At 46.0% G+C, this 111,149-nt stretch carries 95 protein-coding genes and 3 pseudogenes (1 of these 98 only partly in view); 52 read left to right on the forward strand and 46 right to left on the reverse strand.

Annotated elements, in window-relative coordinates; all coding sequences use genetic code 11:
- A protein-coding gene (qatD, locus tag LJ740_RS08220) for a Qat anti-phage system TatD family nuclease QatD (protein ID WP_229528593.1) crosses the window boundary here: on the forward strand, positions 1 to 634 show its 3' portion. It extends 98 nt beyond the left edge of the window; only the last 634 of its 732 coding nucleotides appear in the window; its start codon lies off the left edge, out of view; it ends in the stop codon at positions 632 to 634.
- Between the two features lie 64 nt (positions 635 to 698).
- Here qatD and LJ740_RS08225 read toward each other — a convergent pair whose 3' ends face one another.
- From LJ740_RS08225 to LJ740_RS08250, 6 genes are all read right to left on the reverse strand, one after another.
- Positions 699 to 3,809, reverse strand: coding sequence for an efflux RND transporter permease subunit (locus LJ740_RS08225; protein WP_229528594.1), 3,111 nt, complete (start codon positions 3,807 to 3,809; stop codon positions 699 to 701).
- A gap of 54 nt (positions 3,810 to 3,863) precedes the next feature.
- Entirely contained in the window at positions 3,864 to 4,778 is a 915-nt protein-coding gene (locus LJ740_RS08230) for an efflux RND transporter periplasmic adaptor subunit (protein ID WP_229528595.1), read from the reverse strand.
- A gap of 2 nt (positions 4,779 to 4,780) precedes the next feature.
- The gene (locus tag LJ740_RS08235) at positions 4,781 to 6,109 is read right to left on the reverse strand and encodes a TolC family protein (RefSeq protein ID WP_229528596.1); all 1,329 of its coding nucleotides are present in this window, start codon (positions 6,107 to 6,109) and stop codon (positions 4,781 to 4,783) included.
- Between the two features lie 70 nt (positions 6,110 to 6,179).
- Positions 6,180 to 6,542 (reverse strand): hypothetical protein, encoded by a 363-nt coding sequence (locus tag LJ740_RS08240; protein WP_229528597.1) that lies wholly within the window; start codon positions 6,540 to 6,542, stop codon positions 6,180 to 6,182.
- 45 nt (positions 6,543 to 6,587) lie between these two features.
- A complete protein-coding gene (locus LJ740_RS08245) occupies positions 6,588 to 7,487 on the reverse strand; it encodes a cation diffusion facilitator family transporter (RefSeq protein ID WP_229528598.1) in 900 nt (299 codons plus the stop codon).
- Positions 7,480 to 8,208, reverse strand: a complete 729-nt coding sequence (locus LJ740_RS08250; protein WP_229528599.1) for a transglutaminase-like domain-containing protein — start codon at positions 8,206 to 8,208, stop codon at positions 7,480 to 7,482. Before LJ740_RS08250 ends, LJ740_RS08245 begins: the two co-directional genes overlap by 8 nt.
- Before the next feature lie 91 nt (positions 8,209 to 8,299).
- Here LJ740_RS08250 and LJ740_RS08255 point away from each other — a divergent pair, with 91 nt between their 5' ends.
- Both LJ740_RS08255 and LJ740_RS08260 read left to right on the forward strand, forming a co-directional pair.
- Entirely contained in the window at positions 8,300 to 8,692 is a 393-nt protein-coding gene (locus LJ740_RS08255) for a Cd(II)/Pb(II)-responsive transcriptional regulator (RefSeq protein ID WP_229528600.1), read from the forward strand.
- An 80-nt stretch (positions 8,693 to 8,772) separates the two neighbouring features.
- Positions 8,773 to 9,312: a manganese efflux pump MntP gene (locus LJ740_RS08260; RefSeq protein ID WP_229528601.1), complete on the forward strand. Its 540-nt coding sequence runs from the start codon at positions 8,773 to 8,775 to the stop codon at positions 9,310 to 9,312.
- Between the two features lie 22 nt (positions 9,313 to 9,334).
- On the opposite strand, the gene LJ740_RS08265 is transcribed toward LJ740_RS08260, so the two are convergent.
- The 9 genes from LJ740_RS08265 to LJ740_RS08305 are packed head-to-tail and all read right to left on the reverse strand — an operon-like array spanning position 9,335 to position 20,756.
- Positions 9,335 to 9,553: a GDCCVxC domain-containing (seleno)protein gene (locus tag LJ740_RS08265; RefSeq protein WP_229528602.1), complete on the reverse strand. Its 219-nt coding sequence runs from the start codon at positions 9,551 to 9,553 to the stop codon at positions 9,335 to 9,337.
- Positions 9,541 to 9,930, reverse strand: coding sequence for an organomercurial transporter MerC (merC, locus tag LJ740_RS08270; protein WP_229528603.1), 390 nt, complete (start codon positions 9,928 to 9,930; stop codon positions 9,541 to 9,543). Before merC ends, LJ740_RS08265 begins: the two co-directional genes overlap by 13 nt.
- 60 nt (positions 9,931 to 9,990) lie before the next feature.
- A complete protein-coding gene (locus tag LJ740_RS08275; protein WP_229528604.1) occupies positions 9,991 to 10,368 on the reverse strand; it encodes a MerR family transcriptional regulator in 378 nt (125 codons plus the stop codon).
- Between the two features lie 48 nt (positions 10,369 to 10,416).
- Entirely contained in the window at positions 10,417 to 11,757 is a 1,341-nt protein-coding gene (locus tag LJ740_RS08280) for a hypothetical protein (protein WP_229528605.1), read from the reverse strand.
- Positions 11,750 to 13,981, reverse strand: a complete 2,232-nt coding sequence (locus LJ740_RS08285) for an ATP-dependent DNA helicase (RefSeq protein WP_229528606.1) — start codon at positions 13,979 to 13,981, stop codon at positions 11,750 to 11,752. Before LJ740_RS08285 ends, LJ740_RS08280 begins: the two co-directional genes overlap by 8 nt.
- Positions 13,981 to 14,424 carry an RNA-binding protein gene (locus LJ740_RS08290; RefSeq protein WP_229528607.1) on the reverse strand — a complete coding sequence of 148 codons (444 nt, stop codon included), beginning with the start codon at positions 14,422 to 14,424 and terminating at the stop codon, positions 13,981 to 13,983. Before LJ740_RS08290 ends, LJ740_RS08285 begins: the two co-directional genes overlap by 1 nt.
- Before the next feature lie 3 nt (positions 14,425 to 14,427).
- Positions 14,428 to 15,132, reverse strand: coding sequence for a hypothetical protein (locus LJ740_RS08295; RefSeq protein WP_229528608.1), 705 nt, complete (start codon positions 15,130 to 15,132; stop codon positions 14,428 to 14,430).
- Complete coding sequence (locus LJ740_RS08300; RefSeq protein WP_229528609.1) at positions 15,125 to 17,494, reverse strand: hypothetical protein; 2,370 nt, start codon at positions 17,492 to 17,494, stop codon at positions 15,125 to 15,127. The genes LJ740_RS08295 and LJ740_RS08300 overlap by 8 nt, the downstream gene beginning before the upstream one ends.
- The gene (locus LJ740_RS08305; RefSeq protein WP_229528610.1) at positions 17,484 to 20,756 is read right to left on the reverse strand and encodes a hypothetical protein; all 3,273 of its coding nucleotides are present in this window, start codon (positions 20,754 to 20,756) and stop codon (positions 17,484 to 17,486) included. The genes LJ740_RS08300 and LJ740_RS08305 overlap by 11 nt, the downstream gene beginning before the upstream one ends.
- A gap of 111 nt (positions 20,757 to 20,867) precedes the next feature.
- Between LJ740_RS08305 and LJ740_RS08310 the strand changes: the two are divergent.
- A pseudogene (locus LJ740_RS08310) lies at positions 20,868 to 21,408 on the forward strand (PhoH family protein); the annotation flags it as partial.
- A gap of 23 nt (positions 21,409 to 21,431) precedes the next feature.
- Positions 21,432 to 22,340 carry a GGDEF domain-containing response regulator gene (locus tag LJ740_RS08315; RefSeq protein ID WP_229528611.1) on the forward strand — a complete coding sequence of 303 codons (909 nt, stop codon included), beginning with the start codon at positions 21,432 to 21,434 and terminating at the stop codon, positions 22,338 to 22,340.
- Between the two features lie 14 nt (positions 22,341 to 22,354).
- On the opposite strand, the gene LJ740_RS08320 is transcribed toward LJ740_RS08315, so the two are convergent.
- Both LJ740_RS08320 and glpK read right to left on the reverse strand, forming a co-directional pair.
- Entirely contained in the window at positions 22,355 to 23,344 is a 990-nt protein-coding gene (locus tag LJ740_RS08320) for a transglutaminase-like domain-containing protein (RefSeq protein ID WP_229528612.1), read from the reverse strand.
- Positions 23,345 to 23,447: 103 nt separating this feature from the next.
- Positions 23,448 to 24,941, reverse strand: a complete 1,494-nt coding sequence (gene glpK, locus LJ740_RS08325) for a glycerol kinase GlpK (protein ID WP_229528613.1) — start codon at positions 24,939 to 24,941, stop codon at positions 23,448 to 23,450.
- 454 nt (positions 24,942 to 25,395) lie between these two features.
- Here glpK and mraZ point away from each other — a divergent pair, with 454 nt between their 5' ends.
- The 19 genes from mraZ (at position 25,396) to mutT (ending at position 47,436) form a co-directional block, all read left to right on the forward strand.
- A complete protein-coding gene (gene mraZ / locus LJ740_RS08330; protein WP_229528614.1) occupies positions 25,396 to 25,854 on the forward strand; it encodes a division/cell wall cluster transcriptional repressor MraZ in 459 nt (152 codons plus the stop codon).
- On the forward strand, positions 25,854 to 26,789 hold the full coding sequence (rsmH, locus tag LJ740_RS08335; protein WP_229528615.1) for a 16S rRNA (cytosine(1402)-N(4))-methyltransferase RsmH: 936 nt from the start codon (positions 25,854 to 25,856) through the stop codon (positions 26,787 to 26,789). The genes mraZ and rsmH overlap by 1 nt, the downstream gene beginning before the upstream one ends.
- Entirely contained in the window at positions 26,786 to 27,097 is a 312-nt protein-coding gene (gene ftsL, locus LJ740_RS08340; RefSeq protein ID WP_229528616.1) for a cell division protein FtsL, read from the forward strand. The genes rsmH and ftsL overlap by 4 nt, the downstream gene beginning before the upstream one ends.
- Positions 27,097 to 28,836, forward strand: a complete 1,740-nt coding sequence (locus tag LJ740_RS08345) for a peptidoglycan D,D-transpeptidase FtsI family protein (RefSeq protein WP_229528617.1) — start codon at positions 27,097 to 27,099, stop codon at positions 28,834 to 28,836. The genes ftsL and LJ740_RS08345 overlap by 1 nt, the downstream gene beginning before the upstream one ends.
- Entirely contained in the window at positions 28,826 to 30,328 is a 1,503-nt protein-coding gene (locus tag LJ740_RS08350; RefSeq protein WP_229528618.1) for a UDP-N-acetylmuramoyl-L-alanyl-D-glutamate--2,6-diaminopimelate ligase, read from the forward strand. The genes LJ740_RS08345 and LJ740_RS08350 overlap by 11 nt, the downstream gene beginning before the upstream one ends.
- The gene (locus LJ740_RS08355) at positions 30,325 to 31,725 is read left to right on the forward strand and encodes a UDP-N-acetylmuramoyl-tripeptide--D-alanyl-D-alanine ligase (RefSeq protein ID WP_229528619.1); all 1,401 of its coding nucleotides are present in this window, start codon (positions 30,325 to 30,327) and stop codon (positions 31,723 to 31,725) included. Before LJ740_RS08350 ends, LJ740_RS08355 begins: the two co-directional genes overlap by 4 nt.
- Entirely contained in the window at positions 31,719 to 32,801 is a 1,083-nt protein-coding gene (gene mraY / locus LJ740_RS08360) for a phospho-N-acetylmuramoyl-pentapeptide-transferase (protein ID WP_229528620.1), read from the forward strand. The genes LJ740_RS08355 and mraY overlap by 7 nt, the downstream gene beginning before the upstream one ends.
- Positions 32,802 to 32,809: 8 nt before the next feature.
- Positions 32,810 to 34,114 (forward strand): UDP-N-acetylmuramoyl-L-alanine--D-glutamate ligase, encoded by a 1,305-nt coding sequence (murD, locus tag LJ740_RS08365; RefSeq protein ID WP_229528621.1) that lies wholly within the window; start codon positions 32,810 to 32,812, stop codon positions 34,112 to 34,114.
- Positions 34,114 to 35,355 (forward strand): cell division protein FtsW, encoded by a 1,242-nt coding sequence (gene ftsW, locus LJ740_RS08370; protein ID WP_229528899.1) that lies wholly within the window; start codon positions 34,114 to 34,116, stop codon positions 35,353 to 35,355. Before murD ends, ftsW begins: the two co-directional genes overlap by 1 nt.
- On the forward strand, positions 35,348 to 36,433 hold the full coding sequence (gene murG / locus LJ740_RS08375; protein ID WP_229528622.1) for an undecaprenyldiphospho-muramoylpentapeptide beta-N-acetylglucosaminyltransferase: 1,086 nt from the start codon (positions 35,348 to 35,350) through the stop codon (positions 36,431 to 36,433). The genes ftsW and murG overlap by 8 nt, the downstream gene beginning before the upstream one ends.
- Positions 36,430 to 37,881 (forward strand): UDP-N-acetylmuramate--L-alanine ligase, encoded by a 1,452-nt coding sequence (murC, locus tag LJ740_RS08380; protein ID WP_229528623.1) that lies wholly within the window; start codon positions 36,430 to 36,432, stop codon positions 37,879 to 37,881. The genes murG and murC overlap by 4 nt, the downstream gene beginning before the upstream one ends.
- A 9-nt stretch (positions 37,882 to 37,890) precedes the next feature.
- On the forward strand, positions 37,891 to 38,817 hold the full coding sequence (locus LJ740_RS08385) for a D-alanine--D-alanine ligase (protein ID WP_229528900.1): 927 nt from the start codon (positions 37,891 to 37,893) through the stop codon (positions 38,815 to 38,817).
- 1 nt (position 38,818) lies between these two features.
- Complete coding sequence (locus LJ740_RS08390) at positions 38,819 to 39,550, forward strand: cell division protein FtsQ/DivIB (protein WP_229528624.1); 732 nt, start codon at positions 38,819 to 38,821, stop codon at positions 39,548 to 39,550.
- Between the two features lie 31 nt (positions 39,551 to 39,581).
- The gene (gene ftsA, locus LJ740_RS08395; RefSeq protein WP_229528625.1) at positions 39,582 to 40,811 is read left to right on the forward strand and encodes a cell division protein FtsA; all 1,230 of its coding nucleotides are present in this window, start codon (positions 39,582 to 39,584) and stop codon (positions 40,809 to 40,811) included.
- Positions 40,812 to 40,869: 58 nt separating this feature from the next.
- Positions 40,870 to 42,033 (forward strand): cell division protein FtsZ, encoded by a 1,164-nt coding sequence (gene ftsZ / locus LJ740_RS08400; RefSeq protein WP_229528626.1) that lies wholly within the window; start codon positions 40,870 to 40,872, stop codon positions 42,031 to 42,033.
- Between the two features lie 113 nt (positions 42,034 to 42,146).
- A complete protein-coding gene (gene lpxC, locus LJ740_RS08405) occupies positions 42,147 to 43,064 on the forward strand; it encodes a UDP-3-O-acyl-N-acetylglucosamine deacetylase (RefSeq protein ID WP_229528627.1) in 918 nt (305 codons plus the stop codon).
- A gap of 229 nt (positions 43,065 to 43,293) precedes the next feature.
- Positions 43,294 to 44,211, forward strand: a complete 918-nt coding sequence (locus LJ740_RS08410; RefSeq protein WP_229528628.1) for a M23 family metallopeptidase — start codon at positions 43,294 to 43,296, stop codon at positions 44,209 to 44,211.
- Between the two features lie 122 nt (positions 44,212 to 44,333).
- Positions 44,334 to 47,036, forward strand: a complete 2,703-nt coding sequence (gene secA, locus LJ740_RS08415; RefSeq protein WP_229528629.1) for a preprotein translocase subunit SecA — start codon at positions 44,334 to 44,336, stop codon at positions 47,034 to 47,036.
- Position 47,037: 1 nt separating this feature from the next.
- Positions 47,038 to 47,436 carry an 8-oxo-dGTP diphosphatase MutT gene (gene mutT / locus LJ740_RS08420; protein WP_229528630.1) on the forward strand — a complete coding sequence of 133 codons (399 nt, stop codon included), beginning with the start codon at positions 47,038 to 47,040 and terminating at the stop codon, positions 47,434 to 47,436.
- A 63-nt stretch (positions 47,437 to 47,499) separates the two neighbouring features.
- On the opposite strand, the gene LJ740_RS08425 is transcribed toward mutT, so the two are convergent.
- Positions 47,500 to 48,297, reverse strand: a complete 798-nt coding sequence (locus LJ740_RS08425; protein ID WP_229528631.1) for a bestrophin-like domain — start codon at positions 48,295 to 48,297, stop codon at positions 47,500 to 47,502.
- 260 nt (positions 48,298 to 48,557) lie between these two features.
- Here LJ740_RS08425 and LJ740_RS08430 point away from each other — a divergent pair, with 260 nt between their 5' ends.
- Positions 48,558 to 49,235, forward strand: coding sequence for a hypothetical protein (locus LJ740_RS08430; protein ID WP_229528632.1), 678 nt, complete (start codon positions 48,558 to 48,560; stop codon positions 49,233 to 49,235).
- A 670-nt stretch (positions 49,236 to 49,905) separates the two neighbouring features.
- Positions 49,906 to 49,974: pseudogene (locus tag LJ740_RS23425) on the forward strand (hypothetical protein); the annotation flags it as partial.
- Positions 49,975 to 50,016: 42 nt separating this feature from the next.
- Here LJ740_RS23425 and yacG read toward each other — a convergent pair.
- The 8 genes from yacG to LJ740_RS08470 all read right to left on the reverse strand — a co-directional run bounded on the left by yacG (position 50,017) and on the right by LJ740_RS08470 (position 56,115).
- The gene (gene yacG, locus LJ740_RS08435) at positions 50,017 to 50,232 is read right to left on the reverse strand and encodes a DNA gyrase inhibitor YacG (protein WP_229528633.1); all 216 of its coding nucleotides are present in this window, start codon (positions 50,230 to 50,232) and stop codon (positions 50,017 to 50,019) included.
- Between the two features lie 34 nt (positions 50,233 to 50,266).
- Positions 50,267 to 51,019 (reverse strand): cell division protein ZapD, encoded by a 753-nt coding sequence (gene zapD / locus LJ740_RS08440; RefSeq protein WP_229528634.1) that lies wholly within the window; start codon positions 51,017 to 51,019, stop codon positions 50,267 to 50,269.
- A gap of 28 nt (positions 51,020 to 51,047) precedes the next feature.
- On the reverse strand, positions 51,048 to 51,677 hold the full coding sequence (gene coaE / locus LJ740_RS08445; protein WP_229528635.1) for a dephospho-CoA kinase: 630 nt from the start codon (positions 51,675 to 51,677) through the stop codon (positions 51,048 to 51,050).
- Entirely contained in the window at positions 51,677 to 52,561 is an 885-nt protein-coding gene (locus tag LJ740_RS08450) for a prepilin peptidase (protein ID WP_229528636.1), read from the reverse strand. The genes coaE and LJ740_RS08450 overlap by 1 nt, the downstream gene beginning before the upstream one ends.
- Positions 52,562 to 52,595: 34 nt before the next feature.
- On the reverse strand, positions 52,596 to 53,810 hold the full coding sequence (locus LJ740_RS08455) for a type II secretion system F family protein (protein WP_229528637.1): 1,215 nt from the start codon (positions 53,808 to 53,810) through the stop codon (positions 52,596 to 52,598).
- Between the two features lie 97 nt (positions 53,811 to 53,907).
- A complete protein-coding gene (locus LJ740_RS08460; protein ID WP_229528638.1) occupies positions 53,908 to 54,336 on the reverse strand; it encodes a pilin in 429 nt (142 codons plus the stop codon).
- Positions 54,337 to 54,629: 293 nt separating this feature from the next.
- The gene (gene nadC, locus LJ740_RS08465) at positions 54,630 to 55,550 is read right to left on the reverse strand and encodes a carboxylating nicotinate-nucleotide diphosphorylase (protein ID WP_229528639.1); all 921 of its coding nucleotides are present in this window, start codon (positions 55,548 to 55,550) and stop codon (positions 54,630 to 54,632) included.
- 88 nt (positions 55,551 to 55,638) lie between these two features.
- A complete protein-coding gene (locus LJ740_RS08470) occupies positions 55,639 to 56,115 on the reverse strand; it encodes a retropepsin-like aspartic protease family protein (protein WP_229528901.1) in 477 nt (158 codons plus the stop codon).
- A gap of 160 nt (positions 56,116 to 56,275) precedes the next feature.
- On the opposite strand from LJ740_RS08470, the gene ampD reads away from it, so the two are divergent.
- The 6 genes from ampD to lpdA all read left to right on the forward strand — a co-directional run bounded on the left by ampD (position 56,276) and on the right by lpdA (position 65,044).
- Entirely contained in the window at positions 56,276 to 56,821 is a 546-nt protein-coding gene (ampD, locus tag LJ740_RS08475; RefSeq protein ID WP_229528640.1) for a 1,6-anhydro-N-acetylmuramyl-L-alanine amidase AmpD, read from the forward strand.
- A 13-nt stretch (positions 56,822 to 56,834) separates the two neighbouring features.
- Positions 56,835 to 57,653 (forward strand): beta-lactamase regulator AmpE, encoded by an 819-nt coding sequence (gene ampE / locus LJ740_RS08480; RefSeq protein ID WP_229528641.1) that lies wholly within the window; start codon positions 56,835 to 56,837, stop codon positions 57,651 to 57,653.
- Between the two features lie 228 nt (positions 57,654 to 57,881).
- Positions 57,882 to 58,649, forward strand: coding sequence for a pyruvate dehydrogenase complex transcriptional repressor PdhR (gene pdhR / locus LJ740_RS08485; RefSeq protein ID WP_229528642.1), 768 nt, complete (start codon positions 57,882 to 57,884; stop codon positions 58,647 to 58,649).
- 101 nt (positions 58,650 to 58,750) lie between these two features.
- The gene (aceE, locus tag LJ740_RS08490; protein WP_229528643.1) at positions 58,751 to 61,423 is read left to right on the forward strand and encodes a pyruvate dehydrogenase (acetyl-transferring), homodimeric type; all 2,673 of its coding nucleotides are present in this window, start codon (positions 58,751 to 58,753) and stop codon (positions 61,421 to 61,423) included.
- A 12-nt stretch (positions 61,424 to 61,435) separates the two neighbouring features.
- Positions 61,436 to 63,421: a dihydrolipoyllysine-residue acetyltransferase gene (gene aceF / locus LJ740_RS08495; RefSeq protein ID WP_229528902.1), complete on the forward strand. Its 1,986-nt coding sequence runs from the start codon at positions 61,436 to 61,438 to the stop codon at positions 63,419 to 63,421.
- Positions 63,422 to 63,619: 198 nt separating this feature from the next.
- A complete protein-coding gene (gene lpdA / locus LJ740_RS08500; protein ID WP_229528644.1) occupies positions 63,620 to 65,044 on the forward strand; it encodes a dihydrolipoyl dehydrogenase in 1,425 nt (474 codons plus the stop codon).
- A 76-nt stretch (positions 65,045 to 65,120) separates the two neighbouring features.
- Here the strand turns inward: lpdA and LJ740_RS08505 are convergent, their stop codons facing one another.
- Both LJ740_RS08505 and LJ740_RS08510 read right to left on the reverse strand, forming a co-directional pair.
- Positions 65,121 to 65,498, reverse strand: coding sequence for a hypothetical protein (locus LJ740_RS08505; protein ID WP_229528645.1), 378 nt, complete (start codon positions 65,496 to 65,498; stop codon positions 65,121 to 65,123).
- Between the two features lie 112 nt (positions 65,499 to 65,610).
- On the reverse strand, positions 65,611 to 65,874 hold the full coding sequence (locus LJ740_RS08510) for a hypothetical protein (RefSeq protein ID WP_229528646.1): 264 nt from the start codon (positions 65,872 to 65,874) through the stop codon (positions 65,611 to 65,613).
- Positions 65,875 to 66,410: 536 nt separating this feature from the next.
- On the opposite strand from LJ740_RS08510, the gene LJ740_RS08515 reads away from it, so the two are divergent.
- The 4 genes from LJ740_RS08515 to LJ740_RS08530 all read left to right on the forward strand — a co-directional run bounded on the left by LJ740_RS08515 (position 66,411) and on the right by LJ740_RS08530 (position 70,545).
- Entirely contained in the window at positions 66,411 to 68,495 is a 2,085-nt protein-coding gene (locus tag LJ740_RS08515) for a M13 family metallopeptidase (RefSeq protein ID WP_229528647.1), read from the forward strand.
- Positions 68,496 to 68,918: 423 nt separating this feature from the next.
- Positions 68,919 to 69,125: a hypothetical protein gene (locus tag LJ740_RS08520; RefSeq protein ID WP_229528648.1), complete on the forward strand. Its 207-nt coding sequence runs from the start codon at positions 68,919 to 68,921 to the stop codon at positions 69,123 to 69,125.
- Between the two features lie 292 nt (positions 69,126 to 69,417).
- Positions 69,418 to 69,681, forward strand: a complete 264-nt coding sequence (locus LJ740_RS08525) for a DUF1289 domain-containing protein (RefSeq protein WP_229528649.1) — start codon at positions 69,418 to 69,420, stop codon at positions 69,679 to 69,681.
- A 78-nt stretch (positions 69,682 to 69,759) separates the two neighbouring features.
- Positions 69,760 to 70,545, forward strand: coding sequence for an SDR family NAD(P)-dependent oxidoreductase (locus LJ740_RS08530; RefSeq protein ID WP_229528650.1), 786 nt, complete (start codon positions 69,760 to 69,762; stop codon positions 70,543 to 70,545).
- A gap of 23 nt (positions 70,546 to 70,568) precedes the next feature.
- Here the strand turns inward: LJ740_RS08530 and LJ740_RS08535 are convergent, their stop codons facing one another.
- The 4 genes from LJ740_RS08535 to LJ740_RS08550 form a co-directional block, all read right to left on the reverse strand.
- The gene (locus LJ740_RS08535) at positions 70,569 to 71,285 is read right to left on the reverse strand and encodes a hypothetical protein (RefSeq protein WP_229528651.1); all 717 of its coding nucleotides are present in this window, start codon (positions 71,283 to 71,285) and stop codon (positions 70,569 to 70,571) included.
- A gap of 93 nt (positions 71,286 to 71,378) precedes the next feature.
- On the reverse strand, positions 71,379 to 72,182 hold the full coding sequence (locus LJ740_RS08540) for an esterase/lipase family protein (protein ID WP_229528652.1): 804 nt from the start codon (positions 72,180 to 72,182) through the stop codon (positions 71,379 to 71,381).
- Positions 72,179 to 73,672 (reverse strand): WS/DGAT/MGAT family O-acyltransferase, encoded by a 1,494-nt coding sequence (locus tag LJ740_RS08545; protein ID WP_229528653.1) that lies wholly within the window; start codon positions 73,670 to 73,672, stop codon positions 72,179 to 72,181. The genes LJ740_RS08540 and LJ740_RS08545 overlap by 4 nt, the downstream gene beginning before the upstream one ends.
- A 240-nt stretch (positions 73,673 to 73,912) precedes the next feature.
- Complete coding sequence (locus LJ740_RS08550) at positions 73,913 to 74,725, reverse strand: helix-turn-helix domain-containing protein (RefSeq protein WP_229528654.1); 813 nt, start codon at positions 74,723 to 74,725, stop codon at positions 73,913 to 73,915.
- Positions 74,726 to 74,865: 140 nt separating this feature from the next.
- Here LJ740_RS08550 and LJ740_RS08555 point away from each other — a divergent pair, with 140 nt between their 5' ends.
- A complete protein-coding gene (locus tag LJ740_RS08555; protein ID WP_229528655.1) occupies positions 74,866 to 75,177 on the forward strand; it encodes a hypothetical protein in 312 nt (103 codons plus the stop codon).
- An 11-nt stretch (positions 75,178 to 75,188) separates the two neighbouring features.
- Here the strand turns inward: LJ740_RS08555 and LJ740_RS08560 are convergent, their stop codons facing one another.
- Positions 75,189 to 76,088 carry a hypothetical protein gene (locus LJ740_RS08560; protein ID WP_229528656.1) on the reverse strand — a complete coding sequence of 300 codons (900 nt, stop codon included), beginning with the start codon at positions 76,086 to 76,088 and terminating at the stop codon, positions 75,189 to 75,191.
- 134 nt (positions 76,089 to 76,222) lie between these two features.
- Between LJ740_RS08560 and LJ740_RS08565 the strand changes: the two genes are divergently transcribed.
- Positions 76,223 to 77,401 (forward strand): tetratricopeptide repeat protein, encoded by a 1,179-nt coding sequence (locus LJ740_RS08565; protein ID WP_229528657.1) that lies wholly within the window; start codon positions 76,223 to 76,225, stop codon positions 77,399 to 77,401.
- A 277-nt stretch (positions 77,402 to 77,678) separates the two neighbouring features.
- Positions 77,679 to 80,291 (forward strand): bifunctional aconitate hydratase 2/2-methylisocitrate dehydratase, encoded by a 2,613-nt coding sequence (gene acnB / locus LJ740_RS08570; protein WP_229528658.1) that lies wholly within the window; start codon positions 77,679 to 77,681, stop codon positions 80,289 to 80,291.
- A gap of 51 nt (positions 80,292 to 80,342) precedes the next feature.
- On the opposite strand, the gene LJ740_RS08575 is transcribed toward acnB, so the two are convergent.
- Positions 80,343 to 81,110, reverse strand: coding sequence for an isocitrate lyase/PEP mutase family protein (locus LJ740_RS08575; protein ID WP_229528659.1), 768 nt, complete (start codon positions 81,108 to 81,110; stop codon positions 80,343 to 80,345).
- A gap of 177 nt (positions 81,111 to 81,287) precedes the next feature.
- Between LJ740_RS08575 and LJ740_RS08580 the strand changes: the two genes are divergently transcribed.
- From LJ740_RS08580 to LJ740_RS08605, 6 genes and pseudogenes are all read left to right on the forward strand, one after another.
- Positions 81,288 to 85,418 carry a S8 family serine peptidase gene (locus tag LJ740_RS08580; RefSeq protein WP_229528660.1) on the forward strand — a complete coding sequence of 1,377 codons (4,131 nt, stop codon included), beginning with the start codon at positions 81,288 to 81,290 and terminating at the stop codon, positions 85,416 to 85,418.
- A gap of 109 nt (positions 85,419 to 85,527) precedes the next feature.
- A complete protein-coding gene (locus LJ740_RS08585) occupies positions 85,528 to 86,550 on the forward strand; it encodes a 2-dehydropantoate 2-reductase (protein WP_229528661.1) in 1,023 nt (340 codons plus the stop codon).
- A complete protein-coding gene (locus LJ740_RS08590) occupies positions 86,547 to 86,999 on the forward strand; it encodes a hypothetical protein (protein ID WP_229528662.1) in 453 nt (150 codons plus the stop codon). The genes LJ740_RS08585 and LJ740_RS08590 overlap by 4 nt, the downstream gene beginning before the upstream one ends.
- A 72-nt stretch (positions 87,000 to 87,071) precedes the next feature.
- Entirely contained in the window at positions 87,072 to 87,551 is a 480-nt protein-coding gene (locus tag LJ740_RS08595; protein ID WP_229528663.1) for a DUF192 domain-containing protein, read from the forward strand.
- Positions 87,552 to 87,623: 72 nt separating this feature from the next.
- On the forward strand, positions 87,624 to 88,424 hold the full coding sequence (gene ppgK, locus LJ740_RS08600; RefSeq protein ID WP_229528664.1) for a polyphosphate--glucose phosphotransferase: 801 nt from the start codon (positions 87,624 to 87,626) through the stop codon (positions 88,422 to 88,424).
- Between the two features lie 490 nt (positions 88,425 to 88,914).
- Positions 88,915 to 90,996: pseudogene (locus LJ740_RS08605) on the forward strand (TonB-dependent receptor plug domain-containing protein).
- 65 nt (positions 90,997 to 91,061) lie between these two features.
- On the opposite strand, the gene LJ740_RS08610 reads toward LJ740_RS08605, so the two are convergent.
- Positions 91,062 to 91,955, reverse strand: a complete 894-nt coding sequence (locus tag LJ740_RS08610; protein WP_229528665.1) for a 1-aminocyclopropane-1-carboxylate deaminase/D-cysteine desulfhydrase — start codon at positions 91,953 to 91,955, stop codon at positions 91,062 to 91,064.
- Positions 91,956 to 92,042: 87 nt separating this feature from the next.
- Here LJ740_RS08610 and LJ740_RS08615 point away from each other — a divergent pair, with 87 nt between their 5' ends.
- Entirely contained in the window at positions 92,043 to 92,444 is a 402-nt protein-coding gene (locus LJ740_RS08615; RefSeq protein WP_229528666.1) for an MAPEG family protein, read from the forward strand.
- 68 nt (positions 92,445 to 92,512) lie between these two features.
- Here LJ740_RS08615 and aceK read toward each other — a convergent pair whose 3' ends face one another.
- Positions 92,513 to 94,246 (reverse strand): bifunctional isocitrate dehydrogenase kinase/phosphatase, encoded by a 1,734-nt coding sequence (gene aceK / locus LJ740_RS08620; protein ID WP_229528667.1) that lies wholly within the window; start codon positions 94,244 to 94,246, stop codon positions 92,513 to 92,515.
- Positions 94,247 to 94,336: 90 nt separating this feature from the next.
- Here aceK and LJ740_RS08625 point away from each other — a divergent pair, with 90 nt between their 5' ends.
- Positions 94,337 to 94,702, forward strand: a complete 366-nt coding sequence (locus tag LJ740_RS08625; protein WP_229528668.1) for a response regulator — start codon at positions 94,337 to 94,339, stop codon at positions 94,700 to 94,702.
- A gap of 7 nt (positions 94,703 to 94,709) precedes the next feature.
- On the opposite strand, the gene LJ740_RS08630 is transcribed toward LJ740_RS08625, so the two are convergent.
- The 3 genes from LJ740_RS08630 to lepB all read right to left on the reverse strand — a co-directional run bounded on the left by LJ740_RS08630 (position 94,710) and on the right by lepB (position 96,494).
- The gene (locus LJ740_RS08630) at positions 94,710 to 94,916 is read right to left on the reverse strand and encodes an NF038104 family lipoprotein (protein ID WP_229528669.1); all 207 of its coding nucleotides are present in this window, start codon (positions 94,914 to 94,916) and stop codon (positions 94,710 to 94,712) included.
- Between the two features lie 82 nt (positions 94,917 to 94,998).
- Positions 94,999 to 95,763 (reverse strand): type 2 periplasmic-binding domain-containing protein, encoded by a 765-nt coding sequence (locus LJ740_RS08635; RefSeq protein WP_229528670.1) that lies wholly within the window; start codon positions 95,761 to 95,763, stop codon positions 94,999 to 95,001.
- 71 nt (positions 95,764 to 95,834) lie between these two features.
- Positions 95,835 to 96,494: a signal peptidase I gene (gene lepB, locus LJ740_RS08640; protein WP_229528671.1), complete on the reverse strand. Its 660-nt coding sequence runs from the start codon at positions 96,492 to 96,494 to the stop codon at positions 95,835 to 95,837.
- Between the two features lie 300 nt (positions 96,495 to 96,794).
- Here lepB and LJ740_RS08645 point away from each other — a divergent pair, with 300 nt between their 5' ends.
- The 3 genes from LJ740_RS08645 to LJ740_RS08655 all read left to right on the forward strand — a co-directional run bounded on the left by LJ740_RS08645 (position 96,795) and on the right by LJ740_RS08655 (position 100,064).
- Positions 96,795 to 97,052, forward strand: a complete 258-nt coding sequence (locus tag LJ740_RS08645; protein WP_229528672.1) for an OadG family protein — start codon at positions 96,795 to 96,797, stop codon at positions 97,050 to 97,052.
- A 77-nt stretch (positions 97,053 to 97,129) separates the two neighbouring features.
- Positions 97,130 to 98,917 carry a sodium-extruding oxaloacetate decarboxylase subunit alpha gene (gene oadA / locus LJ740_RS08650; protein ID WP_229528673.1) on the forward strand — a complete coding sequence of 596 codons (1,788 nt, stop codon included), beginning with the start codon at positions 97,130 to 97,132 and terminating at the stop codon, positions 98,915 to 98,917.
- A gap of 13 nt (positions 98,918 to 98,930) precedes the next feature.
- Entirely contained in the window at positions 98,931 to 100,064 is a 1,134-nt protein-coding gene (locus LJ740_RS08655; protein WP_229528674.1) for a sodium ion-translocating decarboxylase subunit beta, read from the forward strand.
- Positions 100,065 to 100,122: 58 nt separating this feature from the next.
- Here LJ740_RS08655 and LJ740_RS08660 read toward each other — a convergent pair whose 3' ends face one another.
- The gene (locus LJ740_RS08660) at positions 100,123 to 100,293 is read right to left on the reverse strand and encodes a hypothetical protein (RefSeq protein ID WP_229528675.1); all 171 of its coding nucleotides are present in this window, start codon (positions 100,291 to 100,293) and stop codon (positions 100,123 to 100,125) included.
- A 144-nt stretch (positions 100,294 to 100,437) separates the two neighbouring features.
- Here LJ740_RS08660 and dapE point away from each other — a divergent pair, with 144 nt between their 5' ends.
- Entirely contained in the window at positions 100,438 to 101,673 is a 1,236-nt protein-coding gene (gene dapE, locus LJ740_RS08665; protein WP_324255600.1) for a succinyl-diaminopimelate desuccinylase, read from the forward strand.
- Positions 101,674 to 101,703: 30 nt separating this feature from the next.
- On the opposite strand, the gene LJ740_RS08670 is transcribed toward dapE, so the two are convergent.
- Both LJ740_RS08670 and LJ740_RS08675 read right to left on the reverse strand, forming a co-directional pair.
- Entirely contained in the window at positions 101,704 to 101,910 is a 207-nt protein-coding gene (locus LJ740_RS08670) for a hypothetical protein (protein ID WP_229528676.1), read from the reverse strand.
- Between the two features lie 85 nt (positions 101,911 to 101,995).
- On the reverse strand, positions 101,996 to 103,717 hold the full coding sequence (locus LJ740_RS08675; RefSeq protein ID WP_229528677.1) for an EAL domain-containing protein: 1,722 nt from the start codon (positions 103,715 to 103,717) through the stop codon (positions 101,996 to 101,998).
- Positions 103,718 to 104,424: 707 nt separating this feature from the next.
- Here LJ740_RS08675 and LJ740_RS08680 point away from each other — a divergent pair.
- Positions 104,425 to 107,511, forward strand: a complete 3,087-nt coding sequence (locus LJ740_RS08680) for an FG-GAP-like repeat-containing protein (RefSeq protein WP_229528678.1) — start codon at positions 104,425 to 104,427, stop codon at positions 107,509 to 107,511.
- 28 nt (positions 107,512 to 107,539) lie between these two features.
- On the opposite strand, the gene LJ740_RS08685 is transcribed toward LJ740_RS08680, so the two are convergent.
- Genes LJ740_RS08685 through LJ740_RS08700 form a run of 4 tightly spaced genes read right to left on the reverse strand, consistent with a single transcriptional unit; the run spans position 107,540 to position 110,973 of the window.
- A complete protein-coding gene (locus LJ740_RS08685; RefSeq protein ID WP_229528679.1) occupies positions 107,540 to 108,151 on the reverse strand; it encodes a response regulator transcription factor in 612 nt (203 codons plus the stop codon).
- Entirely contained in the window at positions 108,144 to 109,250 is a 1,107-nt protein-coding gene (locus LJ740_RS08690; protein WP_229528680.1) for a sensor histidine kinase, read from the reverse strand. The genes LJ740_RS08685 and LJ740_RS08690 overlap by 8 nt, the downstream gene beginning before the upstream one ends.
- A 23-nt stretch (positions 109,251 to 109,273) precedes the next feature.
- Positions 109,274 to 110,035 carry an ABC transporter permease gene (locus LJ740_RS08695; RefSeq protein ID WP_229528681.1) on the reverse strand — a complete coding sequence of 254 codons (762 nt, stop codon included), beginning with the start codon at positions 110,033 to 110,035 and terminating at the stop codon, positions 109,274 to 109,276.
- Entirely contained in the window at positions 110,032 to 110,973 is a 942-nt protein-coding gene (locus LJ740_RS08700; protein ID WP_229528682.1) for an ABC transporter ATP-binding protein, read from the reverse strand. The genes LJ740_RS08695 and LJ740_RS08700 overlap by 4 nt, the downstream gene beginning before the upstream one ends.
- Positions 110,974 to 111,149 lie beyond the last annotated feature (176 nt).

Below are 111,149 nucleotides of genomic sequence, written 5' to 3' on the forward strand. Positions count from 1 at the left end.
GGTGCCTTCAGCGTTTGAAGGTACGGTCCAGTTAACAAGTGGCATAAAACACTGCAAAACGGCTTTGGGACTGCACCCTCAACTTGCTCATCTAAGGAAAAATGAATTACCTCTATTCGATAAGCTAGTTGATAGAACTAGATATATTGGAGAAATTGGGCTGGATGGCTCAAAAGGTTATGCTGATTACTTTGATGATCAATTAGAGGTTTTCACGCATATTTTGAAAAAATGTGAAGGCTTTGATAACAAAATACTAACTATCCATAGTCTTAATGCGACAGGTGAAGTACTTGAACAACTTAAGTTATACCCCAATGCTGGTACTGCCATTCTTCATTGGTTTTTAGGTACTAAGAAGCAAGTTCTAGAAGCCGTCGAGTTAGGCTGTTTCTTCTCAATTGGGCCAGCCATGCTAACTTCAGCTAGAGGCAAGAAAGTAATATCATGGATACCTCAAGATAGGGTTTTACTTGAAACTGATGGTCCATTTGCCAAGGTAAAAGGGAAAATATTGTTTCCTTCCGATAGTGATGCTGTCATTGGTTATTTAGCTGATATTTGGGCAACTCAAAATACTGTAATAATTGACCAGCTCTCATTAAATTTTAGATGTATAGTTGCTGTAAATTGAGTAAAACAGGGCAACTTAATAAAAAGGCTTCTCTAAAAAATTACGAGAAGCCTCCAAATTAAAGTTAAGATTTGTATTTGCTATAAACAATTCTATATAGAACAGGCAAAACGACTAAAGTAAGTAAAGTCGAGGAAATAATTCCTCCAATTACCACCGTCGCTAATGGCCTCTGAACTTCAGCTCCAGTTCCGACGTTTAATGCCATAGGAATGAAACCTAAACTAGCAACCAAAGCGGTCATTAATACAGGGCGAAGCCTGATAGTTGCACCTTCGATAATAGAGTTTATTAGCTCTCCTGTTTCAAGTAATCGCTGTTTAATGAATGACAACATCACCAGTCCATTTAATACAGCTATCCCTGAAAGAGCGATAAATCCAACAGCAGCAGAAATTGAAAGAGGCATGTCTCTTAACCACAAAGCCAGTACGCCGCCTGTAAGTGCTAAAGGCACACCACTAAATATGATCAGGGCATCTTTTATTGAACTAAATGCTATGACAAGCAGTGTCAAAATTACAAACAATGTGGCAGGTACTACGATGGATAATCTTTGTGTTGCACTCTCAAGTTGCTCAAATGTTCCGCCGTACTCAAGCCAATAACCAGCAGGCAATTCAACGTTTTGTTGAATTTTTTGCTGTGCCTCTTGTACGAATGAGCCTAGATCTCGGTTTCTAACATTTGCGGTAACTACAATTCGTCGCTTACCATTTTCTCGGCTTATTTGACTTGGAACCGTTGTATAATTTAGCTCTGCAACCTCGCTTACAGGTACAAACTCACTACTACCTGTTGCGATTGGCAAATTACCTAGCTGATCAAGGTTGGCTCTCAACAGCTCTGGATATCTAACTACAATTTCAAATCGACGATCACCTTCGAATATTAACCCTGCGCCTTCACCTGACACGACTGTTTTTAACCAAGATTGTAAGTCGCTTGCATTTAACCCGTATAGCGCTAGTGCTTCAGGCTTGGGGTTAACGGTAAATATAGGCACGTCATCAACTTGTTCAAGCCGCGCATCAGCAACACCTGAAATGGTATTGAGTGTAGCCAAAATTTCTTGTGCAGAGCTGACAAGTTGGGATAGCTCATCACCGTAGAGCTTAATCCCCAAATCAGCTCTTACTCCGCTAATTAATTCGTTAAATCGCATCTGAATTGGTTGAGTAAACTCATAATTATTGCCGGGAATGGAACTGAGATCTTTTTCCAGTCTTTCAACAAAATCCGCTTTTGTTAAATTGGGGTTGGGCCATTGCTCTCTAGGCTTTAATATCAGAAAAGTATCAGTCACATTTGGCGGCATAGCGTCTGTCGCCACTTCTGCTGTGCCCGTTTTTGAAAACACCGTAACAACTTCATCATATTTTATAATTTGTTGTTCAAGTATCTTCTGCATTTCTACAGCTTGGTCAATACCCGTGCCCGGAATACGCATCGCGTGCAGTGCAATGTCACCTTCATTAAGTTGAGGAACAAATTCAGATCCTAATTTACTACCAAGTAATATGCTAAATGTCACAAGTAAAGCAGCGCCGCAAACAACTAGCCAACGTAGTTTTAAAGCCCACTTCAAAACCGGACGATATACTGACTTAGCACCGACAATTATCGGACTTTCTTTTTCGCTGATTTTGCCTTTCAAGAATAAAGCAACCGCAGCGGGGACGAGTGTGAAGGTAAATACCATTGCAGACAATAGAGCGATGATCACCGTTGCGGCCATCGGATGAAACATTTTGCCCTCTACACCCGTCAAGGTAAACAAAGGCACATAGACAATCGTTATGATCAATACGCCAAAAACACTAGGTCGTATTACCTCATTGGTAGCAGAATAAACAATGTCTAGCCGTTCTTTCAGAGAAATGATTGAACCATTTCGTTTTTGGCTTTCTGCTAACCGCCTAATGCAGTTCTCAACGATTATTACCGCACCATCGACAATCAATCCAAAATCCAAGGCTCCCAAACTCATTAAATTCGCCGAGACTTTGCTTTGAACCATGCCTGTGATTGTTGCCAACATTGCCAAAGGAATGACTGCGGCGGTAATTAAAGCGGCGCGTATGTTACCCAGTAATAGGAACAGTACAAAGATAACCAGTAGTGCGCCTTCAATGAGATTTTTCTGTACAGTGCTAATTGCTTTATCAACCAGCGTTGTCCTGTCATATAAGGGAACTATGGACACTCCTTGAGGTAAACTATTTTGGATTTCACTAAGCTTGTCACCAACAGCCAATGCCACTGAGCGTGAATTTTCTCCTACCAGCATCATTGCTGTTCCAATCACACTTTCCTTGCCTTTCAGTGATGCGGCACCAGTCCTAAGCTCTTTTCCGATTGCAACCTCGGAGACATCTTTAACTTTTACAAGTGTGCCGTCGTCGCTTTTAATAATGACGTTTTGGATGTCTTGAATAGATTGCAACTGAGCTTGTGAACGAACAAGAATTTGCTGTCCGCTTCTTTCGATGAATCCAGCCCCTTGATTTGCATTATTTCGCATTATTGCATTTGATAGCGCTTCACTGGTAACACCGAAGTGCAACATCTTTAAAGGATCAGGATTGATATGGTATTGCTTTTTATAGCCCCCAATTGCATTGATTTCCGTAATCCCTTTAACCAATGCAAGTTGTGGTTTCACTACCCAGTCATGGATCTCCCGTAACGCCATCTCATCATAGGGTAGGCCACTATTCTGCTTTGCACTTTCGTCGGCAGTTAAACTGTACATGTATATTTCGCCGAGGCCCGTAGCAATTGGCCCCATTTCTGGTTCAATGCCAAACGGTAGTTGCTCCTTAATTGCGCTAAGTCGCTCATTGATTAGGTTTCTGGCAAAATACAAATCTGTGCCTTCTTCAAATACAACAGTCACTTGCGACAGGCCATATCGAGAAAGTGAACGGGTATAATCCAGCTTAGGTAAACCCGCCAAGCCCGTTTCGACGATAAACGTGATCCGCTGCTCTGTTTCCAACGGTGAATAACCTTGAGCTTGCGTGTTTATTTGTACCTGTACATTGGTTATATCTGGCACAGCATCAATAGGTAGCTTCTGATAGTTCCACATTCCTAAAGCGATGATAAACAACGCCATTAGCAACATAGTGCCACGTCTACGGATAGATAATTCTAGTATCCAAGCGATCATATTTTCACCTCGATAATACTGAAGCCAATATGAAGTGGATAAAAAGGTCGGAGTTTAGTGTTCATGCCCAGCCTCCGATTTTTTTAGATCAGCAACTAGCAGATAACTGTTCTTTACAACCACACTTTCGCCGACGTTCAAACCGTCGATGATAGCAATATTGATAGCGTCTGAAGCGCCAGTTTTTACGGCGCTAGGGTGGTATTCATTGCCTTCTTTAATAAAAACAACATCATTACCTTCAAACTCTTGAATGGCTTCTTTTGGCACAACAACTGGAGCAGAGTGTTGACTGGTCGTAACCGCACCTTTAATTACAGTGCCAAGCGGCCAGTTATTAGTTTTGTTACCTAACTTTACAAATGCCAACGAATAAGGCTTGTTGTTTAGTGATGGTGTTAAATAGCTAATTTGCGCACTTTGATTAAATTCAGTGCTTTGGATTAGCACCTGCTGGTTAGTGTTAATTTTACTAAGCTGAGTAGGAAATACAGATAGCTGTGCCCAAATCACGTCAAAGTTGGCTATTGTCAGCAAGTTTTCACCATTTGTAAGTTCGCCAATATTTGCCTGCCTAGCGACTATACGTCCAGACATTGGTGCTTTTATCGAATATTGATTTAAGCTTTCATTGGATTCAATGACGACCAACGTTTCACCTTTTTTAACCTCTTCTCCGAGATTAACTTTTACTTCCTTAATAACACCATCGAATCTCGCGTTAACATGTGCAAGTGATGCTGGATCGGCAACGATTTTTCCATATACAACTTCTTCGTTACGAATAACACCGCTAGTTGCTGCTACTGTTTCAATGCCATTTTGTTTAGCCATTTCAGCAGACATGGACACAAATTCATCTTCGTGTTCTTCACTGGCTGAAGTCGTGATGGAGGTGAAACCAACTACAGCAACAAGCACTAATTTGAAAAGGCTGATTGGTGAATTTAATATTTTTTTCTTTTTCATGATTAATTCTCAATAAAGCTTGAAAGTTGGCTTTCTGTATTGCCGGAAGAAATTAATGGAATGCCTGATAAGGACTCGATGGCGGCGCTTTGTTTGTGAACCTCACTTGCGGCAAAAATAAGCGCATATTGCATCTCAATAAGCTCTTTTTGAACTGAAACAAGCTCCAAATAACTAAATCGCCCGTCCGAATAGGCTTTTTGAACTAATGACAAAGCACTTTCTTGTGGTGGAATTATATTGGTTTGTAAGGTTTCAACTGTAAGGCGAGCCTCTTCTTGAGCCGCATATAATGTCGCCAATTGGCTATAAATTGCTCGCTCACTGGCTTTCTTTTGCTGCTCAACTTCATCAAGTCTTGCTTTTTGAGATTGATAATTGCCTCTGTTTCTATCACTCGTAAATAGAGGGACGCTAAACCCTGCAACCAACGCAGTGTCATTGCTACCTTCAAGTCTTTTAATACCTGCGCTCCACGTTATATTAGCTTGGCTTTGTGCATTGATTGATTGTAATTGAGCTTGCTGAATCCTCGATTGCTCTGCATAAGCTAATATATGAGGGCTTTGAGAAAGTTGAGCCATGATGTATTCAAGCGATATTGTTTTGGGAAATGCAAATAAATCGCCTGATACGCGAGAGAATTGCGGTGATTGCTCACCCCACAGAATAGCCAACTTACGAATACTAGCCTCTAACTGCTTGGCAATGGTTAGTGTCTTTAATCTAGCTGTTGCTAAAGCTGCATCAGCTCGTTTTTGCTCTGATGACGGTGCTGAACCAACACGAACTTTTTTGGAGACCGTTTGGTAGGTTTCTCTTGCTAGCTTTTCTGCATTTTCATTGACAAGCATGACTTGTTGTAAGGTCAAAACATCGATATAGCGTGTTGCTACTTCACCCAAAATATCGAGTGTTTGTATTCTTTTATCAACCGCTATAGCTTGCTGTTGGGCATTAACATAAAACTTTCTGCTATTTACCTTATCTCCCAATTCCACCACGGAAGATATTGATAATGTTAATTCAGCGTCGTTTATTCCAGATACATCACCTGTACCTGCAAAGTTTTCCAATTCAACACTGATGTTATATTCAGGTTTTAATCCTGCGGTAGCTAACTCGCCGTCTAAGCGTTTTTGTTTGTATTCAAAAGCTGTTAGCTGAGGGTTGTTTGCAAGTGTTCGTTGTATCGCCTCTGATAATGAAACTAAATCAACGGATAAGTCGTTTGCAACTGCGTTATTGGTTGTCACTAAAAATGACAACATAAGCAACCGTTTTACTTTCTTCCAAGCAAGTACGGGAGCCTTTAAATAAGACATATTCATATTTTGTCCTGTTTATTTTTTTGAAACGAGCGTTGGCTTCACCGCCTAACGCGCCAATTAAATAAAAGGACTAACTTTTGGGAGGTCGAAGTAATCTGGAAGGGAGAGCTTCAATGACTACTTTTAAATAATCAAGTACCTGACTTGATTTGAAATCAATGTTTCTACTGATGTAAATATGCGTAGCAAACTGTACATGCGAGCCATTGCAGTGTCCGCAATGATGACAATCAGCGGGGTTATGTTGATCATTATCTGCTGATGATTGTATTAATTGTTCAGAAGAAATATGGTCATCTAAAGCATGAACATGCTCGGTTTTTATATGCTCGGAATCAACAATATGAACATCAGCAACTTTTGCCACAGCAGAAAATGACTGAAGTAATATCAGCACTATCATGATGTATGCAGGAAATTGTTTAATATTCATTTCGTTTCAACTATCTCTTAGTTATGTCAATGTTAACACTATTGTTTAGCTTGCGTCACGACATTGCTCGTCTATGAACTCTATTTCAATTGTTGTATGAGCAAAATCAAACTCTTTAAGCTCATGCTGTAATTCTAGTTTGTACGATTTCAGTTCTTCGTTAGATATTTCAGTGTTTAAAACAATATGGGCGGTTAAAACGTTGTGTTCACCATCAAGTGACCAGATGTGTAAGTGATGTACTTCACCCACAATGGCTTTAGAAACTATTTTCGATTTAATATTTTCAATAAGCTTAATATCTGGTGTTGCTTGCAAGAACAGCATGAGCGTCGATTTCAATGTTCTTACAACATTAAATAAAATAAAAAGAGTAAAACAAATCGATAAAATAGGGTCGAGTATAGGCCACTCAACAAACATCAATACTATTGATACGATAAAAATAGCTATCCAACCTAAAACGTCTTCAAGCAAGTGCCAGTTTAAAACTCGTTCATTTAGGGTCTTTCCATGACTTAGCTTATAGGCAGCGTAACCGTTTACCACCATGCCAAAAATAGCTAATAAGAGCATTCCTTCGACTTGAGGCATTTCGGGGTTAGCTAATCTTGGTATAGCCTCAATTAGTATAAAAACAGAACCAACAGTTAATACCAAACCGTTAATCAATGCGCCAAGCAATGAAAAGCGTTTGTAACCGTATGAGAACTGGCTAGAGGCAGGTTTGTTACTGAGCTTATTTAATCCCCATGCGGTGCCTATGGAAATGCTATCTCCTAAATCATGGATAGCATCTGCCATGATTGCCGTACTATTGGTTAACCAACCTCCGATAAATTCGATGATGGTAAACATGAGGTTTAGAAAAAAAGCCCAGCCAATGCGTCTCGAAGCGTCCTCATCATGGTGAGAGTGATCATGACCGTGAGAGTGGCTATGCATGTTGAGCCTCGGCGTTTACATTTTTTCCTCTAAGCCTTTGTACATTCCAATTAATGATATGACGGATAAAGTTTTGGTACGCCCAACGTTTTACACCCGTCAGATTGGTTCCTCGTTCAGCATAGAATTCATCGGGTGAATCATATAGGCCAAAGTCATCGTGTATGCCTTCTTTTTGAATATAAGTATCTTTACCAACCCAGTTCGTCTCTGGGTTACTTATGCAGGTAGTAGCTATTCCATAACCGCAAAAACTATCTTTAGCTTGATTGAATTTGGATTGAATTGAACTTAGATAAGCTTCGTCGAGAATGAAGCCTTCTAAATTGATCCACTTACCTTCATAGAGCACTTCTACCCAGCTATGGATAATGTATTTAGGGGCTAACCAAAATACATAAGAAGGAATTGCCCCTTTCTGAAGTTGTTGATCAATCGTAAAACCATGAAAACGACACTGAATACCAATTGCCCGTAATAGAGCCATCAACAAGTTTCCTTTGGTATTACACTGCCCATAGCCATCAGCTAAAACTTCACTTGCGGATATGTCATCGCTGCGGTTGTAACCGAACTGAATCTCATCTTTGACAAAGGTGTAAGCAGCTCCGATCTTGTTGAAATCATCTAGATTTAGCCAGCTTTTTTCTTTAATCAAGCGCTGAATACTATCTTCATTAAAGTTAAGGATCTTTGTTGTTGATAAATAATTGTTGTTCATATTTACCTTCCTAAATGATGTTAATTCGCTTTACTTGGTAACACTATAGACTCTATAGTTACTATAGGGTCAAGTAGGGGGTATTAAAATAATGAAAATAGGTCAACTATCTAAGGTTTCTGGTTGCTCAATACAAACAATTAGGTATTACGAAAAAGAAGGGTTGCTAAAGTTACCTAACCGGAGCGAAGGAAACTTTAGACTATATGATGAAAAAGCTCTTCAAGAGTTAGAGTTTGTAAAACACTGCCGAAGCCTTGATATTCCACTATCAGATATAAAAACCCTACTTGAACTTAAAAACAAACCTGAAGAAAGCTGCTCTTCAATCAATAACTTAATTACAAATCAACTTAAAATGGTCAACAAGCGAATTAAGGAATTGAACGCGTTGAAATCCGAGCTTCAGTTAATGAAGAAAGCCTGTTCATTAACTGGCAACACAGTTGAAGCTTGCGGCATAATGACTTCTTTAAACTCATAACCTTTAAATAAAAATCAAATTGAACGATATGCCGAAATATATGAAACAATCAAAGAAAATCAGTTTTAAGGTTTTTATATTTGATTGAAGTAGTTATTTTAGCAATTGCATTGAGTATGGATGCATTTGCCGTGTCGATAGGTTTAGGCTCAAAGAAGGTTGTGAATGCCATATTATTGAGAATAAAGGCTGCAATTTATTTTGGTTTGTTCCAAGGATTCATGCCTATTCTAGGCTATTACAGCGGCAAAGGGTTATCATCTTGGGTTGAAGATTATGCACCTTGGATAGCTTTTATTTTGCTAGTATTTATCGGTGGCAAAATGATTTATGAGTCCCTATCCGAAGGAATTGAAGAAGATATTGCGAAAGTTACTCATCGAGTGCTACTTGTTCTCGCCATTGCTACTAGTATTGATGCTATGGCCGCAGGTTATGCAATCACTTTGCTTGAAGTAGATATATTCTTAGCTTGCTTGATAATAGGCGTCACGACGTTTGCCTTTAGCTGGATTGGTGTGAATATCGGCGAAAGAAGTGGCGTATGGCTGGAATCTAAAGCTGAACTATTTGGTGGTTTAGTGTTAACCGCAATCGCATTTAAGATATTACTTGGTTGACACAGAACCACCGAATACTAGGCTACTTACCTGAGCAACATGCATTGCCTTCTTGAATAGGAGGACACTTAACTGTTCCATAAGAGCAATAAACGCAACAATCACCTTTTAACGGTTTAAGTAGTGCTTTACAGTTTTCGCATTCGTAATACCATTGGCAAGCGTTTGTAGGCATGGTTTCAACTTTGCTAAATCCACATTCAGGACAAGTTATCTTAGATTCTAATTCTATATCTTGCATACTGGTTCCTTAATGGGCTTAACAATATCTAAAATAGACATTACGACCATCCAAATGATCCCAAAGTAAAATAAGTAAGTACTCCAGTCGTATTGCCATAACGGATAAAGGGTCAGCAATACTGCAATTGGGCCAATGACACTCAAAACTCCTCTCAATGAATCTCGATTTTGATACCAATTGTATAAATTAACTAACAACGCTAGTGAGGCAAATAATGGCAATAAGGTGTTTACCGCTATTCCTTCAAAATGTGAAAGAAAGCCTAACCCAAGAGCAGATGCCAATGAGCCGAGCGCGGGAAAACATGCTGTGCAACTAAGGGCGGCTAGCCAAACGCCACCAGAACCTACTTTATCTAGAATTTTATTGAACATAACTATCTACCTCAATTTTTAGGGTAGTATAAACTCCGTACATAAGTACGGGGTCAATAGTTATTTAAGTGAATTTATAATTGGGCAGGATTGAGGGTTTTGATTGGCCTTGCAAGAATCTGTCATATCTTGAATTACTTTCTCTAATCGCTGTAAATCAGCAATTTTATTACGAATGAGATTAAGTTTTTGCAACCCCATCGACTCAATATCAGCGCAATTGCCACTTATTGACATGAGCGAGCCAATTTCTTTCAGCGTAAACCCTAATGCTTTAGCTTTCAGAATAAATTTGAGTTGACTGGCATGAGTTTCGTCATACTTTCGATAACCTGATTCTGGTTTTGGTGGCTGTTCTATTAAACCTTGGCGCTCATAAAAGCGGATAGTTTCAACGCTAATGTTTAGTTCTTTGGCAAGCTTACCTATGGTTTTCATTTGCAGCCCCCTTAAATAATTTGCTGTATGTAACAAATGTTATTAATTTCATTGTGTTGTTAACTTCGCTTTTAACTTTTCAATTTCCAATAACAATTCTTGATTCTCTGCATCTTTTTGTTCTGCATTTTCTATTGCTTTTTGCCTTTCTAGCTCAAGGCGAGTTTTGTCAGATTCTAGTTCGTTAATCTTTAACGACTTTTTAAATGAATCAGTTTGTTGCATCGTTCTTTTACGACTCGAAATATAGTCTTCTAGAGAGCCGGAGCTACGATGGGTCATCTCTTTTTCCATCTGAAGTGCAATTGCGGTTTCATTAGCACTAAAGCCTAGCTCTATTGCAGCGTCCAAATGTTTATCAAGACTATCTCCAGAAAATTTATGGCGTAATGAATAAATCGATTTACCTTTAGGCCAGCCAAGTTCTGTGGTGATTTCACTGAAGATCTTGCTGATATTTTCCGCCGTTAATGGTTTAAAGTTGTTGGGGTCTATGAACAAATGACCATCGTAGTTGCCAGTATCAATGTTGGTGAGAAACTCTTCCAAATCATTCTCAATGAAATTCCTGACAGCGAGCACTGTAGAGAATCTAAAGCTCACTGGCATAGTATTTCCTTGTTTAGCCAGCTTTGGAACAATTGATAAACTATCTTGCTTGTTGAGGAAGAACTCTCTTTCGATGATTTCTTTAGAAAATTGAAGCCTACGATAGCTACTAACCGAAATCGGGCGGCTACCCGTTTCATTCATGATCTGCGCAATTAGCAATAGTGACGCTCGCTCATAGCCCTGATATTCATTAACTATGAAATTATTTAGCTCTTCTAATTCATACTCACTTGCGTCTTTTCTGTTTCGGCTTCTGGTATCACTATCTCTGAATAATTCTGGATAAAGTGAATTATTGTTTGGCTTTTCATTTCTAGATACGGCGATTTCTTTCAACAGTAATGATGATGTTATCTGATATGAAAACTTATTGGCCGGATCAAAACCAAGAATATTGGGGTGATATGTACCTTGCTTTTGTACCCAATGATAAAAGTTATAGATTGGCATCAAAAAATCGCTGTTGACCGTTTGCTTGGCAACGTTTTCATTACCTCTGTAGCGTGAATCTGCCGTTGTTTCATTTAAACAGAATGCTCTAAATTCCCTCATACATGAGTCATTCATTTCGAGCCAGCTTAGTTTATGTTTGCCGGAGTTTAAGAATTTAAATAATCGTCTGATAGCCTTTCGGTAAGTGCGTATAGTTTTGGGATCTCTATCTAGTTCAATGATAAAATCTGTCGGTCCCCAAAGAACCTCTCCGCTTATATCTTGGTAAACATAATGATCTCGACGATCATAGCGTACCTTTGTTTCAGTAATACCGTTACTCATCTGAAACCTCCAGTTTAAGCGGAACACCACAATGTCTTTTAGCGCTAAACTCTGTGGCATCAACCGTGTTGACTAATTGACTCCTATTGCCGACAAATAACATCGACTCTTTAGATGCGTTTATACATGTGTAAAGCCATGATTTATCAATCAAATAGAAATTATCCAAAATAACTAAGGAATGATTAAATTGATTACCCTGAACCTTGTGCGCCGTAATTGCATAGCAAAGAGCAATGCTTTCAATACCTTCTATAGACAAATCGATACAATCACCGCCTATGTTTACCTTCATCCAGCACTCACGTCCATATGCAACGACAGGCTTTTCGTAAACTTCTATTATGTTTGCCAACGTACCAACCGATACATCAATAAATTTATTAGGTTTAGCAAAAATAATTGGTTCCCCTGCGTAAAAAACAGATTCACCAATTTCTAGCTTTGCTACTTTTTTCCGGTCAAAACGAATCCGCTGAACTTGAGAATTTATGTCACCACACAATTGTGGACTAGAACAAATGATCTTAGTTACATCACTTAACATTGAAGCCAATTCGAACCAAATATTGGTCGTAATGGTACTAAGCATCTCGTGAGATTTATCTTCAGTATGGTAAATACTTAGGCTTTGCTCTTCTGACACGTCAAATGCAGGAATAGCATCAAATACTGATGATGCAGCGCTACCAATTAAAGAGCTATACAGCCGTTGGATATCAGACTGGGACTCGGCAACGTTCACTTCAATTAACTCTGTTAGGGCTTCACCTTTTAATTCAACAGCCTGTTTGAAAAACGATCCCGGACCTATAGGCGGTAATTTAAACTTGTCACCAATGAAACAAATGTGAGCGTTAAGAGGTATAAGCTTTAATAGTTTATACAAGGTTAATATATCAACTGAATTTGAATTTTCTATCAGTATTAGTGCCCCAGACAATGCGCCTTTCAGGTTTCGCTTTTTTGCCTGTGAAATGAAGCGATTAATAGAATCTCCCTTTAAATTAGGCAGTATATTGTCTTCATTACGAACAACTGAATTAACTTTCCAAACGTTAATAGCATTATTAAGGCATACATCAATGATGATCTGGGAAAGCAAAGACTTTCCTGTTCCAGCTTCCCCGACAATAAAAGAAACAGGCTGATTAAAGGCATTACCTAATGCCTGTAACTGGAGAGGGTTTAGCTCAATATTATTGTTTTCTAGTACTGATAACGTTTCGTCAAACGCCAATGAATTTGTATCAAATAGCAGCTTTGTCATAGATAAACGCTTGTGAAGCAATGTGTTAATTGCCTTCTCAATCGCCTGATAACCTAAGATTTGTATAGTGTCATTTTGTTCGTTGAAGCAAAGCGTTTGAAAAGCGCTTTCTTCAATTTCATTTATATCAAATACAATACCAGCCTCATTCAGCTCAGCTTTGACTTCATTAGCAGGCAGTGCCATATCACCGTTATTACTGAATGACGAATACAGTATTGATTCAATAAACGAAATAGCTCTGCGCTTATCGTTTAATTTGATATCAAAATTAGCTCTTAATTTTTTGTCTAGTGATTTCCATGTCCGCTTTGCAGCATTTACAGAGGCTATAGGATAGAGCAGATATGGATTCTTTTTTATCAGGCTACTTGCGTCATGTCCTAATAGCTGACGAGTCGTTTCAACATACTCAACTGGTAATTTGTGTCGTCCAAAAAATAGATTTAATTCACTTTCACCAACAGCCTTAGCCCAGCCATCACAAAGATTTTGAGCCATAACTGGTGAGATTTTTAGCTTTTTACAGTTAGATAACTTTTTAGCTGAGTAACTTTGTAAAACTGCAAATAAACTTTCACCAAAAGCGACCTTAAGTTTCTTGGTCCAATAGCTATTTATACCGACAAAATGAGCGTTGTAGATAAGAAAATCACAAAGAACACCTGTTGAAATTTCTGCGTTAGGGTGCTGCTTTACAGCCTCATCAACAATGAATTGTGAGCCATATTCTTTATCAAAGGAATAATCACCAGTCACTCTCCAGATTTCTCCGGTTTGTGGGATTGACGTAATCGCACCGAATTCAGCCTTAACGACTACTTTTTCACGTGCAACCTTTAATAAAAATATAGATGAAACACCGCGTTTATCTTGTGTATGATGCCGGACTAAAGTGACTACGCCTGTTAATTGCTTAACATCTTCGTGAAACGATATATTGCTTATTTGCATTACACCTCACCATCATCCAAGTAAAGCTTTGGAATATACCGACCTGTCGCCAACAAAAACTCTTCTGAAGCTAGATCTAAATGAATTGAGTTAAGCTGGGCCTCTAATGCTTTAATTTTCAATTCAAGCTCACTATTGGAAACCGTATTTTCTACATTTTCTTTTGCTGAATTTTCTTCTTCAACATCATCAGACAGTTCAATCGCAAGCCCTTTTTGTTCTCGTACTAGCTTTTCTATTGGGCCATCAGGATCAAATAACTTTTGTAGATCTTCATTCGTATCAAGCGTTGATTTAGGCACATTATGCATTTTGAAAATTTGAGTCTTGTTAACCCGACCTTGATACAAAGGGGTAATAGGCGAAGTATTTACCCAATCTGCTATCTTTTTAGCATTCTGTTTACCGATATCCTGAGAAGATTTTCTGCGCTTATTCACCATGATTTACTTCCCCGGAAAATCAATAATAGAGGTGCTCTCGTCAGCATTGTCGTAGTCGATACCATGTTCGTCTAAAAGCTTTTTCAGCTTTGCATTTTCGATGCTGAGCTGCTTGCTCTTTAGCTCAGACTGCTTAAGTTGTTTTTTCTTGAGATCAAGCTGTGATTTTATAGACAAGCGGACACTTTCAATCTGGTTTTCTAACGTGCTGTTTTCTTCTTCCAATTGTTTGTTAGTTACTCGAAGTTCAATTAATTCATACGCTAATCCCTGATGATTAGCTTCAGATATTTTTAGCTCTTCCTCTAGCTCTTGAAGAGCATTCTTTTCTGTAGTGCTGCTTTGAAGCTTCGCCTTAAACTTCAGTCTTTCCCAAATGTTTAGTTTATTTTTATCGCCATAGATTCTTAGCTTTAAGCTCGTTGGTATTGCATCCAGAGACTTTGCAGATGTTGTATATGGCGGAATATCATATTGCTTAACAACTTCCTTACTGTTTTGTTTACCGTTCCACTTTCTAAGTCCTGTAGGGCTGGTAGGGAAGAATTCAAGGACATATTTTCCTTTGTCATCAACCTGCTTGTTACCATTAACCAATACAAAGGGGATGCCTTCGTTTGCCCATTTTTCAAGTATTTCCACTTTTTTTTCAATGCGCTCAAAGGCTTCTTTTTGTTGAGGATCTCGGTTTTGATTTGTCTTAGCCATTAGGTTGTTCCCCTTTGAAAATACTCTTACTTCTTTTCATTGTGCGTTCATGGCTTTCAATTAAAATCTCTAAATTGACGCTTTGTTCCTTAGCTCGCATACGTTCAACGGGGAGCGTCAAATAATCAGCTTGGACTGCCTTAAGTGCAATTAAGTCTTCTTTCATGATATTAAGTTGAGTTCGCTTTACTTCTTGGTATGCACAGCCTTTACATGTGGATGGCTCACAAGGCGCTTTATGCTTCTCAGCTTCTCCTTCTTTTTTATGGCAGGTAGCATGGGGTTTAGGCTTGTGTTTATGACCCCTAGCATCAAGCACTTGAGCCATTTCATTACTTTTTTCTTCGTCAGGTAATTCGCTAAAGCCTTTACCGTACTTGTCTTTTGTATAGTTGTTGAACCTGACACTCTTTTGTAAAACGCGGTAAACCTTTTTCAAATAAGAAGTATATTTACCTGCCATTTCTTCGGTGCCCATAAGTAGAGCCAGAATATCCTTTGCCGTTGTTTCAACACCTACTTCTGCAATGATTTTATCTAGAGCCTTATTTTCTTCTTTTATCGCTATGGTTGATTCAGCTTTCTCATTTCGAGTCAGCTTGGTTTTATGATGAAGTTGCTCATGCGTTTCTCTAGCGGCAGGCTCCGTCACGTACACAGTTGTTTCTTCGGGGTCAACATGTCCTAGCTGGTGACATAATGCTAGTAAGTCTGCGTTTTTGTACTGATAATGGTAAATAACGGCATAGATACGTCTGAATGGATGGCTTGACATGTCCACTCCAGCATCACCTAGCATCATTCTTAAGAAGGCGTTGCCAGTGATCTTTGAATCTTTACCCTTTTTAAAGTGATATTTATAGTGTTTGAAGTTACCTTGTTCATCAATTCGAAAAGTTGGCACATTAAACAAACCGTCAACATCAACAGCCCCCCATGCTTTTTTCAATTTGATTAAACACTGAATTGCTTTAGTGCTACCGTTGTTGGTGGTATACCAACGGCGTTCACCATTTTTCTCGTTATAAAAACAGGCTTGATACCAATTGAATTTTTTATCTTTGCAGCGGAAGAACTCTTCCGTAATACCAATAAGAGGGTGCTGGATTTCTGCTTGCCTTCTTGCGTTATAAGTTTGCAAAATGACATAACAAGCAGTCATTAATAACGTTATTATTTCGGTTACAGAGAATGCCTCAGAATCTTTATCTGAAGCAGTTAAACTCGATTTGTGAATTTCAATACCAAGAAGCTTTTCTAGCTCTTTAACCTTTTTCGAACTAACTAAAAATTCTGGAAATCTACCTTCAGTCAGTGTTCGAGGACGAAGCCCTTCATCAAGATATTGATTTTTTAAGCTGGTAATTTCATTTACTAATGAGATTATTTTTGAGGAGTATTCATATACCCAAAGATGCGAACCGCCCAATAGATCAACAACATGCTCTAAATCCAAATTTTTTGTGCGACCAGCAACTTTACCTAGTTTTTTAGAAAGCTGGTTGGGGTTAGGAAAAGGAATAAACTGCATCCGATCTTCATTATCTAGTTTTGCAAACCTATTCCAAGTACCAAACCAGTTATTCAAAGATTTAACGGCTGGTTGAGAAGGTGCGGGTGCTCCTTTGGATGCGAAACGAGTACCGAATTTAACTCCCTTTGATTTTAGGTGTTCTGTTACTTTTTGGTAAACACTAGTTGGAACTTGATTTTCAAGACTAACCGCACCGATACATTGGGCAATCTTGGGTACTCTTATACTCGTTACTTTAGAGTTTTCGGTACTACCGTCTTTGATTAAAAATGGCTCTAGTTCGTCATTCTCGATTAACAAATCGACAAATGAATTAACTCGTTCATGCAAGGCTAGTGTTGCTGGAATCCCACCTTCTTTGAGCGTTACTTTCATCTTATCGATTTGCTTTTGATTTACTCCATTTAGTACGAGATGACCATGTAAGCACATATATTCAATGAATTGCGCTGCAACGTTAACCTGCGACATAACTCCTGTTTTTACAAATGTCGGCGTATGTTTAGCTCTGTTTGCATAGATATCGATGATTTCAACAAGTGCCTTGGCATAGTCAGGGTAAACCAAAATAGGTACTGGGTGCTGCCATCCCGCAGCACCGGGAACCCATATATCTCGCAGATCTACAGATCCTTTTTGCAGTACCGTTTCATTGGCTTTTGCGCCAGTTATCTTTGCGTGATAATGTAAAACAGTACCTTCAATAGCGAGTTTTTCATCTGTAACTTGCAACAGTTTTGCATTTTCTAAAAGCAGATAATCATGCTCTTCCAGTATATCTTCCGGCGTTATATCTTCTAAGAATTGGTACTTAAGATTACTGTTCATTTTCTAATCTCCCTTTAGCGTCTTTGAACATTAGAGGGTTGGATAACTCTACATACTTCACTAAACCAAACGTAAATCGCATGTCAGGTGCAATATACTCATCAAAATATTCTCTACCATGCTTTGCCAATAGCACCTCACCACGTGCTATGTAATAAGCCTGATGTCGCAGGGTTTGTACAAATTCATCAACACCCAGTTCAACGCGATTGAACTCGCAACCTTCTCCTGAATGGCATTTTCGACCTTTACAAATGCTATCTTGCTTAGATTTATCAACAGCAGCGAAGATATCTGTGCAAGATGAACCGTCTGCTAAAATGAACCATTCTGGCAATTCTTCTTTATGATCGGCTGGTGCTACGATCAAATCCTCGTTAATGTTGCTACGATCTAAGCCGTATTTCTCTATAGATGCTTCTTTATGCCTAAACTGAACGGTTGTCTCAAATTTTCGCTGGAAGTCTGCATTGTTGGCTTCATATTCAATCACGGCGATAGGGTGCGTTAGATAAGCAGAAGTAACTCTACTGGTTGCATGATTTCGTTCACGTTGCGAATTTACCAAGCTACCGTCGATACCTTTTCTTAGATTCATTTGATGTTTGGCTAATAACTCCATCCGAAAATAAGGAAGGGTATAGTGATCACGTAACCTGTCTATAAAAGCTGCCGATAGGAAATTTAGCTTTGTAGAACCCTGAGTATCCCAAATACTCTCTGGCTTAAAGCCCATTCGTTCCATGTTGTCATGATGTTGGATAAGAAAGCTGATCACCTCACGAATTTCTTTTTCATGTGGCTCAATGGTAACAGGTGTAGTCTCTTTACCTACTTTTTCTTTGAAACCAGCAAGTACAAAAGGACCTTCTGGCATTTGCTCAGGCAAGTTTGTACGAGTCAACGTAGCTATTACATCTTTATTCCAAGTGGTTCTGATAACTAACCTGATAAAGCACACCAGAAGAATATTTTTCGGCAAAAATATACCTGACCAAAAAAAGTTTCTCATACCTGTACTTGAGTTAGGAAACCAGTGTTTCACATAAGTTGGGATTAACTCAGACTTTTGAGAGCAGTAAGTTGAGTCTGATATGCCAATGGATAGTTGATGTCGAAGGTAAGCCCCCATCACAACTTCATTTGTAAATTCTTTTCGGATGGAACTCGCTTGTGACTTTAGAATTCCTCTACCTTCGTCAACTTGATTGTTTTTAACTAAAGCAAGAACTTCTTCTGGGATATCTTTGATGTAAACCCCATTTTCGTCTTTTTTCGTGTAATCGTTAAAAGTAGATACAAGCTGTTTATAGCATTCAACTTCTTTCTTACACGCATTTAGTATCTGGTTAATTGGCTTTTCAAAGTACTCTTGTACATTTTTTCTTAACTCTGACAGCGATTGTTGTTGGTTTAAAATAGGGCTGGGTAAAACATCGCCATTCTCATCTACAGGCTCAATTAGTTTTTGAGCATTCATCTCTTCAGAAGCGCTAAACCGAGATTTGAAACCACAGTTTTTTATATCAATCAGGCCGTTGATTTTACCCGCGTGATTACTTAAAAATGTTCGTAGACTTTGGCTTCTAGGTGCCTTTAATTGTATATCTTGCTCATCGATGATGTCTTCAAGCTGAGCAAAACCTAACCTGAAATCTCGCTGCTCTAATTCAGACAATGGGCTGGTAAGGATATGCTTGATTTGTGCCGACTCTAATGATGTATCTACGACATAACCCAAAGTTCGCTCTATGTCAGATAAAGACGTGGCAGGCATTGGTGTAGTCGCTGTGTGCGTTTGTAAATTATTCAAAGATGTGACTAAGACACTGTTTAATTTCAACAAAGGTTTTAGTTTGGTAAGGTTAAACTCAACAGTTACATCTCTTTTTTTGCCGTTAGCTTTGGAATACCCGTGAAAAGCCATTGTTTTGATTTTTTCTTTTGGATTGATAGTCGAATCAATCTTATAATCTTTAAGCAGCCTTCCACTTTGAGTTGGAGTTTCGCATAGGTTTAGAAAGTCACGAATGAGTTTTAGTTTTTCGAGCTTGTCGTCAGGGAAGTGATTGGTTATTAATAACTCTAGGTCTATTAAACCCTTTGAAACATTATAAGAAATCAAATCATCGGGCTTTTTGGCAATAAGTAATCGAGCGTGATTGTAGCCTTCATTTTGAATCAGCATTAGGACTTCTACTAGCTCTTTTATCATATCGCTATCATTAGGGATAACAGTTGAGTCTGCTTCTAGCTTGTTTAGACAGCATTCACCAACACTTCCAGATGGTAAAATAGATCCGAGTAAGAAAGTGTCAATTCTGTGATCTACGCCCGAACAATTTACTGTATATTGTGGCTTAAATTTTAGCTGGCCTGAGCTGTTGAAGTTGGTTTTGAAGAGATCTTTCGCTTTATTTAGCTCAGGAGCAGTGAGTCCATGATCAAATAGTTTCTGTCTAAACAGTGTACTTAGCTGATTCAACTTTCTGTTTGGCTGCGCCTTATGTAAGTTTTTCTCAAAATCGATTAATGCCTCGTTAATTCCGGTTGGTGTTAATAGGTTTAATGGTTTGTTAAGCAAAATCTTTATTTCAGAATTTTCAGGCCACTTGTCAATTTCGCGTAACACATTTTTAAAGCCTGCGATGACGGAGTATTCAAATGGCTGTTCTTTTGAAGCGTTTTCTAAATTGATCAAAAGATTGTGTAAAACCGAATCCTTAACAAAGAGATCTGAGAAAGTGTCGGGATCAATAACGTTAAACTTTATTTTATTATTTACATCAATGGTAAATAGGTTGATGTTAGGATTTTTTTTAAATTCTACATTTGTTGATAGCAGTGTTTCATAAGCTAATTCTGATGCGTTAAAACCATTTTCTATTTGAGTGCTGAATGAATTGAAAAAGTTTCTGACTGAGGTGCTGTAGCTTTTGGCTCTATTCAAAGGAAAACTGTTTACTAATGCTAGCTCAACTGACTTGTAACCTTGGATCAGATCTGTGATGGTTATAGTCTCTGGTTTACTCACTAATAAATGGATTAATGCTTGGTGCTCTTCTTCGTCAGCATTTATCAGTTGCAGTAACTTTGATATCGCTAATCGTAAATTGTAGTGCGCAAGAGAAGAGCTTTTTTCGTTTTCATCATCCCATTTAGAATTGATTAAACAATGTTGTAAAAAGCTGCCTTTTTGGGCTAGACTTTGGAAAATTGTATTGTCGATGTTGAGGATGCTTTTAGTTTTATAGTTTTTCATAGGGCTAACTTAGGTATACCTTAAAATTTGTATCGACTTACAGATTGATGTATATAAATCATAGCATTCAACCGGTCGGTCGGTGTGTCTATTTTAAATTTATAATACCTCAAAACCTTATTGGCCCTGGCCGCCGCGTTGGAAATGGTGGTGGAAAAAAAACATGTACGATAAGATTATCGTAACCCGGAGCACACCTGAAATCGCGGAGTCTATCGGCTTTTTACCCGGCACCGAAGAAGAAAAAATGACGCCCTGGTTAGCGGCTATTACCGATAGCCTGGAAGTGCTGCATAAAAACGATGAAAACACTAAAGGCTCCATGAATTACATCATGGAAAAAGCCAATATTCAGTTCAAATCAGTAAACTTTATGCGGGGTCGAAGTATTCAGAATGCCATCGTGATTTTGGATGAATCGCAAAATCTGACAGCCTCACAACTGAAAACTATTATTACCCGTTGTGGCGAAGGTACAAAACTTATTTGTGGTGGTAACCTGGCACAAATTGACAGTAATTATCTGACCCCGGTGACTTCAGGATTAACCTATCTGGTGGAAAAATTTAAGAATTTTTCAGGAAGTGCTACAGTTAATCTGGATGGTGTTGTGCGCAGCCGCCTGGCGGAATTTGCTGAAGAACACCTGTAATTTAATGGCTCCAGGGCAGATATGTGACAACTGATTTAAGTAAACCAACCGTATTAATCGTTGATGATGACTTTATCAACAAAGAGATTTTGGCGCATGGCCTGCAGAATGATTACCGCATACTGCAGGCCAGCTCAGGCATAGAAGCGCTGGAAATCGCTGAAGCGGAGGTACCTGATACGGTGCTGCTGGATATTGTTATGCCGGATATGGATGGTTATGAGGTTTGCCGTAAACTGAAAACCTCCCGGCGCACACAAAAAGTGCCCGTTATTTTCTCCACCAGTAAATGCAGCGATGAAGATGAAGTCCTGGGGTTGACCATGGGCGCGTCTGACTACATTACTAAACCTTTCAATATGGCGCTGGTGCGGGCGCGGGTGCGCAATCAGGTTTTGTTGAAGCAGAAAACCGATCTGTTAGAACAATTAGCCAGTATCGATGGCCTGACAGAAGTACCTAACCGGCGCTATTTTGATGAGGTGTTTGAGCAGGAGTGGCGCCGTGCCATGCGCAGTGAATACCCCATAGCAGTGGCGATGGTGGACATTGATTGCTTTAAACAGTTCAACGATAACTACGGGCATACTGCTGGTGATGATTGTCTGACCGCAGTAGCCAAAGCACTATCAAAAGCATCAACCCGCGCGGGGGATTTCGTGGCCAGATACGGCGGCGAAGAATTCGTATTTGTCTGGCCAAACTGTGAGAAAAGTCAGGCTGAGGCGATTGCCGAAAAAGCCCGCGAGGCGATAGCAAACCTGAAAATTCCCCATCTGTATTCCAGTGCCGCAGATATCGTTACCATCAGTGTTGGGGTTGCCAGTTTGGTGCCGGAGCAAAATCAGTCGCGAAAAGAACTCATCGACGATGCCGATGAGCGGTTATATCTGGCGAAACAGTCAGGTCGCAATATGGTATTTGCCGGGTAACAGCAATACACCACCTAGTTTATCTGACCAGGTAACTTTTCCACTTTAAACATATCATTGTTGATGTACCTTGCTGTTTCGTCTGACACCTCGCCAACCTTCATCAACTGTGGCCCGGTTGGATCCAACAATAAATAATCAATCCCTCCTTCGGTGACTTTCTCTTCGCCGTCAAAGTGAGGCAAGTTGGCACCCAGCAGCGCGTGATTGGGTAAATAGACAATGGTCATGTGTAAATTGGGCAACAGTGAACGCAACAAGGCTGCGGTGAGTGTGGCTTTGCTGTCGCAGTCGCCTTTGTTGGTAAGCAAGACTTCCGATGGCGGTAAATAACCTGCACCGTTAGAGGTCATGCGGTCTTGCAGATCGTTGTAGGGAATACTTTGTACCCAGCTGAGAATCATGTTCACGTAAGCTCTGGAGGTACTGTCATCGTCCATCAATTCATATAGCGCCTGGGAAGCCGGCAATAACGCAGTGACGGCCTCATTCACAAAACGAATATGGTCGGGCTTTACACCGGTCTGACCATAGGGACTGACATAACGACTGTAGTAGTTCATGGCCAGGTAGCGGTCGAATGCAGCTTCTCGTTCTGCCACCAGTTCGGTGGTCCACTTTTCTATCATTTGTTCGGAACGGCTTTTTACTTCAATTTGCAGTTCATTGTTGCGGGAGCGGAATTTCACCCGTGCTTCTTTGGGATTGATAGTTTGTGCTTTGCGTTGCAACTCCATGTAAACATAGCGTTGGGCTATTTCGGGGCGATAAGACTTGTTTTGTTTGTTCTGAGTGGCTATCTGGGCCTTGTCCAGTTCAAAACTGAGACTGCGATGGGTGCCAAAAAAATCCTGCCAGCGATATTTCAGGTGCACCTTATTTGGCGTTTCTTCTTTGTGAAAGTAGGTTTGCGATGCATTTGCAAAAGCACACAGTAAACTCATCAGTGCCATAACACCGACTGTCGCTCTGATTTTGCGTGTACATGCAATGTGTATTTTCAATCAAAATACCTCGTGAAACTCTTCTATAGTATATCGGTTCCACGAGATTTAACTAAAGTTCAGTAAAATGAAGTATTGTGAAGGCGTAACAAAACGCTGACTACTAATACAAAAATTGCAAGGTACTTTGGATGGCTGCTTTCCATCCGGAAAGCAACTTAGTTCGGGTAGCCTTTGCCAGATTGGGATTGAAAGCCTGCTCAATTTTGTGCATTTGAGTTAGTGCATCTGTGGAGCTGTAAATGCCAGCCTTTAATCCAGCCAGGTAAGCTGCACCCAGTGCCGTAGTTTCCATGATTTCCGGACGAGCCACCTCAATATTCAGAATGTCGCTTATAAACTGGCACACCCAATTATTGGCCACCATACCGCCGTCTACGTTGATTGATGTGGCAGTGACGCCATCTTGGGACATCGCTTCCAGCAGATCAAAAGTTTGGTATGCTACGGACTCCAGTGCCGCCCGTGCAAAATGATTCGGTGATGTAGCTCTGGTCATGCCATAGATAGCCGCTCTGGCTAATGGGTCCCAGTATGGTGCACCCAACCCGGCAAACGCGGGCACCATATAAACTCCGTGTTCATAATCCAGCGTTTGTGCCATTTTTTCTGTTTCACTGGCATTTTCAATAACGCCGATACCGTCCCTGAGCCACTGTACGGCTGCGCCGGCAATAAAAATAGAACCTTCCAGAGCATAGTGCACCTTGCCGTTTATCTGGTAAGCCACGGTAGGCAGCAGGTTGTTTTTCGAGTTCAACACCTTTTCACCGGTATTGAGCAATACGAAACAACCGGTGCCGTAGGTACTTTTTATGGCGCCGGTTTCAAAACAACATTGTCCGACACTGGCGGCCTGTTGGTCGCCGGCAACCCCATTGATGGGAATGGCCTTGCCAAACAGTGCAGGGTCCGTGACACCAAAATCGTCAGCGCACTCTTTAACATCCGGTAACATGGCGGCAGGCACATTAAACAGAGACAGCAATTCATCATCCCATTGTAAGCTATGGATATTAAATAAATTGGTTCTGCTGGCATTGGTTACATCGGTAACGTGCTGTTTACCACCGGTCAGACGCCAGATTAAAAAGCTGTCAATGGTGCCAAAAGCCAGCTCGCCGGCTTCTGCCCGTTGTCTTGCTCCGGTGACATTATCCAGTATCCAGGCCGCTTTAGTGGCAGAAAAGTAGGGATCTAATAGCAGGCCGGATTTTGACTGCACTTGTTGTAAGGTGGCATCTGTACGCAGATTGTCACAAATGGCCGCGGTGCGTCTGTCTTGCCAGACAATTGCGTTGTAAATGGGTTTTCCGGTTTGTTTGTCCCATACCAGTGTCGTTTCCCGCTGATTAGTGATGCCGATTGTGACCACCTTGGTGAGCTTTTGCTGCCCTTGTTGCAGCGCGGCCTTACAGACATTCAGCGTGGTTTGCCAGATTTCTTCAGGATCATGTTCCACCCAGCCATCGTTGGGGTAGTGTTGAGCGAACTCTTCCTGTGCGCTACAGAGAATTTTTCCTTTATCGCTAAAAATGATGGCCCGTGTTGATGTCGTGCCCTGGTCGATAGCTAAAATACAATTGTCAAAACTCATTTTCTTCTCACTCAACGTTTAAACGCCTGCTGCGGGTGGTTTGCTGTGTCAGACGCAGCGGCCTTGGTTTATTTGATCTTATGTCTGATATAAGACTAGGTTACTTTATTTTTTTACAGGTCACAATTTTTGCGTGATTCAGGCGCGGATAACAATGGAATTTTACTATCTCACCAGCAAATTAATTGCGCTTTTCAAAGATAGTGTAATTGAGCTCGCTTTTCTCATTAGCTGAACAAAAACTAATCAGTCGTCAAAATCTCAGTATTTTCAAGTACTTCACCAGATGCACTTATTCCCACCCTGAAATAGTGGGGAAAATAAGCGGAGATTGACTTGACAGGGGCATGGTGTGGTTTCTAAACTGTGAATTGTGGGTAAAAGTGGCATAAAGTGGATTTTTTAGTGTCTACCGTGCCTTTCTAAAAACAATAAAAACATATGGGCTAGGGGAATGTTCCGCGGCGCTAACGCAATCAATCTGGACACTAAAGGCCGGGTGACGATACCAACGAGGTATCGTCAGTCGCTTCTGGATGATTGTCAGGGACAATTAGTTTGTACAATAGACACTCAACAACCCTGCTTGCTGCTTTACCCACTTTCTGAATGGGAAGAAATCGAGTTGAAACTCAGTCGTCTGTCCAGCATGAATCCGCATGAACGTCGCTTACAGCGATTGTTGCTGGGTTATGCCAACGAAGGCGAAATGGATAAAAACGGTCGATTTTTACTTTCCGCTCCGCTCAGGCAACACGCCGAACTCACCAAAGAAATCATGTTGGTGGGACAACTTAATAAATTCGAAATTTGGAATACCAGTACCTGGGAGCAACAGATCCAGTCGGATATTGCGACCGAACAGGATGCCGGATTTGAACTTACCGAACGTTTACAGGACTTTTCTTTATAATGACCAGCACTTTTACCCACACATCAGTGCTGCTGCATGAATCTATTGATGCATTGGCCATTAAACAGGACGGTATCTATGTAGACGCGACGTTTGGTCGAGGTGGACATTCTCGTTTGATCCTGGAGCAACTGGGTGACAATGGTCGTTTGATTGCGTTTGACCGCGATCCCATGGCCATTGAAGCCGCAAAGGCATTTGCCGATGACAGCCGTTTTCAGATTGTGCATTCTGCTTTTTCTGACATGGTTTCTGCCCTTACGGAGCTCGGTTTGCTGGGCAGGATTGACGGTGTCCTTATGGATTTAGGGGTTTCTTCTCCGCAACTGGATGACGCAGGCCGCGGTTTCAGCTTCATGAAAGACGGCCCGCTGGATATGCGGATGGATACCAGCAAAGGGATCAGTGCCAGTGAATGGTTAAATTCAGCGGATGAAGCGGATATCACCCGGGTTATCAAAGAGTATGGTGAAGAGAAATTTGGCAAGCGCATTGCTCATGCCATTGTCACCACCCGCGATGAAAACCCACTCACCTCTACCTTACAGTTGGCAAAACTTATCGATCAGGCGGTACCGGTAAAAGACAAGTTTAAGCATCCGGCCACCCGGGCTTTCCAGGGAATTCGCATTTTTATTAATGATGAACTGGGCGAAATCGAGCGCGGTTTAGCGTCAGCTCTACAGGTATTAGCAGCAGACGGGCGTCTGGCAGTAATCAGTTTTCATTCTCTGGAGGACAGATACGTAAAACGCTTTATGCGTGACTTAAGCCGTGGCATGCAGGTGCCGCATGGTTTACCTGTCAGGCAGGAAGAAATCAACGCCAGTAAGAAACTGCGTTTGATTGGCAAGGCGATAAAGCCCGATGAAAGTGAGATAAAACGCAACGTACGGGCCCGAAGCTCGGTTCTCAGAGTGGCGGAGAAGCTATGACAAATAACTTCAACCTGGTCACTATTATACTCACTGACATCACTCGTAACCTGTTGCGAGTGTTGTTGTTTACAGCGGTATTGATTAGCGCGATTGCAGTCATTCTCAGTTCTCACAACAATCGCCAGTTATTAATCGAAAAAGAGCAGGCTCTGCAGGAGCGGGATCGGCTTGACGTTGAATGGCGTAACCTGATTCTGGAGCAGGGAGCACTGACCGAGCACAACCGTATCGAGTCTTTGGTTAAAGAACAGTTGGATATGTATCGTCCTGATCCGGAAGAAGAAGTCGTGGTGAGGGTGAAATAATGGCTGCGGCAATTAAAAATAAAAAGATCCCTAAACCTACGACAGTACAGTGGCGTTTCATTACTGTATTAAGTCTGATCTGTCTGGTGTTTGTGGGCCTGGCAGTCAGAGCCGCCTACATTCAGGTGATTGATCCGGATATGTTGGTGAAAAAAGGAGATAGCCGAACAGAGCGGGTGCGCAAAACCCGGGTCCATCGGGGGCTTATCTTGGATCGCAATGGTGAAGAGCTGGCGGTCAGTGTGCCGGTGCGTGCCATCTGGGCTGATCCTAAAACAATTCATGAAAACAATGCGCTGCAATCCAAAAGACGTTGGCAGGCGTTAGCCGATGTTATTGGTCAGGATGTGGAGCGCATCTTAAGACGGGTGAAAAATCCGGAAAAACGTTTTGTTTATATACAACGTCAGGTGTCCCCGGCTATGGCGGACTACGTGGGGAAACTCAATATTCCCGGTGTATACCTTCGGGAAGAATCCCGGCGTTATTACCCCGCCGGAGAAGTGTCGGCGCACCTTATCGGATTTACCGATGTGGACGACAAAGGCCTGGAGGGGATTGAGCGAATTTACAATGAAATTTTGAGTGGTACCCCGGACCGCAGAGAGGTCAGTATTGATGCCAAGGGGCGTCAGGTAGAACTGCATTCCGAAGAGTCCGGTAAAAAACCACAGAACATCCAGTTAACTATTGACCAGCGGATACAGGCTTTGGCTTACAAAGAAGTTAAGCGCGCAGTTAGCTTGTTGCAGGCTACATCCGGTTCCGCCGTTGTTGCAGACGTTCACACCGGAGAAATTCTCGCGCTGGTCAATAGCCCTTCTTTTAATCCGAACAATCGACAAGGCGTACCGGCACACCGTATTCGCAATCGCGCAGTGACGGACACCTTTGAACCAGGCTCTTCAGTGAAGCCCCTGGCGGTGGTCAGTGCGTTGGAGTTTGGCAGCGTAGAGCTGGACACCCAAATAGATACATCACCGGGCTGGATGCGGGTTGGTGGCGCTTATGTACGAGATCCTCGTAACTACGGCGTATTGGACCTTACCGAGATTGTGAAAAAGTCCAGTAATATGGGGGCCTCTAAACTGGCCTTCTCGATTCCCAGAAGACAGTTTCTTGATACCTATTACGATGTGGGTTTGATAGGGGATACCGGCAGTAATCTGATTGGTGAAAGCGGCGGTATTTTCCATGAACGTTCCCGTTGGTCAGATCACGAAGTGGCCAGCTTGTCTTTTGGCTATGGTATTGCGGTAACCACACTGCAGTTAGCCCGTATGTATTCTACTCTCGCCAATGGTGGCGTAAGACGACCCTTAAGTATCATTAAAGCTGAGCAACTGGCACAAGGTGAAAGAGCTTTATCGGCTCAAACCGCCGGGGCTGTTATTGAAATGATGGAGCAGGTGGTATCGGACTCCGGGACGGGTAAAAAAGCTCAGGTTCCCGGCTATCGCGTCGCCGGTAAAACCGGCACCAGCCGCAAAGCCGTGCCTGGTGGTTATGGTGAAGAATACGTGAATATTTTTGCGGGGCTGGCCCCGGTATCAGATCCTCAGGTGGCTGTAGTGGTACTGATCAATGAACCCGGCGGCGACCTGTACCATTCCGGTGACACCGCAGCTCCGGTTTTTTCACGTGTGATGTCCGGTACTTTGCAAATGCTGAACGTACCGCCGGATGACAAGTCTGTATCATCACTGGCAGCGTTAAGGAGTAAGAACAATGACTCCTGAGTTCGGGCTGCGTAATATTCAACAATTGTTAAAGCCATTTGGCATCGATGCGCCGGAACTGGAGGTTGACGATCTGGTACTGGACAGTCGTGAAGTAGCTATTCATAAAGGCTTCCTGGCCGTAGCAGGCCATAACCTTGATGGTCGGGACTTTATTCCTCAGGCGGTTAGTCTGGGCGCGAAGGTCATTCTGGCAGAAACGGATAACGAATCTGAGCATGGCGTAATGTCGATGCGCGAGCATTCCCTCATTATCAGCTTTTATCAACTGTTCGAACAACTGTCTGCGCTGGCTGCAGTGTTCTTTGGCAATCCCACGGAGCATTTAAATACCGTTGCGGTAACCGGTACCAATGGTAAAACGTCAACAACCCATTTTATTAGTCAACTCAGTAATGCGTTGGCAAAGCCCGCCTGGTTTGCCGGTACATTAGGGCAGGGAGCGTTGCAGGCGTTGCAAAGTAGCAAAAATACCACACCTGATCCCATTTCGATTCAGCGCCTTGCCTGGCAGGCATTGCAAGCTGGCGCTTCTGATTTAGCCTTTGAGGCGTCCAGTCATGCCCTGGTGCAGGGTCGAATCAAACAGGTGAATACCCGGGTTGCAGTATTTACCAATTTGTCCCGGGATCACCTGGATTATCATGGCTCTATGGAAGAATATGCCAAAGCTAAACGTTTATTGATGCAGCAGCCGGGGTTGCAGACCCTGGTGCTAAATCAAAATGATGCAGAGCACGTTAATTGGTTGCGCTTTAAGCCCGCTGCAGTGTCGGTAATTTTGATTGGCCTGTCGGAATTAACCAGTTTACCTCACGCTTATTGTTTTGCCGACAATATTACATACAGTGCTGAAGGTCTGGCGTTTCGCGTACACAGTAGTTGGGGAGAGGGCCAATTACACCTGCCCATGTATGGCGAATTTAATATTCTGAACGTACTCAGTGCGATAGCAACTCAGGTGGCCTTAGGGCGAACTTTCCAGGACGTGCTGAAAGCCGCAAGGCAATTAATCCCGGTAGCCGGTCGGGCCGAGTTTTTCCGGGCGGAGGGCAAGCCGGATATCGTGGTGGATTACGCTCATACGCCGGATGCACTGCACAAAATACTGTCTTCAATGAGAGCCCACTGCGCAGGTCAGCTGTATTGCGTATTTGGGTGTGGTGGCGATCGCGACAAGGGTAAACGACCACAAATGGGGCGGGTAGCCTATCAGGATTCAGACTACGTTGTGTTAACCAATGATAATGTACGCAACGAAGATCCTCAGGATATCATAGGCGATATTCTGCAAGGCATGCCTGACCATCACAAAGTTTACGTTGAAACGGACAGGAAGATGGCCATTAAGTGGGCAGTTTCTCAGGGCGACGCTGATGACCTGATTGTCCTGGCTGGCAAAGGACATGAAACATCACAGGTGATCGGCGATCTGGTTACTGATTACGACGAACGACTATTTATTAAATCACTCTACAAGGTGGCATCATGATTGAAGTATCTTTGTCCTGGGTTGCACAGCAAGTACAGGGAACATTGAATGGTCAGGATATCCTTATAGATAAGGTTAGCACCGATACCCGAAGTATCGAAGCTGGTAGCTTATTTATTGCATTAAAAGGGCCCAATTTTGACGCCCATGACTTTGTTGAATTAGCACAAAGCACTGGCGCAGCAGCGTTGCTGGTCAGCAAGCCGGTTGACACGACATTACCCTTTATTTTGGTGGAAGATACCAAGTTAGCATTGGGCGCGTTGGGTAAGGCGGTACGCAATGAAGTCGCACCAAAAACGGTGGGCATAACCGGCAGTTCCGGTAAAACCACAGTCAAGGAGATGGTGGCGTCTATTTTATCGCTGAAAGGCAATGTGTTGGCTACTAAAGGAAATTTCAATAATGACATTGGCGTGCCTCTGACTTTATTGCAGCTGGAAAAGTGTCACGAATATGCAGTGGTAGAAATGGGGGCCAATCATCTGGGCGAGATCAATTACACCTGCTCGCTGGCCCAGCCGGATGTTTCCACTATCGTCAATGCCTCTGCCGCTCATCTTGAGGGCTTTGGTTCTCTGTTTGGCGTTGCCAGAGCCAAGAGTGAAATTTTCAATGGTTTGCAAACCGATGGTTTGGCCATTCTCAATAAAGACAGTCAGTTTTTCGAATACTGGTCTGGCAAATTAACAGACAAGCGCACTTCCACCTTTTCCATGACCGCTGACCATGCGGATTTTTACCCTGAAGATGTGATTATCGGCCTCGATGGCTGTGCCCAGTTTGATTTATGTACGCCTGAAGGCAAAGTGGGGATCTGGTTAACCTTGCCAGGCATTCACAATGTGAATAATGCCCTGGTGGCCGCCGCCCTAGCCATGGAAGTTGGTGCCAGCCTGGAACAGGTAGCTACCGGCTTACGGCAGTTAAAACAAGTGTCGGGGCGACTGAATGTGAAAGAGTTGAGCAATCAAATTCGCATTCTGGATGATACTTACAATGCCAATGTCGCATCGGTGAATGCGGCGTTAGATGTGTTGAGTAGTTTTCCGGGCAGACAGATTGCCATCCTGGGCGATATGGGTGAATTAGGTGAAAAGGCCCGTTACTACCACGAAAAAGTGGGTGAGTACGCACAGCAAAAAGGCATCAATGACTTTTATTCGCTGGGTGTGCTCAGTCAAAGTGCCAGTGATGTATTTGGTCAGTCCGGGCATCACTTTTCAGAGGTAGCTGACCTGGTAGCCAGTCTTAATCAGGCACTGGCTTTGGAAAAGCAAGATATTACCATTCTCATCAAAGGCTCCCGCAGTGCCCGTATGGAGAATGTGGTAAAGGCCCTGGAGGAATCTCCTTTGGGAAAGTTTGAACGCGCCAGGGAGCGCATCGCATGTTAATTTGGTTAGCCGAATGGCTGCAGCAGTTTGATGCTGGTTTTAATGTATTTTCTTACTTAACGATGCGCGCCATCCTGAGCACGCTGACGGCGTTGCTGATTGCTGTGTTGCTGGGGCCCAAAATGATTCGTTGGTTGCAACGTTTACAAATTGGTCAAACGGTGCGCAGTGATGGTCCGCAATCTCATTTAAGTAAATCCGGCACTCCTACCATGGGGGGGCTCTTAATATTATCGGCAATTGTTCTGAGTGTTCTGTTATGGGCTGATTTGAGTAATCGTTATGTATGGGTAACCCTGGCGATTATCGTCGGTTACGGCATCATTGGCTTTGTGGATGATTACCGCAAAGTGGTGCGCAAAGATCCCAAAGGGCTGATAGCCAAGTGGAAGTATTTCTGGCAATCAGTTATCGCGATTGTCGTTGCGTTTTATCTCTACGCTAACAGTCAGTCTGCTGCTGAAACCGCATTGCTGGTCCCATTTTTCAAAGAAGTGATGCCGCAACTGGGATTGTTTTTTGTGGTTATGGCTTATTTTGTCATTGTGGGTACCAGTAATGCCGTCAATCTTACCGATGGCCTGGACGGCCTGGCCATCGTGCCTACCATTTTAGTGGCCGGGGCTTTGGCCATTTTTGCTTATGTCACCGGAAATGTGAATTTTTCTGAATATCTGCAATTACCCTATATTCCCCTCACCAGTGAACTGGTGGTGGTATGTACAGCGATTGTAGGGGCCGGTCTGGGTTTTTTGTGGTTTAACACCTATCCCGCGATGGTGTTTATGGGAGATGTAGGCTCGCTGGCGCTGGGCGGTGCATTGGGCATTCTGGCGGTATTGGTACGTCAGGAGTTAGTGCTGGTGATAATGGGCGGTGTGTTTGTCATGGAAACTCTGTCGGTTATCTTGCAGGTTGGCTCTTATAAACTACGCGGTCAGCGCATTTTTCGCATGGCGCCTTTACATCACCATTATGAATTAAAAGGCTGGCCTGAACCCCGGGTTATTGTGCGTTTCTGGATCATTTCGTTGATTCTGGTGTTAATTGGCCTGGCTACGCTGAAACTGAGGTAAAAGTCCGAATGAATCTGTCGCAACTTAAAGACAAAAAAATCGCGATTGTGGGGATGGGCCTGTCCGGTCAGTCCTGCGCGCGCTTTTTGTTGCGACATGGTATTCAGGCCACGGGATTTGATACCCGAAGTCTGACGCAAAGTAACCTTGATATTCCTTGCCATTTTGGGGCGTTTGCGACACACCAGTTTGATGAATTTGATCTTATCGTACTCAGTCCTGGTATGGCGTTGAGTACGCCTGCCATTCAGTCGGCGATTGCCAATGGATGTCAGGTAGTTGGCGATATCGCACTGTTCGCGGCCAATTGCGACAAACCCATCATTGGGGTAACGGGCTCTAACGGCAAATCTACGGTTGTCAGCATGTTAGAAAAGATCTGGCTGACCGCAGGCAAAAAAGTGGCATGTGGTGGCAACATCGGCTTGCCCGCCCTGGATTTGTTGCAGACTGATTTTGATATTGCGCTGTTAGAGCTATCCAGTTTTCAGTTGGAAACTGCTAAGGATATTCCTTTGAGTGCCGCGGCACTGTTGAACGTATCTGAAGACCACATGGACCGCTATCCGGATTTTGAGGCCTATTGTCAGGCTAAACATTCCATTTTTGACAATGCCGATTTTAAACTGGCGAATGCACAGGACCGCAATACCTACACAGACGATGTAAAGGTTGATGTTTTTATTACAGACGCTGCGGCTGAGCACGGTTTTGGTTTGCAAATGTCTCCGGCTGCCGTCACTTTAGACGGAAAGCCATATTTAATGGCAAACGATCTCAAAATAAGTGGTGTACACAATCTGCTCAATGCTCAGGCTGCAATGATCATTGCCAGGCATTCAGGCATTGCTGATGAGTTTATTCAACAGGCACTGCGTGAATTTGACGGTTTACCACATCGCTGCCAGTTGGTGTCTGATCGAAATAACGTACGTTGGATTAATGATTCTAAGGCCACCAATGTCGGCGCCACTATTGCCGCCATTCACGGCTTGCGCCCTGTGGTGAGCGGTGATTTATGGTTGCTGGCAGGCGGTGATGCCAAACAGGCCGATGTCACCCCCCTGCAAAACCTGCTGCTCAATGACGTACAACATCTGATCACCTTTGGCAAAGACGGCGACAGCATTGCTGCCTTAAAAGACAACAGTATCCGTGTAGAGTCATTGCAAAAAGCGGTGCAGGTGGCAGCACAGGGAGCGCGCTCAGGAGACATGGTGCTGTTATCCCCCGCATGTGCCAGCCTGGATATGTTTGCCAATTATCAGCAACGCGGCGACGTCTTTGCGAAAGCTGTGGAGGCCTTATCATGATGCAGGTCTCTTCCAGTTATTTACCTGATTTGTTCGCCTGGCGACACGATAAAGGCGGTCCACAACGACCCTACGATATTGGCTTGTTGATGGCAGCGTTAGCCCTGATGGCGATTGGTCTGGTGATGGTCACATCGGCTTCCATGCCAGTGGCAGAGCGGTTGTTTAACAATCCGTTTCACTTTTCCATCAGGCACAGTATCTATTTGATTATCTCGGCGCTGGCCGCCATGGTCGCAATGATGATCCCCATGAGCTGGTGGCAAAAAACCAACGCCTATTTGTTATTCCTTGCCATCGGACTGCTGATTGTTGTTTTGTTTTTCGGGCGCACCGTTAACGGCAGTACCCGTTGGCTGGCAATCGGCCCAATTACTATACAGGCGGCAGAGCCGGCGAAACTGTTTTTCTTTTGTTATCTTGCAGGTTACATGGTACGCCGCTATGGCGAAGTAACCGAAAACCTGAAGGGCTTTATCAAGCCGTTAATTGTGTTTTTCGTGCTGGCTTTGTTGTTACTGGCGCAACCTGATTTGGGTACTGTCATCGTGATGTTTGCCACGACCGTTGGATTGTTGTTCCTGGCGGGCGCTAAGTTATGGCAGTTCTTTGGTCTGGCCTTTACCGGTATTGCCGCCGTGGCTGCCTTGATTGTCGTTGAAGAATACCGGATGCGCAGGGTAACCGCATTTCTTGACCCTTGGGCAGATCCTTTTGGTACCGGTTATCAGCTGACACAATCGTTAATGGCCTGGGGCCGTGGCAGTGTCTTTGGTGAAGGGTTGGGTAATAGTTTGCAAAAACTGGAGTTTTTACCTGAAGCCCACACTGACTTTATTATGTCGATTGTCGCTGAGGAGCTGGGTCTGACAGGTGTCTTACTCATTCTTGGTTTATTGTTATTTATTGTGGTTAAGGCGTTAAAGCTGGGTAGTCAGGCGTTACAAAAAGAAAGACCTTACGAAGGCTTTATGGCCTATGCGATTGGCATCTGGATCAGTTTTCAGACAGCGGTGAATGTAGGCGCCAGCTCAGGCGTTTTACCCACGAAAGGACTGACACTGCCTTTGGTCAGTGCCGGTGGGTCCAGTTTGATTATTATGTCGATTGCCGTAGCTATTCTGTTGCGTATCGACTTTGAATTAAAAACCGGAAAGTTACATGCCTTGAGTAAACCTTCTGTCAGGGCAAGAAAAACGGCAAGAACCAAAAAACGTCAGGAGCGCACCGCTGATGAGTAATCGTTTATTGGTTATGGCAGGAGGCACTGGCGGGCACGTCTTTCCTGGCCTGGCGGTAGCCCAGTTTTTAAAAGAAAAAGGCTGGCAAGTTGAATGGTTAGGAACGGCCGACCGTATGGAAGCTCAATTGGTGCCCAAACATGGTTTTGCCATTAATTTTATCAATATCTCGGGTGTGCGTGGTAATGGACTGGTGCGTTTGTGTAAAGCACCGTTTAAAATTCTGCACGCGACCTGGCAAGCCATCAGAATATTGCGCCAGGTTAAACCTGATGTGGTACTGGGGATGGGAGGTTATGCCAGTGGACCCGGCGGCATTGCCGCCTGGTTAAGTGGTATACCCTTGGTGTTGCACGAACAAAATGCCGCCCCCGGGTTGACCAACAAGCTACTGGCCCGAATAGCGAAAAAAGTACTAACCGCTTTTGATAACGCCAACTGGTTACAGGGCAACGCGAAAAAACAACAGGTGGGTAATCCGGTGCGTGCTGCCTTTGCTGAGATTAGTGAGAAGCGTGAATTACAGGATGAACTGCGGGTGCTGGTTAGCGGTGGTAGCCTGGGCGCTAAAGTGTTGAATCAGTGCGTGCCTGAGGCAGTAAAGCAACTGACACAGCGGAATGTGCAGATCTGGCATCAGGCCGGCAAGGGCAATAGCGAAGCGGTGTTAGCGGCTTACAAGGCTGGTCAGGTTACCGGCGACAATCTCAAGGTCACCGACTTTATAGATGAAATGGTTGCAGCCTATGAGTGGGCTGATGTGGTGATATGTCGTGCCGGCGCACTGACCGTATCGGAGATCGCACTGGCCGGACGCTGTGGCATTTTTGTACCACTCCCCCATGCTGTAGACGATCATCAGACTAAAAACGCCCAGTATCTGGTGACTCAGGGCGCTGGCATTTTATTGCCCCAGTCACAGTTGGAATCGGGACAGTTGATAGCAATATTAGATAATTTAAATTCAGAAAGAGAGCGTATTATTCAAATCTCAGACAAAGCCAGACAATGTGGCGAACGCAGTGCCACTGAAAAAGTCGCTAATGTATGTATTGAACAGGTGGGTGCCAGCCGATGAATCAGCCAGGTAGTACAACCTTTGCGAATCCGGTGATGGGGCGTATCCGCCGTATCCACCTCATCGGTATTGGTGGTGTGGGTATGGCAGGGATAGCTGAAGTATTGCTCAATGAAGGCTATGAGGTATCAGGATCTGATCTGAATGTCTCGAACTTAACACGGCACCTAACCAGTTGCGGCGCCAATGTGTTTTTGGGCCATGCAGAGTCCAATGTAATCGAAGCGGACGTTGTGGTGGTATCCAGCGCCATCAATCCGGAAAATCCGGAGATTAAAGCGGCGTTTGAGCGACGCATACCTATTATTCGCCGTGCCGAGATGTTGGCCGAGCTGATGCGCTTTCGACATGGTATCGCGATTTCCGGTACACATGGCAAAACTACCACCACCAGTCTGACCGCCACCATTTTTGCAGAAGGCCAACTGGACCCTACTTTTGTAATTGGGGGGCGACTCAACAGTGCCGGCAGCAATGCCCGACTGGGTAGCAGTCGCTATCTGATCGCTGAAGCGGATGAAAGTGATGCTTCGTTTTTGCACCTGCAACCCATGGTGGCAGTGGTAACTAATATTGAACCGGATCACATGGAAAACTACGGTGGTGATTTTGCGCGTATGCAGGATACTTACATCGAGTTTTTACACAACTTACCCTTTTATGGGCAGGCCGTTTTGTGCATTGATGATGATACTGTGCGGGAATTACTGCCCAGAATCAGTCGCCAGTACACTACCTATGGTTTCAGCGAAGATGCTGATGTGCGCGCCTGTGATATTCAGTTGGGCTTAAATCAGTGTCGCTTTGTGGTGAAACGTCATCAATTGGCCGATTTGCAAATTCAACTGAATCTGGCGGGTAAACACAATATACAAAATGCCCTCGCTGCGATAGCTGTTGCTACGGCTGAAGGCGTCAGTGATCAGGCGATACAGTCTGCATTGCAGAGTTTTGCCGGGATCGGACGTCGCTTTGAAATATTGGGTAATTATCCGGTGAATGACGGCGAGGTTATCCTGGTGGATGATTATGGTCATCATCCCACAGAAGTGGCGGCGACGATTGAAGTGGCCCGCAACAACTGGCCAGATAAGCGACTGGTGATGATTTACCAGCCCCATAGATTCACCCGTACCCGGGATCTGTACGAGGATTTTGTGCGGGTTCTGTCAAAGGTCGATTTGTTGCTGTTGTTGGATGTTTATCCGGCGGGAGAGAAACCGATAGAAGGTGCTGACAGTCGTTCTCTATGTCGTTCAATTCGCAATCGTGGGGGGATTGATCCAGTGCATATTGAGTCACTGGCCGAACTGCCTAAAGTACTGGCGAATGTGCTTAAGGATGGTGATGTGTTAATGACACAAGGGGCGGGTAATATTGGTCAACTGGCTAAAAAGTTACAACAAACGCAGTTAGATTCAGCGCAATTATTGCAACTGGTGGTTTAAATAGTGAATATGAGTGATTTGGGTAAAGTCGCGGTTTTATTAGGCGGAAACTCTGCAGAAAGAGCGGTATCATTGCGCTCCGGCGAAGCCGTGGCCCGGGCTCTGGAAGAAAGTGGTGTTGAGGTATTGCGATTTGATCCATCAGAGCGACCGGTTACCGATTTACTGACAGAAAAAGTGCAACGTGTGGTTATCATGTTGCACGGCCGTGGCGGCGAAGATGGCGCCATTCAGGGGGCATTACAAACGCTTGGCTTGCCCTACAGTGGAAGCGGGGTTCTGGGTTCTGCCCTGGCAATGGATAAAATCCGTAGCAAACGCATTTTTGAAGCTCAGGGCTTGCCAACGGCACCTTATTGCGTTGTCACAGCAGAGCAGTTACAGCACTTTGATGCTGAACAAATCATGACAAATTTAAATCATGAGATCATGGTTAAACCCGCACTGGAGGGTTCCAGCATTGGCATGTCTCGGGTTCAGTCCGCTGACCAATTGCAATCCGCCATTGAAAAGGCACTGGAATTTGATACTGAAGTGTTGGTGGAACAGTTTGTAAAGGGCCTGGAGTATACCGTTTCTGTACTGGCAGATGAGGCATTGCCTTCTATCCGAATGGAAACGCCGCGCAGTTTTTATGACTACGAGGCAAAGTATCACACCGATACGACCTCTTATCATTGCCCGTCAGGCTTGTCTGAACAGGACGAGCAAGACATCGCGAATATTGCTTTGGCGGCTTTCAAAGCGGTCGGGGCCAGCGGTTGGGGCAGGGTCGATATTATGCGTGATATGCAGGGCAATTATTACATCCTGGAAGTGAATACTGTGCCCGGTATGACCGAAAAGAGTTTAGTCCCTATGGCCGCCAAACAGGCAGGAATGTCGTTTTCTGATCTGGTGTTGGCGGTCGCAGAAACTTGTGAGTGTCGCCGTTGATATGTCTGAAGCAAATACAGAGAAATGGCGTTCTCCTGGGTTTATTGCAGGTGTAATTTTTCTGTGTGCTGTGTTGTTGGCATTAGTGTTTGCCGGACAAACAGTCATGAGATGGCTTCAGGACGAACAAAAAGTGCCTCTGAAGCAGGTGTTGGTATCTGGTGAATTGACTCAGCTGAGCGCCAAAGAGATAGATAAAGCCGTGAGGAACGACACGGCTGTGAGTTTGTTTGCCATTGATGTGGATGATGCCCATCAGGCAATAGAGAGTTTACCTTGGGTGTATCAGGCATCGATAAGGAAGTCATGGCCTGATACCTTGAAAGTTTATGTGGTTGAGCAGGTGGCGGTAGCCCACTGGAACGAAGATATGCTGCTAAACCAATATGGCGGTGTATTCGACGCGTTTTGGCAAGGTGATGAGTTGCCATCGTTATACGGGCCAGGGGGCAGTGAGTTAACTGTTTTGCAGGGCTTAAAGGCCATGCAGGGCTTACTCAACGGTAGTGATTTAACCATTACTGAGGTGTCCTTAAGTGAACGCTATGCGTGGCATTTAAAACTCAGTAATGACATTCAGTTACGTTTAGGACGCACTGAGTTTATTGACAGGCTACAACGGTTTATCGATGTGTATCCGTTGTTACTGAAGAATGAAAAGGCAGTAGCCTATGTTGACCTCCGTTATGATACGGGACTGGCGGTAGGCTGGCGTGAAAAAACGCCATCTTAATTAATGAGTTGTGACAGGAAATAAGAGAATCGTGTCGAAAGTAACAGACAGAAATTTGGTGGTAGGTCTGGATATAGGTACCAGCAATATCAAAGCCGTAGTGGGCGAAGTGATGGAAGATGGCGCCATCAGTGTTGTTGGTGTTGGCTCAAATCCGTCTAAAGGCATGGACAAAGGTGGTGTAAACGACCTGGATATGGTGGTGCAGTCAGTCAAACGCGCCATCAATGAACTGGAATTGATGGCGGATTGTCAGGTGTCGTCGGTGTTAATGTCCATCTCAGGCCGGCATGTAAAATGCCAAAATGAAAGTGGCATGGTGCCCATCAATAATCAGGAAGTCACCCAGGATGACGTTGATAATGTTATTCACGCAGCCCGTTCTGTACCGATAGCTGCCGAGCGGAAGCTGCTGCACGTTTTACCGCAAGATTACACCATTGACGTTCAGGAAGGGATCAAGAATCCGGTGGGGATGTCCGGCGTCAGAATGGAAGCGCGTGCACACATTGTTACCTGTGCCGAAGATATGGCAAAAAATTTAGTAAAATGCGTAGAAAGATGTGAACTCAGGGCGGATCAGATGATATTCTCTGCTCTTGCTTCCAGCTACGCGGTACTGACCGAAGATGAAAAAGAGCTGGGAGTCTGTGTGGTAGATATCGGTGGTGGTACCATCGATATGGTGATTTATTCCGATGGCGCGATTCGCCATACGGCGGTAATTCCGGTGGCGGGTAACCAGATCACCAATGATATTGCCAAGATCTTCCGAACACCTATCAGCCATGCTGAAGAAATAAAAGTGAACTATGCCTGTGCCTTAAAAGACATGGTCAGCATGGAAGAAACCATTGAAGTACCGAGTGTCGGTGGTCGTGCGGCTCGCACTATGTCCAGACACACGTTGGCTGAGGTGGTAGAGCCCAGATATCAGGAATTATTTGAATTAATTCACGAAGAAATCAAATCCAGTGGATTTGAAGAACAGATTGCTGCCGGTATCGTATTGACCGGCGGGACAGCCAAAATGGAAGGGGCTGTGGAGTTTGCTGAAGAGTTGTTCCAAATGCCAGTAAGAGTAGGAACGCCTTTGCAGGTTAAGGGATTGGCGGAATATGTAGATGACGCTACATATGCTACCGCCGTAGGATTATTACATTATGGTAGTGAACAAGTCACCACCAAAAAGAATAATAAAAACAGTGCCAACGAAAGCATATGGGAACGTGTACAAAGTTGGTTTAAAGGGGAATTTTAAGAGCGAACCAAATGCGCTAGGTTCGTTTTAAAGTGAAAGCTAAATCGGAGAGTAAATTATGTTCGAATTAATGGATACCCATAATGAAGAAGCTGTCATCAAGGTCATTGGTGTTGGCGGCGGCGGCAACAATGCTGTCGAACACATGGTGTCACAATCTATCGAAGGTGTTGAGTTTATCGCTATCAATACCGACGCACAGGTATTGAGAAATTCCAGTGCCAACCTTACCTTGCAAATTGGTTCCAATGTTACCAAAGGGTTGGGTGCCGGTGCGAATCCGGAAATGGGGCAAAAGGCCGCAGAAGAAGACAGAGAAACCATCAAACAGGCCATTGAAGGTGCTGATATGGTGTTTATTACTGCCGGAATGGGCGGTGGTACCGGAACCGGTGCTGCACCTGAAGTGGCAAAAATTGCCAAGGAAATGGGGATCCTGACGGTTGCGGTTGTGACCAAGCCATTTCCTTTTGAAGGCAAAAAGCGTAGCACTATTGCCGATGGTGGTATGGCGGAATTAGCCAAACACGTTGATTCACTGATCACTATCCCGAATGAAAAACTATTGAAAGTAATGGGTCGTGGCACGCCATTGTTGCAGGCCTTCAGTGCGGCTAACGACGTATTGCGCGGCGCAGTACAGGGCATTGCCGAACTGATCACTCGCCCTGGTTTGATTAACGTGGATTTTGCTGACGTAAGAACTGTTATGTCTGAAATGGGCACGGCTATGATGGGTAGCGGTGTGGCTAAAGGCGAAGATCGCGCAGAAGAAGCGGCCGAAGCAGCTATCGCCTGTCCGTTACTGGAAGACATCGATTTGTCTGGTGCTCGTGGTATCCTGGTGAACATCACGGCAGGCCCGGATTTCGCTATTGATGAATTTGAAACTGTGGGTAACGCTGTAAAAGCGTTTGCGTCTGAAAACGCCACAGTAGTAGTTGGTACTGTTATTGATATGGATCTGGCCGATGAACTGCGCGTCACCGTGGTTGCTACCGGTATTGGCGCAGAGAAAAAGCCAGAGATTTCGATTGTTTCTAACCGAAGCAATCGCGTAAATGCAGAAGCCAGTGAATTTAAATTGCAGGCAAATGGAACTGACTCCATTGTTCCGATGTCTGAAACTGGAAAGGTCAGCCCTATCGTTGATGAAAAAGCCGACAGCGGTGACCTGGAGTATCTGGATATTCCGGCGTTTTTACGCAAACAAGCTGACTAGTTTGGTTATAAAAGCTGGCGGTTTTATTACAATTATTTGACTTTATGGTCAATGAAAGGGTACACTGCGCGCCGCTTTTTTGTTAGCTGGCTAATTTATATACAAGGTTGGGCATGATCAAACAACGCACAATAAAACAAGCTGTATCAGCGACCGGTATCGGTCTGCACAAAGGGGAAAAGGTCACTATGACTCTCCGGCCTGCTCCTGCAAACTTTGGTGTTGTATACAGGCGTATTGATCTGGAACCTTATGTAGATATTCCGGCTAAAGCCAATGCCGTAGGTGACACTATGTTGTGCACCTGTCTGAGCAATGACGACGGTCACAGCATTTCAACGATTGAACATTTATCCTCTGCGTTAGCCGGACTGGGTATTGATAATTTGATCGTTGAAGTGGACAGCAACGAGTTGCCCATCATGGACGGCAGTGCCAGTCCATTTATTTTCCTGTTACAAACGGCGGGAATCGAAGAGCAAAGCGCGGCTAAACGCTTTATTAAAGTGACCAAAAAAGTCAGGTTAGAAGACGGTGACAAATGGGCCGAGTTTTTACCTTATGACGGCTTCAGAGTGGATTTTACCATCGACTTTGAGCACCCGGTGATCAAGCAAACAAACCAAAGAATGGTGATGGACTTCAGCAGTGAATCATACATTGATGACGTCAGCCGTGCGCGCACCTTTGGTTTTATGCGGGATCTGGAGTTTATGCACGCCAATAATCTGGCCCTGGGCGGCAGCATGGAAAATGCCGTGGCGCTGGATGATTATCGCGTTCTAAACCAGGAAGGTCTGCGCTATAAAGATGAATTTGTGAAGCACAAAATTCTGGACGCAGTAGGCGACCTTTATCTGGGTGGACACAGTATTATCGGTGAGTTAAAAGCCTTTAAATCGGGTCATGGCCTGAACAACAAACTACTTAATGCGTTAATGGCAAATCAGGATGCATGGGAGTTTGTCAGCTATGAGTCCAATCAGGATATGCCGATAAAATACGCCATGCCGGGATTATCCTTTTCTTAATAAACGCCAAAAGCCACGTCATATAACGTGGCTTTTTTGATTTTAGCCTGGGAAAACGGCAAATTGGCCGATAATACTTTGGTATAAAGCAATCTGACAGATTCGGAAGATTGACTTATTATTAATGTGTGTTTATCTTTCTCGCTTTATTGCTTAAAACAAGCATAGGTACAGATACGCTTTATTGATGTAAGCGGCTCTCATTTTAAAGAATTGATATCAAGCGTATATGAGTCTAACAATACTATATCGAAGTCGTCGAATTAAGCTGATTAAAACAGTCTCGCTGAACAGGCTCGCCCTGGGCGGTGTTTTAGGCGGTCTGTTACTGACGGCGATATTGGTATCAGAAAACGAGCCGGAGCTTAATTTTTCTGCGCGGGTTGCGGTGACGCAAACCGGCCTGATTGAACAGCAGCATGAGCTGCATCAGTTGCGCCAGTCCACAGAGCAAAAGCTGACGGGCATGTTGCTGAAATTAGGCGAAATGCAGAGCGAATTACAACGTCTGAATGCCCTTGGAGAAAGACTGGCTGTCGAATCTGATTTACACGTTGATGAATTTCAATTTGGGCAACCTATGCCGATTGGTGGTCCGAGTCATGATGTAGAAATGCCCTCTGTTGATTCGTCACTGGATGTCTTACATCAAATTGATGCCATGATGGCGCAACTGCAGAATAAATCGCAGCAGCTGCAGGCCCTTGAATCTGTATTAATGCAACACCATATACAAAACGAAAGCTTCATATCAGGCAGGCCTATCGAGAGTGGCTGGTTGTCGTCTTATTATGGTATGCGTAAAGATCCGTTTTCGGGTTTGCCCGCAATGCACAAAGGCATCGACTTTGCCGGAAGCGAAGGTGCCCCGGTAGTGGTCACTGGCGCAGGCATGGTAGTGTGGTCGGGACCCCGGTATGGTTATGGGAATTTAGTGGAAGTGGACCACGGCGACGGATTAGTCACTCGCTATGGGCACAACAAAAAGATCCATGTTAAAATCGGCGACGTTGTCACCAAAGGGCAAAAAATCGCCGATATGGGGCAAACCGGGCGAGCCACCGGTGCTCATGTCCATTATGAAGTGCTGCGAAACGGCAATCAGATGGACCCACTGCAGTTTGTTTATCGAAAAGCAGTGAACTGAAGCTTCACAAATAAATAAGGTTTTCAACAATCGGCTCTTTCGAGCCGATTGTTTTTATAAAGTAACGAATAATATTCAAAGGATGTCTGATTAAAGGCTCCGGATCAGGAAAATAAGAGTTAATGTTTGCAAATATCCTCACCAAAGTTTTTGGCAGCCGCAACGACAGAACGCTAAAAAAATTAAATAAAGCTGTTACTCAAATCAACACCTATGAGCTTGAGTACGAAGGTCTTACTGATGAGCAACTCAAGGAAAAAACTCAGGAGTTTAAAAATCGACTGAGTGAAGGGGCAACATTGGACGACCTGTTACCAGAAGCCTTTGCTGTGGTGAGAGAAGCCAGTAAACGGGTTTATGGCATGCGCCATTTTGACGTGCAAATGTTGGGGGGGATGGTACTGAATCAGGGAAAAATCGCTGAAATGCGTACCGGTGAAGGTAAAACCCTGACGGCGACATTACCCTCTTATTTGAACGCCGTATCAGGTAAAGGCGTGCACATAGTGACCGTTAACGACTATCTGGCACGACGTGACGCTGAGGGCAACCGCCCCTTGTTTGAGTTTTTGGGGTTAACTGTCGGCTGTAACGTGCCTGGCATGAACCATGATGAGAAGAAGCAAGCGTACGCTGCGGATATTACCTACGGTACCAATAACGAATTTGGTTTCGATTATTTGCGTGACAACATGGCTTTTAGCCCGCAAGAGCGCGTGCAGCGTCCACTCAACTTTGCGGTTATCGACGAAGTGGATTCTATCCTGATTGACGAAGCCCGAACGCCACTGATTATTTCCGGTCCGGCCGAGGACAGTTCTGAGCTGTACCGTCGCATCAATACCATTATTCCGGAACTGGTACAGCAGGATAAAGAAGACGAAGAAGGTCAGGAAGGCGATGGTGACTACACCATTGATGAGAAGGCAAAACAAATCCATCTGACAGAACGCGGTCAGATTCACGTAGAAGAAATTTTGCATCGCATCGGTATTTTGCCGGAAGAAGAATCTCTATATGGCGCTACCAACATTTCGTTGCTGCACCATGTCAATGCGGCATTACGCGCCCATAAACTGTTTCAAAAAGACGTTGATTACATTGTAAAAGACAATGACGTCGTTATCGTTGATGAACACACCGGACGAACTATGGAAGGTCGTCGCTGGTCCGATGGTTTACATCAGGCGGTAGAAGCGAAAGAAGGCGTTAAGATCCAGAATGAAAATCAGACATTAGCTTCTATTACATTCCAGAACTATTTCCGTCTGTACGACAAACTCTCCGGTATGACGGGGACAGCCGACACCGAAGCATTCGAATTTAATCATATCTATGGCCTGGAAACGGTGGTTATACCAACCAACAAACCTATGGTACGTAAGGATATGGCGGATTTGATCTACATGACTGCGGAAGAAAAATACGAAGCTATCGTGGAAGATATTCGCGACTGTGTAAAACGCGGTCAGCCAGCGTTGGTGGGCACGGTGTCCATAGAAAACTCTGAGTTGTTGTCCCGTATACTGAAAAAAGAAAAGATCCCGCACAAGGTACTGAACGCGAAGTTCCACGCCCAGGAAGCTGAAATCGTGGCTCAGGCTGGTAAACCCGGAGCCATCACCATAGCCACCAACATGGCGGGCCGTGGTACTGATATTGTGCTGGGTGGTAACTGGCAGGCAGAAGTGGCCGCCATCAATGATCCTAAACCGCAAAAAGTCGAGAAGATCAAAGCCGAATGGAAAGTACTGCATGACAAAGTGCTGGAAGCCGGTGGTTTGCATATCATAGGTACTGAGCGTCACGAGTCACGTCGTATTGATAACCAGTTGCGTGGTCGTTCTGGTCGTCAGGGTGATCCGGGTTCATCGCGCTTTTATCTGTCATTAGAAGATCCTCTGATGCGCATATTTGCGTCAGACCGCATGGCTGGCATGATGAAGCGTCTGGGAATGGAACGGGGTGAAGCTATCGAGCACCCCTGGGTAACCAAAGCCATTGAAAACGCTCAGCGCAAAGTCGAAGGTCGCAACTTTGATATCCGTAAGCAGTTGTTAGAGTTTGATGATGTTGCTAATGACCAGCGTAAGGTGATTTACGAGCAGCGCAACGAATTGCTGGACGAAGGCGATATTAAAGAAACCATAGACGTTATCCGCAACGATGTGGTTGACGATATGATTAATCAGTACATTCCACCGCAAAGCCTGGAAGAAATGTGGGATGTCAGTGGTCTTGAAGAGCGTCTTAAAGCCGATTTCCTGTTGGATTTGCCCATCGCCAGGTGGTTAGAAGATGACGACAAGCTTTATGAAGAATCATTGCGCGAAAAAATTCACCAGGCCATTGATTCAGCGTATGCCGAGAAAGAAGAGCAGGTTGGTGATTCAGTACTACGGCATTTTGAAAAGGCAATCATGTTGCAAAATCTGGATAGCCACTGGAAAGAACATTTAGCGGCTATGGATCATTTGCGTCAGGGCATTCACCTGCGTGGCTATGCACAAAAGAATCCCAAACAGGAATACAAACGTGAGTCTTTCGAGTTATTCAGCCAGATGTTGGAAACCCTGAAAATCGAAGTGATCAGCATTCTGAGTAAAGTACAGGTACGTGCTCAGTCGGATGTAGATGCGGTAGAAGAAAAGCGCCGCCAGCAGGAACAGGCTGCACCAAAGAACTTCGAACATCAGTCTCCAAATCAGTCGGAAGATCAGGGGCAGCAACAGGTAGTGCGCAATCAACCCAAAGTTGGTCGCAACGATCCTTGTCCTTGTGGCTCTGGTAAGAAATACAAACAATGCCACGGTAAACTGAGCTGACATGACCAAAGTGGTAGAAGTGGCCGTTGGCGTGATTCTGCGAGACGAAGAGGTATTCCTCACTCGCAGAGCCAGCGACGCGCATCAGGGCGGTAAGTGGGAGTTCCCGGGTGGTAAACGCGAAGCCCATGAATCTATGACTGAGGCGCTGTCCAGAGAGCTTCAGGAAGAAGTGGGCATTGAGGTACTCAGTGCCAGCCCACTGATTCAAATTAATCACGATTATGGCGATAAAACCGTTTTACTGGACGTTTATACGGTATCTGAATTTGCTAACGAACCCGAATCTAAAGAGGATTTGGAGTACCGCTGGGTCGCCATCAACCATCTTCCCGAAGTGGATTTTCCTGCGGCGAACGGTGTAATCGTTGACAAGTTACTAAGCCAGTTTGACAGCTAACGACGTCTGATCGCCAGTCGTTGTCGGGCTGAAAATTCCTCACAAAACCTTGATGTCTTATCCCTAATCTGTGTCCTTTTGAAGCAATTCTACCAGTGCACTTTGATCTACGGTGATCAATCCGCGTTTAGGCCGGTCCAGGTCAATGATAATGAACACTATCAGGGTAATTAAGAACGAGATTAATGCTAAAGGCACAAAGACGCGTTTGTTACTCAGCCCCGATGAGTAACCCATCATGCTGATAGAGGCCACAATCACAAAAAGTAATAACAACAATATTGGCTCGGGAACGTGGGCTTTTAACAGTGCACTGCGCTTACTTTGTCTGTCTATCAGTTCGTTTAACGAATTCAGGAATGCACCGGTTGTGGCGGGCCTCGCGTCAGCCTCAGAGGCGGCTATTGCCAGAGACCACAGTTCTGCCTGGATGGCTGCAATACGCAGGCTGTAGGCCTGCCGGTCTTCGGCGAGTGTCAGGTCTACACCAGACATTTCAATGCGGGCCTGTAGGTATTTTTGCATTACCGGTTTTATGGCGGCTTGTTGCTCAGCAGGCAATAGGTCCGCTCGTAGTATGGCGGTGCCAATGGCATTGGCTTCGTCGATTAACGCCATACTGCGGTTGTCGAAACGTTGCATTGACATACTAAAGGTAAACCCTATTAACAGCGCCAGCAAACCAAGTATGCTCACCTGCACCGAGGCTGTTAAGGCTTTGACCTCGTCGTCAGTTCTCGCCTGCACCAGGACGCCAATGCGATAGCACAGCTCATTACAGAAGATGATAATCAAGAACAGTGCGCTGGCAATAGTTATACTGCTGAAACCAAATAAAAATGAAGTGTGCTCGTGGGACATAGCAAGACTAAGTTACTGGCTGAATACGCCTATTTTACGGACGGATTGGCCCTTTCACCAGTTAAACTCGGGACTTCGTGAATAATAAAACACATGTATCACGATCTGTTCCATACCTGGGGTAAAAAATATCTCATTTTTTCCTTTTTCAGGGAATGAAAATCCTCTTTAGCCGTCTTTGTATATGTTCAATGTCACTAACGGGTTATTTTAGTCACCTGGCGGTGACGCTAATCCTTAATCTTACATGGAGTGTTAAAGTGAAACGTGCGCTAATTTGTAGTCTTTTGTTGTTGTTGAATGCCTGTGGCTCAGGTGGAAGTAATCCGTCAGATGAAAATAGCCAGACCCCTGGTAACCCGACAGATATCTCTGCCTACCTGGACAATTTGGCCGCTGAGCAAAACTACCATAGTCTAACGTCAATCAACGAGTCAGTGCTGGCGGATTATCAGTTTTCAGGTGATCCCGAGTACGTAGAAATCCGCATGTACCAGTCAGAGCATAGCCAGGACAGCAATCCCCGCTTTGAAGTGCGGCATGAATTGGATGGAGCGATAAGAACAACGCTTTCTGAAAATCAATTGTTTTATCTGAATGAAGCTTTCAGTGAGTATGGATATGACTATGGTTGCCTGCCTTCCTGGTGCGCAATTTATCTGGTGGCGCTTACGGGAGAACAGGTCACTGTCGTGGATAATCAGGAGGATTTACTTCTGTTTTTGGGAGATATAGATCGACCACATGAATTGCGCTTTATGTTTAACGGTGGAGAGTTTCCAGATTACTATAAAGCGGTAGATGACGGTTATTTGGTATTGACACAATGGTTTAATTGTAACGGGCGAAATGGTGCAAACTTGTGGCATGTTGATACCTGGGGAAATAAGACCTTGAGGGAAAATCTCATTGATCAGGAAGTTAACATGGTGTGTTAATACTGCATTGATAAACAGTATGTCGCCGGGCTATTAAACCCGTTGAAACCAGGTATAAGCAAGCGGGTTTCGTTGCGTCTCGGGCAGCACGATTATGCCATTATCAACAAGCCCATAAGCCTGGGTGTTCATGGTCAGGAATCCCTGGAGCCACAACCGCGGATTTTATTTTTAGTGCGACTCGTGTCGCACTTCGCTGTATGTAATTCTGCGACATATGTCACACTGGGGTAAGATGAAACCAAACGGCACAGAACTTACCATGCTAAAAATGCTCAGGGGACGTTGTCGGTAAAGCGACATCCACAACATACATATATCTGGTGGGCAATGCTGATTTTGGCTCTTTGTCCGTTCATGCCGGTATCCTCCTGGATTGAATTCAGCGCCATACCGGGCAGAGTAACACAGTCTGCTCTTCCCGCGTTGATAATACCTGTAATCGCATCGGCAACGGCGGAAACAGAGTTAACAGCTACAACGCATAGTTCAACACATAGTTCGGTTTTGCTGCTATGGCGTATTTATGCCGGGGGCTGGTGGTGCAGCTTGGTCAGTTGTGTATTTAGTTCATCGGTTTACAGCGACTTTGTGATAAGGCGACTGACTGTCGCGTTGACCTGGTTTAACCCTTTTATTCGGTTAATGGAAATGGGACACAGGGCAGACTATCGGCCTGGTGGGCGTCACCGGCAAGGCCACCGGCCCTCATCTTCACCTGGAAATACGTAAAAATGCAGAACGCCTGGATGCTATGGAAATGTTAGACGGTCTCCAGGCTTCAGTGCTGATTCTGTTGTTTAGCCAACATCTCTTCGATGTCTTCAGGATCAATACTGATTTCACTGGATTGCGTAATGGGGGTAGAAATGGTGTGGCTTTCGTCGGCCCATTCACCCAGGTCGATGAGTTGACAGCGTTTACTGCAAAATGGTCTGTGCTGGTTGTCTTTGGACCACACAATTTCAGTTTGACAGGTAGGGCAGTTTACTTTCATTAAATAGAATACCAGGTTAGAAGAGTGATGCCTGTTAACAACAGGCCAGTTTAAAGTTGATGGCTTTATCGACAGATACCTGTCCCAGTTCATCAGGTTCAAACAACATGAAGCGGATAGCATAGCGGTATTTATTGCCGCTTAGGGTCGGATAATAGTTGTCGTTAGCACCGCAGTGGATACGGATCAGGTCGTTTTTGTCATCCGCAACTCCCTGATAGAATCCTTTCATGGCCTCTACAGCTTCGAAGCGACCTCTTTCTCGTAAAAAGGACAAGGTGATCTCGATGGCTTGCTGGATCAGGCTAAATTCGCCAATCCAGCGCTCGATATCCGCTTTGATATTCGCTTCAGGTTGTTTTAACCAGTAGTGAAGATTGGGTAGATCAAAGCTGCAGGTCGCCCCGGGGATTGAAAAGCGCTGTTTGATTGAGAGCAAAAAGCGCTCACCGCGCAAACCCGAACCTACTTTGGCGCTGCTTTTCAGTTTAGCTTTTAACTCCAGAATGCGCTGCAGCGCCAACTCCAGCGCTTCTTTGTCGATTTTGGGATGCTGTGCCCAGAGGCGCAGATTTTTTTCATGACTATCGATATCTTTCAGAATATCGGTGCGCATGTCCAGCCGCTCTAACAATTCCAGCAGGGTAAAATAACAATCAAAAAAGTGAATAAACTGCCAGTCTTCTGAACACTCTCTGGCGGAATGCAACTGTTTGAAAAGCTGCTCCAGACGCAGATATGTGCGTACTTTTTCGTTGAGTGGAAACTCATAAACGGTGTTAGACATGCAAATGGCTCAATTCGGTTATTATTCGTTACTGCTTTGGGGCTGTGGCATTATGTGCCGCAGCCAAAGTTAAATATTGGCTATGTAATCTTGCTATCTGTGTCAGCAATTGTCCGGTATCGCTATCGTTAACAAGGACGTCATCGGCAACAGCCAGCCGTTCTTTTCTGCCAGCCTGTGCCTGCATTATACTTTTTATTTGCGCTTCTCCAACCCCGTCCCGTTGGCTGGCCCGTTGTAATTGTATTTCTTCCGGACAATCTACCACTAAAACGCGATTCGCCAGGGATTGCAATTGGTTCTCTACCAGCAAGGGGATCGATAAAATTACATAAGCAGACTTCGCCGCCAGACATTGAGATTGCATTTCTGCCCGGATCAGGGGATGCAAAAGCCCGTTAAGCCAGTTTTTATGTTCGGTATTGCTAAACACTTGCGCCCGCAGTTGCGCGCGATCCAGGTGACCCTCTTTGGTCAACACGGCATGGCCGAACTTTTCTGTGATCGCACTCAGGGCCGGGGTACCGGGTTGCACTACCTGCCGGGCAATGACATCGGCATCGACAACGTCAATGTTAAAGTGTTGTGAAAACAAGTCGGAAACTGTGGTTTTACCCGACCCTATGCCACCCGTCAGGCCAACAATAAAGTTGCTCATCAGAGTATCAGTTGCCAGTAAAAGTTAACGATAACGTCACCGTAGAAAAAGGTGATTAATCCGGCAATAGCCAGATAAGGCCCAAAGGGGATAGCCTGACCTTTTTCGGATTGCCGGGTCAGCATCATGGCAATGCCAATAAGTGCGCCGACAAACGACGATAAAATGATGATTACGGGTAAATAACTATATCCGGTCCAGGCGCCAAGCGCGGCCAGGAGTTTAAAATCACCATAACCCATTCCTTCCTTGCCGGTGAGCAATTTAAACGCCCAGTAGACGCTCCATAAACTCAAATAACCCAGCGCGGCCCCTAAAAGTGCGTCTGTGGTTGATACAAAGGTATTGTCAATACTGAGCAGCAGGCCCAGCCACAGTAAGGGCAGGGTAATTTGATCAGGTAACAGCATAGTGTCGATATCGATAAAGGTCAGCGCAATCAGACACCATAAAAATAGTAATGCAAACAACAACTGCACACCGGGTCCGAAGTACAGCGCAAAAGCCACTGATAACAGACCTGTTAGGGCTTCGATGGCCGGGTAGCGCACGGAAATGGGGGTCTGGCATTGACTGCATTTGGCTTTTAACGCAATCCAGCTGAGTACCGGGATATTTTCCCATGCGCGAATCTTGTGGCCACAGGCAGGGCAGGTTGAAGCCGGTACCGCAAGATTAAATCTTTGCGGCAGTGCCGCTTTGTCAGACACGGCTATATCGGTTTGAAAATGCTCTTCGCAAGCGCACCTGAAATCTCGTTCCATCATCACAGGTAAGCGATAAATCACCACATTGAGAAAACTGCCCACTGTCAGACCAACAAACAACACGACGACGTAAAACAGCCAGGGGTAGACATCAAATACGAGTAACAGATTTTCCATTATTATTTTTCTTCTTAGGCATGAAAGGCAGAGTTTACACCACCATACCCAGTTGGAATATAGGTAAATACATGGCAACGATGAGTCCACCGATGACCACACCAAGCACGGCCATGATGATGGGTTCTAATAAAGAGGTTAAACCGTCCACCATATCATCCACTTCACGCTCGTATATTGTGGCAATTTTACCCAGCATGGCATCCACAGAACCCGATTCTTCACCGATGGCCACCATTTGCACCACCATAGGCGGGAACACATTGGTTGAGCGCATGGCGATGTTCATTTGTTCACCGCCTGCGACCTCAGACTTCATGTAGCGAATGGCATCCCGATAAACTGCGTTGCCTGCGGCACCTGCGGCCGATTCCAGCGCTTCAATCAGTGGCACCCCCGCAGCAAACGTGGTGGATAGGGTTCTGGTAAAACGGGCGATGGATGCTTTTACTAATATTTCACCAATTACCGGTACCTTGAGTAATTTTGCATCTAAAGTGTCCCGCAGTTTTTGAGAGTTTTTGTAGGCGCGTTTAAAGGCAATAGCAAAGGCAATCATCCCTATGGCGATAAAGGGGCCATTGTTCTGTACGAAATTTGAAATATTCAATACGAATTGAGTAAAGGGGGGGAGTTCCGCGCCAAATCCGGCAAAAATCTCCTCAAACTGCGGTACCACGAAAACCAGTAATATGGTGGTCACGACAAATGCCACAACAACAACCGCAACCGGATAAAACATGGCCTTTTTGATTTTTGATTTCAGGGCTTCTGCTTTTTCCTTGTAAGTAGCAATGCGATCGTAGATGTCTTCCAGTGCACCGGACTGTTCTCCGGTTTTCACCAGGTCACAGTACAGGTCATCAAAATAATCCGGGTATTTTCGCAATGAGGAAGACAGGGGGTTACCTGATTGTACTTCGGCGGTGATGTGCCCCAGCATCTTGCGCATTGGGGCTTTGTCGTGTCCCTGACCAATCATTTCCAGGGTTTGAATCAAGGTGACCCCGGCTGTCAGCATGGTGGCTATTTGCCTGGATACGTTACATATATCGAGTGCTTCAATTTTGGCGCCGCCCAGTAGCGGTTTGGGTGCTTTTTTTATTTTTGAAATTGAAATGCCACGCCGGCGTAAAATAGATTTGGCTTCGTTGAGTGAGTCGGCGACAAATTCTCCCTTGATGGTTTGTCCTTTTTTGTTTTTCCCCGACCAGACGAATTCAATTTTACCTGCTTCTTTGGCTGCCATAATCTTAAGTGGAGTATCCTGTTACGAAATGAAGGTGCAATACGCTCTAACGTAAAAAGCCCAGTTTTCACCGGGCTTTTGTATCAATATCAGAGGCTTAGCATAAACCAGCAGCCTGACAACCACCGGACTGAGCCCAGGTTACTGCACCGGCTGCCACAGTACCCGTCAGAACATAAGTTTCCGTTGCTGTAACACCTGAAACAACGCCCGCTGCCGGGGTGACTGTAATGGTGTAACCGTCAGCTTCACTGCCACCAAAGGCAATAGTGTTTACCAGTGCAGAAGCTGTCCAGCCAGCTTGCACTGTCAGGCCTGAGCAGTCTGCAGGTGAGCCGGTTTGCACACAAACTTCAACCGCCGTTTTTGCCGGGCTGGCGGCGGATATGACTTCACTAAATGAAGCACGGGCAGAGTAGCTTTGATATGCAGGTAGTGCAATCGCTGCCAGGATACCGATAATTGCGACAACAATCATCAGTTCTATCAACGTAAAACCTTTTTGGTTGTTTTTAACTTGATTCATTTTCTATCTCCAGTTGCGCAATTATGCGGCATTGTTGTTAGCTTATAGTTAAGTCGCTATTTATTGGATTTACAACAAAAAGCCGACTTTCCAAACTCAGTATAGAAGGCAATTTGCATTGGGCAAGTTCGCTTTCCGCTATTTAGTTTGTAATGACAAGATTAGACACAAAAAACCACTTGATAAAGCATGTATTTTGATAACTGATTCTCAAACGTGGTTTTTTAGTCCGAAAATGCGGCAGGTATGTGAAACTGTTCACAACTATTTTGCGCTAATTTGAAGGAAAACAGTTAATTGTGGAGCCTCAGCGAAAGATCGATGGCGCGAATATTTTTGGTGATAGCACCTGAAGAGACAAAATCTACCCCGGTTTCGGCGATTTCAGTAAGGTGGGATGCCTCAACATTGCCCGATACTTCTAATTTAGACTGTCCCTTGTTGATGGCCACAGCGGTTATTACGTCACTTAAACTGAAGTTGTCCAACATGATAATGTCGGCACCGGCGTGCAGCGCTTCCTGCAACTCAGTTAACGATTCAACCTCCACTTCTACCAGTAAATCGCTGTGCATTTGACGGGCTTTTTGAATGGCGGCAGAAATGGAGCCACACCCCATAATGTGGTTTTCTTTGATGAGAAAGCGGTCATACAAACCAATTCGATGATTAGCACCGCCGCCGCAGGTAACGGCGTATTTTTGCCCATAGCGCAATCCGGGCAGGGTTTTTCGGGTATCCAGAATTTGGGTTTTATAGGTGTCCAGTATCCGGGCATAGTGATTGACGGTTGTAGCGGTCGCAGACAGGGTTTGTGCAAAATTTAGGGCTGTACGCTCTCCGGTCAAAATCGCCCGGGTATTGCCCTGCAGGGAAAATAAGGTATCGCCCGCCTGATGATGTTGTCCATCATGAGTATGCCAGGTCAGGGTTATATCATCTGCCAGCAGAGTAAAGGTGGTTTCGACCCATTGTTTTCCAACGAAAACACAAGCCTCTTTACAGATCACCGAAGCACTGTCGCGTTCATCTGGTTCAATCAGGTTGGCCGTTACATCTCGTTGCAACGCCGCCCGCAAGACTTTTTTGGCCTGCTCTGGCGCCGGTAGTCCCTGTTGAAAAAACTCAGACGCAAATATTCCCAGGTCCTGACATAAGCTGGTGATGACAGAATGATAAATTTCGTCGTTGAGTAAAGATTGTTGTTGGCTCATGCAAATACCGATAAATAGACTAGCAGAATGGGTACATCAAAGTCAGCAAACAGATGAAAGCGACCTCATTGGTTTACTGAATTTGCAATTATAACGGACGAATGGTCAGGATGTCTTCACGTTGTGTAAATTCTAACTGTTTAAGTACGCTCATACCCAATAAAATCTCAGGGCCTTCCATGCCGGGGTTGATATTACCCGACACGTTGCTCAGCAAAATGTTGCCGATCTGCAGCGAAGGAATTTGGGTGCGATACACGGTGACCGTGCCGTTAGCGGTTTGGCTTCTGGCTGGCGCGCCGGGTTTCAGGTTGAGTTGTTCAGCGATATTCGCAGGAATTGAGACATTGGTAGCGCCGGTATCCACCAGAAACACCACTTCCTGCTGATTAATGAGACCCGTCGCCACATAGTGGCCATATCGGTTGCGTTTTAGTACCACTGTTGGTCTGCCGTTTTCGTAGCGAGATTCAGGTGCCTCATTCGGGTTGAATTGCGCCATTAATGACTCTTCAAACAGCACACTTACCAGGCCAAGACCCGCTATCCAGGCCAATATGAACATGGCTGTGCCAAATTTTGAGGTACTGTTATGATTTTCGCTGGACAATCGCTTACTCCTGACACCCTTTGTTATGTCTCCGAAAGAAAACTATCAAAACCGGGCCTTTTTTCCAAAAAAAACGTGTAATAATTGTTGAGCATAACGTCTCGGAGTGAAAGTATTGAAAATATCTGATGGCTGGATTCAGCAGGTCAGCCACTATAAAACCGCTCATTGTGATCAAAGGCCTGATGGTATCAAGCCCACTTTGCTGGTGATCCACAATATCAGCCTTCCTCCGGGAGAGTTTGGCCAGGGGTATGTGGCGCCGTTTTTTATGGGGCAACTCAATCCTGAGCAACACGAGTTCTTTCGGGAGATTTACCAGATGCGGGTTTCTGCGCATTGTTTTATCGAACGCACCGGCCGAATCTGTCAGTTTGTGTCTTTTGATGAGCGCGCCTGGCATGCCGGCGTGTCGGTCTTTCAGGGACAACCTCGCTGTAACGATTTTAGCATTGGCGTGGAAATGGAAGGCACTGATCATCTCCCCTATACTGCAGCGCAATACGACGCCCTGGTGCAACTCACTAAAGCGCTAATGGTCCAATATCCAGAGATTAACTTAGCGCGTATAGTAGGGCATAATGATATTGCCTTTGGCCGGAAAACCGATCCCGGAGAAGCCTTTGATTGGGGCTACTACCGCCAGGCTTTGGAAAAATAACTAGAGAAACTTTATGACCCTGATCAGTTTACTGCTCGTGCTCGCATTGGACAGATTGACCACTAAATCTGATATCTGGCGCAGTGAAACCTATATGCTACCCTATCTGGATTTTATGAAATCCAGTCAATGGTTGTATTCACCGGATAAACCCTGGCAATCCTACCTCGCTGTTGCTATTCCTACGTTGTTGGCCTGGGCACTGTTTCAGTATCTGGACAGTTCGTTGCTAATTTTGCTGTGTAATCTGGCGATTTTGTTTGTTGCCGTGGGTTGTCCGCATATCCGCGATAAGTACAAAGGCTATTTGCAGGCGTCTAATCGTGGCGACTTTGCTGCCAGAGATTTGTTTGCTGATGAACTGAAATACCAGCCTGACACCGGGACTTCGTTTGGTCAGCACATGGTATGGATTAATTTTCGCTATTATTTTGCCATTGCAGTGTGGTTTTTAATCTTAGGGGGTACCGGGGCCGTGCTGTATTTGACAGCCCGTATAGTGGAAAGTCAGGCACCGGATGAAGCTTCGCGACATTCTGCTGCGCGTGTACTGACTATATTAGACTGGATACCGGCGCGTCTGTCTGCCTGTGGCTTTTTACTGGTGGGGCATTTTACACAAGGCGTTAAAGCGTTTTCCAGATACCTGTTAGATGTCACCATTAGCGCTAAGGAGATCGTCACCCAGGTGGCAAAATCCAGTGAAGAAGTTGAGCCGGATAACCAGGATTGTACAGAAGAACCCTGTACCATGCTGCGCCTGGCAAAGCGCAATATGATGTTGTTGTTGGCCGTAACAGTGGTACTGACCTTAAGTGGCTGGATAAGTTGATTGAAAAATAACCATTGAATCGAGGTCAGACCAGCACTGATAACCTTAAAAAGGCCACGTAATACGTGGCCTTTTTAGCATTTAACGACTACAACTATGTAATCCGAAGGTGGTATTGGCTTTACCTGACGAGTCATATTCGATATCCTTCATAAATTGGTAAGACCAATTTACCTATTTATTAAGCTGAAAATTTCAGGTTGATTTAATTCGACCCAGCAGAAGCAGATGCAAAAAATTCAAAATAAAAAATTGTCTGACATTATTGTTGAACGATTAGAAGCCATGTTGTTGGAAGGTCAATTCCTGGCCGGTCAAAAACTGCCTCCTGAACGTCAACTGGCTGAAGAGTTTAATGTTTCCAGACCCTCACTGCGTGAGGCAATACAAAAGCTGGAAGCAAAAGGGTTACTGTTGCGCAAACAAGGTGGCGGTACCTGGGTCAGTGATAAATTAGCACCAAAGGTGACTGATCCATTGATGCAACTTATTGCTACCTATCCGGAGAGTCAGTTTGACTTGCTGGAGTTTCGGCATGCGCTGGAAGGCATGGCCGCCTACTATGCTGCGTTGCGCGGTGATGAAGGTGACTTTCTGGCGTTGAATCAGGCGTTGACCCGCACTGAGGTGGCGTATAAAGACGATTGCGTTGAAAAGCAGGCTGAATCACTGGTGGAATTTTATCTGTGTATGGCTAAAGGTTCTCACAATGTCGTATTACTGCACATCATGGGTAATTTACTGGATGTGTTGAAAGACAATATAGAGGGCAACCTGGCGTTATTGCGTAAACGCCCTGATGAGTATCAGCAGATACATCAGCAACGAAAACAAATTGTGGCCGCGATTGTTTCCGGTAATCCGGAGCTGGCCAGACAGGCCAGTAATGAGCATCTGGCCTTTATTGAAAAAACGCTTCTGGAAATTAATTCAGAGGATACTCAAATGCAGCGCGCTTTGCGCCGTATTGAGGTTGGGGGCAAACGCTCACACTAGTTTACAGGATGAATTGTTAGCGGTTCATCCTTTTTATTATGGTAAGTACCAACTCAAATTGGCGCTTGCTCAGGTTAAAACGACAAACATAGGAACACAGCATGGCTGATACGATGCAACCAGACTTGGACCCACAAGAAACGCAAGAATGGTTAGACGCACTCAATGCAGTAATGGAAGAAGAAGGCGCAGATCGCGCTCATTTCCTGCTGGAATCTTTGATTGATAAAGCACGCCGCAGTGGCGTTCATTTACCTCATAAATCCACCACCGCGTATATTAATTCCATTCCCGCTGGTCAGGAACCCACAATGCCGGGTGACCAGACTATGGAAACTAAAATCCGAAACGTGATCCGCTGGAATGCCATGATGATGGTATTGAGAGGGTCTAAAAAGGATTTGGAATTAGGTGGTCATATCTCCAGTTTCCAATCTTCAGCGATGCTTTATGATGTTGGTTTTAACCACTTCTTCCGTGCCCCGGGTGATAACGGCGGCGGCGATTACTTGTTTGTACAGGGCCACTCCGCACCTGGTATTTATGCCCGTTCTTACATCGAAGGTCGCTTGTCTGAAGACCAGCTAAACAACTTCCGTCAGGAAGCGAATGGCGAAGGTTTGTCTTCTTATCCGCACCCGAAACTAATGCCAGACTATTGGCAGTTCCCCACTGTCTCTATGGGCCTTGGCCCAATGCAGGCCATTTATCTGGCACGATTCCTACAATATTTAACTGATCGTGGTTTGAAAGACTGTTCTGACCAGCGTGTATGGTGCTTTATGGGTGATGGTGAAGTTGATGAGCCTGAATCCCTGGGAGCTATTGGTTTGGCCGCTCGCGAAGGCCTGGATAACCTGACTTTTGTTATCAACTGTAACCTGCAGCGTCTGGATGGTCCGGTACGTGGTAATGGCAAAATCATTCAGGAACTGGAAGGCACATTCCGCGGTGCCGGCTGGGAAGTCATTAAAGTGATTTGGGGCCGTTACTGGGATCCACTGTTAGCGCGCGATACTTCCGGTAAATTGATGGATCTGATGATGGAAACCGTTGACGGTGAATATCAGAACTTCAAAGCCAAAGGCGGCGCCTACACCCGTGAGAAATTCTTCGGTAAATATCCCGAATTAAAAGAAATGGTCGCTAACATGTCAGATGACGACATCTGGCGTCTGAACCGCGGTGGTCACGATCCGGTGAAGGTATACGCTGCCTATGACAAGGCGACTAAGACCAAAGGCCGCCCTCAGGTGATCCTGGCTAAAACCGTAAAAGGTTACGGCATGGGTACCGCTGGTGAAGGTAAGAACATCGCCCACAACGTGAAGAAAATGGATACAGGAGCAATCAAAGAATACCGCGATCGCTTTAATATTCCTGTGGCTGATGAACAACTGGCTGATCTGCCTTACTATAAATTCGCAGAGGACAGCGAGGAAATGCGCTATCTGCGCGCTCGTCGCGAGTCGTTGAACGGCTACATGCCCAAGCGTTTGCCGCAAAGCTCTGAAACACTTGAAGCGCCGCCGTTGAGTGCTTTTGATGCCGTTCTTAAAGGCTCCAATGGTCGTGAAATCTCCACTACCATGGCGTTTGTACGAGTACTTACTGCCATGCTGAAAGACAAAAAAGTCGGCAAGCGTGTAGTACCTATTATTCCTGATGAAGCCCGTACTTTTGGTATGGAAGGTTTGTTCCGTCAGGTGGGTATTTATGCCCACGAAGGGCAGAAATACGAGCCCCAGGATTCTGATCAGGTTGCTTATTACCGCGAAGACAAAAAAGGTCAGGTGCTGCAGGAAGGTATTAATGAATTAGGTTCCATGGCTTCCTGGTTAGCCGCAGGCACGTCTTATTCTATCAACGACCTGCCAATGATCCCGGTTTATATTTACTACTCCATGTTCGGTTTCCAACGTATTGGCGACTTGGCATGGGCGGCTGGTGATTCACAGGCCCGTGGCTTCCTGGTAGGTGGCACGGCTGGGCGTACCACACTAAATGGTGAAGGTTTACAGCATCAGGATGGTCATTCCCATGTTCAGGCGAATACGATTCCCAACTGTATCACTTACGATCCTACCTATGGTTACGAAGTAGCTGTGGTGGTACAGGACGGTATGCGTCGCATGTTCCAGGAACAGGAAAACGTGTTCTATTACATTACGGTAATGAACGAAAACTATGTACAACCGGCGATGCCAGACGGTGTTGAAGAAGGCATAGTCAAAGGTATCTACAAGTTGGATACGGTGGAAGCTAAAAAGTCTAAATTGTCAGTGAAGCTGTTAGGTTGCGGTACTATCCTGGAGCAGGTGCGCGAAGCCGCCACTATGCTGGCAGAGGATTTTGGTGTTACCTCAGAAGTGTACAGTGTGACTTCTTTCAACAACCTGGGCCGCGACGGACAAGACGTTGAACGCCTGAACATGCTGAATCCAACTGCTGAAGCGAAAAAAGCGTACGTTACCGAAGTACTGGAAGCCGGTGTGAAAGGTCCGACTATCGCTGCAACGGACTACATGAAGTCCTTTGCTGAGCAAATTCGTGCCTATGTACCAGGTGCGTATAAAGTGTTGGGCACCGATGGTTTTGGTCGTTCAGACAGTCGTGCCAACCTGCGTAACCACTTTGAGGTAGACGCGAAATTCGTGGTGCTTGCAGCCTTATCTGAGTTGCTCAAAGCGGGCGACATCGACGCCAAAGTGGTCACCGGTGCTATCGACAAGTTTGGTATTTCCTCTGACAAAATTAATCCGCTGAACGCGTAAACAAACGGGAGAATAGCAATGAGCAATGATGTTTTAGTCCCGGATGTGGGCGGCGAAGAAGTCGAAGTTATTGAAGTCTGTGTCAGTGTTGGCGACAGTGTAGAAGCTGAAGATTCGCTGATCACTGTAGAAAGTGACAAAGCCAGCATGGACATTCCCGCGCCTTTTGCCGGTAAGATCACCGAAATTCTGGTGGCTGTAGGTGATAAGGTGGGGCAGGATAAGCTGATTATGAAAATGGAATCAGCGGATTCAGAAGATGCGAATACCGAAGACGCTAAATCAGAAGAATCTTCGGAGAAGGCTGAACAAGCACCGACTCCAGCTCCTGCAGAAGCAGAAAAAAGCGAAACCGAGGCAGCTAAACCTGCTTCTGGTGGCAGTGTTATTGAGGTAACAGTCCCTGATATTGGCGATGCTTCCGATGTTGATGTGATTGAAATACTGGTGAAAGCCGGTGATAGCGTTGAAGCTGAAGACGGCCTGATCACGCTGGAAACCGACAAAGCCACCATGGATGTTCCTGCACCTAAATCTGGTGTAGTGAAAGAACTTAGAATTAATGTAGGTGACAAAGTTTCTAAAGGCAGTCTGGTGCTGTTACTGGAGACCAGCGACGGTGGCTCTGCCAGTGAAGAGTCTGCTGCAGCACCTGCACCTGAAGCGGAAGCAGAACCTGCGGCCGCAGCATCAGGCAGCAGCGTGATAGAAGTCTCTGTTCCTGATATCGGTGATGCAGCCGATGTTGACGTTATCGAAGTGCTGGTTAGTGTCGGAGACAGTATTGATGCCGAAACCGGCTTAATCACTCTGGAAACCGACAAAGCCACCATGGATGTGCCTTCGCCTAAAGCCGGTGTGGTAAAAGAAATGCTGGTGAAAACCGGTGATAAGGTGAGCAAAGGCTCACCGGTGATCATGCTGGAAGTAGCTGGCGAAACGCCAGCTGCAAAAAGTGAGCCAGCGCCAGCGGCGAAAGCTCAGGCACCGGCCCCGTCACCTGCGGCTCCTGCGCCTAAAGCACCACCAGTGCCACATCATCCGTCTGCCGGTGAAAAGCCGAAGTCGGGTAGCGTCTATGCTTCGCCTTCTATTCGCCGCTTAGCGCGTGAATTTGGCGTAGACCTGACTCAGGTGTCAGGGTCAGGGCGCAAAGGTCGTATTCTGAAAGAAGACGTACAGTCTTATGTGAAGTATGAATTGTCTCGTCCTAAAGCTAATGCAGCCAGCTCGACGGCAGCAGGCGCAGGCGGTTTACAGGTACTGGCACAGCCTAAAGTCGATTTCAGCAAGTTTGGTGAAATCGAAGAGCAGGCATTAACCCGTATTCAGAAGCTTTCTGGTCCCAATCTGCATCGCAACTGGGTCACTATCCCGCATGTTACACAATTTGAAGATGCGGATATCACCGATCTGGAAGCTTTCCGCAAAGAGCAGAATGCCATCAATGAGAAAAGAAAGCTGGGCGTGAAAATCACCCCACTGGTTTTTATCATGAAAGCGGCTGCCAGTGCCTTGCTGGAATACCCAACCTTTAACTCCTCTTTGTCAGAGTCGGGTGAAGCCCTGATTCTGAAAAAGTATGTGCATATTGGTATTGCGGTAGACACGCCTAATGGTTTGGTGGTACCCGTTGTGCGTGATGTGGACAAAAAGGGCGTGATTGAAATTTCGCGTGAATTGATGGAAATCAGCCAAAAAGCCCGCGACGGTAAGTTGAAGGCGGCTGATATGCAGGGTGGATGTTTCACCATTTCCAGCTTAGGCGGGATTGGCGGTACCGCGTTTACGCCTATTGTAAATGCGCCAGAAGTCGCCATATTGGGTGTATCGAAAAGCGATATGAAACCCAAGTGGAATGGTAAAGAGTTTGAGCCAAGGTTAACCTTGCCGTTATCTTTGTCTTACGACCACCGGGTTATCGACGGTGCCCTGGCGGCCCGCTTTGCGGTGCACCTGTCTGAGGTACTTAGCGACATCCGTCGCCTGGTTATGTAAACAGAAATTGGCAGGAATCACTTCCTGCCTTTGCCTTTATGGCATTTGCTGTTTACACTTGCGGCGTTTGTACCCGAGTTATGGCTTAAGCCTCATTGAAAAAGGGTGAAAGGCCACAAGAACAAAGAGTTATTTGCTGCCCTCAGTTAATGCAGCAGAACAAGATAGAACAACCAAATACACAATTTTGAGGTCATCATGAGCGAAATTAAAACTCAGCTGGTAGTGCTGGGCGCCGGTCCTGGCGGTTACTCTGCGGCATTCCGTGCAGCAGACTTAGGCATCGAAACCATTCTTGTAGACGCGCGCGACACCCTGGGTGGTGTTTGTCTGAACGTGGGCTGTATCCCTTCTAAAGCCTTATTGCACGTTGCGAAAGTTATTGATGATGCCAAAGAAATGGCCGCTCATGGTGTGACTTTTGGCGAGCCTCAAATCGATCTGGATAAGGTTCGTGGCTGGAAAGACAGTGTTATCGGACAGCTGACCAAAGGCCTGTCTGGCATGTCGAAAATGCGTAAAGTTAAACATGTTCAGGGTTATGGCAAGTTTACTGGTAGCAACACCCTGGTGGTTGACGGCAAAGACGGTGTCACCACGATTAACTTCGACAACGCCATTATTGCCGCAGGTTCTGAGCCGGTTACTTTACCATTCATCCCACATGATGATCCTCGCGTCATTGATTCAACCGGTGCGCTGGAGATGCAAGACATCCCAGGCAAGATGCTGGTGTTAGGTGGTGGTATTATCGGTCTGGAAATGGGTACGGTATATCGCGCGCTGGGTAGCGAAATTGACGTGGTTGAGTTCCTTGACCAGCTTATCCCGGCTGCCGACAAAGATATTATCAAGGTTTATCAGAAGTACGTTAAAGATAAGTTCAACGTAATGCTGGAAACCAAAGTGACTGCTGTAGAAGCTAAAGATGATGGCTTATATGTTACCTTTGAAGGCAAGCAGGCACCTAAAGAGCCAGTGCGTTACGACAAAGTGTTGGTAGCGGTTGGCCGTCGTCCAAATGGCAAGCTGGTTGACGCTGATAAAGCCGGTGTAAACGTTGATGATCGTGGCTTTATTAACGTTGATAAGCAACTGCGTACTAACGTAAATAACATCTATGCCATTGGTGACCTGGTTGGCCAACCAATGCTGGCTCACAAAGCGGTGCATGAAGGCCACGTGGCTGCTGAAGTTATCTCTGGTATGAAGCATTACTTCGATCCGCGCTGCATTCCTTCAGTGGCTTACACGGATCCGGAAGTTGCCTGGGTAGGTGTTACCGAGAAAGAAGCGAAAGAACAGGGCTTAAAAGTAGAAACAGCGACATTCCCGTGGGCGGCTTCTGGTCGTGCGATTGCTTCTGGTCGTACCGAAGGTATGACTAAGTTGATCTTCGATAAAGACACACATCGCGTATTAGGTGGTGCCATGATTGGTATCAACGCCGGTGAAATGCTGGGCGAAATCGGCCTTGCGGTTGAAATGGGTGCAGATGCGGAAGATATCGCATTGACTATCCATGCTCACCCAACGCTGAATGAGTCTATCGGCCTGGCGGCAGAAATGTACGAAGGTTCTATTACTGATTTGCCAAATCCAAAGGCAAAAAAGAAGAAGTAATTAACCACAGCGTGTTGAACTTTTAAAAGGTCGCGCAAGCGGCCTTTTTTGTTTAATGCAATCGGGTAGTTAAACGCTAATTTTTGGTGAATTCAGTTGCTACGTTGAGCTGCAAAACATCGGTGTGAATGGCATGTTGAATCCCGAAAAAATAATCTATATCAACTTCTTTAGCCTTCAGTTTCAGCCTGACGTTTTTGTTACTTAACGTCATTTCTTTTATTTCTTCACATGGGAACTTGCTCAAAAACGGAAAATTATAGCAATACAGTGAGCCGTCTTTAACTTTCACTGCATATCTGCCTCTGAAATACACCATGGTCGTGATCGCAACAAAAATTAAGAAGTTAATGCTCAGGTTAATCGTACTTTCTTCAGAAAATGAGAAACGAGACAGCGGTAAATAGAACACTGTAATGCTGAATAAAAAATTGTATAGAAAAAAATAATTCACACTGAACTCATGTGCCGTTGTTGCTAAACCAAGAGCAGATCATGCCCGAAGCTATACCTGAAGAAATCGGCGTGTCGCAAAACACCGCGCTCGTTATAAACAAACTACCGGATTAGTTACCCTGAATTGTAACGCTTTTCAGACTTTTGAAAATGGCACGGGCGTAACTGATGTAAAAATAAAGGCCAATTGTCAGGGCTGATGCAAATGTACTTAGTAACACAGATGTAGCGTTAAACTGAACAAAATCAGCAACGTTTATCCCCCAGATAAGCAAACCGGTAGCGATACCAAGCACAAAGGTAAGTATTACCATACATCCCAGTTCGAACGATAATTCATTGAGGCTTTCAGTGGCGGAGGGGGTTCTTTCCATAAAAATACTGCACAAAGGACAAGAAAACGCATGTTCGCATAAATATATTACCTTTTAAATACTTATTCGTTGATCTCACATAAATGTCCGAAAAGTCTTACAGGCTATGGCTGCAATCGCTCACTCTGGTGATGACTGTGCTTGCGGTATATTTTTAATATTGTAATCAACTTACCTAATCGATTGTGTTTCTGGATTTATCAAAAGGCTCACCCAGGTTCAGTGGTAAAACCCGCTGTACCCATTGCAACAAAAAAAATGTTGCCCTCAGAGACGGGGTTATGCGAAACCTGCAGCAATAAACTGGATTCATTGTTTGGTACAGACGTCACCGATATGTATGGGCTGTTGAAAAAGCAACCGGATAAACCCTAATCCTGACCTTTTGCCTGTTCATCGTTACCATTCCAACTTAACTCTCCACAATGTTTCGACTTGTTAAGGGCACTCAACAAAATGTGAGTGATTGGTTTTGCCTTGTTGCCTGGCTGAAAGTACACTGAGTAATCGACAGAAAACAATAATTAAGGAACACCATGAAGAAGCTAAACATACTGGCTCTAAGTGTCGCACTGGCACTGGGCCTCAGCGCGACGGGTTGCAGCAAAGCGCCACAGGAAACCGCCTCATCAGAACAGCCTCAGGCACAAAAAGCGACGGCAGAACAATCCTACAGTTCGGGTATTTACCTCGAGAACATGGATACCAGTGTCAGGCCCGGCAATGATTTTTTCCGCTACGTCAATGGCAGCTGGTATGACAAAACAGAAATCCCGGCTGACAAAGCCAGTTATGGTGGTTTCGGTATTTTGCGCGATGAAGCCCAGGAAAAGGTATTGGAAATTATCAATGCCTCGGCTGAAGGGGATTTTGCGCAAGGAACTGACGAGCAAAAAGTAGGGGATTTGTATAATTCCTATATGGATATGGAGAAGCGTAATGCGCTGGGCGTGACGCCATTGGCCGGTGAACTGGCTGTCATTGACGCCATCGAATCTCAGCAAGACCTGGCCAGGTACTTTGCGCGGGCCAGCAAGTATGGTTTTGGTGCTCCTTTTGTCATTGGGCAATATGTGGATTTCAAAAATCCGGAAACCTATATGATTTACAGCTGGCAGGCTGGCCTGGGATTGCCGGATCGCGAGTACTATTTTAAAGCGGACGAAGCCAGTCAGGAAATCCGCAATAAATATCTGGCCCATATCGCAAAGATGTTTGAGTTAACCGGCTTAGGTGATGGCGAAGCGAACGCCAATACCATTATGGCGCTGGAAACCAGGCTTGCTGATCACCACATGAAAAAAGAAGAAACCCGCAATATGGTGGCTTTGTACAACAAGGTGATGTTGCCGGAACTGACCACTGTGATGCCTGACTTCCCCTGGAATGTGTTTTTCGAAGAGGCGCAATTATCCAATCTGGATGGTCTGGTGGTGACCCAGATGGATTATATGCAGCAGCTCAACGACATTATCCAGCAAACACCGATGGCAGACTGGAAGACGTTCCTGAAGTGGGGATTGGTCAATGCCACGGCTTCTCGCCTGAATGAAGAGATTGATGCTCAAAACTTCGAGTTTTACAGTAAAACCTTGTACGGCGTAGAAGAGCCTCGCCCTCTCTGGCGACGTGGCGTTTCCTTGTTGAATGATCATGTCGGCGAAATCATTGGTAAGGTTTACGTTAAGCAGCATTTTCCGCCGGAAGCAAAAGCGCGCATGGAAAAGCTGGTAGAGAATCTGCTGCTGGCTTATGAAGACAGCATTAAAAACCTCACCTGGATGACAGAAGACACCAAAAAAGAAGCGCTGGATAAACTGTCCAAGTTTACCCCTAAAATTGGTTATCCCGACAAGTGGCGTGATTATTCATTGCTGAAAGTGGATGCTAACGATCTGTACGGAAACCTGATGCGTTCGTCCGAAGCGCAGTACCAGCAAATGTTGGAAAAACAGAGTGGGCCAGTACAAAAACATGAATGGGCCATGACCCCGCAAACCGTCAATGCCTATTACAATCCGCCTATGAACGAAATCGTTTTCCCGGCGGCAATACTGCAACCGCCATTTTTCAATATGGAAGCTGAAGATGCAGTTAACTACGGTGGAATTGGCGCTGTTATTGGACATGAAATTGGCCACGGTTTTGATGATTCCGGTAGCACTTTTGACGGTGATGGCGTGTTGCGCAACTGGTGGACTGATGTGGACAAACAGGAGTTTGAGAATCGCACGGCGCAATTAATCGAGCAGTACAATCAGTTTGAAGCGCTGCCGGGTGTTTTCGTAAATGGCGAATTTACGTTGGGAGAAAATATCGGTGATCTTGGCGGTATCAGTATCGCGCTTAAAGCTTATCAACTCTCTCTGGACGGTAAAGAAGCACCGGTAATGGATGGCTTCACCGGTGAACAAAGAGTTTTCCTGGGTTTTGGCCAGGTGTGGGCTAACAAGTATCGCGATGAGGCGCTGCGCAATCAGATTGATACCGACCCCCATTCACCCAGCCACTTCAGAGCGAATGGTGCGGTGCGCAATGTGCCCGAGTTCTACCAGGCCTTTGATATCAGTCCGGAAGATGCCCTGTATCTGGCGCCGGAAGACAGAGTTAAAATCTGGTAACTAACTTATATGGTTGGTAAGAAACGGGTCGCATTTGCGGCCCTTTTTTGATTGCCAGCTTAAAACACAGTAGCCTACTGTAGCCGTATTTGATCAGGCTTATTTTGGGTGTCTCTGGGCGAAAACCTGTACTTCGGTACAGTTTTATTTTTGATTTCAGGCTGTAGGATATAGCTGTTCAGTAGTAATGCAGAGCAGCAGAAATTAACCACAAAAAAGCAATCTCACCGCTCACAGATGAAGATGTTGAAGCCATCAGTGCTGGAGTGGCTCCGGTGCCTGGCGCACTGATGTGGGGCTTTAGTTATATTGGTGCACTTCAGACTGCGGCTGATTTTGGTGCAGGTTTGGGCCGTGGCTTATACGATTCTATTCACAGACGTCAATAATTAGGGCGCGTCCTGATGGACGCTTTATTACACTATGAAAAACATAAAATTGTTCGGCAACATTATTGTTGGTTTTAATCTTGTTTATTGTTTCTTTATGGCTGCGTTTGATGCGCTAAATAACAACTTTTATATCTTCCTTTCTGATTATTTTATTGCGGCGGCACTGCTTGGTATTTTGGCGTTAAATTATGAGATATATGGGCTGGTAAAGAAGCAAAAATTGGCTGACGAAGAATAGCTACCGCCATTCTTCCGGTTGCGCTACAACTCTTCAATAAAATTAGCAGTGTCAGTGGCATAGAGACTCAACTGTTGTAAAAAACGTGGGGTTTGTAATACCAAAGCACTGCCACCGGTGCCAGCAGAACTTCCTGATTCCGCGGGTCAGTTGTATTTGCAGAACGATGAAATTATTGGGCCAGGGCCACCTACGGCTGGTTAAAATGGGGGGGTATGTACAGCATAACTTTTCCTACCACTGTGCATTTATCCACCTTGTGCAAATATCATAATCCCTCTATAACACAGCTATGGAGCAACTGGAATTTTTCGAGATCCCCAGCCCTTGTATTGGCGTGTGTCAGGTTAATAATAAGGGTTACTGCAAGGGCTGTTTTCGCAGCAGGGATGAGCGTGTCTATTGGCATCAGGTAGATAATGCTGTTAAGCAACAAATTATCGCCGCGTGTAAATTGCGTAAAAAACGCGTGATGTATCGACAAAATCAGGCGCAAAAAAATGCGCCTTCGGTTGCCAGCCAGTCATCTTTGTTTGATGCTGACGATGAAAAATAACCTCAGACTTAGTTAAATATTCCTATTCCCCTGATCACCTTCTACACTGTTAATTATGGTAATTAATGGACACACTGCATGATTCACCCTGAACTTAATCTGACACTGATCACCGGCGCTTCAGAAGGTATCGGCAAGTGTTTCGCTGAGGAGTTTGCGCGTCAGGGACATGATCTGGTGTTGGTTGCCCGGTCGGAAGATAAACTCAATCAACTGGCCGAAGTTTTACACCGGGAATATGCAGCCAAGATCACTGTGCTTGCCCAGGACCTTACCCAGCAGGATGCAGCTGTGTCATTAGCGCAACAGCTGGTGGATAAAGAATTGCAGGTGGATATTCTGATTAATAATGCCGGTCAGATGTATGTGGAAGACTTTTGCAACAGTGATCCTGACAAGATTGAACAGTTGCTGGCACTTAATATCAATGCGCTGGTTCGTCTGACTCGGCAGTTTCTGCCGCAGATGTTAGCCAGAGACAATGGTAAAATTGTCAATGTCGCGTCGATTGCCAGCTTTATGCCAACCCCAAAATTTGCCGTTTATGGTGCATCAAAAGCGTTTGTTTTGTCTTTCACCGAGGCGCTGAGTGAAGAAATTAAATACAGCCATGTCAGTACGCATTGTGTTTGTCCCGGGTTTACTAATACCAATATGATGCTGGCGGGCAACGGCCTGGAAAATGTCGTTCCGGGTTTTCTGAAGGTATCCCCGGAATCACTGGTGAAAGATGCCTATCAGGCTGTGATGAAAGGGGACACCATTTATGTGCATAAGTTTCACAACAAGGCGTTGGTGCAATGGTCCCGCTTGTATCCAAAGTGGTTTGTTCGCGGAGTGAGTGGCTTTTTCAGCCGGTTTTGAGCCAATATTAATGAGGTATTATGTTATAAAAGCTCGGAATGCTCCGCTGCTGGTAACAGCCTGGGGTGATAAATCGGGCTTTGATTGATCTGTTTTGCTGTCAGTTTTACCAGTACTTTTTGACTGGGCCAGTGAATGGTTTCCAGCGCTGTTGGTTTGAGCAAAATGGGGTTTTCATGGCCTAACAATTTGTTCATGACGATTGCCAGAAAAGCAATATCCCAGTTATTCGAATCGAGAACAAAATCTTTGATATGGCCATGCTTGTTATCATCAGACTGTAATTCGTAATCTTCTACAAAATTGGCTGAATGCACGTGGTTTTTTTCAGAGGCAGGCTCCTTCGGCGACCCCACCAGTTTTACCTGTTCCGGATGTACTCCGGTTAAATAGGTATCCAGAGGCTCCGGGCCCACATGCCAGGTGGCATATTCGAAATAGCACATGTAGGTTTTTTCATAGGCACGGGCAATGGGGTCGTTGCTGAGCAAAGACGGGCTGTCTTTAAGTTCCGGTTTGCTAAGTTGCAGTGAAATCTGCTTGCGACTGTTGTCGATTGCGTCAATCAGTCGCGTATGCACCAGTGCTTTTTTGCCGCCGGGCAACCACTTACGGGTGTCGATCAACATATAATGCACATTCCAACTTTCGTCGTTAAACAGAAAGTCTTTGCAGTAACCCAGCTCGGCATCACTACCGATAATCTTATATCCTTCAAGTGAATTCAGACTATGTAACATAGCACCCCCGCTTGAGATTCAGACAACTACCATTATAGGGTAAACCGTAGCATTATGGAGTACACTGCAGGGGATAAAAAGTCAATCTGCTGATCAGTCCTCCCGGCTATGATTATGCTGACTTACGATATCTCCTGCTAACCAACGCGGGGCCTCATTGGTATTCAGAGGTTGCCACTCTTGCAAACTTCGACAGCCTGCATTGGCGGCCAGTCGGTGAGCGATAAGCCATATGACGCCCGGATGGTGACCCAGCCCTAAATGACTTCCTTTGACCTCAATATTTTCAAAGTGCTTCTCGTGGCCGAGTTGCTGACATCCCTGCCAATGGCTTATGCCGTCAGAGCGGGAATAAATCGATGTGCAGGGAACCGGCGGCGCTTGTGCCAATTCGGGTGGAATGATGTAGTCATCCCCCATGCGTTTTTGATTGAATCGTTTAAAAATTCGTGATGCCATGGGAGCAGAGGCTTCTGGCGTATTAAACGGGCTGCCGAGACTGATCACCGAGGCCACCATATCAGGCATCAGCCGGGCAATTTCCCGGGCCAGAATACCCCCCAGGCTCCAGCCAATAAGGTGCACGGGTTGTTTTTCCTGTTCAACCAGGTTCAGTACGCGCTCTAACAGATCTTCCCGAATCATCTTCTCAGTTGGGACTATGTGCTGTCCGAGATTACGCCCCTGTTGCCAACCAAAGGCTCGGTAGCCTTTCATTTTCAGAAACTGGCGCAGTGCCAGTGTGGAGTTATCACCCGCCAAAAAGCCAGGCAAAACCATCACCGGATGTTTGCCGGAAGGCGCTCTGAGTAAGAAGGGCAATGCCAGGGTAGTCGCGGCAAATTCCAAAATGGTGCGGCTTTCCAGCAGAGTGTGTCTCAGCAATGGGGCTGTCATGAACTTTCGCCTCCCGGCCTGCCTATGTCATCTGCCTCATCGGTCGTGTTTTTCGCAATAGGCTCGCTGGCCGGTGTCTCTGAAAGCGCAACCAAAGCGGCGGCTTCCAGTTCATTAGCCGCTTCACGTACGTATCGCACAAACACATTCATATCCGGCATCAGGTTGGTGGCGGACGTGGCGCTGATTGAAATCGTACCGTTATAACTGAACACCGGCATAATTAACCCCATGCCATCAATAATGGGCGCGGTTCCCATGTTGACATGTAACTTGTGCCCGGCCATGTAAAGTGGAATTTGTGGACCGGGGACATTGGTAATGATCAGGTTAAAAATAGGATTGTGTTTTTTGGCGATATTGGCTCTGCTGTAGTAACGGGCCGCCACACCTGCAAGACCAAACGGGATGACTTCAGCAAAACCCATTAAACTCTCAGCGTCAATTGCTTCGTGGTACAACTTCCCGATAACCGTATTGATATGAATGGTTTCCAGCCGCTTTATCGGGTCAGCCTCGTTGGTGGCCAACTGGATATACATGGCAGTGACCTGGTTGCCCATATCTTCCTGCTGTTCATTGGAACGGGTGGAAACCGGCACCATGGCCACCAGTGGTTTTTCCGGTAGTTCGTTTTTTTCCAGCAGGTACCGGCGCAAACCACCGGCGCAGATCGCCAGCACCACGTCGTTCAGCGTGGCATCTTTTACAGCCTTTCTGATGGCTTTCACCCGCGTGAGATCCAAAATGGAAGAATCCCAAATGCGCTGAGGTCCTGCGATATCATTAAAGCGAGTGGGCGGAGCGGTGAAGGGCAATGTGGGCATGTCAATGCCATGTACTTTTGCGATATAACTGGTTTTTACTGTTGCTTTGCCGGTTTCCCACAACAGCCCTGGCAACCTTGTGGTTCTGGAGGCTAAATTAAACGCTCCCTGCGTCAACATACTGATTGTGCCTGGCAACTTCTCTTTTTTTCGTTCCCCGGGTTGTGGCACTTTTCGCGGCTTAGGCGAGACGTCAAATAACATACTCATCAGTTGTGCACCGGATTTTCCATCAAATGCGGAGTGATGAATTTTGGAAATTAAGGCTACGGAACCTTGTGGTACCTGAGGGATATTGTCTATCCCCTCGACAAACGTGAATTCCCATAAAGGGCGGTCGCGATCTAATTTTAAGGAAAACACCTTGGAGGCTAAATAGCGCAATTCAGACCAACCTCCGGGCCGGGGCAGGGCCGTGCGGTGAAGGTGCAAGTTAATATCGAAATCTTCATCATAACGCCAATGAGGGCGGTCTACATTTAATGGTGAGGTGATTAATTTTTCGGTTAATCGTGGCACACAATGAATGCGTTCCTCCAGAAATTGCTGGAAGCTGTCAAAACTAAGAGAGCCCTCTAATATGGCGACTCCGCCAATATGCATCGGGATTTTATTGGTTTCCAGAAACAGGAAGGAGGCGTCCAGACCAGATAAGGCTTGCATAATATTCCACATTTATCGACTCAGTTACTGTGAGTATAAGTAGGAACTGCACAGAAGTGAAACAACCGTTTGAATTTTTCAAATCCCCTTCTTTGCCAGGGCTGGGTGAAGCAGGATATGGGAGATAGCCCCTTCGATTTTTAGGCCTCACTGTGCGGTCACTGAGGTTTTGCCAGCGAATCACAAAGAGATGCCTCCGGGCATAGGGCCAGCCAAAGAGCAGAGTTTGACCAGGCGCCGTTATTCGCTTTGAGTTTTAAAAAACTGCCGGGTTAGTTCATCGGCAGGGAAAAACGTTTCTACTTTGAGTTCTGAAGCCGTGACGTCGAGTGCGGTACCAAAAGCAGATACCATGCTGAAGAGTTTAAGCTCCATGTTAGCGACCCGAATGTGCACAGAAAGCACTGGTGCAATGGTAGCTGCAATATCTGCACTGGAATAATGACAACTGCCTGCCAGGGTTTGCATTTCGTCAAACAAAGCGTTCAGAAATGAGTTGTCCGGGTCTGCGTTTACCTCTCGCTGCAATCGCAACAGCAACGGATTGGCGATTTCCTGCCAGTTACTGATGAAGGGACGAAACCCCTTGTCGGAAAAGGTCAGGCGGTAGATATTGAGCTTGTTTTCGGCAAACAAAGTGCTGTCCGGGGGGCCGATTAGGCCGAGCAATTTATTGGTGGCCTGGTTCGCCATGTGAAGGTTCCAGTTGCGGTCTACAACCAGCGCAGGAAAAGGCTCGTGATGCGCCAGCATCATATTGAGTGCGCTGTTGATACTGGTCATTGCTGCATCGTTCAAGGTTCTCTCATTGTAAATTGGCGAAAAACCGGCACTGATCAACAACTGATTGCGGTCTCTGAGTGGCATGTCCAGCGCATCTGCCAGTTGCAATATAGTGTCCTTGCCCGGTCGCGAACGTCCGGATTCCAGAAAACTGATATGCCGTTGTGAAATATTGGCTTCCAGTGACAAGGCCAGTTGCGATAGTTTTCTGTAGTTTCGCCATTTCTTTAAAACCGCTGAAAAAGGCGATATTGGTTGTTTGATTTCCATGATGACTTGTCGCTGTATAAAGGGCCTTAAGTACCTTCAAATTTAGCCTAATTTAATCACAGTACAATTACCTTTCAGGTAATTGCTGTCACGCCTTGTCTTCAGATAACGTAGCATCACAGTTCATTTGGAGAGTTACTATGAATTTACGTGTGGTGTTATTGTTTTTGACTTTGTTGATATTCGGTGGTTACAGCGTCTGGGTACTAACTCAGGAGGGATATATGGGGATCTGGCTTTCCGGATTTGCTTCGCCCGGCGCTTTACAAATTTTACTGGACCTGGTGGTTAGTTGTCTGGTGTTTAGTAGTTGGATGATTGCAGATGCAAAGTCCAGAGCGATGAATCCGGTGCCCTGGTTAATTGCCATTGCTGCCACGGGTTCGATTGCGATCCTGGTGTATCTGTTGTGTCGGGAGTGGGATAAAAAGCCAGAAGTACAACGGGTTTAAGCCGGTTGTGCTCAGTGAAGATTGCTGTGAGGTTTGATCAGGTTCAGAATTTGGTCCTTGATAAAATAGTTAATACTTTCGTGTTGTTCAACATAATCAAGAATGGCCATGGCGGAGCGTGGTGACGCCTCATAACCCTGTGCAAATCCCGCAACGATATCGGCCAGTTGCGGGAAATTTTGCTCAAAACTCTGGTGTTCAATGTGCAAACTGACGGATTCAGAGCCCTGTTTTTGTTCCCAGTTCTCTACCAGGGTGAGCAGCCTGGAAAGCGCATGATGCTGGATCAGATAAAATGCCGACAACTTATCGCCCTCGTTGTAACGTCTTAAGCCGATTAACAAATTGGTCAGCAGTTCACCCAGCAGCCATTGCGGATCGCGGTATTCTTCGATGGTATCCGGACTGTGTCGGGTGCTTTGCGGCACCGCAACGTCGAAAATCTCGGAATCCATCGTGCTGTGTAACCAGGCGATACTGTTGTTTTTGATTTCGCGGGGTTCTAATTCCTGTTTTTCAACAATGGTCAGATCGCAAAATATACCGTCCGAAAACAAAAAGCGAAAATGCCCGGGGCTTCTCCTGAACTCGAAAGCAATGTGTTGAATGTCAGAAAGCCAACGAATATCGTCTAAAAACAACTGCTTACAACCAGGCTCAACTAATACTGTTAGCCCGATATCACAGTCGCTCTCGCGCAAAGAGTGAAGCTTGTCACTTTTGTTGGGAAGTAGCATCGCCAGGGCATGATTTTGCGCCGCGATGACGAATCGGATTTGTTCCAACCTCTGCAAGATCAATTCATTTTTAGTCATGAAGTTTAGATTATTGTCGCCGGGTGAATGTGGTTTGATTGTTTTGCGTTGTTTAAGTTGTATCCTGGAAGTTGGTAGGGTGACAACGTTTCGCATACGTATTCATTACAAATATTTAACAGAAGTTGCGCATTAAATTTACGGTTTTTACATGAATTGCCATTTCTGATTGATACCTGCGGGAAAATTTTTTATTGTGTCGGGCAAACTGAGTTAAGGAACTGAAAGGATTGAAAAAACTTATTGTGGCGGTTATTTGCGCAGCGTTACTTGGCGGCTGTGCAGTCAGGGATGCGGATAGTCAAAATGCGCTTAAAAACAGGGTACCTGAGATTGTTGTTCCAAACCAGGTTGGGCCATTGCAACAGTATGATGAACAGCAACTTTTCCAACTGACTGATACACAAATTGCAGAGTTTCGCGCCTGGTATGATGCGCCCCATCGCGCTGATATAGAGCCACATGAACGCTTGTACAATTACCTGGAGAGCTATACCTACGGATTTGATTACCGGGGCAACACTTACACTGCATCTGAAGCAATGACGGAAAAAGCCGGCAACTGTTTGTCACTGGCGATGATGACAACGGCTTTGGCCCGGGTGGCCGGCATTGAAACGGGCTTTCAGATGGTGAATGCAACGCCGGTGTTTAAGCAAAAAAACAACGTACTGTTGCTCTCATATCATGTACGCACCTATTTGTACGACCCAAATTGGCAACCTAAGCAAGGTGTGCTTACGTTAATACGGCCCAGACTTGTCGTGGACTATTTTCCCAATCGTTATGATGTACCAGGAGACGCGGTCAGCGAGGCGCTATTTATGAGCATGTATTACCGCAACCTCGCTGCTGATGCGTTATTGGAAAACGATACCCGTAATGCCTTTTGGTTAACCCGAAAGGCCCTTGAGCTGGCACCAGAAGATGCGGAAAACATTAATCTGATGGCCATCATTTATCGGCGCCTGGCAATGCCAGAATTATCTGAGCAGTATTACCAGTATGGTATGGCAGTGGCACAGAACAACACCAATATGTTGAGCAACTATGCAATTTTACTGGAGTCTCAAAACCGAACCCGTGATGCAGAAAAAATCAGGCAGCGATTGTTGGATTTTCCCGATAATAATCCCTATGCCTGGATAAAGTTAGGGCATGAAGCGTATCAGGAAGAGAATCATTCGCGTGCTATTAATTATTATAAAAAGGCCATGGCCCTGGCTCCTTACCTGGATGAAATATATTTTGGTCTGGCTAAGAGCTTATATCGACGTGGTGAATATGCTAAAGCAGCTCAAGCCATGCGCGTGGCCGCTGAGAAATCCTGGGAACAATCTGAGCGAAATCTGTACTACGCCAAATTGTCAGCCCTGCAGGCGCGGCGATTTGACCCTGAAAAGGAATAATAGCAATGGAATACAACACACCATTGTTGTGTTGTATTCCAGACATTAATGAAATTTCAGTATTATATAACTGATGTTTATGGCGGCTATTCCGCAGAAAATACGTCTCTGGTTTTCCTTTATTGTCTGGATTCTTTATACTAGGCTTCTTTCTTATCCTGTTATGAAATGATTGCTTATTCACACGCTGAATTGCGTTGCTTGAAAATAAGCGTAACGTGAATGATTATCATTGCAATTTGCACATCTGTGCGAAACATTTTATGAGGAGCTTGTTGTGTTAGAAGCATATCGCAAACATGTCGAGGAACGCGCTGCGGAAGGCGTCCCCCCTAAACCACTAAACCCTGAGCAAGTCGCTGCTTTAGTTGAATTACTAAAATCACCTCCAGCCGGAGAAGAGGACTTTCTGTTAGAGTTATTGTCAGAGCGAGTACCTCCCGGTGTAGACGAAGCTGCTTATGTCAAAGCGGGCTTTTTATCTGCCATTGTGAAAGAAGAAACCAGTTCGCCGATTATCTCCAAAGAGGCTGCGGTGCAATTGTTGGGTAACATGCACGGCGGTTACAACATAGCAACCTTGGTTGAGTTGCTGGACGACTCAGACCTGGCAGAACTGGCTGCCGAAGAATTGAAACACACGTTGCTCATGTTCGATGCCTTTCACGATGTTGAAGACAAAATGAAAGCGGGCAACGCGTTTGCCAAAGACGTTATTGAGTCCTGGGCGGAAGGTGAATGGTTTACTGCGCGTGACGAAGTCCCGGAAAAAATCACCATGACGGTCTTTAAAGTCACCGGTGAAACCAACACTGATGATCTATCCCCGGCACCGGACGCCTGGTCACGTCCGGATATTCCGTTGCATGCGCGAGCAATGTATAAGATGACGCGAGATGGCATAGAGCCGGAAGTACATGGCGAAACTGGCCCCCTGCAACAAATTGAAGATGTAAAAGCCAAAGGCCATCCGGTGGCGTTTGTCGGTGATGTGGTCGGTACCGGTTCTTCCCGTAAATCAGCCACAAACTCGGTGTTGTGGTACTTTGGTGAAGATTTACCCGGCGTACCCAATAAGCGCGGTGGTGGCGTTTGTATCGGGGGCAAAGTGGCACCTATCTTCTTTAATACCATGGAAGATGCCGGTGCATTAGTGTTTGAAACCGATGTTGATAAACTGGAAATGGGCGATGTTATTGATATCTTCCCTCTGGACGGCAAAATTCAGAACGCCGAAACCGGCGAACTCTTGTCAGAGTTTGGCTACAAATCAAAAGTCATCCTGGATGAAGTGCGTGCCGGTGGTCGTATCAATCTCATCATCGGTCGTGGTCTGACCGAGAAAGCGCGCGAATCACTGGGGCTGGAATCCTCTGATTTGTTCCGTAAACCTGAACAACCCAAAGATACGGGTAAGGGCTTCACGCTGGCGCAGAAGATGGTCGGTAAAGCCTGTGGCGTTGAAGGTATCCGTCCCGGCACCTATTGCGAACCTAAGATGACAACCGTGGGTTCACAGGACACAACCGGTCCTATGACTCGTGACGAACTAAAAGATCTGGCCTGCCTTGGATTTACTGCGGATTTAACGATGCAGTCTTTCTGTCATACGGCAGCTTATCCCAAACCTGTCGATATCGATACTCAGCACACGCTACCTGATTTCATTATGAACCGCGGTGGTGTTTCGCTGCGCCCTGGCGACGGTATCATCCATAGTTGGTTAAACCGTATGTTACTGCCGGACACAGTGGGTACAGGCGGTGACTCACACACCCGTTTTCCTCTGGGGATTTCCTTTCCGGCGGGTTCCGGTCTGGTGGCTTTTGCAGCAGCAACCGGGGTCATGCCGCTGGATATGCCACAATCGGTATTGGTGCGCTTTAAAGGCAAGATGCAACCTGGTATTACATTGCGTGATCTGGTGCATGCCATTCCGTTATACGCCATCAAACAAGGGTTATTAACGGTTGAGAAAAAAGGTAAGAAGAACATCTTCTCCGGTAACATTTTGGAAATTGAAGGTCTGGAAGATTTAACCGTCGAACAGGCGTTTGAGCTATCTGACGCCTCAGCCGAACGGTCAGCATCAGGCTGTACCATTAAGTTGTCGGAAGAATCCATCAGCGAATATCTGCGCTCCAACATTACCATGTTGCGCTGGATGATCAACGAAGGATACGGTGATCCCAGGACCCTCGAGCGCCGGGCGCAGAAGATGGAAGAGTGGTTGGCGGAGCCACAACTGATGCGGGCTGACGATGATGCAGAATATCTGGAAACCATCGATATTGATCTGAGCGAGATTAAGGAGCCTATCGTTTGCTGCCCGAATGATCCCGATGATGCGAAAACCCTGTCAGATGTGGCGGGTGACAAAGTGGATGAAGTGTTTATCGGTTCATGTATGACCAATATCGGTCATTTCCGTGCCGCCGGTAAATTGTTGGACCAAAACAAAGCGCCTTTATCTACCCGTTTGTGGATATCACCACCAACGAAAATGGATAAGGCACAGCTAATGGAAGAAGGCTATTACAATATTTATGGCCGAGCGGGAGTTCGCACTGAAATGCCTGGCTGCTCACTGTGTATGGGGAACCAGGCACGAGTTGAAGCCGGAGCGACCGTTTTGTCCACGTCTACCCGTAACTTCCCCAACCGTCTGGGGGACGGCGCTAATGTTTATCTGACGTCCGCTGAGTTGGCCGCCGTGGGAGCAATTATTGGTAAAATTCCGACTGCTGCGGAGTATATGGAATACGCTAACAAAATCGAATCCATGAGCGCTGACGTGTTCCGTTACCTGAACTTTGATCAAATGCCTGACTTTAAAGCGGCAGAAGAAAAAGCGAAGAAAAACATTATTCCAACGCTGAATTTGTCCTGATAAGTTGCGTTGCTCATTTGTAACCGAACCGGGCCTTGTAGCCCGGTTTTTTTATCCCAGATAGTTCTGCATGGTTTCATACTGCAATGGGGTGTGATGTTGGGCGCTGTCGTCCTGCAGCGCGATTAAACCAGAATAAGCCATTAGAAATGGGGCGGGCCCCATTGATATACGGGCAATGCTTGCCTGGCGGGCCTGCTTCATGTCGTCCTGCTGGGTCACCATCAGATTGAGAGGCAATTGTATCTGTTGTGCTATTGTGCGCGCGATCTGCAAATTGCTCAGACCGGGTACAAACAGTCCATTGGCGCCGGCAGCACGATACAGATGAGCCCGGCGAAGGGTTTCTTCGCTCATGAGAGTTTCGTTGCTGGCGTTATGCAAAAAAACATCGGTACGGGCGTTGATAAACAGCTGACTGGTCATGGCGTTGATTGCTGAAATTTTATCACTGAGTCCCTCAGCCGGTTGCAGACCATCTTCCAGATTAATTCCCACAACGCCCATGTCTGTCAATGTACTACACAGTGTGGCCACTGTTTCAGGGACATCGCTGTAGCCGTTTTCAATATCAATGGTAACAGGCAGCTCAGTGACTCTGATAATTCGCTCTATCGCTGCCAGCAACTGCTCCTGTGGCATCTGGTAGCCATCGGCATACCCCAATGACCAGGCGATGGCCGCACTGCTGGTGGCAATGGCTTTGGCTCCCATTTTCGACAATATTCTGGCTCCGGCAGCATCCCAAATATTGACTAATTGCAGCGGCGCATTGTGGTCGTGTAAAGCACAAAATTTAGCGTAATTTTTGGTATTCATGATTATCTTCTCGTTGATTTACTGGTCGTCATATTGCCCGAAACGTGGGTTTGCATAGCGCTAAAACCGGAACTCAACGTCGATTACCTTTGAACACAATTCTAAACAATTATGGCGAGTCTTGGGTGCGCTCAATTGTTCATAATTTTACCAGTGTTGTGGATTCAGGAAGACAAAATGAAAAATGTAGGTGGTCAGCTAGTGACAGTTTCGGTGGTATTGAGTCTTATTATCTTCAGTACCGCCTCAACAGCGCAAATTCAGACGTCTCAGGAGTTAAAACCGGCGCCTGTCAGACAGGCTCATATTTCCCAGGATGTTGATGTGCGTGCAGTTGAGAGACGCATGGAAGCCAGTTTTTTACGCGCTAACAGCGCATTGCAGGACCGTTACCTGGTGGAATTCTATGAAGCGCCCCTGGCAAAGCAAGTTTCCCTGGGGAATAGCCATGCCAAAGGAAATCGATTGGCGAGCAAAAATGCACAGGATGTGGCTCTGAAAAGTCGTATTGAGACACAGCTTAAAGCCAATGTTAAGCGCCTCAAATCGGAGATTGCCGGGCTTCAGGTTCACGCTACTCACAGTATTTTATTCAATGGCGTCCAGGTGAGTGCAAATCATGCAGCACTAAAACAACTGAAATCCCATGCACAGGTGAAAGCGGTATATCCGGTGCGGTTGCGCTATGTCGATTTAGATGCCAGCCACCAGATAACACAAACCGCGTCAGCATGGCAGCTGTTGGGTGGTCAGGCGGAGGCCGGTAAGGGCATTAAAGTAGCGGTTATTGATACCGGGATCCGCCCGGAAAACCCGATGTTTGACGATGCCGGTTTTGACCCCCTGGAACTACCTGACAACAGCCATATTGTCACCAATCCAGATTATTGCCGCTCGGTAAACGGTGACGCCGGGTTTTGTAATAACAAGCTTATCGCTGCTCGTTATATTGATCCGGCGGTACATGGTATGAGTGTCTATGCCGGTGAATATCGCTCACCTAAAGGCTTTGATGGTCACGGCACCCATGTGGCCGGTATTGCTGTGGGGAATCCGCTGAACATTACTTATAACCAGGCAAACCTGGACATTTCCGGTGTGGCGCCAGGTGCTTATCTGATGGTGTATAAGGCACTATACATGAGTGATATGGGACTGGCTTATGGTACCGACACTATGCTGCTGGAAGCACTGGAAACCGCGGTACTGGATGGCGCGGATATCATTAATAATTCATGGGGTGCAGGCAGTGGTGAGGACCCGGCGGCTTCGATTTACAATCAGGCTTTTGCGAATGCCGAGGCTGCCGGTATTGTTGTGGTTAATGCGGCCGGCAACACCGCTCATCCTGGAGCCACAATAAATTGTCCGGCGTGTATCGAGTCAGGAATTGCCGTGGCAAACACCACCCACGGTCGGTTTATCGGGCATCCTCTCAGCGTTAATGGCAAGCAATTCCTGGCGTACCAGGGGAATAATCAACAAATTGAGCAAGCCATTACGTTAACCTTAAAATCCTTAAACAGCATTAGCCCACTGGACGATAGCGGTTGTGGAGCAATGGACACGGATTATTTTTCCGGTGCTATTGTGCTGGTGGATTATCGCCCGTTTTGTTCGCTGGAAGAGGTGGCTGACAATATCAAAAATGGCGGCGGTGAAGCGGTACTCATATATCAGGGCGGTGCCTTTGGTATGGGTACCTACGAACCGTTTGTGCCGTACGAGGGGGCCTACAGTATCCCGCTTTTTGGTGTTTCGCGTGAAAATGGCTTAACTCTGGTGGATGATGCCTATGCAGGAGACTACCGCCTAACGATTAGCCATCAGTCGGAGCAGGGCGTAGAAGTGCAATATGTGGATATTGTAAACCCGTTTAGTTCCACTGGCCCAAACAACAACCCATCGGTACTTAAACCGGATATGGCTGCGCCTGGGACCAATGTATTGTCTGCTTATTCGCCTGACGAATTTGTGTTTGACCCATTTCCCGACGGGCCAGGTGGCCTGACAACTGCCGTGTCAGGCGATAGCACCGAAGACGATGTGGTCTTTGCAATGTTGACCGGCACCAGTATGGCATCGCCTCAGGTTGCCGGGGCGGCCGCCTTGTTAAAGCAGCAATATCCTCAGTGGACACCGCAGCAGATAAAATCCGCTTTGATGTCCACTTCAGAGACAGATATAAAATTGGGAATAGATCCGGCCAATGCATTTCATCAGGGGGCGGGCCGCCTCAATACTCTGGCGGCGCTAAATGCCAGGCTGCGATTGGCAGCCCCTTCCTGGTCTTCGCCTTCCTGTATCGGCCAGTGTAGTCATCAAAACACCCTGTATAACGAAACATCTCAAACACAGCAGTGGCATCTGAGTGTGGCATTTTTTGATGGTGAAACGACTGGAACGGTTACGCCGGAGGTTATCGAGTTAGCGCCAGAAGGTGAAGACGCCGACCATGCCAACATCGCCCTGAATGTCGATGCTACCAGAGCCAATCCCGAGCATATCCTGTTTGATAAATGGGTATTTGGCCGCCTGACCGCCACCAACAGTCAGGGAGATGTGCAGCACATGCCGCTGGTGATCTATGCAAACGATACCAGTGATGAAGGCAGTTTGCTGGTAAGTTACGATGGCACTGAATTGCAGTCTGCTGACCCCGTTAGTTTTACCACGCGACTGCGCAACATTGGGACTACTGAGCAGGCTTCTGCGCAGCTTATTGCACCAGACAACGCGCAATTTGTGGCGGGTTCCGAGGAGGTAACCGTCACCAATGCCATAACTGCTGAATTTGTATTGTCAGATGATAATCAGACTCTCAACTGGCAGGGGCAATTGATGGCTGGCAGCATGTCGCTGGCCCCGCAGGGATTGTGGGATGATTTCTTGTTGTCTGATGCTCAGGTAGCGCCATTACCTTGTTCAAATGGGTGCAATGGTTTTAGCCTGGTGTTGGATTTTGATTTTCAGTTTAATGGCGAAAACTACCAGACTGTTACCGTCACTGATAATGGCTTTGCTGTGCCAGGCGCGAGCAATATCAGCTATTTCAGCGCGTTGTTTAATCAGCAATTTCCGCAAGCTGATAACCTAAATAATGTAATAGCACCATTCTGGACAGAGTTTGACCTCATCGACCCCAGTGAACAAAGTGACACAGGCGGTGGCCATATGCGCGCCGCGATTCGGGTGATAGATGACCTGAACTACCTGGTCGTTGAATGGGATAATGTGCAACCCTTTAACCTGAATGAAATACCTGAAGGGGAAGGCGACAATCCGGAACAACCACAGACTGATCGCTCAGGCTTTACATTTCAACTTATTATTCAGGAAAACACCGACAACATCTGGTTCAATTACCTCAATATTCCCTATCAACCAGCGTTTGTTTCTGTCGGCGCGGAAAATCGGGATGGCACCATTGGTGTGACGCAGTTTTATTACGACGAACTCAACCCGGCTACAGGCCAGTTACCTCAATCGGGTTCGGCACTTAAACTGTTAGCCGTGGAAGAAGGTAAGGTCACGCTGGAGGCACAATTGCAACTGACAGGAGAGCTGGATTATGGTGTTGCTGATACACTGACAGTGACCGAAGACTCAGCGATGACCCTGGACGTACTGGACAACGACCAAACCCGCACGGCGGTGACCTTAACATCGCAGATGAACCTCGATATCGAATACAAAGCGATTGCCACGGCTTTTGTTGAAGCTTCAGGAGGACTGGATGCTGCTTCGCTGGAGCTGGTAACGCAGCCAGCGAACGGCACGGTAGAGCTGGTTGCGGGGCAGTTTCGCTATACGCCTGCTGCTGATTTTAGTGGAAACGACCAGTTTACCTACAAGGTGGCTGATGGCAGCGGAAAGTATGCGCGTGCTACACCTGTATCCGTTTCGGTAACGCCGGTGAATGACGCGCCAACCTTGCAGGCATTCTCCAGCATCACGGTTGAGGAAGGGCAGTCTGTGGTGATTACTCCGCAAGCCAGCGATCCTGACAGTGATGAGCTGACGTTTCAGGTAGAGCAAACCGCCGGTGTGGTGGTTGCTGTCAACGCTGATGAGCAACAGCTTCGTTTCACGGCACCGCAGGTTTCCGAAAAAACACAGTTGTCATTTCGAATTCAGGCCAGTGATAACCAGCTTTACAGTGAAGCGCAAACCCTTACCGTAACGGTACTTAATCGCAGTCAATCCAGTGGTGGAAGTATGTACCCGTTATTAGCACTACTGTGTATCGCATTGTTGCTGAGGCTGTTTTATCACAACCTCAACGCCTTATATCGCTGTTCAAAGTAAACCGGGAAGTGTTAAGGGCTGCCAATTAAAAGTGCGCAGCCTTTTTACATTGCAAAAATGCTGACACAGGCATAGCCTAGAAACAGTATTAATCACTTCTGGTACCGTTGTGAGCACAGTTATTTATGGCGCAGGTTCGATTGGCTGCTATATCGGGGCTATTTTACATCTTCAGCATGTCGATGTGACTTTGCTGGGACGGCAACGTATCAAAGATGAAATCCAGCAGGCAGGCGGCATCACCCTGAGCGATTATGAAGGCCGACATGACCGGGTCACAGATGTGCCCTTTGAAACTTCCCCGCAGGTGTTGCAACAAGCCGATATCATTCTGGTTACCCTGAAATGTACAGCCATTGAATCGGCCATTGCTGAGATGCAACAACATGCTAATCCCGGTGCATTGATATTGTGTATGCAAAATGGGGTGGGGGCCGTGGAACAGGTAAAGCGGGCGATGCCGGATTTTAAAGTCTTTGCCGGGATCACGCCGTTTAATGTTGTGCAATCCGCCGGCGCGCGTTTTCATCGCGCTACGGAGGGCGGTCTCCATTTGCCTATCAGAGCCCCATTGATGGCGTTGCAAAGCGCATGGCAGGAATATGGCCTGGGTTGCGAATTGAATGAAAATCTGGAGGGGATTGTGTGGGGCAAGTTACTCCTGAATCTCAATAATGCCATCAATGCGTTGTCGGATATTCCCTTGAAATCTCAATTGCAACAGCGAGATTACCGACGGGTTTTGGCACAGTGTCAGACAGAGCTATTGCAATACTGCCGGACAAAAAACATTAAACTGGCGAAACTTACCGCCGTGGCCCCGGACTGGATCCCCTTTATACTTAGGTTGCCTGACTGGCTGTTTACGCTGATTGCGCAGAAAATGTTGGCTATCGATCCGCAGGCGCGTTCTTCAATGTGGGAGGATGTGAGCAGTGGCAGAAAAACTGAAATAGACTATTTAAACGGAGCTGTGGCAAAGCTTGCCGAATCGGTTAACCAGGCCGCACCGGCAAATACCGCAATTTATCATCTGATTAAAGAGGTCGAATCAGGAATGCTTAAGCCAGGCATTCCCGCCAAAATGTTACTGAACAAGGTGCAAAGCGAATCATCGGAAAACGCAAAATGACACAATCTAAATTTGTCCATGGGGTGGTTATGCAGGGACATCAAATTGCTTCAGGGATGGCCAAAGACAGTCCTTATCCGGGCGGAAGTGTGTCCCTGCAAATGCCCTTTTTTAAGGCGTTGGGATTAGATCTCACGGGTTATTTTCCCGGCACATTAAACATTTCAGTGGCACCGGCTCAGTTTAGAATGCTCAATCCCGCTTATTGCTTTGAAAAAGTGGCCTGGATAGCGGGCTTCAACGCTGAAACCTTTTCTTTTGCTGAGTGTACGGTTTGGTTTTCAGGTAAAGCCTATCAGGGATTTGTTTACTACCCTCACCCGGAAACCAAAACCCAACATTTTCACGATGCCTCTTTGCTGGAAGTCATTTGCCAGCCCATTAAGGGCGTCCATTATGGCAACAAGGTACGACTGGAGTATTTGCCAGAGCAAATCAGCCTGAGTTGACCCCGGGCCGCCAGATTGTCCTTTTGTTTTAGTTAAAGAGACAGTAAAGTGCGAGAAAAAATGGATGTTATTATGCGACAAAATCAATTTTTTACATGGCTGATATGGGTAAGTCTGGCATTGTTTGGCAGCGTCCAGGCTCAAGAGTTAACTCCTCAGGAACAGGAATTTAAACAGGCTTCAATTGCGATTAACGGTAAACATTTGCAGGTTGAATATGCTGACACCTGGGAGCTTCGTGCCCAGGGGCTGATGTTCCGCACCGAACTTTGCAAAGATTGTGGCATGTTGTTCCGGTTTGACCGCGAACGCCTGATATCCATGTGGATGAAGAACACTCTAATCCCCTTGGATGTGGCGTTTTTTAAAAGTGACGGTGAAATCGTAGATATAAAACAAATGCAGCCTCTGGATCTGACTTCGGTACCCAGCTCTGCGCCCGTCTTGTACGCTCTGGAAATGAATGTAGATTGGTTTTCTCAAAATGGCATAAATGAAGGGGATCGCATTACTATCTTGCAGACCGGTGCGAAAAAAGCGCTGTCGCAATAGGGATAATTGCGCCATTTGCGATTTTACAAAAGCCTGGTAGGCTTAAATTTAAATAATAGTCGGGAACATATTATGCGAATTTTAGGTGTAGATGTCGGGGGCTCCGGGATTAAAGGCGCGATAGTCGATACCGCCACCGGAGAGATGTTGACTGAGCGTCACCGAATCCCCACTCCACAACCGGCCACCCCCCAGGCTGTTGCTGATACAATCAAGCAGTTAGTGACGCACTTCCAGTGGAAGGGGCCAATTGGATGCGGTTTTCCTGCCGCCATTCAGCACGGTGTCGCAAAAACCGCGGCGAATGTCGATGATGCCTTCATCGATACCCACATTGAAAAGCTGTTTGCTGCAACAACCGGTTGTGATGTCTACTGTGTTAATGATGCAGATGCCGCGGGTATGGCAGAGTTTAAATTGGGTAAGGGCCAGGAGCACAAACAAGGGATAGTGATCTTTGTGGCGGTTGGCACGGGCCTGGGGACCGCAGTATTTACCAACGGTGAGTTGCTGCCCAATACCGAACTGGGGCATATCTACCTGGATAATGGCCATGAGGCCGAGCGTTACGCCGCCGATTCAGCACGGAAACGCGAGGATTTGAAATGGAAACAGTGGGCCCCCAGATTCAACCATTATTTAACTACGATGGAAGCGCTTTTCTGGCCAGACTTAATCATTCTGGGTGGTGGTGCCAGTAAAAAAATGGAAAAATTCGAGTCTTTGTTAACGCTTAAGACACCCGTAGTGGCTGCCACATTACTCAACGAAGCCGGGATAATTGGCGCCGCGGTTTACGCTGAAACTGAACGCAAACGGCAACAAGCCATCGCCCGTAAAATCAGGCTGGCCACCCGCCATAATGCACTGTAAGCAAAATAACTAAAAGACAATTTAGCGCAGAATATGTTTAGTCCATGTGTCCGTACAATGAGTGTGATATTGCTGCTTGCCTCCTTTTTAGGCCAGTTGCAGGCAGCTGTGACAATCACCCCCTGTGGTACGTCGCATGAGTCAGCAGTGAGCCAGAAGACCCATTTAGCATCATCGGGCAACAACGTAGTCGACAGCCATGAGAATGACGAAGCGTGTTGCGATGCAAATTGCTGTTCGGCTGGTTGTCCTTGTTCCGAAGGACTTTGTTCGGGGAGCACTTTTTGGGTAGTCCAATTTTCGGCAATGCACACCAGGTTACTGAGTGAACCCGTTGTCGATTATTGCCAGCGATCTCCTAACTCTGTCATAAACCCCGTCTACCGCCCTCCCATTTCCCGGGATCAGTGCGTCTGATAGGCCCTTCCCGGGCCTGAAAAAACAATTATTTAAAAAACAAAACTCAGTTTAAGTATTGACGAGGTTTAACATGCTTACTAAGCATAGCCATATTGCACTGGCAATTGTGATGTTGCCTTTACCTGCCATCGCAACAGAAAAGCAGGCCGTTCAACATCACCTGGAAAAGCAACATCACCAGGAAGAGCAACAGGAACAGGTTGCGCATACAAAGCACAAACATCAGGAGCGGCACGCTCATGATGATCATCACGAACATGATCATCACGAACATGAGCACAAAGCGGTAGAGAGGATTCAGGTTAGGGCTTCCCGGTTAGGGCGCATTGTTACCGAATCAGCCACCCGAACAGAGATTATCAATGGCGAGGAAATACAGGAAAAGGCACTGATGCGGCCAGGGAATATCTCGATGCTGGTGGCTGAAACGGGAGGTGTGCGTGTGCAAACCACCTCTCCGGCACTGGGCAGCGCCAATATCAGACTACAAGGTTTATATGGCCGATACACGCAACTACTAAGCGATGGCCTGCCGCTTTATGGTGGTCAGTCTGCATCGATTGGTTTGTTACAAATCCCGCCAACGGACCTGGCTAATGTGGAAATCATTAAAGGATCTGCCTCTTCTTTGTATGGTGGTTCGGCATTGGGAGGTTTAATCAACCTGATATCGAAAACACCTTCCGATGAATTCGAAGGGGAAATATTAGTGAATGTCACCTCAAAAGAGGGGCAGGATATTACCTCTTACTGGTCTGCGCCGGTTAATTCATCGTGGAGCGGTTCGGTAACCACAGGGCTGCACCATCAAAAAGAACAAGATCTGGATGATGACGGATGGATTGATTTGGCGGGGTATGAGCGCGGAAGTATCCGGCCGAGACTGTATTGGTAAGGTGACGATGGCGAAAATCTGTATCTGACCGTGGGTGCGATGCAGGAAAATCGTCGAGGTGGAACACTGGACACGGCGTCGGTGCCAGGTGGAGGTGAGTTTCAACAAAACCAGGACACCCAAAGAGCCGATTTCGGTTTTGTTTTTGATACCCCCCTCAATGAAAACCTGAATCTTAATCTGCGTGGCTCAATAATGGACCAGACCCACGAACACCAATTTGGAGCTGTTTTTGAAGATGATAATCACAAGAGTTGGTTGGTGGAGTCCAGCCTATCCGGATTTGGTGACAATCTGGCCTGGCTAATCGGTACTGCTTATCAGGCGGAAAGCTTCGACTCTGAAGCATTCCCGTTGTTTGATTATAACTATGAAATTCCGGGTCTGTTTTCACAGGTAGACTACGACATAAGGGATAACCTGGCCATGTCTGTCAGTGCGCGAGCCGATTGGCACAGCGAATACGGAACCCAATTTAGTCCACGGGTTTCTGTGCTCTACCGACCGGAAAACTGGACTTTCAGGGGAGCCTTTGGACAGGGTTATTTTGCGCCTACCCCTTTTATTGAAGAGATAGATGACGCGGGCTTATCACGACTGGCGCCATTACGCGAACTGGAAGCGGAGCAGGCGACCACCGCATCCATGGATATCAGTTACATCACAAACAGTCTGGAAACCAGTATGACATTGTTTCGGTCCGAAGTGGAAAATGTCACGGAATTGCAGGTAATACCCGAAAGTGCAGTCACCGATACCAAGGTGCAGCTGGTGAATGTCGGGGGCGAAACTGAAATCTCCGGCGCAGAATTGCTGCTGCGCTATCGATGGCGAGATATCAAGTTTACCGGAAGTTATTTATACACGGATGCCAGCAAACCCGGCGAAGGGCAAAGCAACCGCATACCGCTGGCACTTACACCCCGACACTCAGCAGGTCTGGTTATCATGTGGGAAGAACACGGTAGTCACTTATTGGGCTTTGAAGCCTATTACACCGGCACACAACACCTGGAAGGGAATCCTTATCGCGACCTAAGCGAGCCATACTGGCATCTGGGGCTGTTGGGGCAAATAACGACCGGGCGGGTCAGTTGGTTCTTAAATGCTGAGAATTTGCTCAACATACGTCAAACCAGGGAAGAGCCACTGTTGTTAATGCAACAGGCCGCAAGTGGTCGATGGACTACCGATATCTGGTCACGCAATGATGGTTTTACGGTAAATGCCGGTTTCCGCGTGCAGTTTGGAAGCTGACAGAAATGCGACCGGAAACGGTCGCTATTAATAACGGATAATTGTGGATTCAATCCAGGGGAGGCTCAGCGTTTTCCCTGTAACCCACCAGTATGCAACACTGCTATTTTTTCATGTTCCGGCAGCGCTCCGTTGAGCAACATGTGTTGCAGGGCAAAAAACACTTTGCCGCTGTATACGGGTTCCAGCGGCACCGAAGTCAGCTGGCTGAAGTCGTGACAAAACTGGCTGAGTTCCTCGCTTGTTTTGGCGTACCCGCCAAAGTGAAAATCATGATTGATTTGCCAGGGATGGTGTTTGGCTTGTGCGTCGCTGAGCAGATTCAGTACCAGGTCTTCCAGATAATCCTGGCCTTTCAATACTGCAATGCCCATCACCCGGGTTTTACGCTGTTGTTGCCACAGGGCCTGAATTATCCCTGCCATAGTGCCGCCACTGGCCACCGGACATATCAACAGATCCAGGTTATCCGGCAGCTCCTCAACTAAGTTGTACATTCCCGCATGAACCGTTATGGCAGAACCCCCTTCAGGGATCACTAAACATCGTTCTAAATCTGGTATTTTGCTGGCCAGCCAGTGCTCGTGGTGCTTCTGCTGATACTCCAGTTTGCTCAGCCAGTGTATTTGCGCCTGCCAATTGAGGATGTCATTTAGCATGGGTGTCATGTTAAGAGAATAATTACCGCGTACCATGGCGATAAAGGGAATGTCCAATTGATGGCAAAGGTAGGCAAGTGCGTGTAAATGGTTGGAGTAGCCGCCGCCAAAGCTGATGATCTTTGCCGGAGGTTGTTGTCTGATTTGCGTCATGAAACCCTGTAGCTTGCGCCATTTATTGCCGGAGATGATGGGGTGGATCAGGTCATCCCGTTTTACCCACAGATCCGCATGTGGCAATCCGGTGAGTGGTTGCCAGGGAGAGGGAAAGGTCAGGCCCGGTAATGTGTTGCTGGTCATGACAAAACTGGCTGTAGTGCTAATTCGGGAGTATGCTAATTGCAACTTTGTGAATATTCAAATAATTGCGAAAAAATAGAGAGCGCTATGGAAATTGTTTTGATTAGTTTGTTTATTGCTACTGTTATGCCCATTCTGGCCAAGGCCCCGTTAGCGTTAGAGATGCACAGATTAAAGGGCTATGACAATCGCAACCCAAGGCAACAGCAGGATCGTCTGGAGGGCTTCGGCGCCAGGTGCAAAGCGGCCCATTACAATAGTTTTGAGGCGTTGATTATGTATATTCCCGGGGCGCTGGCCGTGGTGGCAGTTGATGCGGTGACCCCATTAACCGAGTATTACGCCATGGGCTTTGTGTTTGCCCGGTTTTGTTATTTACTGATGTACTGGCTGGATCAGCATATTTTGCGCAGTACCTTTTGGGGCGTCGGCTTTGTACTTTCGCTGCTGATGTTATGGCAGGCTATGGCAATGGTGGCGAGTTGGTAGTATCCACCATCTGAAACCTAAGCCATTGCGTAGGTTGTAGTTCGATATCATCTGACATGGCATCCCATTCAGGCCTGCTTTTGCAGAGCCTGACGGGGAAATTTGGCGTCTTCAGGGTAGGGGTTCACATGAATAATATCGCCATTGGCTACCTGCTTCTGAACTTGCTGCCAATATTCAGGGGTGAACAAGTCAGCGTGTAACGTTTTAAAAATGGCCTTGAGTTCGCGCTTTCCAATTATAAAGTGCTCAAATTGCTCCGGAAAAACATCATTCGGTGCCACTGATAAGGTATCCAGGGCGTAGGGATCATCAGATTGCGGTAACTTTCTGAAATTGCGTTCAGACATGTAGCAAATTTCATCATAGTCGTAAAATATCACTCGTCCATGTCGGGTGATGCCAAAGTTCTTATGCAACATATCACCGGGAAAGATATTCGCTGCAGCAATTTGTTTGATGGCCAGCCCTAAATCCTGAATGGCATTGCGGATATTGTCTGCATCAGTTTCGCTTGCCAGGTAGAGATTTAACGGCGTCATTTTACGTTCAATGTACAGATGTTTGATCAGTACCTCGTCATCCAGTATTTCAATACTGTTTTTACAGGTATCCAGTAACTCCTGCAGCAGGTCAGGGTGAATTCGGTTTTTAGGGAGCCGGAAGTTGGCAAACTCATGAGTATCTGCCATGCGTCCGATTCGGTCGTGTGATTTGACCAGTTTGTAGCAGTCAATCACGTGTTGGCGAGTAATTTTTTTGCTTTCCGCGAATTCATCTTTAATGATTTTTATCACCACGCCGTAGGATGGCAAGTGAAAACACATCATCACCAGGCCCCGTATCCCGGGGGCGATTTCAAACTGGTCGTCTGACTCATCCAGGTGTTGTAAAAAATTGCGGTAAAACACGGTTTTTCCGTGCTTGTAAAAACCCAGCGAGGTATACAATTCAAAGTGTTTTTTGTTGGGTAGCAACTCATGTAAAAAGGCCACGACTTCCGCAGGGTATTGGGTGTCCACCATAAAATAGGCCCTGGCAAAGCCAAACAGAACGCTCAGATCGCGCTTTTCAGTGAGCAAGGTATCAACATATAACTCACCCTGGTCACTCATCAGTAGGGCTACCACAAATGGCTTATAGTGGTCGGCAAAGCAAATTCGACCGACCAGATAGGCGGCCCGGCCACGGAAAAACTCGGACTGCAGCATTTCGACCCGTTGAACCCGGGTCAGTTCTCTGATGCTGAGCCGTTGTTTGATGGCGCTGGTGAGGTTGTGTAAATCCCGCTGATAGTCTTCAAAAGGCACGTTGAAGCGATAATGAGTAAACATTTGCTGCAGGGTGGATTTAACGGTGCTGTCGGTGCAAAAGGTATTGATCACTCTGGGGCGGTTGAAGCCTGATAAATAGCAGCGGCTTGGCAATACAAACATCATGTCGTTATCAATTTTTTGATGTTTAAAAATCCGGCCAATGACTGAGTTATAAAATGTCTCGGCCAATTCAAACTGAGGGTGGTCATCCAGTTGCAGAATAAAATCCTGCTTCAATTGCTGCCAGAAAGTCAGGCTTTGCTGTTGCGGTAAAAACAGCTCATAAAGTTGCGCAACGGTTTCTGACAGGCTTTTTTCGTACAGCGAGATGCGTTCTTTCGATGCCCGCTGGCAGGCTTGCCATTGGGCTGTTTCAAAGCGCTTTTGGGCTTCGGCGGTAATGCGGTTGTACAAACGGAAACTCTTCTCAAATCCTTTCAGGATTTCATAGGCAATTTTTGAGGTGGTAATTTGCTTGATTGACATGTGAAATTCCGCTGGTATGTTAACGCAGGCCAAAACTGGTATTACCTGACAATAATATTAATAAATCAATAATGGAAGTCCCGATAAGGCATGAGTTTTCCCGTTTTAATTTGTGACGATTCTAAACTTGGGCGCAAGTCTGTTGAACGCAGCTTACCTGATGGGCTGGCGTCGGAAATATACATGGCTGGCCACGGTCAGGAGGCAATGGAATTACTGCGCACTCAGGATATTACGATATTATTCCTGGACCTGACCATGCCTGTGATGGACGGCGTAGAAGTACTGGAAGCGATTCGGGCGGAAAAACTGGAAGTGTTTGTGATTGTTGTATCAGGAGATGTTCAGCCTTTGATGAGAGAACGGGTACTGGGCCTTGGGGCACTGGATTTCATTAAGAAACCCGTCTCTCAGGAAAAACTGCTCCAGTCTTTACAAATGTACGGCTTGTATTAACCGGTTACTATTCGTCCTCGTCCTCGTCCTCGTCTTCGTTGTCATCCTCATCATCTGAGAACACATCAGGTGTCACCGCATCAACCACATCCACAGTGCCTTCAACAACGGTCGTCGTTACACCAACTGCAGCATCAACTACGGCAACCGCAACGCAGCCGCTCAGATTGAGTAGCAACAGGCAGCTTAGTAACGTAAGTAATTGTTTTTTCATTATTGTAATCTCCTCAACAGACCCTCAGGTCCATAGCTAGTATTTTCATTTTAATTGTTGCTCGATTTTCTACGAGGTGTATTCAGTCAACCGATTCTCTGAGGTTCAGATTGCGTTTCAGGTTGGCAATTTCTTCCTTATTTTCCATTAAAAAAGCGTTCAGCAGTGCGATTAGTTCAGGGTGCTTGATGCTGGCAAATTGAAACTCAGGAAATGACAATGGCAGGTCTGGATCTAAGACCAAACCGTGACCCATCATAATATTCAGGTGCTGTGCCACATTGAATTCAACATCCGCTGCCTGGGTTCTGTTGGCTGCGACCATCTGCAATGCCATATTGGCTGTTGGCACACCGAAGATTTGAACCTGTCGGGTGCGCTCATCCTGAATCCATTTGACAGGGGTAAAACCAAAAGGAATGCTTACCGAGCGTATTTTGTCAGCCGGAATTCCAGGCTCCCGCACCATTGTACCAGCAACTGAAACAATGAAGGTATCACTGTAAATAATATCTTGCTTTTTTGACTGGTACCAACGTGAATTAGCGGGGTAAATAACATCCAGTTCAAGGTTTTCAAAAAACGCATATTCAAGGCGCTTTGTGGGCAGGGGAACCGCTTCTAAGCGTATATTTGTTTTTAGCGTGAACAGGGTAATCAATTCTTCTAAATAGGAGTCGTTGCTGTTATCGATAAAATTGTAATGAGGGAAATAATCGAAATTTTGCACCCCCAGTTTATAGGCCTTTTGGGTTGTGTTCTGTACTTGAGCTTCAGCAAAGCCCTGCGAAAGAAGGCACAAACCAAGTATAAACAGGAAACAAGTGGCGTGCCGTAACGCTGTCATGTGACCACCAAAAACAGAGAACTCAATGCAAGTTTAGCGCGAAAATGTGGCGCTGTTTAGCGCCTTGCTCGCTAAATCTTGTCAATTGGCGTAATTATACGATTGAGGCGCGGCAGATAATAATGGTCGTAATCCAGTGAAAAGGCCACGGTTTCCGCTTTACCGACTATCTCATGGCGCGGAACAAAGCCAATGGCACGAGAATCTGCACTATTATCCCGGTTATCACCCAACACCAGAAAGTGATTGGCCGGTACGGTAACTTCGGTAAAGTTCGCCCATTTAGATGGATTTTTTCGGATCTGAATGGTGTGCTTTGTGCCGTGTAAATGTTCAGTCAGGATCTGGATGTTGCCCTCTTCTTTCAGAGTGTCGTAGCGCAGGGGGGACCCGTTGATTATTAACTGGTTGTTGCGCATGGCAACCTGATCGCCGGGGGTCGCGATAACGCGTTTAACCAGGCGTTTATCAGAAACCTGAGAATCAAATATCACCACGTCACCGGGTTGAGGTTCGTTGAGCGCCTGTAAAGATATGTGCGTTAATGGCAGCCGTACATCATAAGCCAGTTTGTCTACAGTAATCTGATCGCCAATTTGAATTGAAGGTTGCATCGAGCCGGTTGGCACGTGGTTCCAGTCGGCTACTGCGCTGCGAAACACAATCATTAAGGCGATAAATAGCACAAAGACGCGGTTGTTGCTCCAGACAGATTGTAGTTTTTTTAGCATTTCAGGTATCCGTTTGTTGATTTTAAACTTGGACTAAAATAGTCGCTGAGAGTTTCGATTATCTGTGCCCGCAGCTGTTACAAACTATGTCATGGCTAATATTGCAGGAACAGACGGGCTTTTCTACACTCAACAGAGCAAAATAAATCAGCACAGACTGTCAAGAATCAGAAGTGATTAATTATGCTTAAAAAGTGCATAAAACATCACTTGATTCGCTGTGATATTCAGCACTTTTGTTTGTCTTTTAGGCACTTGTCTGGTTAATATGCGGGTTTGTCGCGAAAAAAGTGGTTTTCTATGAATAACGATATTTCTACAATTTTAACGGATTCAGCCGTGCTACTACTGGTAGGTATGTCGGTTGTTTTTGTGTTTCTGACCATATTAATTGGCGCAATTCATTTGATTGAATGGATTTGCAACAAATTTCCCGACACTGAACTGGCGCAAGGTGCGTCACCAGTATCTGCTACAGCAACCCAAAATAATGAGGTTAGCCCTCAGGTTGTCGCTGCGATAAGCAGTGCAATACATCAATACCGTAATAAAAAATAATAATCAGTAACCAAACTGAACGTGGTTCGACAGCCACCAAATTATAAAAAGCATCACTTGTTGGAGAGGAACAAATTATGGCAAAACCATTGGCCTTAACGGAGCTGGTTTTAAGAGATGCGCATCAGTCATTACTGGCTACCCGTATGCGTATCGAAGATATGTTGCCGATTGCAGCGAAACTTGATCAGGTTGGTTACTGGTCGATGGAATCATGGGGTGGAGCAACCTTTGATTCCTGTATTCGTTATCTAGGCGAAGATCCCTGGGAGCGAATCAGAAAACTGAAGGCAGCCATGCCCAATACAAAGCAGCAAATGTTGTTGCGTGGACAAAACTTACTCGGCTATCGCCACTATGCTGATGATGTGGTGGAAAAGTTCGTTGAGCGCGCCCACCACAATGGTGTAGATGTCTTTCGTATTTTTGATGCCATGAACGACATGCGCAATCTGCAAACCGCCGTAAAGGCGGCTATTCAGGTTGGCGCTCATGCTCAGGGCACTATGTCCTACACCGTGAGTCCGGTGCATACCTTGTCGTTGTGGTTGGACATGGCTAAACAGCTGGAGGATCTGGGTGTTCACTCCATCTGCATTAAAGACATGGCGGGCTTGTTGAAGCCCTACGAGTGTGAAGAATTAATTACCCGACTGAAAGAAACGGTTTCTGTCCCAATTGCAATGCAATGTCACGCCACCACCGGGCTAAGTACCGCCACTTATCAAAAAGCCATTGATGCCGGTATCGATATGCTAGATACCGCTATTTCTTCTATGAGTATGACCTATGGGCACAGTGCCACCGAAACCATGGTGTCCATTGTAGAAAATACCGAGCGTGACACAGGTCTGGATCTGGGATTACTGGAAGAGATCGCCGCCTACTTCAGAGAAGTTCGCAAAAAATATGCAAAATTTGAAGGCAGTTTGAAGGGCGTTGACTCCCGTATTTTGATTGCTCAGGTACCAGGTGGCATGTTAACCAACATGGAAAACCAGTTACGCGAGCAAGGCGCAGCAGATAAGCTGGACGAAGTGTTACAGGAAATCCCGAAAGTGCGCGAAGATTTGGGCTTTATTCCACTGGTGACACCTACGTCACAAATCGTGGGCACCCAGTCGGTGCTGAATGTACTTACGGGCGAGCGTTATAAGAGCATCACCAAAGAAACCGCAGGGGTGTTGAAAGGTGAATATGGCGCAACCGCAGCACCGGTAAACAAAGAGTTACAGGCGCGTGTGCTGGAGGGCGCGGAACCCATTACCTGTCGTCCTGCCGACGTGTTGGACGCTGAATTAAGCAAACTTGAAGAAGAACTGTCCACGCTTGCCGCTGAAAAAAATATCAAGCTGGCTCAGGATACCATTGACGATGTGCTGACGTATGCGTTGTTTCCGCAGGTTGGCCTGAAATTCCTGGAAAATCGCAATAATCCGGATGCTTTTGAACCGGCTCCGGGTAGCGAGGCAGAGCCCGCGGCGGTAACACCAGCTACGTCTGACTCTGCAGGGGGCGCGGCTTATTCTGTGCGCGTCGATGGCAAGGTGTATCGCGTTGAAGTGGCTCCGGATGGCAGCCTGACAGACATCGCACCTGCAGCCGGCGCTGCCGCCCCTACCGCTCCGGCTCCGGCCGCTTCCCAAGGGAACGCTGAGCCATTAAATTCACCCCTTGCAGGCAATATTGTGCGTATCAATGTTTCTGCCGGGCAGGCAGTAAATGCGGGTGATGTGGTATTGATCATGGAAGCCATGAAAATGGAAACCGAAGTCCGGGCTGTTAAAGCTGGCACGGTTGCCGGTATCGCAGTCAAAGAAGGCGATGCTGTGCAGGCCGGGCAACCTCTGCTTACTTTTGCTTAAGGTACTCAGCTAAATGGAAAAACTAACAATACTGTGGGAAACCACCGCCCTGGCGAATTTTGAGCTGGGGCAACTTCTGATGATGGCTGTCGGGGTTTTACTTCTTTATCTGGCCATTGCCAGAAAATACGAGCCGCTGTTGTTATTGCCGATCGGCTTCGGGGCTATTTTGACAAACATACCACTGGGTGGTTTCACCGATCCAGGCGGGATTTTGTACTATGTGTACGAGGTGGGTATTGGCTCTACCGTGTTTCCGTTGCTGATCTTTATGGGCGTCGGTGCGCTAACGGATTTCGGCGCTCTTATCGCGAATCCGCGCATGTTATTGTTAGGTGCGGCCGCGCAGTTTGGTATTTTCGCTACCTTGTTTGGTGCAATCTTACTCAATCTGGTACCCGGACTGGAGTTCACTATGCAGGAAGCTGCCGCTATAGCGATTATTGGCGGTGCTGACGGACCTACCGCGATCTTCCTGGCGTCGCAACTGGCCGATCATTTATTGGGGGCAATAGCGGTAGCGGCCTACTCCTATATGGCGCTGGTACCCATTATTCAGCCTCCTATCATGAAGGCGTTAACGACACCGGAAGAACGCAAGATCGAAATGCAGCAACTGCGCACCGTCAGTAAACGGGAAAAGATCATTTTTCCGTTGGCGGTACTGGGCCTGACGATTCTGTTTTTGCCCACCGCGACACCCTTAGTTGGCATGTTCTGTTTGGGGAATCTGATGCGGGAAAGTGGCGTAGTCGATCGCCTGAGCAAGACGGCACAAAACGAGCTGATCAACATCACAACTATTTTTCTGGGTCTTGCGGTAGGGTCTAAGTTATCTGCTGATAAATTCTTAACCGGCGAAACCTTAGCTATCTTAGCGCTGGGCGCTGTGGCATTTTCAATTGGTACGGCAGCGGGTGTTATGATGGCAAAACTGATGAGCAGACTCAGTGGTGGTAAGATTAATCCGTTAATCGGCGCCGCCGGTGTTTCGGCGGTTCCGATGGCGGCACGGGTGGTGAACAAAGTCGGGCTGGAAGCCAATCCCCACAACTTCCTGTTAATGCACGCCATGGGGCCTAATGTAGCTGGTGTACTGGGTTCAGCAGTCGCAGCGGGCATTCTGCTGGCGTTGGTTGGGCCCTAGCCTCAGGCTTAATAACTTGTGTTCAGAAAGGAAGCTGCGGCTTCCTTTTTTGTTTCTGTTAGTGAGTGAGCGGAATCAAGATGCCATAGAAGGCGGCAATAGCAGTACTGATCACCAAAATATAAATAAAGCCTTTTTTACCTTGCTCCAGGGTGTAGCCATTTTGTTTTAGGTAAACAAACCAACCCAGGCACAGCAATAGTGGTATCAAAAACAAAAATCGGATCAAGGCTGGCTCCCTGGTTAGTTATTATCATTAAGGCAGTGGTAGTGCATCGCTGTCGATTTTCAAAAAAGTGTTACATCTTTGAAATCAGTCTGTCATCAGGTCAGCGTCTAATACGGGTGTTACGTTAGACGGGATCGCTATTTTATGTCAATGCCCCTTGCACCAGAAGCTTTTCAATCGCAGTTTTTATCACCTGACACTCCTGAGATTAACCCACTTACCAGCCTTACTATCGCCGGACAGACCCGTTCGATACTTTATAGTGTAGAGCTAATGTCACGACAGTCAATCACCCCTGAGGATGCTGGCTGTCAGGACTGGTTGCAGGAAAAGCTCCGGTTACTGGGGTTTACCTGTCATGCTTTTGAAGTACAGGGGGTAAAGAACCTGGTGGCAGAAATTGGAGAAGGCGAGCGGGTGATCGCGTTTGCAGGCCATACTGATGTTGTCCCGCCCGGCCCTCTGGAAAGATGGCACACACCGCCCTTTGAACCCACCATTACGGATAGTGAATTAATTGGTCGGGGTGCCGCAGACATGAAAACAGGGGTGGCTGCGATGCTGGCGGCCTGTGAAAGGGTATTGAAACTATCGCGGCAACTGAATCACAAATTTATGTGGTTTATTACCAGTGATGAAGAGGGGGAAGCGGAGTTCGGCAGCAAAGCCATTAAAGCCTGGCTGGATGCAAAGAACATTCAGGTTGATTGTGTTCTTGTTGGCGAGCCGACCGCCAAAACGGTTACCGGCGACACGATTAAAGTGGGGCGAAGAGGTGCCATTTCAGGCCGGATCCATGTTAAAGGTAAGCAGGGACATGTCGCCTATCCTCAATATGCTGAGAATGCGATTCACAAAATGGCCAAAGTCATTGATGCAATCAATAGCATTGACTGGGATGCCGGAAGTGAAGATTTTCCGGGTACCAGTCTGCAAATAACGCACATTGATTCCGGTGAATTTACAGACAATATAGTTCCGGCAAACTGCCGTATTTGTTTCAACATTCGTTACAACCATGATTACGATATGGCAAGCCTGGCTGCACTGTTACAGGCGCGCATAGATGCCGTGGTTGATGGTGTCGAAATTCAATGGGAACGACCATGTGTTCCTTATTTTACGCATGTTGATCAGCACCATAGTCTTATCAAAGCCGTAGAGCAGGCAATTGTAAAGAATACTGGCAGATTTCCGGTGCTTTCAACCGCTGGTGGGACCTCTGACGGACGCTTTTTTGCCAGTGACACCACTCAGGTGGTAGAAGTTGGAGTGCCAAACAAAACCATCCATCAGATCAATGAGCGGATTCATATTTCGGATCTGGTAACACTGGAAGATATCTACACGGATTTACTCGCCGATCTGCTGTTTGAATAACAGCTGTTTTTGGGTGACTAAGTGAGGTTGCTAATCTTTGGGCGGTAGATCATCTTTTAATACCAGGACAATCAAAAAAATCAGGGCTAAGGGGGGGAATATCGCTGTGAAAAACCCAAGTACCGAGGTAACTACCGGCGTTTGTGTTTTTCTTTTGCCAAAGTAATAACAAAATACAGCCATGAAAATGGCCAGAACCAGGAAGACTTTTCCGTAAAGTGTTGCATTAATATTCATGTGAAATTCCGTTTTCTTTTAGCCTTCTAATTTACCCTTTTATGCTTAATTAGCAATAATTTTGTTTACCTGATAGGCGCTTATTTTAGTGTTTAATGGCTTGCCTGATGGCCGATAGTGGACTGGGTTTGCCGTAAAGGTAACCCTGCACTTCGTCAACCCCTAGCGCTTTCAAAGTGTCAGCCTGATCGGGCGTTTCAACGCCTTCGGCCAACACCACGAAGCCTATGCGTTTGCTGAATGATACGATTGAACTCACCAGAGCCTCGGTCTTTTCACAGCAATGAATTTCGTTTATCAGTGAACGGTCGATTTTCACTTTAGAAAAAGGTAACTGGGTCAGCAGGCTTAAATTGGAATAGCCCGTGCCGAAGTCATCGATTGCGATATTAAAGCCCAGCTTCATCAGGTGTTCAACGACTGCGGTTATCTGTTGGTCCATCATGGTGGATTCGGTGAGTTCCAGTTCTACTTGCGCAATTTCCAATTGGTGTTTGTGCAACAAATCCTGTAACAAACCGGGCAAGTCCGATTCTCTGAGTTGCATTGGTGATATATTGATGGCGATTTTAGGTGCGGGTAACAGAGAGAATTCCTGCAGAGACTGGTTAAATATACGCTGGCTTAGCGGCGTGATCAGACCATATTGTTCTGAAATGGGGATGAACTTATCCGGGCTGATAAAGCCGTCTTGCAGACTTTGCCATCTGGCCAGCGCTTCATAACCGCAGCATTGCATAGTGTTCAGGTTAAATTGTGGTTGATAGTGTACATCCAGTGCGTCGTTGGTAATGGCCTCCTGCAGGTTGTCGTAAATCCACCATTTTTCGTTAAATTCATCCTGTCTTTCAGGGTGATAGGGCGTAAGTGAGGGGGTTTCTGGCTTGCTAGCTTCCAGCAAGGCGATTTCTGCTTTTTCCAGTATATCTCGCCAGCCTTCTTTGATGCACCGGCTCTGATAGTAGCCAACATTGACCTTCAGCTTTATTTTGCTGTCACCTATTAACAACATTTTTTCCAGGCTAAGTTGCAGGCTTTTCAATAAATATTCCAGGCGATCCGGAACGTTTAAAAAGATAATACCAAACTTGCCATCGTCCAGACTGCCTGAAAACGCATTGATTTCCGTATTGCTGTGCAAGCGCTCGAAGATGGCCGATTCAATAATATCTTTGGCATCCTTAACTTTTAAAGACGCTACAATTTCATTAATGGCGTAAACACTAAAAATAGCCAGAGTCAGTGGATTAGCATTGCCGGCTACCGTTTTTTCCAGGTACTGGCAGAAGGTGGATTTTAACGGCAGGCCTTTTGGGTCAAATTGATCGTGAATGATTTTTTGATTCAGTCGCCAAAAATCTTGCTGCTTTTTGAGACGCAGATTATTTATTATTCGGGCTGTGAGTTCGGCCTTGTGAAATGGCTTAGTAACGTAATCCTGAACGCCGTATGACAGCCCCTGTACGATGGCCTCCTGATCGTCCATGGCGGTAAGCAGAATGATCGGGATATGATGATAAACGGGGGATGATTTTAATTGCCGGCTAATTTCAAAACCGGATTGCCCGGGCATGTTGACATCGAGGAGGATTAAGTCCGGTTCAAATTCCTCCAGAGCGTCCAATACCATCAGGCTGTTGTTCACGGCAAAGGTGTAAAACCCCAGCGGCTCAAACATGGCGCTTAAAATATCCGTTGTAACTGGTTCATCGTCCACTAAAAGGATTTTACACCCATACACAAAGCTCAGCTCTCCGTCAGCTGAATGGTTTTGCGCACCCGGTTTGTTCAGTGGTTTTATCGGCATAAATTGCGTCTCTTTTACTGCGTACAACATATGAATTAAGGTTAGCAAAGTATTTATGGTAAGAAATAAGCTAAATGCATTTAAATTAATTGTTTGTCTCAGTGATAATGAGAAACTTCGATGGCAGGGTTTTTTAGTTGTGCTAAGTTGATGTTTTAAATAGCTAAAAAGTTCACCGTGGTTTGATTTACACAGCTCGGGAGTAGGGCTGTTTTGGTGTGTAGGAAAAGTCTTACAGATTATTTGGTATTAATATTACACGTTAAGTTAATTAAATCTTAAAACTTTAGTCCTGTTTAAATGATGTACAGGTTTCAAAATTTCCATCTGGTTTGTTAATTTACCGCTTTTATGTGACTGTTATAAGAAGAAAAAACGTCCCCGCTGTTTGCGCAACAGGCCGGTTACTGTCAATGCAAACCGTGGCCAGTCATTGGCGTTGTTCAAAAGCATTTTCGTGATTCTCAGGGTTGCAATGACATAAATTGAAAACGCCAGGGTCAAACTGTCGAAACTGCGCTTTCTACTGCACTGGTTTGTCTTATCTGATTGCTGCCCCCTGGTTAATTTTGATGACAATCGCGATGTACTTTTGTTTTCACCTGAATGTGTGCATGTATTTGCTCCTTATTTAATCGGTGTGCCCATTTACCTTGTTCAAAAAAAACTTTAAGATGTTGTTTTTTAAGACAATAAAGGGAATTATTTTGCGCCCCTCTGTAACCTGTAAATACCCCGACCGAAAAGCTATTTATGACATCGTGAAAGGTCTGGTGTTCACACCAATTCTACTTATCGCTGTTACTGTCACTGCGCAGGAAACCACGCCTGAACCTTATGTGCTGGAAGCGGAATGGACATTATTGAGCAGCCAGACCGGTATTAAACGCTATGCCGGAGAAAAACCCAATCAGCCCCATTTACCGCTTATTATTGGAGATACAGCGTACTGGGTAGCTGGCAATGGTTACTCAGATGGCAGTAGTGCCACAAATCAGGTCTTATCAATGGATCTGAATACGGGGGACATGACAGAACAGACCTCAATGGGACGCAATTTTCTTAAGGGCAACGCCACGGCTGAATATCAGGGGCGCTTGTTGTCGGTGGGGGGATCTGGCAATTTCGTCAACTACAATCTTAATTATACGCTGGCTTATGACACGGTGACCGGAGAATGGCGTCAACAAACCGCGGCGCCGCTGGCGCGGGAAAACGCCATGGCAGAGCAGGTGAACGGGCAACTGTATGTATTTGGTGGCTGGGGGTTTGATACCTTTAACCGGGCACAGGTACGATTGGATGATGACGGCTTTTTCTACACTGACGTTGCAGAAACTGCCACCTGGCGGCAGGAAGTACAGGCTTACGATATTGCTGCCGATACCTGGTCTGTTGTGAGTGAAGCGCCCACAGACCAGCCTTTCAGAGCAAGTACCCTTGTTGAGGGTAAGGTCTATCTGAGCGCTGAGGCTGACTGGGTTACCGCGAACGAAACCCTGTATGTGTACGATACCCAAACCAATGGCTGGAACACTTTATCGGTTCCGGTTCCGCTGGTGAGTAAAAAGCTGGTTTCTGTCGGCCACCTGGTACTGGTTTATGGTCTTACTGACTGGTCTATGGTGTCTAATTCTCTGTGGCAAAGTTACATTTATGATACGCGCGAACAACAATGGTATCAGGGCATTGCCCTGCCGAACGCTGATAACATTACCTCGGTTTTTGCTTTGGCCAGTGAAGGCGATGATCTGTATTACTTTGAGTATGCAGAAAGCCCCTGGGACAATGCAGACAAACAGGTCTATCGCTTAGACTTCAATATCGGTGCCTCGGCGGACCAGGGTTACCAGCCTTTTGAGCAACAAACGATGACTGAATTGACCAATGATAACGGTGATATCCTGTACATCAATGAAAGTGGCTCTGTGGCAAATTTAGTTGTGGCCGACTGGCAGGACTATGATGATGTCTGGAATGGTCGGGGGGATGAGGCGCAAAAAGCTGCGCTGAAACGTATTACCCAGTCTGTATACAGCCAACTGCAGGACCAGTTTACGTTTATGTTTCTGGTATTTAATGAAGCTGAACATGCGCCATATCCGGCACCTCATGGCTATCACACCCCGATCCAGAATGCCATCGAAGGGATAGGGCAGGGGGTGTTTGACTTTGCTCAGGCTTATGGCAGCCGTGATAAGCTGGAAAGTGTCGTGGTATTAGGTGCCGCTGACGATATTATCCACGGGCCTTCACTGCATGAATTGGGGCATCGCTGGGGCAACTATTTAACGGGTAGCCTGGATGCTATGCGTCAGTTAGGTTGGGTGGCGTGTATGGCGCCGGAATTGATGCCTTTTCATTGGGGATTGCTCAATAATGGCGGTCAACTTGGCGGATGGCACGAAGAAGATCTCAGCATGGGAGACGATGACACCACCACTTATATGCTGAATGACGGTGTTGAAGGATTTGCCGGCTTTAGGGGAATTGGACCTGGCAATAACTTTATCGGCTACAGCAATCTTGAATTGTATTTGATGGGCCTGTTGCCGCACACCGCAGTGGGTGAACTGAGAGAGCCTTCCAGCCCGCCGATCGAGCTGGATATCAATCCATTGTTTATTATTGATAGTTTCAATGACATCAGCATGGACACAGTGGTGCAGGAAAATGGTATAAGAACACCGGCAGTTGACGAAGCTGTTACCCGTTTTGATACGGTGTTTGTGGTGCTGTCAAAGGAACCATTGAGCCAGGCTGAGTGGCACAACTACGAAGGGCAGGTGCAAAACTTCACTAAAACTGAGCATGACGATTATCAGCGTCTCAATAACTTTTGGGAAGCAACCGATGGCAAAGCCAGCCTGTTAGTGCCCAATCTGCATGAGGCGCTGCAGACAGCTTCCGCTTCAGTTTACACCCGAGGTGATTTTGATGGTGACGGCAAAGCCGATATCGCCGTCAGAAGGCCTTCAACCTACATGCAATATATTTTGAATTCTGAAAACAATGACATTCAGCGCCATTATTTTGGTAAAGATGGGTTTGATATTCCGGTTGTCGGTGATTTTGACGGTGATGGTGTCAGTGATGTAGCAGTAAGACGCCCAACGAACAGTATGTGGTATATCCAAAACAGTTCCGATGATAATTTACAGCGCATTGAATTTGGTATGCAGCAGGAAGATATCCCCGTGCCGGCTGATTATGATGGTGATGGCATTACCGATGTCGCTGTGCGCCGTCCGTCAACGCAAATGTGGTATATCCTGAATAGCTCAGATGGTGAAATTCAGCGCATTCATTTTGGAAAACAGGAAGCCGATATTCCGGTTCCGGCGGACTACGATGGTGATGGCAAAGCCGATGTGGCGGTCAGACGTCCGTCAACGCAAATGTGGTATATCCTGAATAGTTCAGATGGTGAAATTCAGCGCATTCATTTTGGTAAACAGGAGGCCGATATTCCGGTTCCGGCGGATTACGATGGTGACGGCAAGGCCGATATCGCAGTGCGCCGTCCTGCAACGCAAATGTGGTACATCCTGAACAGTTCGGATGATGTCATCCAGCGCCATCACTTTGGTAAGCAGGAGGCTGACATTCCGGTGCCGGCAGATTATGACGGCGATGGCAAAGCAGACATTGCTGTCAGGCGCGCTGCAAATTATATGTTTTACATTATGCGCTCCTCTGATGATGAGATTCAGCGCGCAGAGTTTGGTAAAGACGAGTCAGACATACCGCTACTGGCTACGCCTGTGATGCTTATGGAAATGGCGTCTCAATAAGCATCAGGACATTGGGCTGGCATTGTTATTACAGCCAGCCTCTTTGTCTGGCAATCCTGGCCGCTTCAATGCGGTTCTGGGCATTGAGTTTAGCCGAGGCACTGGAAAGGTAGTTACGCACAGTTCCCTTAGATAAAAACAGCTTGTCTGCTATCTGTTCGGTAGTTAAGCCATCCGCTGCCAGTTTGAGGGTTTTTCGCTCTTTTTCAGATAGCGGATCTGCTTCGTCAAAGGCCTCCATCACCAATTCCGGATCGATCACTTTACGCCCCGAAATTACTTTGCGAATAGCCTCAGCCAGTTCCTCGCTGGGGGCATCTTTTAACAGATATCCTCTGACACCTGCATCCATTGCGCGACGTAAATAACCACTGCGGGCGAACGTCGTCAGTATCATGATTTTCGCCGTAAATCCGTTTTTCTGTAGTTGCTCTGCCAGTTCTATCCCTGACATTCCCGGCATTTCAATGTCGGTTAACAGCACATCCGGATGATGTTGCGCGCACAGCGACAAGGCGGTTTCTCCATCTTTTGCTTTTGCCACAACCTCGAAATCTGACTCCAGATCCAATAATGTAGCCACCGCACCTAACAACATAGCCTGATCTTCTGCGATGATAATTTTGATTGAATCAGCCATGAGGAACCTCTACTGAAATGGTGAAACCTGGTTGATGAGAAATATTGAGTTGTCCGCCCAATTCCATTATGCGTTCGCGCATGCCGGTCAGGCCAGAACCTTCTCTGGCGATGCGCTGTGTATTGCTGCCATTGTCCTGAATCAACAGCTGATATTGATCGCCGGAATCACGGAAACTCAGCTGACATTGCGTGGCATCAGAGTGCTTAACCATATTGGTAAAGGCTTCGCGGATCACCCAGGCCAGGGTGCAGTTAATATGGGTTTGGTCAGGAAATTCGCCCACTTCACTGCTGAATTGAATATCAGCGGCATCGGTTAATAATCGGGCCTTGCTGATTTCGCTGGCCATATCTTTTTGTTGATACTGGTGAACGGTTTCTCTGACTTCGGTCATGGCTTTACGACTTAATTGTTCCAACTCTTTTAGTTCCTGTTTACTGCGCTCAAGGTCAATATCGGCCAGTTTGTGAGCCAGTTGTGCCTTGACGGTGATCAGTGAGAAGGTATGTCCGACCACGTCGTGCAGGTCACGGGCGATGCGCTCTCTTTCGGCTGTCGCTGCCATTTTTTGCAGTTCTTCCTGGGACAATTTAAGTAGCTGGTTTTTCTTGCGTAATTCACCTTCGTAAATGTTTACCGAGCCAATCAGAATACTGATGACAACCGCGGGTAAGTAAAAAAAGCCCGGCATATTGAGAACATAACTGTACAGCGCTGCCGTCGCGGCAATCAGCAGTACCAACAGCAATCCTTGTCGCGCCGTGCCAAAGTGAACACAAAATGCCGCGGCGTAAACGAAAAACACAGAAGCGCCGGCGTTAAACCAGGCTGTCGCCAGGCCCAGGCCAAGTATGCTGAAAATGCACAACAACACCGGTTTACCCGTTTGCCAAAAAGTATAGAAGTACAGGGTCAGAAATACCGGTATTACTGCAATACAGGCCACATAGTGCCAGTAAGGTCGCTCGCCAAAACCCAGTGGTAAAACAAACATAGCGAGATAAATTAACCAGAAATAGGGCAGATAACCTGTTCCCGAATTAACGGGTAACAGGCGTTGATGCAGGCGTTGCAGGCAGTGCGTTATTGTTGTCATTATTTTACCAATTCAAATAGGGACTAACGGGTTTCCATGGCTTTAAAGGCGCGTTGCGCCAGCCAGGCAAACAGTCCGGTATAAGCCAGCAGTACTATAACATGTATCCACCATGCGATACCGATATCAGCCCCTTGTACCTTTAATACCAACTGTGAAAAGTGGAAGGGCGGTAAAAGCATGGCGAACTTTTGTAATGGCGCAGAGAACTGCATAACCGGGATCCACAATCCGGATAAAAATGACATGGGCAGGTAGATAAGATTAACCACAGCCGCCGCAGCCTGCGCCTTAACTTTGAGCCCAATAAACAGACCAATGGCGCAATAGGGTAAAACGCCGGTCAGTAACAGCAACGCGGTGCTAAGCCACTGCCAGGCAGGCATAGTGACATTCCCTGCCAGTGCTGCCACCAAATAGAGCAATACAATGATAATGCCGGCAAAGGCCATGGCCGTCATCACTTTTGCCGAAAAGTAAGCGGTAATGGGCATCGGACTTATTTGTTTCAGTGCCAGCATACCTCTGTCCTTTTCTACTGCAACATCGGCACCAAAGGAGAACAGCGCGGGTCCCATGACGCCAAATACGCCGTAGGTGGCCAACAGGTACTGTGACACTGTAGCATTGTCCTGCGGTGCGTATAAAATGCCAAAAAATGTGTAGAACATGACAGGAAACAGCAGGCTGGGTAACACAAAGCCCGCGGTGCGAAAGGTTTTCAGAATGTCAGTTTTGGCTTCCAGTTGAAAAATACTCAATAATTTTGGGGTACTTGTGTTCATGCGGCTTGCTCCGGTTTGGCTACAGGTGAAGAGGACTGATCGCTGAGAATTAATATGGCGTCTTCCAGTCGGGCACTCTCAACGGTCAGGTCAGTTATAGTAAAGTTGCTGTTTAATAATTCTCTGAGTAATTTTTCCGGGGTGGCGGTGGTCAATGTCACTTTGCCATTTTTAATGACCAGCTCATGTATGCTTTGTGTTGCATGGTTAAGACTGTGAAAAAATGACTCAATCTGCCCGGTGTGCCCTTGACTGCAAAAACTCATGCGTTTCCCCAGTGCTTTGGCTTTAACGTCGGCAGGCGTACCCTGATGAATAATCTGCCCCTGCTTTAGCAGTACTACACGGTCTGCCAGGGCTTCGGCTTCTTCCAGATAATGGGTGGTCAGCACAATGGCGACGCCGCTGTTTTTCAGGCTTTCGATACATTGCCAGAATTCCCTTCTGGCGCCAGTGTCCAGACCCACCGTAGGCTCATCGAGAAAAATAATCTGCGGATTACCGCACACAGCTAATGCAAAAAACAGGCGCTGTTTTTGACCACCAGATAAACTACTCAGACGTCGCTTTTGCAGCCCGTCAAGCATGGCCAGTTGGAATAGTTGCGCGCTGTCCATGGCATTTGGGTAGTAGCTGCGAAACAATTCGATTTGCTCTGCCACCGTGCTGTTATCCGGAAGATTGGCACTTTGTAAAATCGTGCCGGTGCGCTGTTTGGCCGCTTGTTCCCCCGGTGAAGTACCAAAAATAGTGATTTCACCAGAATTGGCTTTTAAGCGACCCAGAATACAGTTGATCAGGGTACTCTTGCCCGCCCCATTCTCTCCCAACAGTGCCAGGACTTCTCCGGCGTTGATATTTAACGAAATCTGACTTAATGCCCTGGTGGCACCGTAAGTCACTGACAGCTCTTTTATCTTTACTATGGCATTGTTCATTGCACAATCTCTCAGACTTGAAGGTGGACGTTGAAATTATTTTGCACAGTAACGTTGCACGGCTGTAGAGGAGGTTGTCATGACTTTAAGGTGACATTTGTCATTTTCTGTCTAGACTTGAGTTCCAGAGATAAGCAAAGGAAAGGTTTTGTCAGAGATGCCCGGTAAAAGTGTTT

It is taken from the genome of Planctobacterium marinum, assembly GCF_020687805.1.
Taxonomy (GTDB): Bacteria; Pseudomonadota; Gammaproteobacteria; order Enterobacterales; family Alteromonadaceae; genus Planctobacterium; species Planctobacterium marinum.

Bases quoted from the DNA above. Each gene is read 5' to 3' on its own strand.
- LJ740_RS08455 (WP_229528637.1), bottom strand. From the start codon at position 53,810: ATGGCAGCCAAAGAAGCAGGTAAAATTGAATTCGTCTGGTCGGGGAAA.
- LJ740_RS08350 (WP_229528618.1), top strand. From the start codon at position 28,826: ATGACTCCTGAGTTCGGGCTGCGTAATATTCAACAATTGTTAAAGCCA.
- ampE (WP_229528641.1), top strand. From the start codon at position 56,835: ATGACCCTGATCAGTTTACTGCTCGTGCTCGCATTGGACAGATTGACC.
- LJ740_RS08695 (WP_229528681.1), bottom strand. From the start codon at position 110,035: ATGAACACAAGTACCCCAAAATTATTGAGTATTTTTCAACTGGAAGCC.
- LJ740_RS08235 (WP_229528596.1), bottom strand. From the start codon at position 6,109: ATGAATATGTCTTATTTAAAGGCTCCCGTACTTGCTTGGAAGAAAGTA.
- oadA (WP_229528673.1), top strand. From the start codon at position 97,130: ATGGCAAAACCATTGGCCTTAACGGAGCTGGTTTTAAGAGATGCGCAT.
- LJ740_RS08635 (WP_229528670.1), bottom strand. From the start codon at position 95,763: ATGACAGCGTTACGGCACGCCACTTGTTTCCTGTTTATACTTGGTTTG.
- murG (WP_229528622.1), top strand. From the start codon at position 35,348: ATGAGTAATCGTTTATTGGTTATGGCAGGAGGCACTGGCGGGCACGTC.
- LJ740_RS08690 (WP_229528680.1), bottom strand. From the start codon at position 109,250: ATGACAACAATAACGCACTGCCTGCAACGCCTGCATCAACGCCTGTTA.
- ftsL (WP_229528616.1), top strand. From the start codon at position 26,786: ATGACAAATAACTTCAACCTGGTCACTATTATACTCACTGACATCACT.
- zapD (WP_229528634.1), bottom strand. From the start codon at position 51,019: ATGTCTAACACCGTTTATGAGTTTCCACTCAACGAAAAAGTACGCACA.
- LJ740_RS08285 (WP_229528606.1), bottom strand. From the start codon at position 13,981: ATGCAAATAAGCAATATATCGTTTCACGAAGATGTTAAGCAATTAACA.
- LJ740_RS08630 (WP_229528669.1), bottom strand. From the start codon at position 94,916: ATGAAAAAACAATTACTTACGTTACTAAGCTGCCTGTTGCTACTCAAT.
- LJ740_RS08510 (WP_229528646.1), bottom strand. From the start codon at position 65,874: ATGGAAAGAACCCCCTCCGCCACTGAAAGCCTCAATGAATTATCGTTC.
- lpdA (WP_229528644.1), top strand. From the start codon at position 63,620: ATGAGCGAAATTAAAACTCAGCTGGTAGTGCTGGGCGCCGGTCCTGGC.
- secA (WP_229528629.1), top strand. From the start codon at position 44,334: ATGTTTGCAAATATCCTCACCAAAGTTTTTGGCAGCCGCAACGACAGA.
- ftsZ (WP_229528626.1), top strand. From the start codon at position 40,870: ATGTTCGAATTAATGGATACCCATAATGAAGAAGCTGTCATCAAGGTC.
- LJ740_RS08625 (WP_229528668.1), top strand. From the start codon at position 94,337: ATGAGTTTTCCCGTTTTAATTTGTGACGATTCTAAACTTGGGCGCAAG.
- LJ740_RS08560 (WP_229528656.1), bottom strand. From the start codon at position 76,088: ATGCGAAACGTTGTCACCCTACCAACTTCCAGGATACAACTTAAACAA.
- LJ740_RS08535 (WP_229528651.1), bottom strand. From the start codon at position 71,285: ATGTTACATAGTCTGAATTCACTTGAAGGATATAAGATTATCGGTAGT.
- LJ740_RS08610 (WP_229528665.1), bottom strand. From the start codon at position 91,955: ATGACCAGCAACACATTACCGGGCCTGACCTTTCCCTCTCCCTGGCAA.
- LJ740_RS08645 (WP_229528672.1), top strand. From the start codon at position 96,795: ATGAATAACGATATTTCTACAATTTTAACGGATTCAGCCGTGCTACTA.
- rsmH (WP_229528615.1), top strand. From the start codon at position 25,854: ATGACCAGCACTTTTACCCACACATCAGTGCTGCTGCATGAATCTATT.
- LJ740_RS08245 (WP_229528598.1), bottom strand. From the start codon at position 7,487: ATGCATAGCCACTCTCACGGTCATGATCACTCTCACCATGATGAGGAC.
- pdhR (WP_229528642.1), top strand. From the start codon at position 57,882: ATGCAAAAAATTCAAAATAAAAAATTGTCTGACATTATTGTTGAACGA.
- merC (WP_229528603.1), bottom strand. From the start codon at position 9,930: ATGTTCAATAAAATTCTAGATAAAGTAGGTTCTGGTGGCGTTTGGCTA.
- LJ740_RS08675 (WP_229528677.1), bottom strand. From the start codon at position 103,717: ATGCCGATAAAACCACTGAACAAACCGGGTGCGCAAAACCATTCAGCT.
- LJ740_RS08250 (WP_229528599.1), bottom strand. From the start codon at position 8,208: ATGAACAACAATTATTTATCAACAACAAAGATCCTTAACTTTAATGAA.
- yacG (WP_229528633.1), bottom strand. From the start codon at position 50,232: ATGAAAGTAAACTGCCCTACCTGTCAAACTGAAATTGTGTGGTCCAAA.
- LJ740_RS08525 (WP_229528649.1), top strand. From the start codon at position 69,418: ATGGAGCAACTGGAATTTTTCGAGATCCCCAGCCCTTGTATTGGCGTG.
- LJ740_RS08265 (WP_229528602.1), bottom strand. From the start codon at position 9,553: ATGCAAGATATAGAATTAGAATCTAAGATAACTTGTCCTGAATGTGGA.
- LJ740_RS08225 (WP_229528594.1), bottom strand. From the start codon at position 3,809: ATGATCGCTTGGATACTAGAATTATCTATCCGTAGACGTGGCACTATG.
- LJ740_RS08655 (WP_229528674.1), top strand. From the start codon at position 98,931: ATGGAAAAACTAACAATACTGTGGGAAACCACCGCCCTGGCGAATTTT.
- ppgK (WP_229528664.1), top strand. From the start codon at position 87,624: ATGCGAATTTTAGGTGTAGATGTCGGGGGCTCCGGGATTAAAGGCGCG.
- LJ740_RS08460 (WP_229528638.1), bottom strand. From the start codon at position 54,336: ATGAATCAAGTTAAAAACAACCAAAAAGGTTTTACGTTGATAGAACTG.
- LJ740_RS08230 (WP_229528595.1), bottom strand. From the start codon at position 4,778: ATGAAAAAGAAAAAAATATTAAATTCACCAATCAGCCTTTTCAAATTA.
- mraY (WP_229528620.1), top strand. From the start codon at position 31,719: ATGTTAATTTGGTTAGCCGAATGGCTGCAGCAGTTTGATGCTGGTTTT.
- LJ740_RS08520 (WP_229528648.1), top strand. From the start codon at position 68,919: ATGAAAAACATAAAATTGTTCGGCAACATTATTGTTGGTTTTAATCTT.
- lpxC (WP_229528627.1), top strand. From the start codon at position 42,147: ATGATCAAACAACGCACAATAAAACAAGCTGTATCAGCGACCGGTATC.
- lepB (WP_229528671.1), bottom strand. From the start codon at position 96,494: ATGCTAAAAAAACTACAATCTGTCTGGAGCAACAACCGCGTCTTTGTG.
- LJ740_RS08685 (WP_229528679.1), bottom strand. From the start codon at position 108,151: ATGGCTGATTCAATCAAAATTATCATCGCAGAAGATCAGGCTATGTTG.
- murC (WP_229528623.1), top strand. From the start codon at position 36,430: ATGAATCAGCCAGGTAGTACAACCTTTGCGAATCCGGTGATGGGGCGT.
- LJ740_RS08550 (WP_229528654.1), bottom strand. From the start codon at position 74,725: ATGGAAATCAAACAACCAATATCGCCTTTTTCAGCGGTTTTAAAGAAA.
- LJ740_RS08425 (WP_229528631.1), bottom strand. From the start codon at position 48,297: ATGTCCCACGAGCACACTTCATTTTTATTTGGTTTCAGCAGTATAACT.
- LJ740_RS08280 (WP_229528605.1), bottom strand. From the start codon at position 11,757: ATGAGTAACGGTATTACTGAAACAAAGGTACGCTATGATCGTCGAGAT.
- LJ740_RS08670 (WP_229528676.1), bottom strand. From the start codon at position 101,910: ATGAATATTAATGCAACACTTTACGGAAAAGTCTTCCTGGTTCTGGCC.
- LJ740_RS08700 (WP_229528682.1), bottom strand. From the start codon at position 110,973: ATGAACAATGCCATAGTAAAGATAAAAGAGCTGTCAGTGACTTACGGT.
- LJ740_RS08545 (WP_229528653.1), bottom strand. From the start codon at position 73,672: ATGCAAGCCTTATCTGGTCTGGACGCCTCCTTCCTGTTTCTGGAAACC.
- LJ740_RS08300 (WP_229528609.1), bottom strand. From the start codon at position 17,494: ATGAACAGTAATCTTAAGTACCAATTCTTAGAAGATATAACGCCGGAA.
- aceK (WP_229528667.1), bottom strand. From the start codon at position 94,246: ATGTCAATCAAGCAAATTACCACCTCAAAAATTGCCTATGAAATCCTG.
- coaE (WP_229528635.1), bottom strand. From the start codon at position 51,677: ATGAGCAACTTTATTGTTGGCCTGACGGGTGGCATAGGGTCGGGTAAA.
- LJ740_RS08590 (WP_229528662.1), top strand. From the start codon at position 86,547: ATGACACAATCTAAATTTGTCCATGGGGTGGTTATGCAGGGACATCAA.
- LJ740_RS08390 (WP_229528624.1), top strand. From the start codon at position 38,819: ATGTCTGAAGCAAATACAGAGAAATGGCGTTCTCCTGGGTTTATTGCA.
- LJ740_RS08575 (WP_229528659.1), bottom strand. From the start codon at position 81,110: ATGAATACCAAAAATTACGCTAAATTTTGTGCTTTACACGACCACAAT.
- aceE (WP_229528643.1), top strand. From the start codon at position 58,751: ATGGCTGATACGATGCAACCAGACTTGGACCCACAAGAAACGCAAGAA.
- mutT (WP_229528630.1), top strand. From the start codon at position 47,038: ATGACCAAAGTGGTAGAAGTGGCCGTTGGCGTGATTCTGCGAGACGAA.
- LJ740_RS08345 (WP_229528617.1), top strand. From the start codon at position 27,097: ATGGCTGCGGCAATTAAAAATAAAAAGATCCCTAAACCTACGACAGTA.
- LJ740_RS08470 (WP_229528901.1), bottom strand. From the start codon at position 56,115: ATGTTCATATTGGCCTGGATAGCGGGTCTTGGCCTGGTAAGTGTGCTG.
- LJ740_RS08540 (WP_229528652.1), bottom strand. From the start codon at position 72,182: ATGACAGCCCCATTGCTGAGACACACTCTGCTGGAAAGCCGCACCATT.
- LJ740_RS08555 (WP_229528655.1), top strand. From the start codon at position 74,866: ATGAATTTACGTGTGGTGTTATTGTTTTTGACTTTGTTGATATTCGGT.
- LJ740_RS08450 (WP_229528636.1), bottom strand. From the start codon at position 52,561: ATGGAAAATCTGTTACTCGTATTTGATGTCTACCCCTGGCTGTTTTAC.
- dapE (WP_324255600.1), top strand. From the start codon at position 100,438: ATGTCAATGCCCCTTGCACCAGAAGCTTTTCAATCGCAGTTTTTATCA.
- LJ740_RS08290 (WP_229528607.1), bottom strand. From the start codon at position 14,424: ATGGTGAATAAGCGCAGAAAATCTTCTCAGGATATCGGTAAACAGAAT.
- LJ740_RS08240 (WP_229528597.1), bottom strand. From the start codon at position 6,542: ATGAATATTAAACAATTTCCTGCATACATCATGATAGTGCTGATATTA.
- LJ740_RS08530 (WP_229528650.1), top strand. From the start codon at position 69,760: ATGATTCACCCTGAACTTAATCTGACACTGATCACCGGCGCTTCAGAA.
- LJ740_RS08515 (WP_229528647.1), top strand. From the start codon at position 66,411: ATGAAGAAGCTAAACATACTGGCTCTAAGTGTCGCACTGGCACTGGGC.
- nadC (WP_229528639.1), bottom strand. From the start codon at position 55,550: ATGAGCCAACAACAATCTTTACTCAACGACGAAATTTATCATTCTGTC.
- LJ740_RS08580 (WP_229528660.1), top strand. From the start codon at position 81,288: ATGAAAAATGTAGGTGGTCAGCTAGTGACAGTTTCGGTGGTATTGAGT.
- ftsW (WP_229528899.1), top strand. From the start codon at position 34,114: ATGCAGGTCTCTTCCAGTTATTTACCTGATTTGTTCGCCTGGCGACAC.
- LJ740_RS08275 (WP_229528604.1), bottom strand. From the start codon at position 10,368: ATGAAAACCATAGGTAAGCTTGCCAAAGAACTAAACATTAGCGTTGAA.
- murD (WP_229528621.1), top strand. From the start codon at position 32,810: ATGAATCTGTCGCAACTTAAAGACAAAAAAATCGCGATTGTGGGGATG.
- LJ740_RS08255 (WP_229528600.1), top strand. From the start codon at position 8,300: ATGAAAATAGGTCAACTATCTAAGGTTTCTGGTTGCTCAATACAAACA.
- LJ740_RS08355 (WP_229528619.1), top strand. From the start codon at position 30,325: ATGATTGAAGTATCTTTGTCCTGGGTTGCACAGCAAGTACAGGGAACA.
- LJ740_RS08385 (WP_229528900.1), top strand. From the start codon at position 37,891: ATGAGTGATTTGGGTAAAGTCGCGGTTTTATTAGGCGGAAACTCTGCA.
- LJ740_RS08595 (WP_229528663.1), top strand. From the start codon at position 87,072: ATGCGACAAAATCAATTTTTTACATGGCTGATATGGGTAAGTCTGGCA.
- LJ740_RS08295 (WP_229528608.1), bottom strand. From the start codon at position 15,132: ATGGCTAAGACAAATCAAAACCGAGATCCTCAACAAAAAGAAGCCTTT.
- glpK (WP_229528613.1), bottom strand. From the start codon at position 24,941: ATGAGTTTTGACAATTGTATTTTAGCTATCGACCAGGGCACGACATCA.
- LJ740_RS08305 (WP_229528610.1), bottom strand. From the start codon at position 20,756: ATGAAAAACTATAAAACTAAAAGCATCCTCAACATCGACAATACAATT.
- LJ740_RS08615 (WP_229528666.1), top strand. From the start codon at position 92,043: ATGGAAATTGTTTTGATTAGTTTGTTTATTGCTACTGTTATGCCCATT.
- mraZ (WP_229528614.1), top strand. From the start codon at position 25,396: ATGTTCCGCGGCGCTAACGCAATCAATCTGGACACTAAAGGCCGGGTG.
- LJ740_RS08410 (WP_229528628.1), top strand. From the start codon at position 43,294: ATGAGTCTAACAATACTATATCGAAGTCGTCGAATTAAGCTGATTAAA.